The sequence below is a fragment of the Actinoallomurus bryophytorum genome (assembly GCF_006716425.1).
Lineage (GTDB): Bacteria > Actinomycetota > Actinomycetes > Streptosporangiales > Streptosporangiaceae > Actinoallomurus > Actinoallomurus bryophytorum.
The window spans coordinates 7,695,149-7,810,491 of sequence record NZ_VFOZ01000001.1 but is presented as its reverse complement, the minus strand read 5'-3'; the positions used below and the strand labels follow the sequence as shown (position 1 = coordinate 7,810,491).

Sequence of the window (115,343 nt, the reverse complement as noted above, 5' to 3'; positions counted from 1 at the left end):
GCCGGCCGTGTCACAGCAGCTGGCCGTGCTCGAACGCGAGGCGGGCGTCCCGCTCCTGGAGCGGACCGGCCGGACCCTGTCCCTGACCGCGGCCGGGCATGTTCTGGTGGCACACGCCGAGGTGCTCATGGGCAATGTCGCTCAGGCCGAGTCGGATCTGGCCGCGTTGCGGGGTGGCACGCTCGGGACCGTGCGCATCGGCGCGTTCCCGTCCGCCGCCCGCGCCGTGGTCTCCCGGCTGTGGTCGGCGACCCCTGCCGACGGAGTACGCCAGGCGCCGAGCCTGCGGCTGGTCGAGCAGGAGCCCGAACTCTCCATCGCCGCCCTGATGCGCAATGACGTCGACCTGGCGGTCGTGCACGCGTACACGCTGCTTCCCCGCGACCTGCCGGCCTGCGACGCCACGCACCTGCTCGACGACCAGGTGGTGCTGGCACTGCATCCGGCGGACGCGGCACGCCGCGGCTTGGAGACCGGCCGCCCCGCCCGGTTGACCGAGTTCGCCGAATCGGACTGGCTGGTCCCCGGACCGGAGACGTCCTGCCACGAAATGATCCAGCGCGCGTGCGGAGCCGCGGGATTCGTGGTGCACCCGATCGCACACGCCACAGACTTCTCCGTACTGACCGCGCTGGTCGAGGCCGGCGCCGGAGTCGCCCTGATCCCCCGCCTGGCCCTGCCCGAGGGCCCACTCGAGATCAGCCTGCACCCACTGACCCGGCCCGTGACCCGAACCGTGAGCGCACTCACCCGAGCCGGCGAGTCACGCCGCCCGGAGCTCCGCCACACACTCGACGCCCTCCAGGAGGCGGCCGCGAACTACCTCACCCGCGCCCGGGAGGCCGGCCCATAGTCGGAAGGACGGCGCCTTTCTCCTTGGCGGACAATGACCGGAATCCTTTCGGTCAGGCGTCGGTCGGGTAGAGGAAGCGCCGCACGCGGTGCCGCCTTCTCCAGCGTTCCCTCCATTCGAGGTCGACTTCCATGTCGGGTACGACGCGATCCCTGATGGTCACCGGCAAATACATGTTCTGACCTGGTTGGATCTCCGCGATGGGCTCATCGGCACGACAGCCACAGACCCCCGCGAGAGTGGAGAGCTCGCCCCTTTGACCGGCTGGATCATTCGGGCGTTCGGCGAAATGCAGGAAGGTCACCTTGGTGCCCCGGGCGATCGCCGGTCCCCGGTTCTCGATCTCGATCACATAGCGGGTCGCAGTCGCAGGGCGGCCATTAAGGATGTTTTCGTCCTTGACGCGACGTAGGTAGACCCGAACATCGGCCCGGCGTTTCTTCCAAACGGTCTCGCCGAAGGTGTAAGTGCTGATTACCAGGGCGGTGAGCGCTGCGCCATCCGAGAGGACACCCATGAACTCTCAGGGTAGTCGCCGCGATGCCGTCCGCCCATGCCGCCGGGGTGGCGGTTCGGACGGGAGGCCGGCACGACGAGGTACGGCTCCGACCTGACGGCGCCCGGCACCCGGCGGCGGATGCCCGCCGCTGACATGACCCTCGGGCCGGGACGTCTCGTTCCGGCCCGAGGGTCCACGCCGCCGCGGTCGGCCATGCCGCGCGGTTACGCCGCTCCGAAAAGGGTCCGGAATACGCGCTGACCACGCTAAATGAACGGCCGGCACTTCCAGCGCGACGTATGGCGTTCGCGTCGCCCGGATATGCCGCGGGCAATTCCGCCACAACACCCTCGGCGGAGTCTTGACGGCGGAGCTCGGACGCCTGTGAAATGTCACAGTTCACAGGGAAAAGGACGCCCTTGAGAAGTCACCGAAGCCCCTCCGGCGCGACGGCAGGTGACGTCGTGCCCCCGCCTCATCGCGGACGGCCGCGACGACCCGAACAAACGCACGACACGATGCCCCGGCATCGCCGGTTCTCCGCCCCCAACTCTCATCGGAGACGTGATGAAAAAAGCAGCGCTCGGCGTGGCCCTGACGGTGACCGCCCTGGTCACCTCCGCCTGTGGCCAGGGAATTCTCGGCGGCGACAGTAAGAAGGACAAGGGCCCGATCCTGCTCGGCATGGACATTCCGCTGTCCGGCAGCAGCGCCGACATCGGCCCGTACATGAAGAACGGCGGCCAGCTCGCCATCGACGAGCTCAACGCCAAAGGAGGGGTGCTCGGCCGCAAGCTGCAACTGCGGGCCGAGGACGACGCGTGCGACCCGAAGACGGCGGTCGCCGCGGCGAACAAGCTCGTCGCGGCCGGGATCACCGTGTCGGTGGGCGGTTACTGCTCGGGGGCCACGCTGCCGACCCTGCCGGTCTTCGACCGTGCCAAGATCCCGATGGTCATCCCGGCGGCCAACTCCACCGAGCTCGTCGCGCAGAAGCTCAAGCACGTCTTCCTGGTCAACGGCACCGGCGACCAGCAGGCCGCCGCCGCGATCGCGTGGCTGACCAAGAGCGGCGCCAAGAAGGTCGCGGTCCTGGACGACAACACGTCCTACTCCAAGGACATCGCGGTACGCACCGGGGCCGCGCTCGACAAGCCGGGCGCGCCGGACAAGACCTCGCTGGACGCGGTGACCCCGGGCGAGAGCGACTACTCCGCCACCGTCACGAACGTCCTGAAGGGCAAGCCCGACTTCGTCTACTGGACCGGGTACTACCAGGAGGGCGGCCTCATCCTGCGCCAGCTCCGCCAGGCCGGGTACACGGGCAAGTTCATGGTCGGCGACGGGTCGGTGGACACCAAGCTGGTCAAGATCGCCGGTGACAAGGCCGCCGAGGGCACGTACGCCACGATGACGCAGACCCCTGACACGATCCAGGGCGCCCAGGGCTGGATCGCGAACTACAAGCAGAAGTTCGGCGCCGAGCCCGGTCCGTACTCCACGCAGGCCTACGACGCCGTACGCGTGGCCGCCGAGGCCATCAAGAACGCCGACAGCACCGACGGCGACAAGATCGTCACGGCGCTGGAGGGCATCAACGGCTTCCCGCTGTTCTCCGGGCCGCTGAAGTTCACCCCGCAGCACACGCTGACCAGCGGCGGCTTCGTGATCCTCGTCGTCAAGAACGGCAAGTTCACGCTCCAGGACGCGCTGAAGTAGACGTGACCCAACTCATCTGGAACGGGCTGTTCGTCGGCTCCTTCTACGCCCTGGTCGCACTGGGCTACAGCATGGTCTACGGGATCATCAAGCTGCTCAACTTCGCCCACGGCGACCTGTACATGCTGGGAGCGTTCAGCGGTTTCGCGATGCTCGGCGCGATGGGCGGGCTGGTCAAGTCCTCCTCGCTCGTCGCGCTGCTCGTGGTGCTCGTCCTGACGATGCTCGCGACCGGCCTGTCCGGAATCGTCATCGAGCGGGTGGCCTACCGCCCGCTGCGCGGCGCGCCCCGGCTCTCCCTCCTGATCACCGCGGTGGGCGCGTCGTTCGCGCTGGAGTACGGCACCCGCATCGTGGCCGGGCCCAACCCGAAGGTCTATCCGGTACGGCTGAACGGCACGTCGCTCAACGTGCTGGGTGCCCGCGTCACGCTCCAGCAGCTCGCCCTGATGGCCCTCTCCGTCGTGCTGATGGTGGCGCTGAACCTCCTCATCACGCGGACGCGCGAGGGCCGGGCCATGCGGGCGATCGCGCTGGACCCGCGCGCCGCCCTGCTCATGGGCATCGACGTGGACAAGGTGATCGCGCGGACCTTCTTCATCGGCTCCGCACTGGCCGGCGCCGCGGGCGTCATGGCCGGCGGGTACTACGGGAAGATCGATTTTCTGATGGGCTTCATCATCGGGCTCAAGGCGTTCACCGCGGCCGTGATCGGCGGCATCGGCAACATCCCCGGCACGATGCTGGGCGGCCTCGTACTCGGCCTGCTGGAGTCGTTCGGCACACACTGGGTGGGCGGCCAGTGGCGCGACGTCTTCGCCTTCGGCTTCCTGATCCTCTTCCTGGCCGTGCGGCCCACCGGCCTGCTCGGCGAACGCGTGACGGAGCGGGTGTGAGATGACGGTCGCGGATCCGCCGGTGAAGCCGGTGAAGGGCCGGGGGCCGACGTTCATCACGCGGTTCCTGCAGAGCCGCCATCTCGGCTGGGCGGGCCTCGCGGTCGGGCTGCTCGCGCCGTTCGTCATCGCGACGCCGTACGCGATGAGCGTCATGACCAGCGCGCTCGTCTTCGTGATGCTCGCCGTCGGGCTGAACATCGTGGTCGGCTACTGCGGCCTGCTCGACCTGGGGTACGCCGCGTTCTTCGCGGTCGGCGCGTACACGAGCGGTGTGCTGTCCACCCGGCTGCACTGGCCGCTCGTCGCGACGGTGCCGTTCGTGATCATCGTGACGCTGGTCGCCGGCATCGTCATCGGCGGTCCCACCCTGCGGCTGCGCAGCGACTACCTGGCCATCGTCACCCTCGGCTTCGGGGAGATCATCCGGATCATCGCCAACAACCTCGACGTCACCGGCGGACCGGACGGCATCTACGGGATCCCCGGGCTGTTCGGGGACGCCGTGACCGATCCGGTGGTCTTCTACTACGCCGTGCTGGTGGTCGTGGCCGTCGCGGTGCTGCTGGCCGGCCGCCTGGGCGCGTCCCGCATCGGCCGCGCCTGGCGGTTCGTCCGCGAGGACGAGGACGCGGCCGAGGCGATGGGCGTGCACACCTACAAGGTCAAACTGGCCGCGTACATGGCCGGAGCGGTGTGGGGCGGCCTCGCCGGGGTGCTGTTCGCCTCCCAGCTCTCGGCGATCTCGCCGGCGAGCTTCACCTTCCTGCAGTCCGCGCTGGTGCTGATGGCGGTCGTGCTCGGCGGCATGGGCTCGACACCGGGCGTGGTGCTCGGCGCGATCGTGGTCAGTCTCCTGCCGGAGATCCTGCGCGGCCTGGCCGACTACCGGTTCTTCGCGTTCGGCGTACTGCTGATCATCGCGATGATCGCCCGGCCACAGGGCCTGTGGCCCCATCGATCGAGGGAGCGGTGATGCTGGACGTCGAGGACCTGAGGCTGAGCTTCGGCGGCGTACACGCCGTGGACGGGCTCACCTTCCAGCTCGGAGCGGGCGAGATCGTCTCGGTCATCGGCCCGAACGGCGCGGGCAAGACGTCGGTGTTCAACTGCGTCACCGGCTTCTACAAGCCGACCTCCGGCCGGATCAGGCTGAACGGCACCGACGTGACCGGCCGCCGTCCGTCGTCGATCACGGCGCAGGGCATCGCGCGTACCTTCCAGAACCTGCGGCTCTTCGGCGAGATGTCGGTGCTGGACAACGTGCGGGCCGGCACGCACCTGTGGTTGCGGCAACGGGTCGCGGACGCGCTGCTGCACACACCTCGCTACCGGCGCACCGAGCGTGAGGCCACCGAGGAGTCGGACAAGTGGCTCGACTTCGTGAAGCTGCGCGGCGACCGTGGCGGGCTCGTCCGCAACCTGCCGTACGGAGAGCAGCGCCGGGTGGAGATCGCGCGGGCGCTGGCCCGGCGTCCGGAGCTGCTGCTGCTCGACGAGCCCGCGGCCGGCCTCAACCACGGGGAGAAGGCCGAGCTCCTCGACCTCATCCGCCGGATCCGCGACCTCGGCATCACGATCGCGCTCATCGAGCACGACATGGGCCTGGTCATGGAGGTGTCGGACCGGGTGGTGGTGCTCAACTTCGGGAAGGAGATCGCCGACGGCACGCCCGACGAGGTACGCGGCGATCCGGCCGTGATCGAGGCCTACCTTGGACGCGACGCCGACGAGGCCGAGGTCGAGGCGGCACGAGAGGAGGTCAGCGGTGCTCGAGGTGAGTGAGCTGGAGGTGGCGTACGGCGGGGTTCGTGCCCTGCGCGGTCTGTCGCTGACCGTGGGCGAGGGCGAGATCGTCGCGCTGCTGGGCAACAACGGCGCGGGCAAGACGACGACGCTGTCGGCGGTATCCGGCCTGGTACGGCCCGCCTCCGGCCGCATCACGTACGAGGGCGACGACATCACGCGCGCCGCTCCCCCGAAGATCGTCGCTCGCGGGCTGGTGCATGTGCCGGAAGGCCGCCGGATCTTCAGCACGCTCAGCGTGCACGAGAACCTCATGCTCGGCGGTTACCTCGTACGCGACGCCAAGGAGCTGTCCCGGCGTACCGGACGGGTGTACGCGCTGATGCCCAAGCTCGCCGAGCGGCGTGACCAGCAGGGCGGCACGCTGTCCGGCGGAGAGCAGCAGCTGCTCGCGATCGGGCGGGCGCTCGTGGCCGGGCCGAGGCTGCTCATGCTGGACGAGCCGTCGATGGGGCTCGCGCCGCTGGTCGTCGCGGCCGTGATGGACGTCATCCGTGAGATCAACGAGGCCGGCACCGCGGTGCTCCTGGTCGAGCAGAACGCCAAGGCCGCGCTCAAGATCGCGCATCGCGGCTACGTCATCGAGAACGGCCGGCATATGCTCGACGGGCCCGCGGGCGAGCTGGCCGCCGACACGCGCGTGGTCGAGGCCTACCTCGGCGGTGTCGCGTGATCGAGACCGTCGACTACCACAGCGCCGGCGAGCCGTTCCGGATCGTGCTGTCCGGCGTACCGGAGCTGCCCGGCGCCACCGTACGCGCGCGGCGGGCGGCGGTCTCCGAGGAGGCCGACGCCGTACGCCGTCTGGTGTGCCACGAGCCGCGCGGCCACGCCGACATGTACGGCTGCTTCCTCGTGCCGCCGGACGACGACGGCGCGCACTTCGGCGTGCTGTTCTGGCACAAGGACGGCTACTCCACGGCCTGCGGGCACGGGACCATCGCACTCGGTGCCTGGGCGGTGGAGTACGGGCGGGTCACCGCCGCGCCCGACGGGGAGACCGAGGTCGTCATCGACGTGCCGTCAGGCCGCGTGACCGCGCGGGTGCGCCGCGCGGCGGGCCGGCTCGTGTCCGTGTCCTTCCGCAACGTCCCGTCGTATGTCCTGGCGCGCGACGTGCCGTACGGGTCGGCGCGCGTGGACGTCTCCTACGGCGGGGCCGTGTACGTCTCGGTGCGCGCCGGTGACCTCGGCCTGTCCGTGACGCCGGACGCGCTGCCCGAGCTGATCGCGGCGGGCCGCGCGGTCAAGGCCGCGCTCACACCCCTGGTCGACCATCCCGACGGCATCTACGGCACGATCCTGTACGACGAGCTGCCGGACACGCCGGAGGGGCCGCACCAGCGCAACGTCACGGTCTTCGCCGACGGGCAGGTCGACCGGTCACCGTGTGGTTCGGGCACGTCCGCGCGGCTCGCGCTGCTCTCCCCCGACGGCGTGCTGACCCACGACTCGATCGTCGGCAGCCGCTTCCTGGGCCGCATCGGCGGCCGTACGGAGGCCGGCGTCGTCACCGAGATCGAGGGCACGGCGTACCGGACGGGTGAGCACCGGTTCACCCTCGACCCGGATGACACTCTCGGCACCGGGTTCGTCCTGCGGTGATCAACGTCGAGGCGCTGCCCACCGAGGCCGAGGCGGCCGACCTCCTCGAACGGGCGCTGCGGTCGGGCCTGGACCCCGAGTCCGGCCCGGCACGGTCCGTCGCGGACGTCCCGGCCGGCCAGATCCTCCTCATGCCCGCCGCGGTGCACGGGTACGCGGGCGTGAAGATCGCCACGGTGGCGCCCGGCAACCGCGACCTGCCCCGGATCCAGGGCGTCTACCTGCTGCTCGACGGGCGGACTCTCGCGCCGATCGCTCTCCTGGACGGTGTGGCGCTGACCGCGATCCGTACTCCGGCGGTGTCCGCGCTGGCCGTACGCCACCTCGCCGCGGCGGACGCGAGCCACCTGGTCGTCTTCGGCACCGGCCCGCAGGCGTGGGGGCACGTCCGCGCGCTGTGCGCCGTACGGCCGGTCGAGCGCGTGACGGTCGTGGGGCGCGGCGGCACGGGCGAGTTCGTGGCGCGGTGCCGGGCGTCGGGCCTGGACGCCTCGGCGGGCACACCGGACGCGGTGGCGGGCGCGGACATCGTCGCGTGCTGCACGACCGCACGCGAGCCCCTCTTCCCCGGAGACCTCGTGCCCGCGCACGCCGTCGTGGTCGCGGTCGGCTCGCACGAGCCGGGCGCGCGGGAGGTCGACGGCGTCCTCGTCGCGCGCTCGGAGGTGTTCGTGGAGTCGCGGGCGGCGGCGCTGCGCGAGGCGGGCGACCTGATCATCCCCGGGGTGACGCGTCCCCCGGCCAACCTGGCCGAGCTGGTGACCGGGACGCCGCGGACCGGCTCCGGCCGCCCGCGCTTGTTCAAGAGCGTCGGCATGGCCTGGGAGGACCTCGTCGTCGCCGTGGCGGCCTACGAGAGGATGAAGGGGTGAGCGAGCTGAACCTGCCGTCGCTGGCGACACGGCAGAACGTCCGTGACCAGATCGCGCAGGCACTCCGCGCCTCGCTGGTCGCCGGCGAGATGAGGCCCGGCGTCGTCTACTCCGCGCCGACCCTGGCCGAGCGGTTCGGCGTCTCACCCACGCCGGTACGCGAGGCGATGTTGGACCTGGTCAAGGAGGGCCTGGTCACCGCGGTGCGCAACAAGGGCTTCCGGGTGACCGAGCTGTCCGACCGGGACCTGGACGAGATCACCGAGGTACGCGCGCTGATCGAGGTGCCGACCGTGGGCCGCGTCGCCGCCTCCCCCGAGGGCGCCGAGGAGCTGCGCCCGCTCGCCGAGGCCGTCGTGGCCGCGGCCGAACGCCGCGACATCCTCGGCTACATCGAGGCCGACCAGGTCTTCCACCTGGAGCTGCTCGCGCTCGCCGGCAACGCCCATCTCGTCGAGGTGGTCCGCGAGCTGCGGCATCGCTCCCGCCTGTACGGAGTGCCCAGCCTGGCCGAACGCGGCGAGCTCCTTCCCTCGGCGCGCGAGCACCTCCAGCTCCTCGACCTCGTGATCGGCAACGACGCCGAGGCGGCGGAGACGCTGATGCGCCACCACCTCCGGCACGTCCGCGGCATCTGGGCCACCCCGCCGAGGACCGGTCGGTAGCCGGCGCGTCCGCCGTTGATGCCCTTCACCGGGGGATATGACACCGCGTCACCCCCCGTTGGCGGATATGTGAGGAGCGGCCAGCGGCGAGCGGCTAAGATCACCGAAAGGCTGGAAGGGGTGAGACATGACCGACACGCCCTGGCATGCTCTGGCCGGAGTCGACACGAGCACTCCCAACATCGCTCGTATGAACGACTACTTCCTCGGGGGCAAGGACAACTTCGCCGCCGACCGGGAGGCGGCCGACCAGGTGCTCGCCATCGCTCCGGAGATCAAGGAGATGACCGAGGAGAACCGCGACTTCCTCGGCCGCATGGTGCGCTACCTCGGCTCACAGGGCATCCGGCAGTTCGTCGACATCGGCTCCGGCCTGCCCACCCAGCGCAACACGCACGAGGTCGCCCGCGCCCAGGCCCCCGACGCCCGTGTCGTCTACGTCGACAGCGATCCCGTCGTCCTGTCCCACGCGCGTGCGCTCCTCGTCGACAGCGCCCAGACCTCGGTGCTCGAGGGCGACATCATGCATCCGGCCGAGCTGCTCGACGCGTGCCGGGAGCGCGATCTCATCGACCTCGACGAACCCGTGGCCGTTCTGATCTTCACCGCGCTGCACTTCATCCCGCATTCGGACGACCCGTTCAAGAGCGTCGCCTGGCTGCGCGACGCACTGCCGGACGGCAGTTACCTCGCCATCTCCCACGTCGTCTTCGACACGCGCCCGGACGCCGTGGACCCGATCGAGGACATCTACCGGGACATCCTCGGCCGTCCGGGCGAGAACGCCGCGCGTACGCGTGACGAGGTGCTCCCGTTCTTCGACGGGTTCGAGCTGGTGGATCCCGGTCTCGTCTACATCCGTGAGTGGCGTCCGGACAACCCTCTCAAGGCACAGCTGCCGAGGAAGGTCTGGATGGCCGGCGGCGTCGGCCGCAAGCCCTAGGTGCGGGTGGCCGGCCGCGCTGAGGTCGAGAAGGCCCCGGCGCGGTGTCAGAGGTTGGCGAAACCGGGGATGCCGGCCTTGATGCGTTCGAGTTCGCGCGCGTCGGAGATGCCCTGGAGGTCGTGGCGAGGGGTGTAGGGGGTCTCCAGGCGGCGGGCCTCCTCGTCGGTGATCTCGAGGTCGAGGGAGGCGACGGCGTCGTCGATCTGCTGGATCGTGCGAGCGCCGACGAGGGGAGCCGCGGCGACGGGGTTGCGGTGCAGCCAGGCGAGGGCGACCTGGGCGCGGGTGACGGCGCGCGCGCCGGCGATGGCGCCGACCTCGTCGGTGAATGGCGCGGTCGCCGTCGGCGTTGGCTTTGTAGAGCAGGTCGGCGTAGCCACCGTCGGCACGGCATGAGTCGCCTCGTCGACTCCGTGCCGGACGTCCTCGCCACCCGTACCCCGCTGGACGCGCTGCGGCAGTGGTTCACCACCCTCGCCGCCTACGTGCGCATCAAGCACGGCCTCGGCGAAGCACTGCATTCCGCCGCCGCGCAAGAGGTCGTCAGCGCCTCGTGGCCCCCCGTCACCGCCGCCGTCCGCCAGCTCCTCGACGCGTGCGAACGCGCCGGCGAGATACGCCCCGGCATCGACCCCGTCGACGTCATCATGCTCATGAGCTGCCTGTGGCGCACCCCCGACAACCCCGGCGGCGCCGCCCAAGCCGACCGCCTGCTGGAGCTGGCAATCGACGGCTTCCTTCCGTAGCCGGGGGCCGGCACACCGCCGTGCACCCCGGAGGCGGCTCATCCTGTCCCGCGCCGGCGGTCAGCCGCGCACGTGCAACCCGAAACCCGTACGGCCCGCGGGCTCCAGTCCCTCCTTCAGGTGCAGCGAGGGGATCTCGTAGTCACCGAAGTTCTGCGGCCGGAACGCGATCGGCCCGGTCGACTCCAACGTGAGCAGGCGCTCCTCCCATGCCTTGGCGACGTCCGGGTAGTCCGCACCGGTCATCCGGTCGGTGCCGTACAGCACGAACGGCGGCAGCACCTCGATGCCCGGGTAGTAGAGGATGCCGTGGTGGATCGGGAACAGCAGATCGTCGATGGGGCCGTTGATCCCGCGAGCGGCGTAATGCGACTCCGGGCCACCGGCGGTCACCGACAGCAGAGCCTTCCTGCCCGCGAGGGTGCCTTCGCCGAAGCGCTCGCCGTACCTGACGTCGCTGTGCTCGCCGACGCCGTACGCGAAGTGGTAGCTGAACACCCGGTCCACCCACCCTTTGAGGATCGCGGGCATCGAGTACCACCACAGCGGGAACTGGAAGATGATCGTGTCGGCCCACAGCAGCTTCTCCTGCTCCGCCAGGATGTCCGGGGTGAGCGTCCCGGCGTCGAAGGCCCGGCCCGAGTCAAGGGCGACCTTCAGCGGGCTCGAGGCGTCAGGGCCGTAGTCCGCGGCGTCCACGACCGCCTTCCAGTTCATCCCGTACAGGTCGCTCACCCGTACCTCGTGCCCGGCGGTCTCCAAGGTGGACACCGCGAGGTCCTTCAGCGAACCGTTGAGCGACTTCGGCTCCGGGTGGGCGTAGACGATCAGCGTCTTCATGACATCTCCTTCGGATCGGATGCCGTCGATTCTGGGCACTGCGGCGCCCGGCGTTCAGGGACGCTTCTTCCATCGGACGGGACTTCCTGGTAACCGCAGGGCCACTCTCACGGGCCCGCACTCAGCCCATACTTGAGGGCATGGACGATCTCGCGGGCTTCCTGCGTACCCGGCGTTCCCGTGTCGACCCGGCGGCCGCCGGCATCCCTGCCGACAGCCGCCGCAGAGTCGAGGGGCTGCGCCGCGAAGAGGTCGCGCACCTGTCCGGCGTCAGCGTCGACTACTACGTACGCCTCGAGCAGGGCCGCTCGACCCAGCCCTCCGAGCAGGTCCTCGACGCGCTCGCCGGCGTCCTCGGCCTCGACGAGACCGAACGCGGGCACCTCTACCGGCTCGCCCGCCAACGCCGCCGCCGCGCGAAGCCGCCGGGCGGGCGGGTCCGGCCGGAGCTGCTGCGCGTCCTCGACCTGGTCGCCGACGCACCCGCGCTGATCATGGACCATCGCATGGACGTGCTCGCCGGGAACCGCCTCGCCGGGCTCCTCTACGGCCGGCCGATCCCGGGCCTGAACACCGCGCGGCACATCTTCCTCGAGGAGGCCGAGCGCGGCCTCTACGCGGACTGGGAGAAATGCACCCTCGACGTGGTCGGGCACCTGCGCCTCGCCGCCGGCAAATATCCCGAGGACCCCCGCCTGGCCTCGCTCATCGGCGAGCTGGCGATGGGCAGCGAGCGCTTCCGCCGCCTGTGGGCCCGCGCGGACGTGCGCGCCCGCACCCATGGACGCAAGGTGTACCGGCACCCGCTGGTCGGACCGCTGGAACTGCACCAGGAGAACTTCGCGCCACCGGACGGGTCAGGCGTGGAGCTGCTGGTGCTGTCTGCCGCCCCCGGCAGCCCCGCCGAGGACGGGCTGCGCCTGCTCGCGGGCCTGGGCGCGGACACCGGTGACGCGCATCCTCCAGTCGGCGCTCAGGTCCGCGAGTAACACCCGGGGCGAGAGACCTACCCGGGGGTGTCCGGCCGGGACGGGGCGCCATGCCGGGCCAGGTCGGCGAGATACCGGGACACCGGGCCCAGGGTGAGCAGGCCGCTGCCCGCCCCGGCCAGCTCCCGGGCGGCGGGAGCGAGCTCGGCGTACGCGCGGTCGATCGTCTCCCGGTCCCCGATGGCGACGGCCGCCCGGGCGGCGAGGCACCACAGGGCCTCGAGCAGCAGGTCGCGTGGCGGCTCCGGGAGCCGGCGCAGCGCCGCCGCGGCCTCGCCGCGGCGGTCCTGGGCCAGGAGCACGAGCGGGCGGGCCCACGGCTCGTACGGTCCCCAGTCGGTGCCCTCGTCGGCAGGGGCGGGCCGCGCGTGCTGGAGGCGCAGGCACAGCAGGGTCAGCGGCAGCAGGCCACGCTGGAGTCCGGGCATGCCCGCGCCGTCCAGCCGCGCGGCGGCGGCCCGGTATGCCGCTTCCGCCTCGGCCTCTGGCGCCGGCCCGGCCGCGGCGAGCCGCAGTGCGCGGTAGCCGTCGGTGAAGACCCCCACCAGCGGCAGCTCGTGGCGTTCGGCCAGCCGGTCGGCGGCCGTCGCGTGCCGGTCGGCCGCCGCGAAGTCGGCGAGCGCGCCGCGGGCCTGGATCCGGATGAGGTGTCCGAGGATCTCGTACGTGACCAGGCCGTGCCGGGCGGAAAGGCCGACCAGCTCGGCGCCGATCTCGTCCCGGCGCGGGGCCAGGCCCGCGCGGTGGAAGGTCTGCATGAACACACCGTTGAGGGCGAACGCCAGCAGCGCGGGATCGTCCAGGCGACGGGCGATCTCCTCGGCCTGCCGGGCGGCCCGTGGCCCGCGCTCGGCGTGGGTGCCGCGTGACTCCAGGGCGATCGTGGCCAGCAGACGTGCCCGCGCCGCCTCGTGCACGCCGGCCGGGAGGGTGGCGAGCGTACGCTCGGCCGCCGCCACGACGCTCGCCGCCTGGCGTGGGTCGTCCGAGCGGGTCCAGATCGCCGGGACGTCGTACGTTCCGATCACCCGGGCCGTGAGCTCGGCGTCGCCGAGTTCCTCGGCCGCGGCGATGGCCGCCATGCGGTGCTGCCGGGCGGCCTCCAGGCCGGTGCCTCCGGTCACCGCGAGGTTCCGCAGCAGGCCCACCGTCGACTCCAGCCGGGCACGTGCTCCCGATGCCAGGCTGCGGTCGTAGGCGGCCGTCGTCTGTGCCCAGACCCGTGCCGCCGGCCCGCCCGGTCCGGGGGCGGCGTCGAGGTGGACGGCCTGGTGCAGGATGTCGTCCTCCAGGCCGCGCAGTCCCGGGCCCGGGTCCACTCCCAGCTGCTCGACCAGGAGTGTTCGCGCCCGGCGCAGCACGGCTAGGGCGTCGCCCTGGCGGCCGGTGCGGTACAGCGAGAGCGCCAGCAGCCGCCAGGCGTCCTCACGCCAGGGATGCTCGGTGACGTGCGCGTCCAGATCCGGCACCGCCTCGGCGGTGAGCCCCAGGGCGAGCCGGGCCTCGGCCTGACGCTCGACGGCCTGCAGCCGGAGCTCGGCCAGGCGAGAGCGCTCCGCACGGGCCCAGGGCTCGTCGGCGAACTCGGCGTACGCGGGTCCGCGCCACCACCCGAGCGCTTCGGTCAGCCGTACGAGGCCGTCTCCCGGGGGCAGGGCCGCGGCATCGGCCACCGCCCGCTCGAAACGCCAGGCGTCCACGGCGTCCGGCTCGGCGCGCAGCGCGTACCCCGGCCCCTCGGTGACCAGGAGCGCGGCCGGTGTACGGGGCGGGCGTTCCGGCTCCACGGCACGGCGCAGCGCCGCCACGAAGGTGCGCACCGCGCCCACCGCTCCGTCAGGTGGGTCGTCCCACAGGTCCTCGACCAGACGGGTGACCGGCACGACGCGGCGGCGGGCGATGACCAGCCGCGCCAGCACGGCGCGGTGCCGTGGCCCCTTCAGTGCGATGGAGTTCCCGGCACCGTCCCAGGCCGCCACCGGTCCCAGCACCCCGAACCGCACGCCGGTCCACCCTTCGGAGACGTCATCCCTGGTCACGGTAGCGCGCTGACCGGATGCTCATTCGCGCCCGGCAGGCTGAGGCCCGTCACCTACGGAAAGGAACGAACCATGACCTCCACCATCAGCGGCTTCGACTACCGGCGCGTTCCGGTCGGCGGGGGCGTGTCCCTGAACGTGGCCGTCGCGGGGACGGGCAGCCCGATCGTGCTCCTGCACGGCTTCCCGCAGACCCACCTGATGTGGCGGCACGTCGCCGCCGACCTCGCGGCCGGGCACACCGTGATCTGCCCCGACCTGCGCGGCTACGGCGCCAGCGACAAGCCCGCCGCCACGGACGCGGCCACGTACTCCAAGCGGACCATGGCCGCCGACATCATCGCCCTGGCACGCGCGCTGGGCCATGACCGCTTCGCGCTGGCCGGGCACGACCGCGGCGCCCTGGTCGCCTTCCGCGCCGGACTGGACCATCCCGACGCGATCACCCACCTGGCCTGCCTCGACGTGCTGCCGACGCTGGACATGTGGGACGTGATGCACGGCACCTCCGCCGCCGTCGGCTTCCACCTTTACCTGATGGCCCAGCCACCCGGCCTGCCCGAGCAGCTGATCGCCGCCGGCGCGGACGCCTTCTTCGGCCACTTCCTCGACATCTGGAGCAACGACCCGCAGGCGATCCCCGCCGACGTCCGCACCACCTACCTGGACGCCTCACGTGCGGCCGTCACCTCGATCGTCGCCGACTACCGCGCCTCCGCCGGCATCGACGTCGACCACGACCAGGCCGACCGGGACGCCGGCAACCGCCTGCGGATGCCGGTCGCCGTACTCCAGCAGGACTGGGGTGCCGCCCTCGGCTTCGACGCGGCGGCCATCTGGCACGAATGGGCGTCCGACCTGCGGCACGGCACCGTCACCTGCGGCCACTTCATGGCCGAGGAAGCCCCGGCCGACATCGCCAAGGCCCTGCGCGACCTCCTCACCCGCTGACGATTCGCCTGAGGTTGCGTGCCACGCGGGGGCGGGCACGCCCGGCTCAGTGACCCCGCCGGGCTCGGTGACCCCGGCCCGGCGGGGTCAGGCGCCGGCGGACCGCTCAGGGGGGCCGGTGCGGGCACCGCGGTAGCCGGGGTGCACGTCCGGCGTGAGCCGGTGGCTCGCCGCGACCTTGGCGAGTAGCGTCCCGAGCGTGCGGCGCTCGCTCGCGCTGAGCGCGTGCACCACCTCTTCCTCGTGCGCGGAGCCGATCTCCCGCATCCGCGCCATGACGCCCTCGCCGGCGTCCGTGAGCCGGAGTTCGTGAATGCGGCGGTCCTTCGTGCTGCGCTCACGCGTGACGAGGCCCTTCTTCTCCAGCTCGTCGATCAGGGCGACCACCCGGCTGGGCCCGACCCCGAGCCTGGCCGCCAGCGCCTGCTGGCTCAGCCCCTCCTCGACGGTGATCAGGCGCAGAATGCCGACGTCGCCGGGTTGGACGCCGAGAGCGGTGAGGCGCCCGGCGAACCGCTCCGACGCGAGGGCGCCGACCTGCGACAGGAGAAAGCCGACGCGGCCCGAGGGCCCGCGATGAGTGCCGGGCTCCGTAACATCATCCACAAGGGGATAGCCTAGCAGGGTCAATCATTCTGTGCTATGAATCATTTTGTGAACGGAATCAATCTCCCCCTGCGAGGACACGTCGCGCTCGTGACCGGGGCCTCGGGTTCGATCGGCGCCGAGGTGAGCCGCGTACTCGCGGCGCGCGGAGCCGCCGTGGCCGTCCACGGCCGTACCGGGAGCGCGCTCGAGAAGGTCGTCGCCGACATCCGGAAGGCGGGCGGCACCGGGGTCGCCCACGTCGGCGACGTCCGCGACGCGGAACACCTGGACGCGGTCGTGACCGACGTCGCGTCCACCCTGGGGCCGGTCGACGTGCTCGTCACGCTCGCGGGCGGTGACGGGCTGCCGGCGCCCACCGCCGCGCTCACCCCCGAGCGCTGGCGCAGCGTGATCGAGACCGATCTGACCTCCGTCTTCCTGACCGTGCACGCCGTGCTGCCCGGAATGCTGGAGCACGGAGGCGGCCGCGTCGTGACCGTCTCCTCCAGCGCGGGCCGCCGGCCGTCCGGCGCGAACGCCGCCTACGCCGCCGCGAAGGCCGGCGTCGTCATGTTCACCGAGCACCTGGCGAAGGAGTACGCGACCGCCGGCATCCGGGTCAACTGCGTCGCGCCCGCCATCGTGGACACGGCCAAGCTTCGCCACCGGATGCCCACCGACCGCTTCGACGCCGTGGCCGCGCACGTACCGCTCGGCCGCATCGGCCGCCCGGTGGACATCGCCGAGGCGGTCGCGTTCCTCGCCTCCGACGCCTCGTCCTGGATCACCGGCACCACCCTCGACATCACCGGAGGAATGACACTGTGACCGCCCGCAGACTCCCCCAGGCCGGACCCCCGCTGCCACCCGTCGCGATCACCACCGTGGCGCTCTTCCTCGCCTCACTCGTCCTGCCGATCGCCCTCTCCGGCGGGGCGGTCTACCCGTCACCGTTCTCGGGCCAGGCGGCGATCGTGGACTACTTCCGCGACAACCGCGTTCCCGTCCTCCTGATGGCACTGTTGCAGTTCGCCGCGGCGCCGCCGCTCGTGATCTACACGGCGACCGCCTCGGTCCGGCTGAACCAGCTCGGCGTCCGGGCCGCCGGTACGGCCATCGCGCTCGCCGGTGGCGTGCTGGCCTCGGCGGCGATGGCGCTCTCCGCGCTGTTCACCTGGACGCTCACCCGGCCGGAGCTGCTCGGCCACGTCGAGCTCATCCGGCTGATGCACGACCTCGCCTTCATCACCGGTGGTCCCGGCTTCGTCGTCCCGAGCGGGCTGCTGATCGCCGGCGTCGCCGTCCCCGGGCTCCTGGCAGGCCTGCTCCCCCGCTGGCTCGCCCTGTCGGGGCTCGTGCTCGCGGCACTCGCGTTCATCGCCACGTTGACGGTCGCGCTGCCGGCCCTTTCGCCGCTGCTCCCCGTCGTGCGGTTCCCCTCGCTGGCCTGGATCATCTTCACCGCGTACCGCCTGCCACGCCGCCGCCTGCCCGCGAACGCGACGGCCACCTCCTGAGTGACCTGTCGATCTCGAGCTTGGCGTCGAGGGAGTCCGCGGGCCATAGCGGGCCGTCAGCCCGGCGCGTCCGGCTGAGCCCGGGTGGCGCTTGCCTCTTCGAGAGCCCGCAGGAACTCACGGACCGTGGCCAGTTCCTCGTCGCCGAAGCGGGCGAGGACGTCCTTCCGGCCGGCCGCCTCTGACGCGTACAGCGGCAGGAGCTTGTCTTCGAGCTGCTTCTCGTCGAGCTTGACGATGACCCGCCGCCGGTCGGTGGCGTCGTGCTCGCGTGCGGCGTAGCCGCTGCGTTCGAGCCGGTCGATGGCGGCGGTGATGGCGCTGGTCGTCAGTCCCGTCCCGCGAGCGAGCGCCCCGGCGCTCATCGGCCCCTGCAGCTGGAGCAGTCCCAGGCACTGCAGGTCGGTGAGGTTGAGGCCGGTGCGCTCGGCGACCTCGTGGTTGAACACGACGGCCCGGGTCATGAGTGCCCGCAGGCCGTGCCGGACCGCCTCCTCCAGAGCCGCACGAGGATCTCCGCTTGCCATAATATCTCGACCAATCGTAATATCCGATTCAGTGAACTTTATGATACATCGAAGGAAGGACGTTCATGTCCGAGCAGGAGACGACCCGGGCGGACGTGCCCGACGTGCGCAGATCCATCACCGTTCCCGTGTCCGCCGAGCAGGCGTTCAGGATCTTCACCGAGCGACCGGCCGAATGGCTGCCGAACGGGCACACGTTCATCACCGTCCCGCAGTCCGTCACCATGGAGCCCAGGGCGGGGGGCCGCTTCTACGAACGCGGAGCCGACGGGGCGGAGGTGACCCGGGGCACGGTCCTCGACTGGGCCCCGCCGGGCCGGCTGGTGGTGACCTGGCGTATCGGCCCGAACTGGCGGCCCGTGTTCGATGACGAGCAGGCGAGCCGCATCGAGGTCGACTTCGTCGCGACCGGCGCGAACGCCACCGAGGTCGTGGTGACCAACACGCAGCTGTACCGCCATGGCGAGATCGCCGGGCACATCCGGTCCGCGCTCGACCGCCCGGGCCCAGGCGAGACCCTGCAGAACTACGCCGCGGTCGTGACACGACACGCCACGGCCGGCTAGGCACGATGGTGATCGCGCCGGCGTCCGTATTCTCCCCCTGGCGAGCACTTTTCCCCGTGCTATAAAGACCGGCATGAGCGAAGAGCCCGTCCGGGGGTCGGCATCTCCGACGCTCGAGGACGTGGCCCGGGTCGCGGGGGTCTCGCGGGCGACCGTGTCCCGCGTGGTCAACGGCGTTCGCAACGTCGATCCGGAGATCCAGGAGACGGTACGCCGGGCGGTGGCCGTCACGGGTTACGTGCCCAACAACGCCGCGCGCTCACTCGTCACGCGGCGCGTCGGGTCGGTCGCCCTCGTCGTCTCCGGAGCGGGCGAAGAGGACGAGATCGGCGAGGACGGCTTCTCCACCCGCCACATCTTCGGCGACCCGTTCTTCGGCCGGGTGGTCGGCGGCATCGTCGACTACCTGCGCCCGCGCGGCATCCATCCGGTCCTGATGCTCGCCGACACCGGCGAGGCCCGTTCGCAGGTCCTCGCGTTCCTCCGCCAGGGCAACGCCGACGGCGCCCTCCTCGTCTCCACGCACGGCGAGGACCCGCTGCCCCGGATGCTCACCGAGGCGGACCAGCCCGCGGTCCTGTTCGCCCGGCCCGCCCGGCCGCTGCCGATCAGCTACGTCGACTGCGCACACCAGGACGGCGGCAAGCTCGCGGCCGACCACCTCGTGGCACGCGGCTGCGAGCGGGTCGCGACCATCGCCGGCCCGCTGGACGTGCCCGCCAGCCAGGACCGTCTGTCGGGGTTCCAGAGCGCCATGGCCCGGCACGGCCGCCCGTACGTCCCGGTGGTCGAGGGCAACTTCACCATCGGCAGCGGATCGCGGGCGATGGAGCGTCTCCTCGTCGAGCACCCCGACATCGACGGCGTGTTCGCGGCCAACGACCTCATGGCCCAGGGCGCGGTCCTGGTGCTGCGCGAGAGCGGGCACCGCGTCCCGGACGACGTGGCCGTGATCGGTTTCGACGACAGCAGCGCCGCGCTGTCCTGCCGCCCGCAGCTGACGACGATCCGCCAGCCGGTCGAGAACATGGCGGCCGAGATGGCCAGCCTCCTGCTCACCGCGCTCGACCAGCCGGACCGGCGGGTGACCTCGGTGGTGTTCGAGCCGACCCTCGTCGTACGGCAGTCCGCCTGAGCCTGCGACGAGGGGACAGGGACTCAGCTTCCGTACACGCCCAGCTCGTACAGCGAGTAGCCGTAGCCCGTGCCGCGTTGCGTGCCGTTCACGCGTACGTACCGGCCCGAGCCGCCGACCGCCAGGTCGTCCACGCCGCCGTCACCGGTCGTGGTCGAGTAGGCCGTCCTCCAGTCGGTCCCGTTGTCGGAGGTCTGGATCGTGTACGCCTTGGCGTAGGCGCTCTCCCAGACCAGCTGGACGTGGCCGAACGAGCGCACCGAGCCGAGGTCGACCTGGATCCACTGGGGGTCGCTCCAGTCGCTGGCCCAGCGGGTGGTCAGGTCGCCGTCGGTCGCGTTGCCGGGCACGAGGTTCTGGTACGGCTGGTACGACGACGCCGTGGCCGGCCGGCCGCGAGCGAGGTTGGTACCGCCCACCGGAGGCGGCACGACGCGGAACGACTTCGTCTCGATGCCGACGTTGCCCTTGCCGTCCTGGGCGAAGATGTAGACCTTCCAGACGCCCAGCTGCTGCGGCGCGGTGACGCGGAACGTCCCGTTGCCGGTCTGGGTGAACGCCGCGTCGTTCAGCGTCGCGTCGCCCGTCGCGTACTTGCCGCTGACCTTGATCGTGTAGCTGATCGGGTCGTTCTGCGGGTCCTGTACGGAGGCGGTGACGTCGAACGGCTGTCCCGCCGCGACGCTCGACGCGTTGCCGACGGCCATGTTCGAGATCACCGGCGGGGTGTTCGCCAGGGCCGACCCGCCGTACGCCTGCCGGACCGTGTAGTAGGACAGCCGCTTCAGACCGCCGGGGATCAGGTTGAACCAGACGCCGCCGAAGTCCTGCTCGGTGCCGTAGTGGAACATCGTGGCGCCGAGCGCGACGCCGTGGTGACCGGTGACGCAGTTCCACGCGTTGGTGTACCCGGCGGCCTTGGCCTGGTCCGTCGGCTCGGCCGGGACGCCGTTCGCGTCGTTCGCCACCTCCCACTCGCCGGGCGGGCCGGTCTCGGTGATGATGTACGGCTTGGTGTAGCCGCCGTCGATCCAGGTCTGCCTCACGGCGCAGACGCCGTTGTAGGAGTTCACCGCGTACAGGTCGAGGGCGGGGGCGTTCGCCTTGTAGTACGGCCAGGCACCCGTCCACGCGTCGGTCGAGGTGACGGGATGGTTCGGGTCGATGCCGTGGATCTTGACGGCGACGTCGTTGACGAAGCTCGTGTACGCCTTGCGCTCGTTCTCCAGCGCGGTGCCGGAGAAGCAGTTCTGCATGCCGAGCACCGACTCGTTGCCGACGTTCCACATCAGCACGCCCGGGTTGTCCCGGTAGGTGGTCACCCAGTTGCCGATCTCGTTGAGCATGTTCGTCTTGTAGCCGGAGTCGGTGACGTAGTCGACGCAGCCGCCGCTGCCCGGCCCACCACCGGGCTGCAGCCAGAAGCCGGCGATGACCTTCACTCCGTGCGCCGCGGCCGAGTCCAGCAGCGGTTTGGACGTGCCGTCCGTACCCCATGTGCGGATGGTGTTGACGCCCATGGACGCCAGGTCCGGCATGTACCTCTCGGCGTCGGAGATGGCCGGTCCCCAGGTGACGCCCTTGATGACGTACGGCGCGCCGTTGACCTGCAACTGCCAGTTCCCCTGGGAACCGGTCACCTTGACCACGCTGCCCGCGGCCGTCGCCGGTGACGCGAGGGGCACGGTCACGAAAGCCGCCACCATCAGTGCGACGAGGGCGGCGAAGCGCGGACGGGGTCTGCCGGGGCTGCGGGCAGGGTGCATGGATCTCTCCTCGATGCGGGGCTCATCCGGGGCGATGAGGAAGACGAGGAGAGCGCTCTCCGGCCCTGACAGTGCCTGGCGCGCGTGAGGCTGTCAAGGGGCGGTCAGGAAACCCGTACGGAAAATGCGGGGACTCACGCCGGAATCGCGCCGTCTCTTCCTACCGGCACACCGCGACGTCGCGAATACCGGGCCTTGACAGTGTGTCATGAGCCGCGTCACACTCAGGCCACCTCGGAGAGCGCTCTCCACCCTCCGGTGCCTCAGGCCGGACTCCCCCGCCACCCGCCTTCGACCGAGACCAGGAGCCGTGGCCCCTCCCCCACGGCACCGTGGAGGTCCGCATGTTAGGTAAGTCCACGATTCTGTTCGGCGGCCTGCTCGCCACCGCCCTGACCCCCGTCGCGATGGGGTTGCTGCCGATCGGCTCCGCCAAGACCCTTCCGGTGGCGGCGCACGCCGGTCACCATGCCGCCGCGGCACCCGTACCGTCCGGCGACGACCCGGACGGCGACGGTTACATCCCCGCCGTGCCGCCGGTCACCGGCGTCGTGCCCTCCCACGGCGACCCGCCCCACCGCTACTTCCACGAGTTCCAGGCGAACTGCTCGGCCGACCATCACCGGCCGGACGACCCGATCGTGTACGCGGATCAGCCCGGGGCCTCACACGACCACACGTTCATGGGCAACACGACCACCAACGCCTCCAGCACGACCGCCTCCCTGTTCGCCGGCGGCACCACGTGCCGGGCGCCCGGCGACAAGTCCGGGTACTGGATGCCGACGATGTACAACGGCAGCAACCTCGTCATGCCGAACTTCCCGCAGGTCATCTACTACAAGACCGGCGTGCTGGACTACACGAGCGTCCGGCCCTTCCCCAAGGGGCTGAGGTTCGTGGTCGGCAGCCCGACGACCACCGCCGACCAGTTCATGCACAACCCCGGCACGGTGGAGGGGTGGGAGTGCGGGAACAGCTACAAGAACGCCGACTTCCCGCCCACCTGCCCGGCGGGAACCCAGCTCAACGTCCGCTACCAGGCGCCGAGCTGCTGGGACGGCCGGTACCTGGACGTGCCCGACCACAAGAGCCACATGGCCTACCCGGTGAACGGCATCTGCCCCGACGACCACCCGGTCGCCCTGCCGATGATCGAGTTCAAGATGGCGTTCCCGGTCAGCGGTGACATGTCGCAGGTGCGCCTGTCGAGCGGGCGCGGCTACTCGTTCCACTACGACTTCTTCAACGCGTGGGACCCCGCCACACTCCAGGCGCTGGTGAACCACTGCGTCGTCGGCGGCCTGCAGTGCGACGCACGAGGCTATGACGAAACCCATCCCGAGGCGGGCGCGGCTCTCAACGAGAACTACGAACTCCCCTGATCGGCCTGCCTGGCCGGCCTGTGCCGCGGCACAGGCCGGCTAGGCGAGAAGCTCGCGGACGCGGGGGATGACCTGGGTGCCGTAGAGCTCGATGTTGGTCATGAGTGCCGCTTGAGAGAGGCCGCCCATGCCGTACTTGAGGTCGAAGCGGTTCGCGCCCAGGGTGGTGAGGTTCGCCGCGATCTTCTGGGCGACGGTCTCCGGCGATCCGACGTAGAGCGCTCCGTGCGGTCCGATCTCGTGGGTGAAGGACTCCTTGGTCGGGATCGCGAACCCGCGGACCTTGCCGATGCGGCGGAAGACCTCCAGGTAGTGCGGCCAGAACTCCTCCTGTGCCTTCTCGTCGGTCGCGGCCACGTGCCCGGGCGAGTGCACCCCGACCGGCAGGGGGGCTCGTCCGAACTTCTTCAGTGCCTGCTGGAAGAGCTGGGAGAACGGCGCGAAGCGTGCCGGGGACCCGCCGATGATCGCGAGCATCAGCGAGAACCCGTAGTGAGCGGCGCGGACGACCGACTGAGGGCTGCCGCCGACGCCGATCCAGACCGGGAGGGGGCCCGACTCGGTGTGCGGCACGACGTCCTGGTCGTGCAGCGCCGGGCGGGTCTTGCCCTGCCAGGTCACCGGTCCGTCTTTGAGTAGCTCGGCGAACAGGTTCGTCTTGTCCTCGAAGAGATCTTCGTAGTCGGCGAGGTCGTAGCCGAACAGCGGGAACGAGTCGATGCTCGAACCCCGTCCGAGGATGACCTCCGCTCGTCCCGCGGAGACGGCGTCGAGCGTGGAGTAGCGCTGGAAGACCCGTACGGGATCGTCCGAGCTCAGCACCGTGACCGCCGACCCGAGGCGGATCCGGGCCGTACGAGCGGCGATCGCGGCCAGGACCACGTCCGCCGCCGGCATCGGGAAGTCGCCGGTGTGGTGTTCACCGATGCCGATGAAGTCCACGCCGACCTGGTCGGCGAGGACGCCCTGTTCGACGACGTCGCGGATCGTCTGGGCATGGGACAGCGGGTGGCCGTCCTCGTCATCGGTGACATCGCCGAAGGTGTCGAGGCCGAGGACGAGAGGAAACCCCGCCTCGCCTCCTGCGGCGTCCGGTGCCGTCGTCGTCATATCGAGCCTTCTCTCGTTGTTCCGTGCGCGGCCCCGGCATGGACCGCCTGCTCGAACCCGGCCCGGCCCAGCGCCACGCCGAAGACCGGGCCGCCCGGTTCGAGCAGGCGTCCCGCGCCGAGACCTTCGAGCCGCACGGCGTCGTAACCGATGCGCTCGATGACGTCCGCCACCACGCCCACCGCGCCCGGGTCATCGCCCGCGACACCGAGCGCGCGGCGTCGCGGCGAGCCGGCGGGACGGCGTTCTTCGTCGAGTTCGTGGTAGCCGATGTGGTTGAGCGTCTTGACGATCGTCGACCGGGACAGCCGGTGCGCGACGATCTCGCTACTGCCGTACCTGTGGTCCTCGAACAGCTCCTGGACGCCGTCGACGGGCGGCCAGTAGTTCATCGTGTCGATGACGAGCCTGCCGGCGACCAGGCCGGGGTCGAACGCCGGGAACTTGTGGAGCGGGATCGCCAGCACGACGATGTCGGCGTCCTCGACGGCGTCGGCCGCCCATCGCGGCTCGGCTCCCGGTGCCAGGAACCGCGTGATGAGCGCGATCTCCTCCGGGTCGCCCGACGCCGCGATCGACACCGGGAGGCCTGCGTCGACCGCCACCCGCGCGATCACGGGACCGACGTGCCCCGCTCCCAGGACCGCGATCCGCGGCGGGCTCGTCGCGCCGGTCACGAGGCACGCTCCCCCATCGTCATCCGCCGCCGTACCACCGCGTCGCCGGCCGTCACGACCCCCACCTCATTTCATTGACGCGTCAAGCATAAGGCATGTGATTGAAGCGTCAAATATTGATGCGTCAACCACATGAGAGGTGAGGACTCACGCGCGGAACGCGAGCCGCGTCAGCGCGCCACGCGGCGGCGGAGGTAGACGACCTTGAAGGTGCGGGTCCCGACGAGTCCGAGATCCACCCGCCGAGAGCGCGGCGCACCCGAGCATCGAGTCGCCGGGCGAGGGATCCTGGTCGGCGGTCTCCCGGTTCGCGCCGCGGAAGCCGGTCCGGCGATCCTCTGATCGCGTGACCCGGCCGTCAGGACTTGCGTGCGACGCCGCCCGCGCAGGCGACTTCGGGGATCTCCTCCCACGGACTGGGTTCTGGGCGCCAGCGGGTCACCGGCACCACACCCGGCTCCAGGAGTTCGAGGCCGTCGAAGAAGCCCGCGATGAGTTCGGGGCTGCGCGGGGTGTACGGGATCGCGCCGCTTCCCTTGTTGTAGCCGCCCAGGGCCGCGACGTACGCGGGGTCGGTGTCGGCGCCGTCGTAGAGCGCCAGATAACTGCCCGCCGGCAGGGCCGCCAGCAGCCGGTTGATGATCGACCGCGCCTCGTCGTAGTCGCTGACCAGGCCCAGGATGCCCATCAGCATGAGCCCGACGGGCTGAGTGAAGTCCAGTGTCTCGGCGGCCTTCCGCAGGATCCGGTCAGGATCGCGGACGTCCGCCTCGATGTAGTCGGTCATTCCCTCCGGGGAGCTGGTGAGCAGCGCCTGGGCGTGCACCAGAACCAACGGGTCGTTGTCGACGTAGACGATCCGCGACTCCGGCGCCACCCGCTGCGCGACCTCGTGCGTGTTGTCGACCGTGGGCAGGCCGGTCCCGATGTCGAGGAACTGGCGGATTCCCGCGTCACCTGCCAGATGGCGGACGACACGAACGAGCATGTGCCGGGAATGGAGGGCGATATCAGCCATTCCCGGGAAGAACTCACGAATCTTCTCGGCGGCCTCCCGGTCGACCGGGTAATGGTCCTTGCCGCCGAGCAGGCAGTTCCAGACTCGCGCCGAGTGCGGCACGGTCGTGTCGATCGTGGGCTTCGGCGTCTGGCCGGCATCAGAAGATACGTCAGTCACGGAGGCTGTTCACCTACTTCGCATCGTTGACCTTTCGCGATGTTATGCCACAAACCCGTCATTCTTCGCTGACGACGCGCGCTCGCTTCCGAGGCCCCCCGCGGATCGGTGGAACGGGATGGAACGCCCCTAGTACACGGGCAATCGACGAACTAGGGGGAATCGTGCGCGCTGCGATGAGGCGACGACGCGATCAGCGCCGCCGGCGGGACGGGGGGTCCCGCTGATGTCCGACGAGGAACTGGTGGCGCTGAAGCAACGCGCCGCCGAGGTGTTGATGGCGAGGCCGGACGTCACCGCCGTCGGGCTGGGCGGCCGCGATCGCGGCGGCCTTCCCACCGGCGAGATCGTCCTGAAGGTCTTCGTCGAACGCAAACGGCCGCTCACGGGCCTCACGCCCGGCGAGACGCTGCCGCCGCGCTTCGAGGGCCTCGGCGTGGACGTCGGCGAGCTGCCCCTGGCGGAGGCCACGCTGACGACCACGCCGGTCCTCGACGACACACTGACCGTCCCGGGCTCGCCCTTCCGGCCGGACAGTGCCATGGACGACGAGAAGCGGCGGACGCTGAGCGGCGGGATCCGCGTGCAGTCCGGACTGCCCGGAGCCGGGTTCGGCACGATGGGCTGCCTGCTCGAGCACACCACCGACCCCGGCAAGGTCTACGGCCTCACCAACTTCCACGTGCTGTCGAAGGTGGCCGACGGCACCGCGACGCCGGTGAAGGACTCCACCCGGCTCGGCCATCCGCACGCGACGACCAGCCCGCTCAAGTGCTGCTCGAACATGTTCGGCACGTTCGCGGGCGGTGGCTCCGACGCGGTACGCGACGCCGCGCTGATCCAGCTCGATCCCGGCACGAAATGGCTCCCCGAGATCGTCGGGCTCGGGCCGCTCGGCGGCAGCCGTCCCGCCTCGATCGCGGAGATCGCCGCGGGAACGCTCCGGGTACGCAAGCGTGGCGCCCACACCACGCTGACCGGGGGCGTCCTCAACGTCGCCCACATGACGATCACGGTCGAAGGGGCCACGCGCAACAACGTCATGGTCGCCACCCCGAACCCGAACCCGCTCCTCGGCGCCGGCGAGGACCTCTTCTTCTCCCAGGGCGGCGACTCCGGAAGTGTCCTGGTCGACGACGACGCCGTGGTCGTCGCGCTGCACTACGCGGGACTCAAGCTCCCCGGCAACATCCACATCGGCTTCGAGCTGCCGATCGAGGACATCCTCGCGAGCTTCGGTGGCAACGAGCAGTTGCCGCTCAGGGTGGCCACCGCGACCACCAACGGCGACGTCCACGTCGTGCCCGGCACCCGGCCGCTGGACGCGCCGCGGGACCTCTTGCCGTCGCCGGACGGCACGCTGCCGCCTCTCGAGGACGTACTGGCACGGGTGGGCTCGGACCTGGAGCGCTCGGCCGCCGGCCGGGACCTGATCGACCTGTGGCTGGACCACCACGATGAGCTGCTGAGACTGGTCGACGAACGCCGGCGGGTGACGATCGCCTGGCACCGCGGGGGCGGGCCCGTGCTCATGCACGCGCTCCTCCATGCCGTGGCCGACCCTGCGGTGACCATGCCGCAGGCGGTCAACGGGGAATCCACCGCGAGGCGCCTCGACCGCATCCTCACCGCGTTCCACGCGGCCGCCTCGCCGGAGTTGCGCCGCGCGCTCGACCGGACGCGCGAGGCACTGCCCGACCCCGCCGGGCTGACCTATCCGCAGTTGCTCACCGCGCTGGCCGCGGGCTGAGGAGGCATCATGCCCGACACCGAATCGCCGTCACCGCCGGAGATCGACGACGCGCCCACCGGGGCGACGCCCGCGGACGCCGTCGTGCACCCGCCGGGCGCGATCAAGCGGAGCCTGAGGGACAAACAGCCCGACGATGGGACCTACCGCAACCCTCTCAAGGCCGGGGGCCGGTTCACCAGTAAGGGCAGCAATGCGGCCGGCACGCTCGGCTGCCTGCTGTGGGACAAGAACAATCACGAGGTGGGCTTCGCGCTCACCGCCCAGCACGTCGTCCAGCCCCCGGACATCAAGAAGGTGGAAAGGAACAAGACCAAGCTCGGCCAGCCAAAGGGCACCGACGGATCCACTGGTTACGGCAACGACATCATCGGAGTCTGGGTCGAGGGGCAGAAGGTCCTCAACGCCGCCGGGACGTTTGCCGACCGCGACGAGGCGATCGTCAAGCTGGCGCCTGGCATGAAGTGGGCGCCCGAGATCGTCGGCCTCGGGGCGATCAGCGGCATGCACGCGCTCACGCCCGATGAGACCAAGTCCGGCACCTACCCGGTGCACAAGCGCGGCGCCCTCTCCGACGTGACCGGCGGCGTGATCTCCACCTACATCACGAACGCCGCCACCGAGCCGGACCCGGACAAGCAGCACAGCCTGCTCGTCGTCACATCGAACCCGGACTCGAACGGACAACCCGGCGTCTTCGCCACCGAGGGCGACTCGGGCTCCGCCATCGTCAACGACGCGAACGAGGTGGTGGCACTGCTGCATCACGTCGCAGAGGACACCGGACTCGTGCACTGCACGCCGATCGAACAGATACTCGGCCGGTTCGCGAAGAAGGGGTTCAACCTCGAAGTCGCCCATCCGGTCCCCGGCCACCCCCCGATCTTCACCGTGCCGGGCGGCGCCAAGATCGCGCTGCCGCCCGAGGTGGTGGCGCAGTTCGCGGCCGACCCCGGGATGCGGAAGGACTTCCGGGGTGAGGCTGACCAGGCCCCGGCCGGACGGTCGTGGTTCACCGACGTCCCGCCACCGGCCGGCACGTTCGACCGGGTACGGGACGACCTCTCCCGCTCGGCCGGCGGGCGGCTGCTCGTCGCCTTCATGGAGCGGCATGGCGAGGAGCTGATGCGGTTGCCGCACCAGGACCAGCGGTTCCGGCTCGCGTGGCACCGCGGCGGCGGATCCATGATCACCCAGCTGCTGCTGCGCATGCTCCTGCATCCGGAGCAGACACTGCCGGCCACGCTGACCGGCGTACCCGTGATGACCTGCGTGGACCGGATCCTCGCCGAGGTGCGCCGGTGCGCGTCACCGGCGGCTCTCGCCGACCTGGCCCGGGTACGCGCCGCCATCCCGGACCTGGCCGGGCTCACGTATCAGGGCATCCTCGACGCGCTCGCGGACGGCTCGGACCGCAGGGAAGGGGCCGGGCACTGATGGCCGATCACGCGGGAAGCCTCGAACACCTGGCCGTACAGCTGGCCAGGGTGCTGACCCGGGTCACCGCCCGGTTCGGCGACCAGACGGTGCTGGGCACCTTCGACGAGCTCGGGGTGCGTTTCCCCGACGAGTTCCTGACCAACGCCCCGATCGCCGCCGCCCGGCACACGATCTTCACCGTGGGAGCCGAGCTCGACACACTGACGACGAACCTCACCACCGCGATGAGCGACGGCGACGACGCCGGGATCACGGTCGCGGCGGCGGCGCTGCTCACCCAGTGCGGCCGGGTCACCGCCGCGTTCCCCGAGCTGGCGACCGCGATCGGCACGGCGGGGCCTACGTTGCCCGGCATCACCCAGGCCCAGATCACCGAGCTGGTGCAGAACCTGCCGGGCAAGATCACCGATCTGCTGCTCGCCGACCTGCTGGAGGTCTCCAAACCCACCGCCGCCCTGGCCGAGCTCTTCGGGGTCCTGGGGCGCACCTTCCATCCGGGCGACCCCGACGACCGGACGCGTCCGCCGTACGAGGCGCTCACCGTCCATCTGGACCGGCTGTTGCCCGCGGTCACGAATCCGGTGGACCGGCTGGCCGGCGAGTACGGATGGGGTACGCCGTCGTTCGACGTCACCCGGCTGCTCACCGTGCTGGAGTCGGTGTTCGCCGGGCTGCTGCTGCCGGTGGTCCTCATCCCCGGCACCGCGACCACTCCCCCGGAGCTCCAGGCCTTCGTGGTCGACCTGGGGCCCACCGCGGACGGGGCGGGGCTACGCGTGGGCGTCGTGCTGCCCGGCGCGGGCGAGGGCACCGTCGACATACCGCTGGCACCACCGGCCCTGACGGCACAGGCCACGATCACCGGTACGGTCCCGGCCGAGACGGAGGGGGAGATCCGCCCTCCGGGTGATGTCAGCCTGACTCCGCCATCCGGTGACCTGACCGGTTCGGTCACCGTCGGCGTCCGGGCCAGCCCCGCCGAGCCGGTCGTCCTGCTCGGGATCACCGGCGGCACGCGGCTGGAGGTCGGATCGGCCACGGTCGACGGTGGCCTCACGCTGACGTTCGATCCGGCCACCGGGACGGCACGTGCGACGCCGGTCGCGGACGGCGAGATCAGCGGCGGCCGGCTGGTGATCGACACCTCCGGCGGGGACGGCTTCGTCGCCACGGTCATCGGCGACCAGAGGGTGGAGTCGGAGTTCAGCGTGGGGTTCACCTTCGCGCCGGACACGGGGCTGCGCTTCACCGGCAGCGGCGGGCTGGAGATCCAGATTCCGGCGCATGTCGAGCTCGGCCCGATCGCGATGGAGGCCCTCTACCTGCGGGCCGGGATCGCGAACGGGTCCGTGCCGGTCGAGCTGTCCGCGGCGTTCTCGGCCACGCTCGGGCCGGTCAGGGCGATCGTCGACCGGATCGGGGCGAAGGCCGAGCTGACCTTCCCCGAAGGCGGCGGCAACCTCGGCCCGGCGAACCTGGCGTTCGGGTTCAAGCCGCCCAGCGGAGTCGGCCTGGTCGTCGACGCCGGCGCGGTGACCGGCGGCGGGTTCCTCGGCTTCGATCCCGATCGAGGCGAGTACTCGGGGACGATGGAGCTGGAGTTCGCCGGATTCCTGGCGGTGAAGGCGATCGGCCTGATCACCACCCGGCAGCCGGACGGATCCCCCGGGTTCTCGCTGCTGGTCGTGCTCACCGCGGAGTTCGGCGAGGGCGGGCTACAGCTCGGCTTCGGCTTCACGCTGCTGGCGGTCGGCGGGGTGCTCGGGCTCAACCGCGGCGTGCGGATCCAGGCGATCATGGACGGGCTGCGTACGGGCGCGATCGAGTCGGTGATGTTCCCGCGCGACGTGGTGGCCAACGCCCCGCGCATCCTCAGCGACCTGGCCGCGTTCTTCCCGCCCGAGGACGGTGCGTTCCTGATCGGGCCGATGGCGAAGATCGGCTGGGGCACGCCCGCGCTGGTCACCGCGTCGGTCGGAGTGATCATTCAGATCCCCGGCGACATCGCGGTGCTGGGAGTGCTGAAGGTGGCGCTGCCCAGCGAGGACGAGGCACTGCTCCTGCTGCAGGTCGACTTCGCGGGCGCGATCGAGTTCGACAAGAAGCGGATCTTTTTCAACGCCGCGCTCTACCGGTCGCGGATCCTGTCCACGCCGATCGACGGCGAGATGGGCGTGCTGGTCGCGTACGGGGACGAGCCCGAGTTCGTCGTGTCGGTCGGCGGCTTCCATCCGGACTTCCGGCCGCCGCCACTGCCGTTCCCGGTGCCCCGGCGCATCTCGCTCAACCTGCTCAACACCAGCTCGGCACGGATCTCGGGATCCGGCTACTTCGCGGTCACCAGCAACACGGTGCAGTTCGGCGCGGAGGCGGAGCTGTTCTTCGGGTTCAGCGACTTCAGCCTGACCGGGCATGTGGGCTTCGACGGACTGTTCCGCTTCTCACCGTTCCAGTTCGCCATCGACGTCTCCGCGCACGCCTCGGTCAAGGTCTTCGGGGTCGGGCTGTTCGGCGTCGGGCTGGACCTCACCCTGTCCGGCCCGGCCCCCTGGCGGGCCGCCGGGACCGCGTCGATCTCCTTTTTCTTCTTCTCCATCGGCATCGACTTCGACGTGACCTGGGGCGAGGAGCGCGACACCACTCTTCCGCCGGTGGAGGTGCTGCCGCTGCTGGCCGGCGAGCTGAACAAGGCGGAGAGCTGGCGGACCAGGGCTCCGGTGGCCGGTGCGCCGCTCGTCAGCCTGCGCGCGCTCGATCCGGCCGAGGCCGGCGTCGTGCTGCATCCGCTCGGCACCCTGGTCGTGTCACAGCGCGTGGTGCCCCTGGACATCACGGTGGACAGGATCGGCGCCGAGCGTGCCGCCGACGTGTCCCTCGGCCGGGTCAGCGTCGAGGAGGGCCTGGTCAGGGTGGCGGATGCCACCGAGCAGTTCGCGATCGGCCAGTTCGAGGACCTCAGCGACGCCGAGAAGCTGTCCCGCCCCTCGTTCGAACGCCAGCACTCCGGGCTGGAGCTGGCCTCGGACGGCGCGGCGCTGGCCTCCCTCCGGGCGGTGCGCCGCAGCGCACGGTACGAGGAGATCGTCATCGACCCGGTGGCACGTGACGTGGGCCAGGCCGTCGACTTCAACCCCACCTTGTTCGCCCATTTCCTGGACGGCGCGAGCGTCGGCCGCTCGCCGCTGGCCCAGGCCGAGAAACGCTTGCGCCAGCCGTTCACGGACGGCGTCGCCGTCACCGGGGACGCCTACGCGGTGGCCTCGACGCGGGACAACACCACGGACGGGCTCGTGTTCGACAGCGAGGCGCAGGCCCGTACCCATCTGAGGGCCCTCCTCGACACGGATCCGGGCCTCCTCGACACCCTGCACGTCATTCCCGCCGTGGAGGTGGCGGCATGAACTCCTATTCATTTCTTCCGTGGTTGCGCCAGGGCATCGCGACCCAGATCAAGCAGGCACCGGGCACCGCTCCACGGGCAAGCGTCGAGGTGAAGCTGCGCCTGGACGGCAAGGCCGTGTCCGGCGACGGCACGCTCACCCTCCCGGCCGGCCGCAACGTGGCCCTGTACGGCCCGGGTGACGTCATCGGGGTGGACGAACGGGCCGTCGTCCGCACCGAACCCCGCGACTCGATCACCAACTTCGACCCCAACTTCCTGCCGTTCGCCGAGTTCTACGACGAGGACTTCCCCTGGCGGTACAGCCCCGACGTGGCCGACCCGGCCACCGGCCGGCTGCGGCCGTGGCTGGCCCTGGTCGTGCTCACCGAGGAGGAGTTCACCGGCGCGGGGCCGGCGCCCGGACGGCCCCTGCCCTTCATCACGGTCACGGACCTGAACGTGCTGCCGCCCGCCGACCAGATCGGCGCGTGGGCCCACGTGCACGTCAACAGGACGGTCACCGCGTCCGAAGGCGAGACCGTCTCCGACGACATGACCGCCGTGCTGCCCAGGCTCGCCTCGGTGCTGGCGGAGAACCCGGACCTGGCCTGCTCGCGGGTGATGTGCCCGCGGCGGCTCGACCCGGAGCGGAGCTACCACGCCTTTCTCGTCCCGGCGTTCGAGACCGGCCGGCTGGCCGGCCTCGGGCTGGACCCGGCGACCTCACCCGGCGCCCTGCAGTCCAGCTGGGCCGGCTACGCGAACCGGCCCGAGTCCGCGAACCTGTGCTACTACCGGCACTGGACGTTCAGCACCGCGAGCATCGGCGACTTCGAGTACCTGGTCCGGCTGCTCCAGCCGCGCCCGGTCGACGTGCGGGTGGGCAACCGCGACATGGACGTCCGTGCCCCCGGGGGCGGGCTGCCCGGCATCGACGATCCGGCGCTCGGGGGCGTGCTTCGGCTCGGCGGAGCGCTCAAGGTGCCCGATGAGGACCTGGATCCGGAGGAGCGGGCCGACGCGCTGCTGCACGAGAACTGGGACCAGCCCTACCCGCACCCGTTCCAGCGGGCCCTCGCCGCGCTGATCAACCTGGCGGACGACTACACACGGGAGACGCCCGCAGCCGCGCACGGGAGCCTGGCCGGCGCCGCCGGCCCGCCCGACCCGGATCCGCTGGTGACCCCGCCCCTGTACGGACGGTGGCACGCGCTGGCGTCCCGGCTGCTCAGCAAGCCGGACGGCACGCCCATCACGCCGGACGACGACTGGGTGCACGAGCTCAACCTCGACCCGAGGTTCCGTGTCGCCGCCGGGATCGGCGCACGGGTCGTGCGCGAGCACCAGGAGGAGTTCATGAACGCCGCCTGGCAGCAGCTGGGCGACGTGCTGGCGGGCAACAGACGGATCAGGGCCGCACAGGTCGCCCGCGAGGTCGGCCATTCCTTCCACGCGAACCACCTGGCCCCGCTGCGGCCGGCGACGCCCGGCCAGCTGTTCGCGCTGACCGCTCCGCTCCAGTCACGCGTGCCGTCCGGTGGAGTGGACGGCCTGAGCGACGCGCCGATGACCACGATCACCGCCGCGCTCGCCGACAGCACCGTGGCCACCACGCCACTTTCGCCGGCGATGCGGCGGGTCACCCGGCCCCGCTCGCGGCTGGTCCGCGGCCTGTTCGAGGACCCGGCGGACCGGCACGAGCTGCTCGTCAAGATCAACACCGGGCAGGTGGCTGCCGCGCCGGCCAAGACCGCGCCGCCCGCCGTGGTGACCGTGGATGACCTGGAGGGGCAGCTAGGGCCCATCTTCGAACTCGTTCCCGGCGGCGAGCCGCGCCCCGGGCTGCTCCCGGACCCGATCCCCGACCCGGTCGGGTCGCTGGCGACCAGCTCCGACTTCGTCATCTCGCTGCCCGCCGAGAACGTCCATCCGACCGGCGGCGGCACCGACAGCGGCGAGGCCGTCCGGTTCAAGCAGGCGCTGCACGACGCGTACGCCGCGTTCAACGTCGCTCAGGACGCGGGATTCACGCCGCCGCGCACGCCGGCCGACCTGACGGGACTCGGCCAGGCGGCCCTGGCCGGACTGCACCCGGACCGTACGGTGCCGCGCCGCGCGCTCGGCGGCATCGCGCTGCCGGAAAGGTTCCTGCCCCCGGGCGGCATCATCTTCGTGGCCGGCGCGCAGGGCGACCCGGACACGACGCACCCGCTCACCGAGGTCATGGCGTACCCGGTCATCGACCTGCCGATGTACCGGCCGCTGCTGGACCTGTCGCCCGACCTGTTCCTGCCCAACGTGAACCTGGTGCCGCACAACAGCATCACGCTGCTCGACACCAACCGCAGGTTCGTGGAGTCCTACCTGGTCGGGCTCAACCACGAGATGGCGCGCGAGATGATGTGGCGGGAGTTCCCGACCGACCAGCGCGGCAGCGTGTTCCGGCAGTTCTGGGACGTGCGCTCGGTCCGGTCAGGGCCGGACGAGGACCCGGCGGACCGGCGCGAGCGGCTGTACGACATCCCGGCGATCGACACCTGGGAGCCCGGGTCGGCGCTGGGCGACCACGACAACCGCGAGCCGAGCGCCACCGACGTGGTGCTGGTGATCCGCGGCGAGCTCCTGAAGAAGTACCCCACCGCGGTCATCTACGCGCACCGCGCCGACTGGCAGCGCAACCCGGACGGCTCGATCGACCGGACGCGGCCGCGGCGGCTCGCGGTGCTCACCCCGGCGGAGGAGACCGACCCGCCGCGCGGGAAGGTCCGGCTGCCGCTGTACGACGCCAAGGTCGAGCCGGACATCTACTTCTTCGGCTTCGACCTCACCGACGAGGCCGTACGCGGCGGCGACGGTACGCACCCGGGCGACGACCCCGGCTGGTTCTTCGTCATCAAGGAACGGCCCGGCGACCCGAGGTTCGGCCTGGACATCGAGCGCGACACCCCGCTGCGGGTCTGGAACGACCTGTCCTGGCCGGACGTGCTCACGCCGGCGACCGGCCCGAGGTTCATCCGGCTCGACGCGCAGACCCCGACGCTGACGCTCACCCGGCCCGGCGAGGCCGAGCTGGCCGACCAGTACGACGAGGACCGGCAGCTCACCTGGGACCGGCAGATCAACGCGGCCGACCTGGCCTACATCCTCTACCAGGCGCCCGTGCTGGTCGCCGTACACGCAAGGGAGATGCTCGGGGATGCCTGACACCACGTTCAGTGATGCCTTCCCGGTGCTGCTCGGCCCGGTCCGGATCGAGACCCGGTTCACCGCCACCGAGCTGCTGGTCCGGATCTTCCCGGACGAATGGGCCGTGGAGTCCTTCGAGGCTCCGCGTACCGACCAGGAGCACGCCGACGCCCGGCGGTTCTGGATCGGCTACTGGCAGGCCGGCGGCGACCACGACGAACGCCTGGCCGTCTGGCGCGAGCTGAGCGATCGAGTCGGCCCGGGACGGGCGCGGCACATCGTCGACTCGCGCCGGCCGTCGAACCCGGCCGACGAGCCGCACCGTACGAACCCGGCCCAGGTCGTCCTGGTGGTCGCCGCGCCCGACCCGTTCGCGGCGGCCGACCGGAGCGCGGGGGGCACGTACTGGCGCGCCGTCTACCGGGCCGGCGACGACGCGACGGCGCTGGCCGCCGCCGACACGGCGCTGAACCGGGCGGTCGGCTCCACCCGCGCGGGCAAGATCCGTGCGCAGCGGCCGGACGGGATGGACCGCGAGCCGCGTACGGGCGACCGCGCACACGCCGACGTCCTGGTCGCCTTCCTCGACCTGCCCAAGCCGAAGGACACCGAGACGCGGACGTCGACCTGGACGCAGGCGGCGCACGCCCGGCTGCTGCCCGACCGGTTCACGCTGCTCGGCTACGCGGGTGGCCAGGTGCGGGTGAACGTCACCGGCAACGCCGTACCGCCGGACCTGGCGGTCGGCCCGGACCCGAGCACGCCGCCTGCCGACCAGTTCCGCACCACGAACGGCGCGCTGCACGTGCCGGACGCGCTGGCGTGGCTGACCGACTTCGACCGCGCGGTGGCGGCCGGGATGGGGTTCCGCGTCCCGCTCACCGACGCGATCCGCGGCGGCCTGGACCGGCTGATCGTCCTCGGCCTGCGTGGCCGTACGCCCCAGGCCTCCCAGCAGGACCTGGAGACGCTGATCGGCCACCAGGCCAAGAGCCGCGCGGGGTTCCGGCTGCTCGCGCAGGGCACTCCGACGAACAACACCGGCAGGGTCGCCTCGGCGTTCGGCACCACCGATGAGGCGGCCGACGGCTTCGCCGCGCTGTTCACGCCCGCCGCGCTCGGCGCGCTGCCCGCCGAGCGGAGCGACGGCCAGTGGCTCGCCGAGCTGCTCGGCATCGACCCCGCGGTGATCGCCGCCGTACCCGGTGCGGACGGTACCGACCAGAGCGAGGCACGCGCGATGAACGTGGCGCTGTGGCCCGCCACCTGGGGCCACCATCTCGGCACCACGCTCAACCCGATCTTCGGCACCGGCGCCGTCGACGCCACCCGCGCGTTCTTCACCCGCCATGTCAGCGGACGCGGCCCGGTCCCGGCGGTGCGCTTCGGCCGCCAGCCGTACGGCGTCCTGGTCACCACCGCGTTCTCCCGGCTGGCCTGGGCCGATACCGACCCGGACGCCGCGCACCGGCGGAAGCTGAACGCGCTGCTCACCACCGGCGGGCAGGACTGGGCGGCGCTGGCCGCCGGCGTCCCGTTCCTCGGCGCCGACGGCGACCCGCACGCGCTGCTGCTCGGCCTCCTCGGCCTGCACCCGACGTCCGCGGAGTTCCACCAGCGGTACGCGCAGAGCGCCGAGGACTACTACAACCGCAGCAACCTCGACGGCAGTGGCGGCGAGGTGCTCGACGCGCTCACCACGCTCGGCGTCCGGCAGAAGACGCGGGACCTGCTCACCCGCCTCGGCCACCCCACCGGCGCGCCCGACCCGGACGCCTCGTCGCGCCTCTTCGTGGGCCGGCAGCACGCGATGCGCGGGCCGCTGGTCGATGACCGGCCGCTGTCGGAGACCGCGCCGGTGCGCGCCTACACCGGAGACGGCCGCAACTACCTGGACTGGCTGGCCGCAGGCGCGCGCACCGCCTTCGACCTGGTACCGACCGAGTCCGGCTTCGCCGCCGAGACCCCGGCGGCGCTGCTCTACCTGCTGCTGCGGCACGCGGTGCTCAACGGTTACCACGAGGCGGCGTTGCGGCTGAGCGCGGCGGCGCACGGCCTGGCCGACGCCCAGGTGATCGCCGCGCGCCGGGACGCGCCGTTCATCCACATCAGCGAGCGGACCCAGGTGACCGAGAGCCGGTACGGGCTGCTGTACGCGCCGGACCAGGCGGTGACCGGCGACGCGACCACACTGCTGGCCGACCACATCCCGGCCGTCCTCGGGCAGCAGCCGGCGACCCAGCAGCTGGCCGAACAGCTCGACGCGATCGAGTCGCTGGCGCAGGTGCCCACGGCGCGGCTGGAGCGCGTACTGGCCGAACATCTGGACACCGCCGGCTACCGGCTGGACGCCTGGCGGCTCGGCCTGGCCAACGAGCGGCTGGCCGCCCTGCGCTACCCGGCCGGCGGCCAGCCCGTCAGAGGCGTGCACCTGGGGGCCTTCGGCTGGCTCGAGGACGTACGGCCGCGCACGGTCCAGCCGGACACCGTCACGTTGAGCGGTGACCTCGCGCAGGTCTTCACACCGCCCGGCTCGCCGCCGCTGCTGCGTGATCCGCTCAACGAGGGGTTCGTGCACGCCCCGTCCGTGAGTCACGCGACGACCGCGGCCCTGCTGCGCAGCGGATACCTGGCCAACGCCACGCGCGGCAACCCGGGCACGCTCGCCGTCGACCTCAGCGCCGACCGGGTCCGGGTGGCCCTGTCCTTCCTGGACGGCGTCCGCGCGGGTCAGTCGCTGGGCGCGTTGCTCGGCTACCGGCTGGAGCGCGGCCTGCACGACCGGCACGCCCTGGCCGAGACCGACGTGTTCATCTCCGCGCTACGCCAGGCGTTCCCGCTGGTGGCGGGCAAGCTGCCGGAGACGGCCGCGCGGGAGGGCACGGCGATCGAGTCGCTGGACGCCCGCAACGTGGTGGACGGGCTCGCGCTGGTGCTGCAGGTGACCCGGACCGGGCCTGACACCTATCCGTACGGCCGGTCCGACCTGCCACCGGCCGCACCCGAGCAGGCCCTCGTCATCGACACGGAGGTGCGGGCGCTCGTCGAGATCCACGACGCCCTCGCCGACCTCACCGTGGCCGAGGGCGTGCACCAGACCGTCCTGGGCAACCCCGACCGGGCCGCGGCCGCCCTCGACGCGTTCACCCGGTCCGGCAACCCGCCGGACCCCGAGGTGGTGCGCACGCCGCGTACCGGGCGGCGGATGAACCATCGGTTCGCGCTGCACCTGCGCGACGGACGTTCGCCGAACGGCACGACGCCACGGGGAAGCGGCGACCCGTCGGTCAACGACTGGCTCTCGGACCTGCTGCCCGATCCCGACGACGTGGTCTGCAGGGTCGAATGGATCGACCCGCGGACCGGTCACGGGGACGACCTGGTGGTCAGCCAGGACGACCTCGACCTGCAACCCATCGACCTGCTCTGGGTGCTGCGCCCGGACGACCCGGCGACCATGACCGACCTGGACGACCGGATCATCGGCCGCGTCCAGGACGTGAAGGACCTGCGCGGGGACACCGAGCCGGTCATCCGGTACACCGACCAGGTCCCCGGCAAGATCACCTTCTTCGAGCTGTCGCCACTGGTCGCGGAGCTGCGCGCGCTGCTGCTCGCCGCCCGGCCGGCCCGGCCGAGCGACCTCGTCCCGGGCGCCACGGCCGGCCCCGCCGACCCGGGCGTGGACGACACCGTCGACCTGCCCCGGCAGCGGCCGGCCGCGGTGCGGTCGGCGCTGAAGGACTTCCAGGACGATCTCGACGACTTCCTGCACGATCTCGGCGCGCCACTGGCCGACCCGGTGGCGCACCGCGCCCAGTTGCTCTCCCAGGCCGACACGTTCCTCGGCCGCTACGCCGACCTGCTGCTGACCGGCAACGGGCTCGGGTTGGTCCGCAGCGGCTGGGGCGAGCTGACCCTGTGGCGGCGCGCGCGCTTCGGCGAGGTCCTCGGCGCGGTCAAGGCCGCCGCCGACCGGATGGCGGCCTCGCTCGCGCAGGCCAACGCCCGGCTCGCCGCGAACGACGCGCTGCCCTCCAGTGCCACGGCCGAGCAGCGGTACGCGCTGCTCCAGCAGGCCGAACGGCTGCTCACGACCACGCCGACCAGCCCGCGCCCAAAGACGCCCCAGCTGATGCGCACGGCCGTGCTCAACGCCCGCGTTGCGTTCACGAACCGGCTGAACGGGCTGACCGCGATCGCGCAGACCGACCGTACCAAGCTGTCCGATCTGCTCTCCGACGTGGCCAAGCTGCTGCCGATCACGCAGTTCGACGCCGGCGGGCTCACCGTCACGCCGATCCAGGAGGCGGTCCTCGCGTTCTGCGCGGACCTGCTCGGCCGGTCCGCCGACCTGCGGGCCGAGGTCGCGGACCGGCTCGCCAAGGCCGACGCGGCGCTGGTGGACTACGACCACGCCGCCGGCGGTCCCGGCCGGGTCACCGCGGCGACCACGGCGATCCGCGCCGCGCTCGGCCCGGACGCGCTGGCCACCAGCGAGTTCACCGTCGGCGATGCGGCCGGCGACGGCTGGCAGAAGTCCTTCCAGGCGAGCAAGGACGGCAAGCTGACCAAGCACCTGAACCGCGACTTCCCGCTCGACGACTGGCTGCACGGCCTGGCACGGGTACGTCCCCGGTTGGGCCGGTGGGAGCGGATCACGCTGCTGGCCGCCACCATCGGACGCGACGACCCGGACCTCACGCCGGTCCAGCTGCCGTTCGTCAAGGACGAACCCTGGCTGGGCCTGGAGATCCCCGCCGCCGTCGACGACGACCGGCTGCTGTACACCGCGCACTACGCCGACGCGCTCAGCCCCCACGACGACCAGTGCGCACTGGTGATCGACGAATGGACGGAGACCATCCCCGCCGCCGACGCGACGACGGCGATCGCCGCGCAGTACGACCGGCCCGGTTCCGAACCTCCGCAGTCCATGCTGCTCGTCGCGCCGCCGGTGCGTACCGGCACGTGGCGGTTCGACGACCTGGTCGCCGCGGTGGGCGAGACGCTCGACCTGACCCGTACCCGCGCCGTCGAACCCGGCCAGATCGACACCACCGCGTACGCGCAGCTGCTCCCGGCCACCGTGCTGCCGGTCGCCGCGCATCCGATCACCATCTCGACCGACCTGGCGGCGAACAACGCCGGACAACCGGCCGCCCTTGGACGACACGCCGCACCGTTCCGACCCGCGAAGGGCTGACCATGACCGACGCAGCCACCATCACCGACATCCGCACCGCGCTCGGCCAGCGCCTGTTCCCCACGGTCGCGCTGTGGAACCGGCTCGAGGGCCGGCCCCGGACGACCGAGTTCGACCGTGCCCTGCGGGCCGAGGTCCGCGATCCCCTGTGGATGCTCGCCCGGCAGTGGCAGTTCGGGGAGTTCCGCGGCCAGGACGCCGGCTCGCCGGTCACCGCCACCTACCATCTGCGCAGCGCCAAGGCCACGCGCTACCGGCCCCAGGACGGCACGCCGGGCGGGCTGCCGGACCGGCTGCCGCTGGAGGCCGTCGTCGAGGGCCGGCCGGTGCCCTTCACGGTGGGGGGTGACCAGGTCTCCTTCGACCTGCGGGTGGCGATGGGCCGCCGCTGGAACAAGCTGCTGTCCTCGTCGTCGCTGAGCGGCAAGTTCCTGGCCCGGTGGCCCATCCGGCTGCCCGACCCCACCTCCGACGCGGACGCCGCACTGATCGGGCACCCGGACGTGTGGGCGACCATGCAGGCACTCGCGGGGCGCGCCATGGACGGGTACGAGCTGTACCGCCACCTCAAGGACGGCGGGCACGCCTACGACGGCATCGACAAACTGTCCTCGTCGCAGAAGACCGCCCTGGACGCGCTCGCGGCGAAGTTCACGGCCTGGTTCGAGGACCTGATCGCCCAGCCCCCAGCCGGCCGGGAGGCGTTCGACCCCGCACGCCTGGAGCATCGCTTCGCCCTCGGCGTCCCCGATGTCTCGGGGTCCTCCGGCGAGACGGTGCTCTCCGCCGCGGAGTACCCCGGCGACGGCCTGGACTGGCATTCGTTCTCCACGTCCGGCGGACCGCTGGGCACCACCGGTCAGGCCGGGACCGTGACCCGGACCGTGGTGCCCGCCCCGGCCCGGTTCGCCGGGATGCCGAACCCGCGCTGGTGGACGTTCGAGGACGGCCGCACCGACTTCGGCGCGGTCACCGCCGACACCACCGACCTGGTCCGGCTGCTGTTCCTGGAGTTCGCGCTGGTCTACGGCGACGACTGGCTCGTGCTGCCGTGCGACCTGGACGAGGGCTCGCTCTCCCGTGTCGACGGCGTCATGATCACCGACACCTTCGGCCAGCGCTTCTGGATCGAACCCGCCGGCAGCCGCACTGCCGACGACCGGCAGCACTGGTCGCTGTTCGAGCTCGGGACGCCGGGCACCGGCCGGACCGGTCTGTTCCTCCCCCCGGCCGCGGCCGGGGTCACCGAGGGGCCGGCGGTCGAGGACGCGCTGCTGGTCCGCGACGAGAACGCCAACATGGCCTGGGGCATCGAGCGCACCGTCTGGCTGGCCAACGGCACGCCCCTGCCCGGTGCCGAGGCCGCCCGCGAGACCCTCGCGTACCGGCGGCGGCTGCTGCCTCCGGCCGGCCCCCGCTCACCCGTCGCGGCGATCGCGTACGAGGCGATGACCACGGTCCCGGAGCACTGGATCCCGTTCATCCCGGCGCACGTCCCGGGAGACACCCGCGAGATCCAGTTGCAGCGCGGTGCCATGCGCCGGATCCTCGACGGCGCCACCGGCTCACCGGTGAAGGTCCAGCCGCGCACGACGCTGCTGCGCCCCGGCCTGGACGTCACGCCCGCGCACTCGTACGTCCTGCACGAGGAGGAGGTGCCACGGGTCGGCACACGCCTGAGCCTGTCGTTCAAGCGTGCCCGTCTCAAGGACGGCCGCGTGGTGGTCTGGCTGGGCACCCGGCGCGCGACCGGGCGCGGCGAGGCGTCCAGCGGTCTCGCCTGGGACGTGACGGTCGACACCCCGTGACCACCAGTCTGAAAGGCGAAAGGTAGGCCGCCCATCCCCCTCAATATGCACCGAAGCGCCTGATATAACCGGTGGCATCCCTTGCCGCGTGCAGAGAAAGCGCAGGCAAGGGATGCCACGGCGGCTTTTGACCCCCGTTTTCGCGGCCGGCCCGCATCGACGGGTGTTGACATGGAAGAAGTGCGCTTGAAAGGGGACGGCAGAACTTTCCGCATCGAGTTCTGGAGCGTTTTCCCGGGAGGTGACCGGGGTTCACCTCGGCCCCCTGCAGGCATGAAGGCGCATGGAGTTCTCGACCATCCCTGAATCCAGGGCCCCGCCGGAGGCCAGCCGTTAAGATCGCTACCCGAATTCGTCAACGACAAGAAAGCGCTGAGCCACCTCTCTTGGCCGGTGGCGCACGCTCGTCGGATCGGAGTGGCAGTGGGCTGTTCACACACCACAAGCTGTCCCCTCTTTCCCCTGCTCAATGCGAGTCTGGGCGGCTGGCGGAACTACTACTGCGACAGCGAAGACCTTTGGCTCACCTGTGCTCGTTACAAATTGGCACTCGACGGCAAGCCGGTGCCGATCTCGCTCCTGCCCAACGGGAAGCAGGCGCACCACCTCGACCGGTTCGGATCGAGTGAGCTCGGGCAGGCACGGCCGGAGCCGGCCCGGCCGTTACACCCCTCGCAGGTACCGATGCGGCCGTCTCAGCCGCCACCCCGCCCCTGGGCTTCGCAGTACCGAGAGCACCCACCGACGCGACCGCGGCGCGGAGAACCCGCGCGGCACTGGTGGACACGGCTCGCCGACTGGATGAAAGGTCCCGCATGAACTACTGGCCTTGGTGGGCGGGGGCCATCGGTCTCGCGCTCGTCACCATCAACTACACCCTCACCACGGACAAGCCCTTCGGGGTGTCCTCGGCATGGGACCGCGTCCTGCACTGGCGCGCCGAACGCCGCATCGAACGGCTGGAGACCGAGTTCACCGACGAGCGCGCCCTCGTCGACGCGCTGGCCGCCGCCACCGCCGAACACTTCGGACCCCTTCCCGAAGCGCCCGCTCCGCGTACCGCCTACGCGGACGCACCGGCTCCCGCTGGTGCACCGCCGGCGGAGACGAGTGCCTCGAACACGAGCCGGCGCTCGACACCGGTGGTCGCCCAGGCCGCCCTGCTGCTGTCGATCCTCGTCGGCGGCTGGGTGGCGGCCGTCACCGCCGGCCGGTTCAAGGTCCGCTTCGACATGGGCGACGGTTTCCGCCAGATCGTGACCGCCGACCGGGCCACGATGTTCGGCGTGCTGTTCCTCGGCGGTGTACTCGTCGGCTTCGGTACCCGCCTCGCCGGAGGGTGCAGCTCCGGCCACGGCCTCAGCGGCTGCGGCCGCCTCCAGCCGGTCAGCATCGTCGCGACCGCGGTGTTCTTCGGCACGGCGGTCCTGGTGTCTTTCCTGTTGTGGAAGGTGATCTGATGCATACCCGTGGCGGAATCCTCATGGCCAACGTCATCGCCGGGCTGGCCCTCGGGTTCGTCGTCGCCAACATCGGCTTCGGCGACTACGCCCAGCTCAACCGCATGTTCACCTTCCAGGACCTGCGCATGTTCTACGCCTTCGCCGGCGCCGTGGCGATCATCGTGGTGGTCTTCGCCGTCGTCGGGGTCCGCCGCACACGCGGACGGATCCACGCCGGCGTCGTACCGGGCGCGGTGCTGTTCGGCACCGGCTGGGCGATCTCGGGTGGATGCCCGGCGATCCCGATCATCCAGGTCGCCTCCGGCTATCTCCCCGCCCTCGTCACGATCGCCGGCGTCGCCGTCGGCATCTGGCTCTGCCGCTGGGCCAACGCGAAGTTCTTCCGTCTCGACCGCGGCTCCTGCGGGCTGTAACCCGCAGGAGCCTTTCACGGCGGCGAGGTCAGCCGTACGTGAAGGAATACGCCTTCAGGCCCGGGGACAGGGTCACGCGCAGCGTGGCACGTCCCTGGGCCTTGTGGTGGACCAGCGTGTAGATGTTCGGCGCCCCGGAGACCTTGTACGTCGTGGTCTTGCCGCCCTCCTTCACCGTGAGCGTGCCGGAGCCGCCCACATCGAGGTACACGTCGTGGGCGTCGTAGTTCAGCGCGATGGCGGCGTTCGCCCTGGACGTCAGCGACTCCTCCCCGACCGACCAGGTGCCTCCCAGGGCGAACCCGTCGTCGGGGACGGATGAGGGGACGGTGAAGGTCTTCGTGCCCGGGCCGAGCGGGGAGTCGCCCGCGTAGTAGTCCGCACGGTCCGACCCCAGGTACATCTCCGGCGTCAGGGGCGCGGACGGCGTGGCGTCGGCGACGTGGGTCGCTGCGGGCAGGGCCGCCTTGGGGTTCGCCGCCGTGAGCAGCCGGCGGATCAGCGACTCGGTCCCGTCGTAGTCCCCTTCGCCGATGGTGACGGAGCGTATGGTGCCGCTCGCGTCGATCAGGTAGTCGGCCGGCCAGGAGTCGTTGCCGTAGTTGTCCCAGGTCGCGTAGTCGTTGTCCAGCGCGACCGGATAGGTGATGCCGAGCCGCTTGGCGCCGGCCGCCACGTTTCCGGCGGTGTGCTCGAAGGCGTACTCCGGCGTGTGCACGCCGATCACCTCGAAGCCGTCCGCCTTGTAGGTGGAGTACCAGGCCTCCGTGTGGGCGATGGCACGCTGGCAGTTGATGCAGGAGTAGGCCCAGAAGTCGACGAGGACGACCTTGCCCCTGAGCGACGCGAGGTCGACCGGCGGGGAGTTCAGCCACTGCTGGATGCCCGAGATCGCGGGGGCGGTGCCGCAGTTCCGCAGGGCCGCCGGGCCCGCGTCGCGCACGCAGGCGGCGAGGGACGCGCTCTGGTTCGATCCCAGGGCCTTGCTCGCGCGGTGCGGACTGTCCAGGGCGTTGTTCAGGGACGTGGTGTAGTCCGGGATCGCGCGCTGGACGGCGTCGGTGACGTTGAACGTCAGGGCGACGGCCAGCGCGATCACCACCGCCCCCGCACCGACGCGGATACCGCGCTGGTGGCTGCGGAACGCCCGCAGGCGCTCGGCGATCCCCCGGCCGGCCAGCGCGAACATCAGCAGAGGGAACGCGGTCCCGACGGCGAAGGCCACGGTCAGGACGAGCGTCCGGCCGCCGATCCGTCCCGTCGCGCCGGCGACGGTGATCGCCGCCAGAACCGGTCCGGCGCACGGGACGTAGACGGCTCCGAGGGCCAGGCCGAGCACGAATCCGCCGCGGTCCGCGCCGACGCCGCGCTGCGGGATCCGCGAGAACGGCTTCTCCAGCAGGGCCTCGACGCGCGGGATCATCATGCCCAGGCCGAGCAGGACCAGCACCACCAGGCCGGCCCAGCGGATGATGTCCTGCGGCAGCGGCAACGCGTCGAGCACCAGCGTCCCCACCAGCGTGAAGACGCTGAAGCTCAGGGCGAGGCCCGCCACCACGAGGTACGGGCGCCTGCCGTCCCGCGTCTCGCCGGCCGGCGAGGCGCCCCGCGCGCCCTGTGCCCCGCCGGACAGGAAGATCACCGGCAGGACGGGAAGGATGCAGGGCGAGATCCCCGTGATCAGGCCGCCCACGAGCCCGATCAGGACGAGCGTGATCAACGAATCCTCCAGGACGGCACTTGGTCGATCGGAGTCCCGGGCAGCGGGCGCGACCACGAGCGTACGGCGGAGGGTTCCACGGTCTCTCCTGAGGAGGTGAACGGACGTCGGCCTCCAGCATGCGACGATCCGTGCCCGCGGAGTCGCCGGACCCCGATCACGTAGGAATTCCGTAAGCTCTGCGCCGGCGGGCGACGCTTTTCAGTTCATCTTGTTCAGCAGCGCGTTGACCGTGTTCCAGTTTCGCCCGGTCGCGATTCGGCAGCCGAGTTTCTTCTGGAAAAAGGCGTGCGTGAGCTTGCTGTTGCGAATACCGTCCGGATACCAGACGTAGATCTCCTGCTTGCCGGGGGCGAACACGTCGGGCTTGTAGGCGTCCGCGTCGATCGCCCGCAGTTTGCCGGCGGCCGGCGGCTCGGACAGGAAGATCGCGAGCAGCTTGGCGGGCTCGGTCGCGATGTCCGACAGAGGGTTCTCGTCGACGACCCGCCGCAGGTACTCGCGGTTGAAGACCAGGCAGCCGATGGCGGGCAGGCCCATCTCGCGTGCGATGCCCTGCTCGATCTCTTCGGCGATCTTGTCGGTGTCCGTGCGGTCGGTGCCGAAGATGGCGTTGCCGCTCTGCAGGTGGGTGCGCACGTCGGCGTGGCCCAGCTCCCCGAGGAGCGCCCGCAGGTCGGCCATCGGCACCTTCTGCCGGCCACCGACATTGACGCCGCGCAGCAGGGCAACGAACTCCGTCATTCGACACCTCCAGCGAGTAGTCGAAGGTGCGGCCGCTTCTGCCGTCCGCACCGTCCCGCTGGCGTTGATGGTATGCCGACGGCGGCCATGTCCTCGCCGGGCGCAGGAGGCCGGCGGACCTGCGAAACGGGCCCGGCGGCGTGCCGGGATTCGCCCGGACGCCGCCGTACGAGCGGCGTCGATGTGTAAGGGCGTACCAACCGGGCCTAGGCTCTTCGGGTCTGATGCCGGCGGGAGGGACCGGGTTCGCTCGCCGCCGGTGAACGGCACACTGTTCCCATCGATGGGGACTGGTCGGCGAGAAAGGACCGTGGATGAAGTGTCCGGCGTGTGAGAACGACGTCCCCTCGGGCCGGTCCGCCTGCACCTGGTGCGGCGCGCCGCTTCCGTCGGCGGGGGAACGTCCCGGCTCGGATTCGCGCTTCGGCTCTGAACCGCTGACGAATCCCCAGGCCGGCCCGCCGAACCCGAAGACCGAGCCGATGCCGATTCCGGTATGGGACGCGGGCGACGAATGGCCCGAGCTGCCGCCGATACGCCGCGCGACTCCGGCACCGGACCCGGCGCCGCCGGAGGAGCAGGCGTCGCGGCACGCGGACGCCCCGCTGCCACCCGCGTTCGACCCCGCCGGGTGGAACCGCGACGCCCCGCCGGCGCCGCCACCCGGCTACGAGAACGCCACCCAGCACCTCGGCGCCCCGCCGCCACCGGCATTCGACCCCGCCGGATGGAACCGCGACGCCCCGCCGATGCCACCGCCGGGAGACCAGAACGCCACCCAGCACCTCGGCAGCCCGATGCCACCCGCCTTCGACCCCGCCGGGTGGAACCGCGACGCCCCGCCGATGCCACCGCCCGGCCACGAGAACGCCACCCAGAACCTCGGCGCCCCGCCGCCGCCCACGTTCGGCCCCGCCGGATGGGACCAGGGCGTTCCGCCGGGCGCGGGCGACCCGGCCGCGCCCCCGGCGGACGGCGGTACGGCGAAGAACCGCAAGAACCTGCTGCTGGTCTGCGGCATAGCCGCGGTGGTCGTCATCGGCGGTGCCGTGATCTACGCGCTGACGCAGGGCGGGTCGGGGGGCGGTTCACAGACGGCCGGCGGAAAGACGGGCACGGCCGGTGCGTCGCAGCAGGCCTCGGCCGTCAACCAGATCCTCAAGTCCGGGAGGACGGCGCGCGGGCACCTGCCGTCCCGCCTGAGGACCTGCGACGACGTCGCGGCCGGCGTACCCGGCTTCCAGCAGGTCGTACGGGACCGGCAGCAGGAGCTCTCCCAGTCGAAGAGCCTCAAGGTCGACCAGCTGCCGGACGGTGCCGGCCTCCGCAAGTCGATGGTCGCCGCGTACCAGAGCTCTCTCAAGGCCGACCAGGCCTACCTCGCGTGGGCCCAGGAGGTGCAGGGACGCGGTTGTGGCGGCAGGATCGCCCCGCTGACGGCGCACTACAAGGACGCCATCGCCGCCAACGGCAAGGCCGGCCCGGCCAAGCGCCAGGTGATCGCCGCGTGGAAGCCGATCGCGAGCAGCCACGGCCTTCCGAAGTACGCCTGGAACCGCCTCTGACCCGGCCCGCGTCCCAAGGACCTCCTGTCGCGTCGGTGTCGCGCCGTGCCAGGAGGTCCCTCCGCCGTCTCGGCCCCTAGAAGTTGATCATGTGGCCGGCGAGCCCGTGGAGGGCCTCCTTCACGGCCTCGCTGAGGGTGGGGTGGGTGTGCACGTTGCGGGCGGCCTCGTGGACGGTCAGGTCCCACTGCTGGGCCAGGGTGAGCTCGGGCAGCAGCTCGGCCACGTCCGCGCCGATCAGGTGGGCGCCGAGCAGCTCGCCGTACTTGCCGTCGCTGAGGATCTTCACGAAGCCGGACGGGTCGCCGAGTCCGTGGGACTTGCCGTTCGCGGTGAAGGGGAACTTTGCGACCTTGACGTCGAAGCCCTGCTCCCTGGCCTGGGCCTCGGTCCAGCCGAAGCTGGCGATCTGCGGCTGGCAGAAGGTCGCGCGCGGGATCATGACGTAGTCGAGCTCCATCGTCTCGGCGTCGGCGATGGTCTCCGCCGCGACGACGCCCATCGACTCGGCCGCGTGCGCGAGCATCAGCTTGGCGGTCACGTCGCCGATCGCGAAGATGTGGGGCACGTTCGTACGGCCGCGGCCATCGATGTCGATCGCGCCGCGCTCGGTGAGCCGGACACCGGTCTTCTCCAGCCCGTAGCCCTCGACGTTGGGCGCGAAGCCGATGGCCTGCAGCACCTTGTCGGCCTCCAGGACCTTCTGCTCGCCGTTCTTGGAGACGGTGACGCGGACCTTGGGTCCCGACTCGTCGATCTCCTCGACGCGCGTGGAGGTGAGCACGTCGACGCCGAGCTTGCGGTAGTGCCTGGCCAGCTCCTTGGAGACCTCCTCGTCCTCCAGCGGGACGAGCCGGTCCAGGAACTCCACGATCGTCACCTTGACGCCGTAGTTGGCCAGGACGTACGCGAACTCCACGCCGATGGCACCCGCGCCGGCGATGACGATGCTCTCGGGCAGGCTGTCGCTGAGGATCTGCTCCTCGAAGGTCACGACCCGCTCGGACAGCGAGGTGCCGGGCAGCAGCTTGGCGCTGGCCCCGGTCGCGATGACGCAGTGGTCGAAGGTGACGGTCTCGCCGTCCACGACGATGGTGTTCGCGTCGGTGAAGGAGCCACGGCCGTTGATCTCGGTGATGCCGTTCTTCTTCATCAGGTAGTGCACGCCCTTGACGCGCCCGTCGGCGACCGTACGGCTGCGCTTGAACGCCGCGCCGAAGTCGAAGCGCACCTCGCCGTCGGCCTCGATGCCGAACGTCTTCGCCTCACGCGTGAAGATGTGCGCCAGCTCCGCGTTGCGGAGCAGGGCCTTGGAGGGGATGCAGCCGACGTTGAGGCAGACGCCTCCCCAGTAGCGCTCCTCGATGACCGCGGTCTTGAAGCCCAGCTGGGCGGACCGGATCGCGGCCACGTATCCGCCCGGCCCAGCGCCGAGAACGACGACGTCGAAATGTGTGCTCATGCCCAGAACGATATTGCGCCACGCCGATGATCGCGCCCTCGGCCTTGCCGGTCACGCGGTGGACGTGACCAGGATCTCCCTCCGGCGCCTGCCGGTCAGGACGTGGGGCTGCCCGCGCCGGTGAGGTATGCCACGGTCATCTCGCCGACCATCGTGCGGTGCCGGGCCCGGTGCTCGGCCGCGGTCAGGTCCCGGCCGAACAGCGCGCCGAACGTGTGCTGGTTGGCGATGCGGAAGAAACAGAACGAACTGATCATCATGTGCACGTCGACCGCGTCGGCCGGCGCGACGAAGTCCCCGCCGGCCCGGCCCGCCTCCAGGATGCGCGAGATCAGTTCGGTCACCGGCGCCCCGAGGTTCACCAGCGCCTCCGACTGGCGCAGGTGCTCGGCGCGGTGGATGTTCTCGATGCTGACCAGCTTGATGAAGTCCTGGTGGGCGTCGTGGTGGTCGAAGGTCAGCTCGGCCAGGGTGCGGATCGCCTCGACGGGCGCGAGGTGCTCCACGTCGATGGTCGACTCGGCGGCGCGTACCTCGGCGTAGGCCTTCTCGAGGACCGCGATGTACAGCTTCTCCTTGCCGCCGAAGTAGTAGTAGATCATCCGCTTCGTCGTGCGCATCAGCGCGGCGATCTCGTCCACGCGGGCGCCGGCGTACCCCTGCCGCGCGAACTCCCGCTGGGCGACCTGGAGGATCTCCGCCCGCGTACGGTCGGCGTCGCGCCGGCGTTCCTCCGGCGCGCCGGTGACGGGCTGGGCGGGCATAGGGCTCCACGAGGACAGCGAATCCGGATCGGCACTCATCTTATGGCTCAGGTCACGATCGCGCGCTGACAGCGGGCGGTGCGTGCTGGACGGCCAGCCGGATCGGCGCGTTGCCGGCCCCGTACCCCCGGTAGCCGCCGATGCGCTGGACGACCTCGAAGAAGACCCGGCCGGTGGTCCTCGTGTACAGGTGCAGGAACTCCCCGTACGGGTCGCGGTCGTACAGCAGGCCCAGTTCGCGCAGCGTACGGTGCCGTTCCACGCCCAGGTCGTGGCGGGCCTCGAGGTCGTCGTAGTAGTTGTCCGGGATGGCCAGCAGGAGGTCGCCGGCGGCGTTCAGCCGCCGGGCGGTGGCGACGATGTCCCGGCTGCCCAGGGCGACGTGCTGCCAGGGAGTGTCGGGCGCGCCGGGGTGCGCGCCGACGTAGGCGACGTTGAGCGCCATCCGTACGGTGCCGTCCGTGGTGGCGACCGCCCGGCTGCGGAGCAGGCCGTACGGGTCGGCGAGCTCCAGGCTCTCGTCGGGCCGCAGCCCGAGGACGCTGCGGTAGAAGAGCGACGCCTCGTCGAAGTAGTGCCAGGGCTGGGTGAGGGCCACGTGGTCGATGTGGGTGATGCCCGCCGCCTCGGCAAGGTCGCCCGGCACGCCGGTGAAGTCGTCGGTCCAGCTCGGGTGGTCCGGCCTGGCGGTACGGCAGAAGAACAGCTCGGTGCCGTCGGGCGCGGCGACCGCGTCGAGCGGCGCCTCGTGCGGTGCGCGCGAACGGGGCAGGACCGGGGCGAGCAGGGACTCCGCTCGTTCGACCGCGCCCGCCGGATCCGGGGTCTCCAGCCCGATCGCGGACAGGGCCGGGCCGGCCGCGCTCTGCGCGCTGCCGGTGTTCAGCAGGATCCTGGCCCCGTCCTGCGCCCAGAGCTCGACGGGCTTGGTGGGATGCCCGCCCGTACGGGTGAAGCCGAGGGTGGTGAGCAGCCCGCTCAGCCGCCCGGTGTCGGGCGTGGCCAGCTCCGCGAAGGCGAACCCGGTCGGGACCACCGGCCGGGGTGGCCGGGTGAGCTCGGCCGCCCCGGCCGGGCTCTGGGCGACGGACTCCTCCAGCGCGATGAGGGAGCGCATGGCGTCCCTGGCCGTACGGCCGGCGTCGGCCTGGCGGAAGACGTCGTTGAAGACCTCCAGTGACAGCGGCCCCGCGTAGCCGGTGCGCAGGACGTGGCCGACCAGCCCGGCCAGGTCGAAGCCGCCCTGACCGGGGAAACAGCGGTAGTGGCGGCTCCACTGCAGGACGTCCATGGTCAGCGGCGGCGCGTCGGCGAGCTGGAGGAAGAAGATCTTTTCGGCCGGGATCTCCTCGATGCCGCGCGGGTCGGAGCCGCGCGACAGGATGTGGAAGCTGTCCAGGCACGTGCCCAGGTACGGGTGATCGGCCATCTCCACGATCCGCCAGGCGTGCTCGAAGTCGTCGACATGGCGGCCCCACGCGAGCGCCTCGTAGGCGATCCGGATGCCATGGGCGGCGGCGCGGTCGGCGAGGAGACGCAGGTGCTCGGCGGCGAGCGCGTCGTCCGCGACGGTGTCCGGGGAGACGCTGGAGCACACGAGCAGCCGCGAGGCGCCGAGGCGTTCCATCAGCGCGAACTTGTGCTCGGCGCGGCGCAGATTGGCGGCGAGGATGCCGGGTGGGACCGCCTCGAAGTCGCGGAACGGCTGGAACAGCTCGATGCTCAGGCCGAGGTCGGCCGCGCGCCGGCGTATCTCCTCGGGTGCCAGCGGGCTGGACAGCAGGTCGTTCTCGAAGATCTCCACGCCGTCGAACCCCGCCTCGGCGATGGCGGTGAGCTTGCCGGCCAGCGGGCCGCTCAGCGAGACCGTGGCGATGGACTTCCGCATGGCGTTCCTCCGGGTCAGGCGTTGACGAGATGGGAGAGGTGGGCGAGCATCCGCTCGCCGTCGGGCTCGATCCCGGTGAAGAAGCGGAAGGCCTGGGCGGCCTGGAAGACGACCATTCCCCCGCCGTCCAGCGTCCGGCAGCCCAGCTTGCTCGCCGCGCGGAGCAGGTCGGTCTCCAGCGGGCGGTAGACCACGTCGGCCACCCACAGGTCCGGCCGGAGCAGCTCGGCCGGCACCGGCATGCCGGGGTGCGCGGCCATGCCGACCGGGGTCGCGTTGACGAGACCGTCCGCGGCCCTGAGCAGCCCGGCCAGGTCACCGGCCGATCCCACGCGGGCGCGCCCCGCTCCGAACCGGCGCGTCAGGTCCGCGACCAGCGACGTGGCGCGGTCCGGCCGCTCGTCCACGACCGCGACGTGTCCGGCACCGAGCGTCAGCAGCGCGTGCGCCACGGCGGCGCCCGCGCCGCCCGCCCCCAGCTGCACGATCCGTCGGGTCTTCGCGCCCGGCAGGCCGCGGGCGAACGACCGGGCGAATCCGGTCCAGTCGGTGTTGTGCCCCACCGCCCGGTCTCCCTCGAAGGTCACGGTGTTGACCGCGCCGAGCTCGGCCGCCTCCGGTGAGAGCTCGTCGAGATGGGCGATCACGGTCTGCTTGCACGGGTGGGTGATGTTCAGGCCGGTGTAGCCGAGCCGCCGGGCCGTGCGCACGAGCTCACCCCCCGCCCCGGCGTCCAGGCCGAGGCCAGCGATGTCGATGAGGCGGTAGAGGTAGCGGAGGCCGTGGTGATCGGCCTCGCGCTCGTGGAGGGCGGGGCTGAGGGAGGGCCCGATGCCGGCGCCGATCAGGCCGACCAGATAGGACGTCATCGAGGGCTCATTGTACGAACTAGTACGTTAAATAGCGAGACCGTCGAGCGCGCCGGACGGCGCCGGGTACCCACCCGCGCGCGGTGCGCACTCGTACCAACCTGCCGGATCGGCGTGGCGCCGAGGACGTTCCCGGACCTGAGCCGGACCTGGGGCACGCAAACGGTCCCCAGGCGGCCTGAGCGGCCATTAGATGCGATGGCCCCGGAAAGCGGTCCCGTCAATTACCGCGGCGGCACAGAACGGCAACCAATGGGTGCGGAGAAAGCTAAGGCTTTGGGTGCCTTCGGTGGCACTTGCGGGATATTACGGACGCTAATTTACGGCCTTGCATTGAAGTTTTGTTGGGCTTGCCGTTCCTTCTCGCTCGGGTAGATAACCCCTGGTCAGTTCGAGACAGATGATCAGGGGGATCCATGAAACCTGCTCGATCCATCGCGACCGGCCTGCTCGCAGGCCCGGCCATCGTCATGGGAATGCTGGCGGGCGCCGCGCAGGCGGCGCACGCGGCCACACCCGTAGGTCAGGTCGCCAACGCTCCGCACGGCAACGAAGGACCCGTCTGGGGGCACGAGCACCACAACCCGGACCCGCACTGGGGCGATCATCGCGACCCGCGCTGGGACCCACGGCGGGGCGACCGCTTCGACCGGCGGTGGGGCTACTACCGGCACGACCCGCGGTGGGGGTACTACCGCTACGACCCGCGCCTCGGCCGCTACCACTGGGACCACCGCTAAGACCACGGCGCGTAAGCACCGGGTGAACACGCGCTGATGTCTTCGGGCATCGGTGCGCCGATCCCCGGCCGGTAGAGGGAACGGCATGTCACTGGGCTGTGCTCGTCGAGCACAGCCCAGTTCGCCGTTCTGGCGCGCGTGTTCCCTCGCGGCGACGGGCCACGGTCGCCTGCCGCCGCCCCGAGTGTTCACCCTGGATGTCGCGCAGGTGAACGGCGCGGTGACGCCCGCCATGCTTCTTCGCCGGCCGTTCACGGGCCTGTACTACTCTCCGCGCCGACACTTGATAAGAACACGGAGAGTACGTTGTCGATTACCACTGAGCAGTTCTTCGATGGTCGTGAAATGTTCGTGGTGCACGCCATGTTCCGCCGCGAGTTCGGTCTCATGCCGGAACTCGTCCGCGGCGTGGCCGCGGGCGACCAGCAGCGCATGCGGGTCGTCGCCGGTCACCTCGTGGGTGTCGCCACCGTTCTTCACCACCACCATCGCGCCGAGGACGAGCAGGCGTGGCCGTTCCTGCTGGAGCGCGGCTCGGAGGACGTGGCACGGATCGTTCAGCTGATGGAGATCCAGCACGCCAACATCGACGAGCTCGCCGCCGAGGTCGACGTGGCGCTGGAGGCCTGGCGCGGCGGCGCCACCACGGTGAGCCGTGACGCGCTCGCGGACATCCTCGAGCGGCTGGTCCCCGTACTCGACCAGCACATGCGCCTGGAGGAGGAGCGCGCCGTCCCGCTCATGGAGAAGTACATCACCGCCGCCGAGTGGAGCCAGATGGTGCGGGCGGGAGCGGCCGGCTTCGACGCCGACGGCCTCACGCTCGGGTTCGGCATGCTGATGTACGAGGGCGATCCCGAGATCGTCGACCTGGCCGTCGCCGCACTGCCGCCGGAGGCGCGGACGGCGATCAGGCAGCGTGCGGCGCGGGCGTTCGCGGCGCATTCCGAGCGTGTCCACGGGACCGCCACGCCGCCACGCAGCACCGAGCTGTGATCGGTCACCGCCCGCCCGGTCCGCGGCCCCGGCCAGGCCGCGGACCGGGCGGGGGCCGCCGGTGCGGGTCAGCGCTCGCTGTCCAGGTGGGCCATCTGGGCGGCGTCGTAGCGGTCGCCCGCGACGGACTCCGCGGGGACGGCGCGTTCGATGGCGGCGAGGTCGTCGCCGGTCAGCTCGACCTCCAGGGCGCCCAGGGCCTCCGACAGGCGGTCCCGGCGACGGGCGCCGATCAGCGGCACGATGTCCGTGCCGCGGGACAGCACCCAGGCGATGGCGGCCTGCGCGACCGTGACGTCCCTGGCCTCGGCGACCTCCCTGAGCGCCTCGACGAGCGCCAGGTTGTGCTCCAGGTTGCCGCCGCTGAACCTCGGGGCACGCCCGCGGAAGTCGCCCTTGCCCAGCTGCCGGTCCTTGGACCAGTGGCCGGACAGCAGACCGCGCGTCAGCACCCCGTACGCGGTGACGCCGATGCCCAGTTCGCGGCAGACCGGCAGGATCTCCTTCTCGATGCCGCGGGACAGCAGGGAGTACTCGATCTGCAGGTCGACGATCGGGTGCACGGCCGCGGCGCGCCGGATGGTCTCGGGACCGGCCTCCGACAGCCCGATGTGGCGGACGTATCCGGCCTCGACCAGCTCGGCGATCGCGCCGATGGTGTCCTCGATCGGCACGGCCGGGTCCACGCGCGCGGGCCGGTAGATGTCCACGTGGTCGGTGCCGAGGCGGGTCAGGGTGTAGGTGAGGAAGTTCTTGACCGCCACCGGGCGGCCGTCATAGCCGGCGAATCCCCCGGCGGGGTCACGGAGGGCACCGAACTTCACGCTGATCGCGACCTGGTCGCGGTCGCGGGTCCGCAGCGCGTCACGGATCAGCAGTTCGTTGTGGCCCATGCCGTAGAAGTCGCCGGTGTCGAGCAGGGTCACCCCCGCGTCCATGGCGGCGTGGATCGTGGCGATGCTCTCGGCCTCGTCGGCGGGGCCGTACATGCCGGACATCCCCATGGCGCCCAGGCCGATCTCGGAGGTGGTCAGCTGCCCCAAGGTGCGCTCTCGCATCATGCGCCTTCCAGTAGAAATCAGCGATATACGATCTGATAGAGCGATGATACACCCTCAGGGTAGCGCCGCTATAGGAATCAGTGCATCATTGATTTCGTGAACGACACCGGCACGCGCGAACGCATCCTGCAGGCCGCCCTCCGGCTCCTGGCCGAGTCCGGCGACGCCACGGTCTCCACTCGGGCCGTGTGCGCGGCGGCGGGCGTCGGCGCGCCGACCCTCTACCACCACTTCGGGGACAAGGACGGCCTGCTCGACGCCGTCGTCGTGTACGGCTTCGAGCGATACCTCGCCGAGAAGCGCGCCCGGCCGTCGACCGGCGACCCGGTGGAGGATCTGCGCGGCGGCTGGGACCAGCATGTGGAGTTCGGGCGGTCGCAGCCGGCCTTCTACGCCCTCATGTACGGCGCGGGCCGCAGCGCCGGCGCGGCGTCGGAGGAGGCCCACCGGATCCTGCTGGGGACGACCGAGGCGGTCGCGCGCGCCGGCCGGTTGCGCGTTCCGGTGCACACGGCCGCCGGCATGATCCTGGCGGCGTGCATGGGCGTGACGCTCCGCCTGATCTCGGGCGTGGGCGATGATGCCGCGGACCTGTCCGCGCGTACGCGTGAGGCGGTCCTGGCCGCCATCACCACCGACGAGGTCGAGGACCGCCCGTCGTCGGTGTCGGGCATGGCGATCGCGCTGGCCTCGGCGATCGACGGCCAGGCGCCGCACACGCTGACCTCGGCCGAGACCGCCATGCTGCGCGAATGGCTCGCGCGCGTCGCGGCCTGCTGACTCAGGCCGCCCGGTAGACGACGAAGGACACGGCGATGTACTGCGCGACGTACGCGGCCACCGTGAAGGCGTGGAACACCTCGTGAAAGCCGAACCAGCGCGGCGACGGATCCGGGCGGCGCAGGCCGTACACCAGCCCCCCGGTGCTGTAGAGCAGGCCCCCGACGCAGACGAGGACGAGCGCGGCCACCCCGGCGCCGTCCAGCAGCTGCGGCATGAAGGCCGCGGCGACCCAGCCGAGCCCCACGTACAGCGCGGTGTAGAGCCAGCGCGGCGCGCCGACCCACACGATGCGGAACAGCACGCCCGCGCCCGCGCCGCCCCAGATCACCGCGAGCACGACCGTACGGGTGGTGCCGTGCAGGGCCAGCAGCGCGAACGGAGTGTAGGTGCCCGCGATGATCAGGTAGATGTTGGCGTGGTCGAATCGCCGGAGTATCGCATCGCTGCGTTCGGACCAGTGCCCCCGGTGGTAGAGCGCGGAGACCCCGAACAGCAGTGAGGAGGTCAGGGTGTACACCGCGGCGGCCAGCCGTGCGGCCAGCGTCGGGCCGAGCGCGACCAGGACCAGGCCCGCGACCAGCACGGCCGGGAACGTGCCCGCATGCAGCCAGCCGCGCAGCCGCGGCTTGACCGACTGCGCGATCTCTCCCACTTTGCCCGCTCGTAGTGCCATGAGCGCCTCCCATCATTCGCCGCGGCTCTCGCGACGCGGGTGACCCTCAGTATTCCGAACGTCTGGCCAGACGTCTGCTCCCACCCAGCCGGGAGGCGAAGTCGGTCTCCTCCTCGGCGTCCGCCGCGGGCACGACCTCTTCGACGACGGCCGCCGGAGCGGGGACCTCCTCCAGGTCCGGACGGTCCCGCAGCCGTTCGGCGGCCTTGCGCAGCGCCTTCTCCCCCACCAGGCGGCTGAGCTCCAGTCCGAAGCAGTCCAGCTTGTCGGCGTCGGTGAGATCGTCACGGGCCCGCAGGTCGGCGGCCAGCTCGCCCAGGCGCTGTGCCTCGGAGAGCTCGTAGCGCCTGATCGCGTGGCTGCACAGCTCGGCCAGCGCGGCATGGTCGTTGACGAAGGAGAGCCCGGCCAGGTCGTTGGTGGACAGCCGGCTGAGGGCACGCTTACGGTCCATCGCCGCATCGACGATCTTGAGCAGCCCGGACAGCAGCAGGATCGGGCCGATGCTGACGCCCTTGTCCTGCGCGATCATGAACGAGGAGCGGAAGATCGCGGCGGCGCCGACCGCGGCGGCCATCACCTGGGCCACCGACCCGCCGACCGCCGGTGCGCCCTCCGGCAGCGCGAAGCCCCAGCCCATCGCCTCGGCGGCGATGAGGGCCGCGGTCGAGGCGGAGGCGTTGACCGCGATGTAGAGAAGGCCCGACGGCGAGAACACCGCCGCGGCCGGTTTGTCCTGATACCGCCCGACCAGCTCGGCACCCCCGATGAGGGCGCCGAGCAGCGCGGCGAACAGCATCCTTGCGACCATCACGCCCCCCTCGCCCGTACCGGCTCGAGTCCGGCACCGATGAGCCGGCCCGGCGGCCTGGCCGCCTCGAGGAAGACCAGAAGCCACTCCCCCGGACCGGTCGCCAGGCCGTGCCATCGGCGAGGTGGGGAGTCCCTCGACTGGAGGAACGCCAGCAGCCAATCCCCTGAACCCGAGGCCATACCCCGGCGCATCCGCGAAGACATGCGGTATACCTTCGCGACCGCGAGCCCGGAAGGCGACGACTACGGGCCACCGGAATCCGAATGCCCTGCGCATCGCACGGGCACGGAAGGCTTGTGGCGAGTCCAGGTCATCACGGTGGATCCTTCGCATAGAAGGACCGCGACGGGGGCATCCGTGCCCTGTTCAGAGGTGGGGCGGCCGGCCCTCGAACGGGGTGCTCAGCACCACCGTCGTACGGGTGGAGACATTGGCCGCGGCCCGGATCTGCTGGAGCAGCTCCTCCAGCGCGAACGGCGAGGTGACCCGGATCTTGAGGATGTAGCTCTCCTCGCCCGCCACCGAGTGGCACGCCTCGATCTCGCTGAGATGGGTGAGTTTCTCGGGTGCGTCGTCCGGCGCGGACGGGTCGATCGGCTTGATCGAGACGAACGCGGTGAGAGGCAGGCCGATCGCCTCGTGGTCGAGGACCGCGGTGTATCCCTTGATGACGCCACGCTTCTGCAGGCGGCGTACGCGCTGGTGCACCGCCGATACCGACAGGCCGGTCTCCCGCGCGAGGTCGGTGAAGCTCATGCGGCCCTCGCCCGCGAGCAGGGCGACGATCTGCCGGTCGATGTCCTCCACGCCTCAGAACCTACCGCGCTGCCCGGCCGAGAGCCGGAACACCGGTCGATGACCGGCATTCCGGCCGTGTCGGCGAGCTATTTGACGGAACCCGCCAGGACGCCCTGGACGAAGTAGCGCTGGAAGGCGAAGAAGACGACCAGCGGGACGATCAGGGACAGGAAGGCTCCTGGGGCCAGGATGTCGATGTTGCCGGTGAACTGCCGCATCTGGGACTGCAGGAACTTGGTCATCGGCTGGGAGCCGGTGTTGGCGAAGACCAGTGAGACGAGCATGTCGTTCCAGACCCACAGGAACTGGAAGATCGCGAGTGAGGCGATCGCGGGTTTGCCGAGTGGGAAGATCACCTTGACGAAGATCGTCCACTCCTTCCCGCCGTCCATTCGCGCCGCCTCCAGCAGGTCCCGTGGGATGCCGGCGAAGAAGTTGCGCAGCAAGAAGATCGCGAATGGCAGCCCGAACGCCACGTGGAAGGCCACCACGCTCGGGATCGACCCGAACACATGGATCCAGCCGTAGAGCTTCGCCACCGGGATCAGTCCGACCTGCACGGGGACGACCAGCAGGGCCACGACGATCAGGAACAGCCAGTCGCGGCCGGGGAACTCCATCCACGCGAACGCGTACCCCGCCAGTGACGCGATCGCGACGACCAGCAGGGTGGCCGGTAGCGCGATGAGCACGGTGTTCCAGAAGGAGTCTACGAAGTCGGGCTTGCCCAGCAGGTCCGAGTAGGCCTTGAACGTCAGCTGGGAGGGGGCACTGAAGATGTGCCACCAGCCGGTGGAGTTGTCATCCTGCTGGGACCGCAGCGAGGCCACGAACAGCCCCAGCGTCGGCACCAGCCAGACCACCGCCACGATCAGCAGGAGGATCTGCACCACCCCGCCGCCCAGCCGGGCGACGATACGGGAGGCGACACTCCTGCGCGGCGCGCCGCTGTAGTCCGGCCGGTCCGTGGTGGGCCCGGACTCGGGAATGGTCGCGGTACTCATTGGTTCTCCTGTCGAAAACGCCGCAGGTTGAACAACATCGCGGGCACGACCAGCAAGAACAACAAGATCGCGACCGCGGACCCGGCCCCCTGGTCGTTACCGCCACCAAAGGAGTCGGTCCACATCCGCACCGCAAGCACCGACGCGTTCGGATCACCGCCACCGATGATGAACACCAGGTCGAAGACCTTCAGCGCATTGATCAACATCGTGACGAACACCACTGTCAGGACCGGTGCCAGCAACGGGATCGTGACCCGCCGGAACACCTGCCACTCGGTCGCGCCGTCCACCCGCGCCGCCTCGAGCGCGTCGCGCGGAATCGCCGCCAGCCCCGCCGCGATCAACACCATCGCGAACCCGGCCCACACCCACATGTACGACGCGATGATCGCCGGAGTGATCAACGCCGACCCCAGCCAGTTCACGCCCCCGTAGGAAGCCGCGAAATTGTCCTTCGGCAACTTCAGCGTGTACGAACCGGCGGGCAGTCGCTTGTCGAATACGAAGGAGCCGTCCTTATCCGTGGTCGTCGAGGCGACCACCTTCGCCCCCGACACGGCCTGGACCTTCATCCCCGACAGGCCCGCCTCCTTCGCGTCGGGGAGGTTGAGCGTGCCGCCGCCGCCCTTGGTGAAGTCGAACCACACCAGCCCGCTGATCTTGCCCGGCACCGCCGGAGGGGCCTTGGCCGGAGTCGGGCTGTTCGGCAGGTTCTCCGGTTTCACCCCGACCAGCGGGATCAGCACGGCAGCACCGGGCTGGACCTGCCGGCGCGTCACGACCGCGCCCGCCTGAGCCACGTCGGGACTCTTGTCGCCCTCCCTGGCCGAAGCACCCGGATACCGCGAACCACCCGCGAAGGTGTCGTGCACCGAGGTGACGACCGCGTTGGCCACACCCATCGACGGGTCCTGCTCATAGACCAGCCGGAAGATCACACCCGAGGCCAGGAACGAGACCGCCATCGGCATGAAAACGACCATCTTGAACGCCGTCGACCAGCGAATACGCTCGGTCAACACCGCGAACAACAACCCAAGGATCACCACCACCGTGGGCGCGACCATAACCCAGATCGCGGTGTTGCGCACCGCGACCAGCGAATCGTGGTCGGTGAAGATCGCGGTGTAGTTGTCCAGCCCCACCACTTTCTTGCCCGAGGCGTCGAAGAAGCTGCGGATCGCGGTGTAGACGATCGGATAGACCACCAGCGCACCCAGCAGCAACAACGCCGGAAGCAGGAAGCCCAACGCGAGCCAGGACGGAGGGCCGAGCCGGCCCGAACCGCTCCCGGCCTCGCCGCTGTCCTGCGGCGAGGCCATCTCTTCAGTAATCGCTGTCATGACTCATCGCCTACTTGTAGGCCTTGGCCGCGTCGGACTCCAGCTTCGCCTGAGCACCCTTGATGTCACCCGGGTTCTTCACCAGGCCCCGCAGGTCCTCCCACTCACCCTGACCCGGCGTACCACCGAACGCCGCCGGCGCCTGGTCGGACATGTCATACCGAGCCGAATCCCCAGCCGCCTGCATCTGCGCCACCAACTGCTTGGTCAGCGCATCCGGATACGCATCCGGCTTGACGTTCTTGTCCGGAGAGATGTAACCGCCGCCCTTGGCCCACACCGTGCCCGCCTCCGGCGAAGCCAGATACTTCATCAGCGCCATCGCGCCCTTGCTGTCCTTCAGCGCGACCGCCGTGTCACCACCCAGCACCGCAGGAGTCGTCGACCCCGCCTTGGGGAACGCGAACACCTTCGCGTCCGTACCGACCTTCGCCGACGTCGTCCCGATGTTCGCCGCCGCGAAGTCACCCCCATAGACCATCGCGGCCTTGTTCTTACCGAACGTGTCCGTCACCGAACCATCGAACTTCTGCTGCAACGCACCCGAAGAACCGCCCGCGATCATGTTCGACTTACCCCAGACCTGCACCAGCGTCTGCAGAGCCTTGGTCACCGACGCGTCGGTCCACTTGATCTCGTGCTTGGTCAACTTGTCGTACATGTCCGGACCCGCCTGAGACAGGTACACATTCTCGAACCAGTCCGTCAGGGTCCACGCATCCCCCGACCCCGCCGCCAGCTCCAGCGGCGTCGAACCCGCATCCGACAACGTCTGCGCGGCCTTCGTGAACGAAGCCCAATCCGCCGGCGGCTGCACACCCGCGTCATCAAAGGCCTTCGACCGGTACCAGATGATCGACTTGTAAGCCGCCTTCACCAGCACCCCGTAGGTCTTCCCATCGACCGACCCCAGCTCTTTCCAGTACGGGGTGTAATTCGCATCGATCGTCGACGCCACATCCGCCGACAACGGCTTCAGATCACCCTTCTTCGCGTACTGCGCCACCAGACCCGGCTGCGGCAGAATCGCGATGTCCGGCGGCTGCTTCGCCTGAATACGCGGCCCCAGATACGCATCGGTGTTCTCACCCGTCGACGCGTAATTCACCTTCGCACCCGTCTGCTTCTCAAAAGCAGACAACACCTTCTCGAAACTCGCCTGCTCAGGACCCGTCCACTTCGCCGCGACCTCGATCGTCACCCCCTTCAACTCCTGCGCACCGGCGCTGGAGCTGGGAGAGGACTTCGAGTCGCTACCGCCACAGGCGGACGCCGTGAGGAGCAGTCCCGCTGCGGCCGCCGTGGCGGTCCATCGCGTATTGGTTCTCACTCTTCTTCCTCCTTGGCCTCGCCGGCGTCGGCGGTGTCCGCCTCGGCGGTCTCCGGGGGAGCCTCGTCCGCCGTCTCCACCGCGGGTTCGGCGTCCCAGATCGACTTGCTCGTGTCCAGGTCGAAGAAGTGCAGCCGGGCCGTGTCCACGTGCACGTCGATGGAGTCGCCGACCTGGACCTCCGTGCGGGGGCTGAACCGCGCCACCACCGTCGTGTGCGGCGTCTCCAGCGTGCCGAGAACGTCGGTGCCCGCGTCGCGTGCGAGCTCCTTGGTGTCCTCGGTCACGACCGTCGCGGCCTCCATGCCGAAGTGGACGAGCACGTCGGAGCCCATGGCCTCGACGAGCTCGGCGGTCGAGGTGAGCCGGGTCCCCTCGCCGCCCGGGCTCAGCCTGGCGTCCTCCATGTCCTCGGGCCGGATGCCGACCACGACGGAGCGCCCGATGTAGTCGCGCAGTGCGGGCCGCCGCTCCAGCACGCCGGCGCCGACGCGCAGCTCCTGCCCGCCGATCGAGAGCCGCATATCGCCCTCGGTGCCGCTGAGGTCGCCCTTGAGGAGGTTCATCGCCGGGGAGCCGATGAACCCGGCGACGAACAGGTTCGCGGGCCGGTCGTACAGCTCCTGCGGCGCCGCGACCTGCTGCAGCTCGCCCTTCTTCATCACCGCGACCCGGTCGCCGAGCGTCATCGCCTCGGTCTGGTCGTGGGTGACGTAGATCGTGGTGACGCCGAGGTCGCGCTGGATGCGGGCGATCTCCGCGCGCATCTGCACGCGCAGCTTGGCGTCGAGGTTGGACAGCGGCTCGTCCATCAGGAACGCCTGCGGCTCACGGACGATCGCACGGCCCATCGCGACCCGCTGCCGCTGGCCGCCGGAGAGGTTACGCGGCCGGCGTTCGAGATGGTCCTCCAGGCCCAGCGTCTTGGCCGCCGCGTCGACCCGCTTGCGGATCACGTCCTTCTTCATTTTGCGCAGGGTGAGCCCGAACCCGATGTTCTGCCGGACCGAAAGATGCGGATAGAGGGCATAGCTCTGGAAGACCATCGCGACGTCGCGATCGCGCGCGGGCACCCGGTTGACCACCCGGCCCCCGACGCTGACCCTTCCTTCGGATATCTCCTCGAGCCCGGCCACCATCCGCAGCGCTGTCGTCTTTCCGCAGCCAGACGGCCCGACGAGTACGAGGAACTCGCCGTCCGCGATGTTCAGATTCAGATCGCCGACGGCACGAGTGCCATCGGGATAGACCTTGCCAACTCCGGCCAGGACGACCTCGGCCACCGCGCCTCCTCATAAAAAATGACCCAAGCGCGTTCCAAGAACGCGTGCCAGAGTTCCTACTCCCCCCTTGCAGGGGCCGCAAGATTTAGCGTGGGAGAGCGCTCTTCGTAAAGAGATCGTTATCTCGGCCGCGTCAACCGGCGGCCGATCACGACGCGCTGAACCTGATTCGTCCCTTCGACGATCTGTAGCACCTTTGCCTCGCGCATATACCGTTCGACCGGAAAGTCGCTGACATACCCGTAGCCGCCGAGTACCTGCACGGCATCGGTGGTCACGCGCATCGCGGTGTCGGTCGCGAACAGCTTGGCCATGGCCGCGTGCGTCGTGTAGTCCAGACCCGCGTCACGCCGGCGCGCGGCGCTCAGGTAGAGCGAACGCGCCGCCTCGACGCCCGTCGCCATGTCGGCGAGCATGAACTGCAGGCCCTGGAACTCCCCGATCGGCCTGCCGAACTGCCGGCGCTCGCGCGCGTACGCGGCGGCCGTCTCCAGGGCCGCCCGCGCCACGCCGACCGCGCACGCCGCGATGCCCAGCCGCCCTCCGTCGAGGGCGGACAGGGCGATCGGGAACCCCTGACCCTCCTCGCCGACCAGGTCCGCCTCCGGGACCCGTACGTCGTCGAAGACCAGCTGGGCGGTGGGCGAGGAGCGCAGGCCCATCTTCTTCTCCGGTGCCGCCGGGCGCAGCCCCGCGGCGCCGGCGGGGACGTGCAGGCAGGACACCCCACGGCTCTTGTCGGCCGACGTACGTGCGAAGACCGTGTAGAAGTCGGCCTGCCCCCCGTGGGTGATCCACGCCTTGGTGCCATTGAGGGTGTAGGTGTCACCGTCGTGGTCGGCCCGCGTGGCCAGCGCGGCCGCGTCGGAGCCGGAGTGGGGCTCGGACAGGCAGTACGCGCCGAGCAGGTCGCCGCCCAGCATGTCCGGCAGGCTGCGTTCGCGCTGCTCCGCGGAGCCGTACCGCGCGATGGGGAAGCAGGCGAGCGTGTGCACGCTCACGCCCATGCCGACGGCGAGCCAGCCCGCCGCCAGCTCCTCGATCACCTGCAGATAGACCTCGTACGGCTGGCCGCCCCCGCCGAGCTCCTCGGGGTAGGGCAGGCCCAGCAGCCCGGCCCGGCCCAGCGTACGGAAGACCTCACGGGGGAAACGGCCGGCCTCCTCGTCCTCGGCCGCGCGCGGCGCGAGCTCGGCCTCGACCAGTTCGCGGGTCAGGTCGAGAAGGTCGCGGGCCTCCGGTGTCGGCAGCTCACGATCGACCGGCGGTAGCAGTGGGCTCATCGTCACGCCTCCCCTGCCACCCCTCGACGCTGAGGAGTGGCTCGGGAAAATAGTAGGACGTCCGACTAACGTGATGCGCCCCGGGATGAGCCGCCGCGCGTCAGCCGTCCACGATGACCAGGTCACGGGTCACGTTGTTGACGCTTTCATGACCTTCGGGCGTGCACACGACGATGTCCTCGATGCGGGCGCCGTGCGCGCCGGGGTAGATGCCCGGCTCGATGGAGAACGCCATGCCGGCCTCGAGCGGCTCGGTGTTGCCCGACACGATGTAGGGCTCCTCGTGGGTCTCCAGGCCGATGCCGTGACCGGTGCGGTGGATGAAGTACTCGCCGTAGCCGGCCGCCGCGATGACGTCGCGTGCCGCCGCGTCGACCGCCTCCGGCGTGACCCCGGGGCGTACGGCGGCGCGGGCGGCGGCCTGGGCCTCCTGGAGCACCGCGTAGTAGGCGCGGAAGTCCGCCGGCGGCTCGCCCACGGCGTAGACGCGGGTCTCGTCGGAGCAGTAGCCGCTCGGCATGGTGCCGCCGATGTCGACCACCACGGGATCGCCGGGCCGGATCACCCAGTCGGAGAGCTCGTGGTGCGGGCTGGCGCCGTTCGGCCCGGATCCGACGATGACGAAGTCGGTGACCGCGTGTCCCTCCGCGACGATGGCCTCGGCGATGTCCCGGCCCACCTCGCGCTCGGTCCGGCCGGCCTTGAGCAGACCCGGCACGAGCCCGTGCACCCGGTCGATGGCCGCGCCGGCCTCGCGCAGCGCCTCGACCTCGATCGCGCTCTTGCGCATGCGCAGCTCGCGCAGGACCTTGCCGGCCGCGACCTGCTCGGCGCCCGGCAGGGCGGCGCGGAACCGCAGCGCCATGACCGCCCACATGCGGTCCGCCACACCGACGCGCGTCACGTCGCGGGGCAGCCGCGCGGCCACCAGCGCGAACGGGTCGTCGGTCTCGTCCCAGGGCACCATCTCCACCCCGAGGCCGGCGGCCGGCGACGCCTGCGCGGCGGGCAGCTCGAGCCGGGGCACGACGAGGAACGGATCGCCCGTGGCGGGCACCACCAGGCACGTCAGCCGCTCCAGCGGGGTGGCGTCATAGCCGCTGACGTAGCGCAGGTCGGGCCCTGGCGTCAGGAACACCGCGCCCAGCCCCGAGTCGGCCACGGCCTGCCGCGCCCGGCCGAGGCGTTCGGGCTCGAACGATGATGTCGCGCTGGTCAAGGGGCCACCTCTCGTCGGTTGAGGACCTGCTGACGCGCAATCTACCCCGCCCCGGCCGCCGCCACGGCGGCGGGCACGCGGCCCCGGCACACCCCCGCGCGCCACACGAACGAATGCACGAATGACCGCTCTGTGCGATCGCTTCATAACAGAGGGTGGGAATCGCTACGATAGAACCCGCGCGCGTTGCACGCACAAGGCGATCGCGTCCTTCAGATTCCGTCTCGCATCCGCTACGACCCTTCCGGAAACCAGGTCCGATTCCATTCTGCCGGCCCGGCATGACTACTCTGAGTCGTCGTCCGGACGCAGACGATCACCATTGAAAGTGGTCCCATGGGCATCCCTCACGGCAAGGACGGCGGCGCAGGCGACCGGCGCGCCGCCACCCTGGCGGACACGGTCGACCGGCTACGGGCCGAGCTGGAGCAGCTGCGCTCCGCCGCCGGCACGACGGCGGTCCTCGAACAGGCCAAGGGCCTCCTCTCCGAACGCCTCGGCTGCGGTCTCGCCGCGGCCCACACCCATCTCCTGGAGATCGCGCGCGACAGCGGCGTCACTCCCGAGGTCGCCGCACGGCTGCTGCTCACGCCCGAGCCCGGCGGCGAGGGCAGGCCCTCCCCCGGCGGCCGGACCATCCCCGACCTCGTCGCGCGCCTGCGCGCCGTCTCGCGTACGCCCGCGGCGCCGCCGCCCGGACCGGCGCCACCGGCGGCCGGCGGCCTGGGCGAGCAGATCGAGCAGACCCAGCGCATCGGCAACCTGGGCTGGGGGCTGTGGGACCTGGCCGGTGGCCGGATTTACTGGTCGGACCAGCTCTACCGGATCTTCGGCCGGGATCCGTCCGAGGGCCCGCTACCGCTCGACCGCCTGCCCGAACGCGTCGTCGCCGGCGACGTCCCGCTGGTCGTGCACCTGGTCCGCACCCTCCTGGACGGCAGCGAGAAGGTCGACAACGAGATCCGCATCCTGCGCGGCGAGGAGACCCGCGACGTACGGCTGATGGGCGAGCCGGTGCTGGACGCGTTCGGCATGCCCGCGGCGGTCCGCTGCATCTGCCAGGACATCACGCGGTGGCGGCTCGGCGAACGCGCCCTCAAGGCGTCCCGTGTCCAGCTGGAGCGCCGTCTCATCGCGGCCGAGCGCCATCAGGCGATCGAGATGCAGCGTTCGATCCTTCCGCTGCCCGACGGCATCGTGACCAAGCCGGGCCTGCGGGCGGCCGTGCGCTACCTGCCTGCGGGCCACTCCGCACGGGTGGGCGGCGACTGGTACGAGACGACGGCGATCGACGGCGAGGGCGTGTTCCTCGCGATCGGCGACGTGTCCGGCCACGGCCTGACCGCCGCCGCCGCGATGGCACGGCTGCGCAACGGCCTGAGCGGCCTGGCCTTCTCCGGCGCGCCGCCGGACCGCCTGCTGGGCTGGCTCAACCGGCTGACGCTGCACTGGCCCACGTCGCTGACCGCCACCGTGCTGGCGGGCCGGTACGACCCGGCCCGGCGGATCCTCACCTGGGCCCAGGCCGGCCACCTGCCGCCGCTGCTGATCCGCGACGGCAAGGCCATCACCCTCGACCCGCCGGAGGGCATCCTGCTCGGCGCGATGGAGATCCCGGAGTTCGAGCTCGAGACGACCTCGCTGGAGCCGGACGACCTGCTGCTGCTCTACACCGACGGCCTGATCGAACGCCGCGAGCGCGGCCTGCAGGAGGGCCTGGACCTGCTGATCCGCGCGGCCTCGACGGCCGACAGCTACGACCCGGAGGGACTGCTGGACCACGTCCTCCGTGCCTTCGGCGCCCCCAATCCCAACGACGACACCTGTGTGGTCGCCATCCAGATCGAATGACCGCGGGGGGCCGCCCGGCCTGCCAAGATGGGGGCGTGGGTGGACTCATGCTGCTAGACACGCCATCGCTGTACTTCCGCGCGTTCTTCGGCGTGCCGGAGTCGGTGACCGCATCCGACGGCACGCCGGTCAACGCGATCCGCGGGCTGCTCGACATGATCGCGCGGCTCGTACGCGACCGGTCGCCGCACTCGGTGGTCGCCTGCATGGACGCGGACTGGCGGCCGCAGTTCCGGGTCGACGCGCTGCCCTCCTACAAGGCACACCGGGTCGGGCCCGACGGCGGTGACCAGACGCCGCCGGCCCTCGGCACGCAGGTCCCGCTGATCGAGGAGGTCCTTGCGGCGTTCGGGATCGCCCAGGTCGGTGCCGCCGGCTACGAGGCCGACGACGTCATCGGCACGCTCGCCACCCTCCAGGACGGCGAGGTGGACATCGTCACCGGCGACCGCGACCTGTTCCAGCTGGTCCGCGACGACAAACCGGTGCGGGTCCTCTACACCGCGCGCGGCATCAAGGCGCTCCAGGTCATGGGCGAGGCCGAGGTCACCGACAAGTACGGCATCCCGGGGCGCGCGTACGCCGACTTCGCGACGCTGCGCGGTGACCCGAGCGACGGGCTGCCCGGCGTGCCCGGCATCGGGGACAAGACGGCCGCGGCACTGATCACGAGATTCGGCTCACTGGAAGGGATCGAAAAGGCCCTTGAGACGGGTGATACTTCCGGATTTCCCGCCGGAAGCCGGCTCAAGCTGGAGAAGGCGCGTGACTACCTCGGCTCGGCTGAAATGGTCGTCCGCGTGGTCACCGATATTCCCCTTCCGGACATCGATGCCCGTCTGCCGAGCACTCCGCGCGCACCGGAACGCCTGGTCGAGCTCACCGACCGATGGAATCTTGAAGGGCCCGTCAACCGCTTGCTCGGGGCTGTCAAAGCGGTATCCGACTAATGCGTTGATTGCGCGTCATATGGCGCAGTGTTCTGGACCGCCCGGAGTTTTCATTCAGTGAGAGGCGCACTGAAAGTTGCGCCAAAAGAACTGAGAGGCGGCCATGACGACGATGCTCAGCGGGCGGACACCAGCCTACCCGGGGGACGACGGGGCGGCGTTCGGCGGCGTGAGTGCGATGTTCGCAATGGTCCAGCGTTCCAATCACGCGACCGCCTTCGCCGGATGGATCGTCGCCACCGGCGCCATGGGGCTGGTCGTGCAGGCCCGCACCCTCGAGTCGGCGAGCCGCGCGCCCTACAGCGGCCTGCTCTTCGCGGCGCTGGTCCCGGTGCTCGCCGCCGGAACCCTCGTCGTGATCCTCCTCGTACGCGCCGCGCGCCTGACAAGGGCGGCGCAGGAGGAGTTCTACCGCTTCATCGCCGAGATACCGGGCGACGCGCCGGAGTTGTGCGCGCCGGCCGTCCTGCAGCTGCAACGGCTGACGGCGGCCACCCGTCACCGCGAGACGCTCACCCAGCGGGCGCTGATCTGGGCGTACGTCTCGGGGACCGCCCTGCTGGCCTGGAGCGCCATTGCCGTCGCGATGGCGTCGGGCCATTAGGGCACCACATACTGGCCGGCATCCGGATCGTGAAAAAACCGCCCCACTCCTCATGAGCCGGGTGCCGGCCCCCTAGACAGGCGTCCCCTTTATTAGGTCCACTGGAGAAAATGAGGTTCAATGGCGAACCTCTGCCGGGACGGGTAGACGGGAACTCGGTGCAGGAGACCCTCGCGAACAGACACGGTTTTTGGCAGGCACTGAACGAGTCCGAACGGACCGCGCTCCGCGCGGCCGGCCGGATCCGTGAATACGCGGCCGGCGCGCTGCTGTGCAGTCAGGGCGCCGACCCCGACCATGTCCTGATCATTCTGGACGGCTGGGCCAAGGTGACGGCCGGACGGGCGGACGGCCACGAGGTCATGTTGGCGATCCGCGGACCGGCCGACACGATCGGCGAGAGCGGCTGGCTGAACGGCCGCCCGCGATCGGCCAACGTCAAGGCCCTCAACCGGGTCCGCGCGCTGGCGGTCCCGGCCGAGCAGTTCGCGAACTTCCTCAACGGCCACGCCCACGCGGCGCAGGTGCTCGCCCGGGTGATGGTCGGCCGCATGGACGACGCCGACCGCCGGATGACGTCCCAGGTGGGCACGAGCGGCCCGAAGCTGCTGGCGCTGCTCCTGCTCGACCTCGCCGAGCGCTATGGCGTCGACGGCCCTGACAGCGCCGTGGCGCTGCCGCTGCCGCTGACCCAGCACGAGCTGGCCACGATGATCGGCCGAGCCCGTGAGACGGTCGCACGCGCGCTCACAGTGTGGCGCAGGGACGGCGTCGTCGTCACCCAGCGCATGCGGATCCTCATCACCGACCCCGACGCACTACGCGAAGTGGCCGAGGCCGAGGACGACTGACCGCCCGGCCACGCCCCGCTCCGTTACCTGCCCGGCCTCAAGTGCCGGCGCCGCCATGCTCCCGTGCGTCGGCCCGTCCTTCGGAGCCTCCCCTGGCCTGACCCCCACGGTCCACGCGACCAGGAACACCGTCGCCTGCGACGGGAGCGAGGTCCGGCACCACGAACCTGAGCCGCACTCGACCGAGAGATCCGGCCGCCCACGGCCGCGACCTCCACCTCGCCGCGGCCGGCCGCACCGCCCTGGCCGGTGTGGGTCCACCGGCCTGATGCCATTGCCAGGGCAGGGAAACCCTGGTGGTCGTCGACGCCGTGCCGGGTGACGTGATGGCTAAGGCCGGTTCGGGCACCACCGGCCACGGTGCCCGGCAGACACGGTGTCCCGCCCGGCAGATACCGTGCCCGGCAGATCCGACATCCGGGCGATCCAGGGCGTGACCGACGACGAGGAGTGGCGCCACCACCGTCGCGCCGATCTCCGCACCGGGCAGACCGGTCACCGCTTCGACGGACGCTCCGCGAGATCGGACGACACGGGCGCTCCGCGAGACCGGACGACCTCGATGTTCTCGGCGACCGGCTCCACAGCTGCCGACGGCTGCGCCGCGTCCCGTGCTCGCCGCGGGTGCTCAGGCCACCGAGGAGTAGGCGACCACCCCGCGGCGCATCGCGTCCATCGCCTTGCCCGCCGTGTCGCGGATTCCGCTGCCGCGCGGCGCCGCGTCAGCGACCTGGCCGAGCAGGTCGAGCAGCTGCTTGACCCAGCGGACGAAGTCGCCCGCGGTCAGGTCGGCGTCGCTGAGCACCGCGTCCAGCTGGTGCCCGCGCGCCCAGCGGTAGGCGGCCCACACGAAGCCCATGTCCGGCTCGCGCAGGAAGTCCACGCGGTGGTCGCGCTCGACCTCACGCAGGTCGTCGGCCAGGCGGACCATCTCGGTCAGCGCCTCGCGTACCGGGCCGCCCGGGATGCGCGGAGTCTTGCCGTCGTCGGCCTGCCGCGACTCGTAGACCAGGGCGGACAGGGTCGCCGCCAGCTCGGCGGAGTCCAGGCCGTCCCAGATGCCCTCGCGCAGGCATTCGGCGGTGAGCAGGTCCGACTCGCTGTAGAGACGGCCGAGGCGGCGGCCCGCGTCGGTGACGCGTTCGTCCTTGAGGTAGCCGAGCTGTTCGAGCACCGCGCACACCCGGTCGAACGTACGGGAGATCACCTGGGAGCGGCCCTCCACCCGGCGCCGCAGGTCGGCGGTCTCGCGTTCGAGCCGAAAGTAGCGTTCGGCCCAGCGGGAGTGGTCCTCGCGCTCGGCGCAGCCGTGGCACGGGTGCTCGCGCAGCCGCCGGCGCAGCTCCACGATCTCCGGGTCCTCTCCCGCCGCCTCGCGGCGCCTCACCGGCCGTTCGATCTCGATCCCCGCCGTCTTGTTGCGCAGCGCGGAGGCCAGGTCACGGCGGTGCTGAGGCGACTTGCGGCTGAACGACGCGGGGATCCGCACGCGCTCGACCGGCTCGACCGGACCGCGGAAGTCCATCAGCGCCAGCTGCTTGACCTGGCGGTTGACGGTCAGCACCAGGGGCGAGGGGTCGTCGACGCGCTTGGCCCCGCCGGGTTCGAGGACGAGCGCGACACCCGCCCAGCGGCCGTTCGGCACGACGATGACGTCACCGGCGCGCAGGCGTTCGAGCGACCGCGCGGCCTCGGCGCGCTGCGCGCCCGTACGCTCGCGGGCCAGCGCCTTCTCCCGGTCCGACAGCCGCCGCCGCAGCCCGGCGTACTCCTTGAAGTCCCCGAGATGGCACGTCGCGGCCTCCAGGTAGCCCTCCAGGGCCTCCTCGTTGCGCCGCAGCTGCCGTGCCAGCCCGACCACGGCACGGTCGGCCTGGAACTGCGCGAACGACTCCTCCAGCAGCGTACGCGCGCGTTCGCGGCCCACCTGGCCGACGAGGTTCACCGCCATGTTGTAGGAGGGCCGGAAGCTGGAGTTGAGCGGGTACGTGCGGGTGCCGGCCAGGCCGGCCACCGATCCAGGGTCGACTCCGGGGGTCCACAGCACCACGGCGTGGCCCTCGATGTCGATGCCGCGGCGTCCGGCCCGCCCGGTGAGCTGGGTGTACTCCCCCGGCGTCAGGTCGGCGTGCATCTCGCCGTTCCACTTGACCAGGCGTTCGATGACGACGGTGCGTGCGGGCATGTTGATGCCGAGGGCCAGCGTCTCGGTGGCGAAGACCGCCTTGATCAGGCCCTGGGTGAACAGCTCCTCGACGATCTCCTTGAACGTCGGCAGCATCCCCGCGTGGTGTGCGGCCAGGCCCCGTTCGAGCGCGGCACGCCACGTCCGGTAGCCGAGGACGTCCAGGTCCTCCTGGGGGATGTCCGCGGTGCGCGCCTCGACGTGCGCGCGGATCTCCTCGGCCTCCTCCTTGGAGGTCAGCCGCAGGTTGGAGTACATGCACTGCTCGACGGCGGCGTCGCAGCCGGCCCGGCTGAAGATGAACGTGATCGCGGGTAGCAGCCCGGCACGGTCGAGGCGGTCGATCACGTCCGTGCGGGGCGGCGGCCGGAACCGCTGGGGCCGGGCCTCACGCCGGCGGCCGCTGCGGCGGTTCTGGTTGACCTTCGTACGGCGCAGGTCGTCCAGGGCGAAGCGCCGCAGCGCCGGGTTGACCTTGGTCTGGTCGTCGTCGACGAACAGGTCGTACAGGCGGTTGCCGGCCAGCATGTGCTGCCACAGCGGCACCGGGCGGTGCTCGTCGACGATCACGGTGGTGTCGCCGCGTACCTCCTGCAGCCACTCCCCGAACTCCTCGGCGTTGCTGACCGTCGCCGACAGCGCCGCGAGGCGTACGGACTCGGGGAGGTGGATGATGACCTCCTCCCAGACCGGGCCGCGAAAACGGTCGGCCAGGTAGTGCACCTCGTCCATGACGACGTACGCCAGCCCCTTCAGGGTCGGGGAACCGGCGTAGAGCATGTTGCGCAGCACTTCGGTCGTCATGACGACGATGGGCGCCTCACCGTTGATGGTGTTGTCCCCGGTGAGCAGGCCGACCTTGTCGGGCCCGTAGCGGCGCAGCAGGTCGGTGTACTTCTGGTTCGACAACGCCTTGATCGGCGTGGTGTAGAAGCACTTCTGCCCGCCCGCGAGCGCCAGGTGGACGGCGAACTCACCGACGACGGTCTTGCCCGACCCGGTCGGGGCGGCGACGAGCACGCCATGGCCGTTCTCCAGCGCCCGGCAGGCGTCGACCTGGAAGAAGTCGAGGTCGAAGTCGTAAAGGCCCTGGAACTCCGTCAGCGCGGGCGTGAAGCCCGCCACGCGCTGACGGTGCGCCGCGTAGCGCTCCGCGGGGGTGGTCATGGTCCAAGCCTACGGAAGTGCCGGGCATGCGACGGCAACGCTCCCGCGATCAAGACCGCCGTCAGGACCGTGGCGTGTCCTCCAGGTCGTCGTCGCTGTCGTCGTTGTCCCGAAGATCCAGCGGGGACGCCTCGTCGTCGGACAGGTCCGCGTACACGTCGGGGCGGCCGGCCTTGCGGCGGTCGTGGAAGTAGGCGATGACCTCGGCGACCTCGAACAGCACGACCGTGGGCAGCGCCAGGGCCAGCATCGTGAAGGGGTCCTGGCTGGGCGTCGCCACGGCGGCGAAGACGAAGATGCCGAAGACCAGCGTGCGCCGCCACTTTCTGATGCGGGCGTGCGTCAGCACTCCGGCGAGGTTGAGCACCACGACGAACAGTGGCAGCTCGAACGTCGCCCCGAAGATCAACAGCATCGCGACGGCGTAGCTGAGATAGCTCGTGATCGTGACGAGGGGTATGACCTGGTCCGGGGTGAAGCCGAGCAGGATGCCCAGGCCCTTGTCGAGCGTCTCGTAGGCCAGGAACGCGCCCGCGGCGAACAGCGGGATCGCGCCGCCCATGAAGACGTAGGTCCAGCGCCGCTCGCGGTGGTACAGCCCCGGCGCCACGAACGCCCAGATCTGGAACAGCCAGATCGGCGAGGCGAGCACGACCCCGATGATCAGGCAGATCTTCAGCCGAAGCACGAACGGGTCGAGGATCCCCGTCGTGGTCAGCGCGCAGTGGCCGTTGAGCCGGTTGGACTGCGGGATCTTGCAGTACGGGTGTTGCAGGACGCGCCAGATCGGGTCATAGAAGATCCAGCCGACGATGCCTCCTGCCAGGATCCCGACCATGGCCTTGAGCAGGCGGTTGCGCAGCTCACGAATGTGCTCGATGAGCGGCATGCGCCCATCTGGGTTCGGCGCAGGGGCGGCACGCCGCCGGGACACCTTCATCGCCGACATGTGGTTATGAGCTCCGGCTCGTCAGTCAGGAGTGCTTGCCCTGCTCCGTCTGGTGCAGCGGCACGCCGTTGACCGTGGTGCTGTCGCCGCCGCTCTGGGGGGCGTTCAGCTCCTGCGGCCCGGCCTGGGCCTCCAGGCGGGCGGCCTGCTCACGCAGCCGTGCGGCCTCGGCACGCGCGTCGTTCGGCGCGGTCTGCTTGTCCTCATCGTCGTTGATCAGGCCCTTGGTCTCGGACTTGAAGATGCGCATCGAGCGTCCGAGCGAACGTGCGGCCTGAGGCAGCTTCGCCGAGCCGAACAGCACCAAGATGACGACCGCGATGATCGCGATCTCCCACGGTCCAAGATCCATGACAGTCCTCTTCAGCAGTGGCCGGTTCTTCCCCGATCGTACGCCGTCCGGGCCGGTGGCTCACTCCCGCGCCCGCTCCAGACGCTGTGCCGCGACCGAGAGCGCCGAACGTTTCGGCTCCAGTCGCTCCCTGGTGTGCCGGAGTTCACGGCCGAGGCCGCGGACGGCGGCGAAGACCTTGACGGCACAGGCCGCGATGACGAGCAGACCGGCGAAGGCCAGCCCGATGAACACCATCACCCACAGCACACGCCGAGACTACACGCCCCGTAGTGCCTGTCTCGAGGTCCTCGGTCCGGGCCGCGCCCCGCGTGAAGCCCACCCGCGTGAAGCCCACCCGCGTGAAGCCCACCCGCGTGAAGCCCACCCGCGTGAAGCCCACCCGCGTGAAGCCCACCCGCGTGAAGCCCACCCGCGTGAAGCCCACCCGCGTGAAGCCCACCCGCGTGAAGCCCACCCGCCCGGGGGTGCCATCCCACTCACATTGTCCAGCCGGAACGGCCGCAGGCGAAAGTGGAGCGGGATTCTGTGGATAACCCCAGGTGGTGCCACCCAGGCCGCGCCACACGGCAAACAGCATGACGATGAGACAGACCCTAGGCAACACCTGCGTGATCGCGACGCACTAGGCGTAAAGGCCCAGCGCACGCTCGGCGTCGTCGCGCACCTCGGCCGCCAGGCCGCCCGGCGCGATGATCGTGCCGTCGCCGGCCAGCCGCAGCGCAAGCCTGCGTACCCAGCGGGTGTCGCGGGTGCGCAGCTCGACGCGCAGGCGTCCCTCCCCCAGGTCGGTGACGCTCTCGCACGGGTAGTGGTCGGCGACCCAGCGCCCGGACGGCGTCAGCTCCAGCAGGACCCGGATGTCATCCGGCGACGGCCGGAACAGCCCGCGGTCGACGTCGACCGGCTCGGCGTCCGCGGGGATGCTCGCGGCGACGTCCAACACCTCCAGCTCCACGATGCGGTCCAGCCGGAACAGGCGTACCGCCTCGGCCTTGCGGCACCAGCCCTCCAGATAGGACCAGCCGTCGACCAGGAGCAGGCGCATCGGGTCCACGTCGCGGTCGGTGTTCTCGTCGCGGCCGGGCACGTAGTAGGTCATCCGCAGCCGCCGGCCCTCGTCGAGCCCGGCGCGTACGCGGACCAGGACGTCCGGGCGGACGTCCACCTGCACCGACACCTGGCTGCTCGGCCGTGCCGCGCTGCCGGCCGCGTCCTCCAGCTTGGCGATCACCCGGCTCACCGCGTCGCCGCGCTCCGGGATCTCGGCGAGCGTGCGCAGCGCCACCAGCAGCGCGGAGGCCTCGTCCACGTCGAGCCGCAGCGGGCGGCTGATCGACTCGGCCTCGCTCACCACGATCTCCCCGCCCTCGTAGGACAGGTCGATCGGGCAGTACGGGTCGGGGGCGCGCAGCTCGACGCACCACAGGAGGTTCAGGTCGTCGATCAGCTGCTTCTCGGTGACCTCGAACGCCGCCGCGGCCTCCGCGACGCTCACCGAGGTGCGGCTGATGACGTACGGGACCAGCGCGAGAAGCCGCGTGAGACGGTCGGCCGAGCTCATGTGACCTCCTGCGCCGGAGGAGTGACCTGAGGCACTGTGCCCTTGATTCGTTCGCTCCGCTCACTCATGCGAGTACCGCCTTCAGGTGCTGGATCATCGCGTCGCGCACGTCGGGCGGGCCTGCCACGACGACATCGTCGGCGAATCCCGCCAGATAGTCGACGAGCCGGTCGACGTCGGCGAAGCCCAGCTCGGCGACGTCCCAGTCGCCGTCATCGGGGCGTACGCCGGCGGCCCAGCGGCGGATGCCGTGCGCGGCGCCGTGCCGCAGGCGCACCGTGGCCGTGCGCCGGTCCGGTGCCGGGTTGCTGCTGGAGGCCACGATCTCGCGTACGTCGGCGTCCTCGGGCACCACGACGGTGCCCGGCGGACCGTCGGCGGTGACGTCGCCCAGGATCCGGCTGAGCCGGAACACCCGCACCTGCCCGCGGTCGCGGTCATGCCCGGCGACGTACCAGCGGCCGCGGCGGCTGACCACGCCCCAGGGCTCCAGGTGGCGGCGCTGCGGGGCGCTGCGGCCGACCCCCTGGTAGTCGAAGGTCACCGGCCGCCGGTCGCGTACCGCGCTCCACAGATCGGGGAAGGCGGGCTCGTGGGTGTCGACCCTCGGCTCGATGCCGAGAGAGGCCGCCTCGGCGGTGTCGACGCCGGCCGCACGCAGCTTCAGCAGCGCCCCGGAGGCGGCCTCGGCCAGGCTGGCGCGCTGCCAGACCCGCGCGGCCAGGCCGAGCACCGCGGCCTCGTCCGGGCTCAGCTGGATCTCCGGCAGCTCGTACGCCTGGCGCTGGATGCGGTAGCCGGCCTCCTCGTCGCCGTCGCTGCCGGTCTCCAGGGGGATGCCGAGCTCGCGCAGTTCTTCCTTGTCGCGCTCGAACATGCGCTTGAACGCCTCGGAGCCGTCGGGATAGCCCGGCACGGCCTGGCGGATCTGCTCGGCGCTGAGGTATCTGCGGGTGGCCAGCAGGCACACCACGAGATTGAGCAACCGCTCGGTCTTGCGGCGTGACATCGGCTCTCCTTATTACCCGTCCCCGTGGCCTCCGACGCTACCGTTGGCGGGTGATCCGATGGCGCAAAGGCACGGTTGTCAAGATACGCCGGGAGTGGCCCGGAGCGGTCGAACTCGACGTAGAGATCGAAAACGATGGTGCGGCCCGCGCACTGGCCTATCCGGCGCTGGTGGGAACGCCCCAGCCGGGCGATGAGGTGCTGCTGAACACCACGGCACTCGCCATGGGGCTCGGTACCGGAGGGTACGCCATGGTCGTGGCCGTCCCGGACCGTTTCCCGCCCGACCCGTCCGGCCCCGGCCACCTGGTCAAGGCGCGGTACACACCGCTGCAGGCCACCGTGCTCGGCGCCGACGAGCAGGACTCCCCCCACCATGAGGTGCTCCGCGAGGCCGACTCGGTCGGCGGCATGCCGGTGATCGTGGCCGACCTCCATTCGGCCGTGCCCGCGATCGTCGCCGGCCTGCACCTGGAACGCCCTGGCACGCGTGTCGTGTACGTCATGCCGGACGGCGGGGCGCTGCCGGCCTGGTTCTCGCGCTCGGCCGCGGCGCTGCGCGAGGCCGGCGCCCTGTCCGCGGTCGTCACCGTGGGCCAGGCGTTCGGCGGCGACCTGGAGGCGGTGACCCTGCACACCGGCCTGCTCGCCGCCCGCCTCGTTCTCGACGCCGAGGTCGCGATCGTCGCGCAGGGACCGGGCAACCTCGGCACGGGAACCCGCTGGGGCTTCTCGGGCGTGTCGGCGGGCGAGGCGGTGAACGCCGCGAGTGTGCTGGCGGGACGCCCGGTGGCGTCGCTGCGCGTGAGCGAGGCCGACGCGCGCGAGCGCCACCGGGGCATCTCCCACCACAGCCTGACCGCCTACGGCCGGGTTGCCCTGGCACGCGCGCAGGTCGTGGTGCCGGAACTGCCGGGCGACTTCGGCGCAAGGGTCGTCGCGGAGGCGTCGCCGCTGGGCGAGCGGCATGAGCTGGTGCGCGTGCCGGTGGAGGGCCTGGAGGAGGCCTTGCGCAAGTCCCCGGTACGCCTGTCGACGATGGGCCGGGGACTCGACGAGGATCTGGCGGGCTTCCTGGCGGTCGCGGCCGCCGGCCGCCACGCGGCGGCGCTACTGACCTGACCCACCCCGCCCACCGTCAGGCCCCGCCGGCTCTTGGCCTCGCCTCAGCCCTCCTTGTCGGCGACGAGTTATCCACAGGAACCGGTTGCGCCTTCCGGGCGCCGCGACCTGCACTGGACAATAGGAATGGGATCGAGCCCCCCAGGGCGGGCGGGGCTTACCGGGCGGGGCTTACCGGCCGGGCCCACCAGGCCGGGCGAGGCATGCCAGGCGGCGCGTGCCAGGCCGGGCTGGGCGTGCCGGGCGGCTCGGGCCGGCCGTGCCAGGCAGCTCGGGCCGGGCCGAGCCGGGCGTGCCGGGCGGGACGTGTCGGGCCAGGCTGGGCGTGCCGGGCAGCTCGGGCCGGGCCGAGCCGGGCGTGCCGGGCGGGACGTGTCGGGCCAGGCTGGGCGTGCCGGGCAGCTCGGGCCGGGCCGAGCCGGGCGTGCCGGGCGGGACGTGTCGGGCCAGGCTGGGCGTGCCGGGCAGCTCGGGCCGGGCCGAGCCGGGCGTGCCGGGCGGGACGTGTCGGGCCAGGCTGGCGTGCCGGGCCGTGTGTGCCGGGCGTGTGTGCCGGGCAGCGCGGGCCCCGTGCCGGGCATGCCAGGCGTGGGGGGCCAGGCGCGCCGGGTCGGGCGGCCTGTGCCAGATGGCCTGGGCCGTGCCTGCGTGCTGGGCAGCGCGGGCCCCGTGCCGGCTATGCCAGGTGGCCTTGCGTCGGGCGGCGCATGTTGGATTCTCAGGGGTTGTCCCTGCGGCGGCTTCACGGCCGACGCCTTTACATTGTAGATCACGTTGTCAGGGCGACGCCTTCGGCGTCGTAGCGCTGGCGGAAGGTGAAGGCATGCGGGCCCGGACCCTCCGCCCTCAGCTGGGCGAGGCGGCTCAGCGCCTCCTCCACCGGCGGGATGTGGCCGGCCGGGACCCACCACAGCACCGCGACCGGCTCCTCCGTACGCACGAACCACTCTCGGCGGCGGCGGACGAACTCCAGGTGGTCCGAGCGGTACGCGAAGTCCCACAATGCCTTCAGCGACTCCCACACCGACAGGTTGACGATCATGTCGTCGCCGTTCGGGCGGAGTCCGGTCGCGTCCTCGCCCCCTTCGTCGGTCAGGCGCCACACGAAGCCCGGCGACGCGTCCGCCAGGGCGTTGATCGGTTTGAGGCCGTTCACGAAACCGGCCGACTCGGGGGCGTCCAATGGTTCCAGCAGGCGGCCGACGTTGAGCTGTGCGAGGTGATGACCCGTCATGGGCGACAGCAGATCATCGCCGATACTCTAATGTCAATGATCATTATTTTTAGAGACGATCTCCACGCAGCAGTCTCCCGGACTCGGCCGCAGGCGCGCCGACAGGCCGGTCTCGCCCATGCCCTCGAGCAGCCCGTCGATCAACGCGAGGTTCATGCCGCAGGTGAGCGGCGGGAACTCCCTGGCCAGCGTGTGGAAGGGGCAGTTGCGCATGCGGATCACATCCCCCTCGCGGTACGGCGCGTACCCCTGCCGGGCCAGCACCTCCTCCACGCCGGTCTTCGCCACGCCACCCTCCACCGCGCCGCCCTCCTCGACGCCAGCCTTCGCCACGCCGGCCTTCGCCGCGCCACCCTCCGCCGCGGCGGCCCCGGCGGCGCGCCCGTGCCGCCGGGCGATCTCCTCCAGGCCGGCCTCGGCGCCGACGGCGTCCACGACCTCGGCAAGCAGCACCGCCGCGGTCCCGTAGTCCCTGGGCGGCAGGCTCACCACGTGGTCGGCCTCGGACCTGCGGTAGAGCTTGGCGGGCCGGCCCGCGCCCGGGCCGCCCTTCCCCTCCGGGCGGCGGAAGACCACGTCGAGCAGGCCGACGCCGGCCAGACGGTCCAGGTGGAAGGCGGCCAGCGTGCGCTGGATCCCCGCCGCCTCGGCGGCCTCCGCCCGGCCGACCTCATGGTCCTGGGCGACCACATAGTCGTACAGCCGCCGTCGCACCGGGTCGCCCAGGGCCGTGATGGCCTCGACATCGCTCACGCGCCGATTGTAAGGAGGCCGCCCCCGTACGGGACGCGGCGGTCAGTACGCGGCGAGGATGTCGATCGCGAACGCCAGGGTGTCCTTGCTCGCGATGCCCGACGCGGCGTGGCCCTTCGCGCCGTACCCCTGACCCGGCGGCACCACGACGAGGACCCGGCTGCCGACCGGCTTGCCCACGACCGCGCGGTCCCAGCCGGCGATCATCTGCCGGGCACCCACCACCACCGAGTCCGGATGGCCGCGATCGCGCGAGGACTCGAACACCTTGCCGTTGCGCCAGATCTGCCCCAGGTCGTGGAAGACCACGAGCTGCCGCGCCTGCACGGGTTTGCCCGTGCCCTGCACGATGGTGCGGACCTGCAACCTGGCCGGCGGGCGTACGTGCGGGACCTTCATCGTCGGTGTCGCCCCCGCCGACACGCGCGGCAGGCGCGCGTCGGACTGTGGCTGCGGTCTGCCCTGCGCGCTCGCGCCGTTCGGGTAGGCCGCGACGACGTCCAGTACGAACACCAGGGAGTCCTTGGCGCCGATCTGCATCGGCGCGTAACCGTTCGCGCCGTACCCCTGGCCCGGCGGGATCACCGCCATGACCCGGCCGCCCGGCCGCTGCCCGGCCAGCGCCTTGTTCAGCCCCGGCACCAGGTGGCCGTACGGGAACATCGCCGGCTGCCCGGAGTCATAGCTGCTGGCGATCAGCTTGTGGTCGCCGCCGTTCCAGCGGTAGCCCACGTAGTTCGCCACGACCAGGTCGCCGTTCGCCACCTTCGAGCCCTTGCCCGTGTGCAGCGTCTTGACGGCGAGCTTCGCGTCCGGGCTGGAGCCGGGGATGGTGACCGTCGGCTGCTTGCCGATGTCCCCGTTCACCTTCAGGCCATCGGGCAGCCCTCCCCCGCTGCATGCGACACCGCACGCGGCGAGGAGGGCGAGCACGACGAATGGTGCGGCGCGCCGCATTTGCCGAACCTCCAGTTACCGGGCGATCAGAAGGCGCCGAGGACATCGACCACGAACACCAGCGTGTCCGTGCCCTTGATGCCCGCGTCCGGCGAGCCCTTCGGGCCGTAGCCTTCCTTCGGCGGGACGACCAGCAGCACGCGGCTACCGATCTTCTGTCCCACCAGCGCCTTGTCCCAGGCCGGGATCACCTGGCCGACACCGATCGGGAAACCGGCCGGCGCGCCGTGCTTGTAGCTCGAGTCGAACTCCTTGCCGGTGCGCCACAGCACGCCGTCGTACTGCCCGACCAGCGTCTGGCCCTTGGTCACGGCCTTACCGGTGCCCTGGATCAAGGTCTTGACCTGCAAAGTGTCCGGCGCCTTGCCGGACGGGATCTTGACCGTGGGCGCCTGGCCTGCGGCGCCGGGCGTCACCTGGGGCAGCTTGGCGTCGATCTTTTGCTGCGTGCCCTGCACCGACGCCGACTTGCCGAAGGAGTTGACCACGTCCACGGCCACGACGAAGTCGTCGGTCCTGGCCAGCTGGAGCGCCTGGGCGACCTGGTCGCCGACGGCCGCGTACGGCAGCGTCAGCTCCAGCCGCGTGCCCTGCGTACGGCCCGCGATCGCCTTGTCCAGCGGCGCGAGGCCGGTGAGCTGGCTCGCGGTACCCGTCGCCGGAGCGCCCTTCTTGAAGGTGTTCAGCAGCTCCTTGCCGCCCTTGGCGCTCCACTGGTAGCCGACCAGGTGCGCCACGACGAAGTCACTGGCGCCGACCTTCGGGCCCTTGCCGTGGATCAGCTCCTTGACCTGCTGTTTGGCGGCGGGCTTGGACTTCGGGACCGTCACCACCGGTGCCTTGCCGAACGCACCCTTGACCTTCACCGACGGCGCCGGGCGGTTGGCGTACCAGACGCTCACACCCACCACCGCGACCACCGCCACGACGGCCACCGCCGAGTAGATGATGTTGCGGCGCTTGGCGGCCTTACGAGTGCCCGAGCGTGGTGCGGGACGCCCCTTCGCGTTCAGCGCGTGCGGAGTGAAGTCGCTGCGGCGGATGTCCTTGGCCTGCGGCATCTTCACCTTGGGCCGCGCATCTTCCTGCGTCTCCTCGGTCTCCGCGTCCTCGCGGCCTTCCACTTCAGACATCTTCTCCACCGTTTCGCGGGCATGAGACAGCTAGAAAGCACCCAACCATGTCAGCAGGCACCTAAAGGTAGCGTGAGATGGCGACTACATTCCCGCGATCAGCTTGTCGACCCGATCATCGACCGATCGGAACGGGTCCTTGCACAGCACCGTGCGCTGCGCCTGGTCATTGAGCTTCAGATGCACCCAGTCCACCGTGAAGTCACGGCGTTTCTCCTGTGCCCGCCGGATGAACTCCCCCCGCAGCCGCGCACGCGTCGTCTGCGGCGGCACCGACTTGGCCTCGAAGATCGCCAGGTCGCGCGCCACCCGGTCGACCGCGCCACGGCGTTCCAGGAGGTAGTAGAGCCCACGGCCCCGGTGCACGTCGTGGTAGGCCAGATCCAGCTGCGCCACGCGCGGCGAGCTCAGCGGCAGGTCGTACTTGTTGCGGTACCGCTCGATCAGCTGGTACTTGGTCACCCAGTCGATCTCCCGCGCGACCTTGTCGAGGTCGCCCGTCTCCACCGCGCGTACGGTGCGCTCCCACAGGTCCAGCACCCGCAGCACCACCGGGTCCGCGCCGCGCCGGTCCACGAAGTCACGCGCCTTGTCCAGGTATTCGGACTGGATCTCCAGTGAGCTGGCCTCACGGCCGTTCGCCAGCCGCACCTTGCGCCGGCCCGTCATGTCGTGGCTGACCTCGCGGATCGCCCGGATGGGGTTCTCCAGCGTCAGGTCGCGCATCACCACGCCCGCCTCGACCATCCGCAGCACCAGGTCGGTCGCGCCGACCTTGAGCAGCATCGTGGTCTCGCTCATGTTCGAGTCGCCGACGATCACGTGCAGCCGCCGGAACCGCTCGGCGTCCGCGTGCGGCTCGTCGCGCGTGTTGATGATCGGCCGCGACCGGGTCGTCGCGGATGAGACACCCTCCCAGATGTGCTCCGCACGCTGGCTGACGCAGTACACCGCGCCACGTGGCGTCTGCAGGACCTTGCCCGCACCGCAGATGATCTGACGTGTCACGAGGAACGGGATCAGCACGTCGGCCAGGCGGCCGAACTCACCGTGCCGCCCGACGAGGTAGTTCTCGTGACAACCGTAGGAGTTGCCGGCCGAGTCGGTGTTGTTCTTGAACAGATAGATGTCCCCCGCGATGCCCTCCTCGCGCAGCCGCCGCTCGGCGTCGACCAGAAGGCCCTCGAGGATTCGCTCACCCGCCTTGTCGTGCACGACGAGCTCGTCGACGCTGTCACACTCGGGCGTCGCGTACTCAGGATGACTTCCGACATCGAGGTACAGCCGTGCCCCGTTGCGCAGGAACACATTGCTGCTACGGCCCCACGACACCACCCTGCGGAACAGATAGCGGGCCACCTCATCAGGTGACAACCGCCGCTGCCCGCGGAAGGTGCACGTAACGCCGTACTCGTTCTCCAACCCGAAGATGCGCCTGTCCACACCGCAAGGCTATGTGTCCGAGGACCACAGTTGGTAGGGATCAAGCCCGGGCGTAACGGTCACACCTGCGCCACATCCGGCCGTTCGGACCCGGCGACCGCCTTTACGTTGTAGATCAAACAGGTCGGCGCCCGCCGTGACCAGGTGCGATCACGACGGGCGCCGTCTGAGGTTCTACTCCGCGGGCGTACCCTCGCCGCCGTCTTCGCCGGCCTCTTCGTCGGCCGCGGGCGGCTCCGGAGGCGCCTCGGCGGCGGCCTCCTCAAGAAGCTGCTTGATCCGCGCGGCCGGCAGCCGCCGGAACAGCCGATGATCCCGGTTACGATCCAGCACCGCCACCTCGAGCTGCCCCGCCTCCAGATGCCGGTCCGCGTCCTGCTGCTCCAGCGCGTGCACGCCGATGCCCAGCGCCCTGGCGAGCGGCAGGCCCTCCTCGAAACGCTCCTTCAGCGCCGCCGCCACCTGGTCGACCTGACCGCCCATCGCGACGTAACCCTGCTCGTCGGCGACCGAACCGTCGAAGGTCAGCCGGTAGATCTGATCCGAGGCGACGTCAACGCCCACCTCCGCCACCACGATCTCCACCTCGTACGGCTTGTTCATCTCGGTGAAGACCGTGCCGAGCGCCGTCGCGTAGGCGTTCGCCAGCCCGCGCGCGGTGACGTCACGGCGGTCGTACATGTAGCCGTTCACATCGGCGTACCGCACGCCCTGCTGCCGGAGGTTCTCGAACTCGTTGTACTTGCCGACCGCCGCGAAGGCGATCCGGTCATAGATCTCACTGATCTTGTGCAGGGCCCGTGACGGGTTGTCCGCCACGAACAGGATGCCGTCGGCGTACTGCAGCACGACCACGCTGCGGCCCCGCGAGATGCCCTTGCGGGCGTAGTCGGCCTTGTCCTTCATCGCCTGTTCGGGCGACACGTAGAACGGCATGGACACCGGTGGCGTTCCTCACTACTCGTTCGTATCGGTTATCGCAGCGGCGCCTGCGGACCACCGGGGGCCCGCATGCGCGCCTCGACGATCGTCTCGACCAGGCCGCCGACCGCGTCGTCGGCCATGCGCTGGTAGCCATCGGCCGTGACCACGGAGATGACCGGGAAGATGCGGCGGGTCAGGTCCGGGCCGCCCGTCGCGGAGTCATCGTCGGCCGCGTCGTACAGCGCCTGGATCGAGGCGATGACCGCCTCCTCCTCCGAAAGGTCGGACCGGTACATCTTCTTCAGCGCACCACGGGCGAAGACCGAACCGGAGCCGATGCTGTAGAACTCGTGCTCCTCGTACCGGCCACCCGCCGCGTCGTAGCTGAAGATCCGGCCCGCGTCGCGCTCCTCGTCGTAGCCCGCGAACAGCGGGACCACCACGAGCCCCTGCATCGCCATGCCGAGGTTGCCGCGCACCATCGTCGCGAGCCGGTTGGCCTTGCCCTCCAGCGAGAGCGTACGGCCCTCCATCTTCTCGTAGTGCTCCAGCTCCACCTGGAACAGGCGCACCACCTCGATGCCGATGCCCGCCGTGCCGGCGATGGCGATGGCGGAGTATTCGTCGGCGCGGAAGACCTTCTCGATGTCACGCTGGGCGATCATGTTGCCGGCGGTCGCCCGCCGGTCCCCGCCCATCACCACACCACCCGGGAACGTCACCGTGACGATCGTCGTGCCGTGCGGAAAGTGCTCACCCGCGGGCGCCGCGGCCACCGGCAGCTCCCGGTTACGCGGAAGCATGTCCGGCGAGTGCGCCGACAGGAACTCGGTGAACGACGAGGGGCTCTGGCTCGCGAACGCGCCCGGCAAACGGCCCGGTGCGGAACCTTGCGACGTCACACGACTCCTTCCACTGACAGCGGGCGCGATCGCCCCCGCTAACCAGACCCTACTGTCAGGGCGCCATCGCGTGCATGCGTCATGATCCCTCCCCCCGTCCGCTCACGGCGAACCCGGCCGAACCGGCCGGATCTGGATCGGATGGGGTGCGGATCAGGAAAAGGCATACTCCACGGGATCCGGGGCCGCGTCCACGTCGGGCGGCTCGGGTGGTGCGGGGGCGTTGTCGGGCTCGCTCGGGCCAGTGAGATCCAGGGCAGGGAAGGGGAGCTCGGTCGGCGCGGGATCCGCGATGCCGGCGTCTACCTCCCATGGCTCGCCGGAGTCCTCGCGTGCCAGGGCGTGCAGGAGCGCGAGGTCGGAACCGCCGACCTGGCCGATGTTCCACCCGGGGTCCGCGATCTCGGCGGAACGCCTGGGGCGGACGACGGTCACGCCGTAGCTCCCGTCCGCGGCCGGGCAGAGCCCGAGATCTGTCGGGCGCACGCTGACTCCAAGGTGAGCGCCCTCTGCGATCACCGATCGCGCGGGGGGCATGGTGAGGTAGGAGATCGCGCGCTGGAGCATGGCGACGTCCTCCTCGAAGCGGGGCAGCCGGGAGTAGTTGCAGTCGCGGCACAGCAGCCCTCGAACGGCTGCGCGCCCATCGGGGAGCGCGTGGTCGTGGTCAATGCTGAGGCGCTGACCCCTCGGAGGCTCGTAGCAGATGTAGCAAACGCCCCCTTGTGCCTGGAGGATCGCCACGTAGTCAGCAGGATTGAGATCGAAGCGTCTCAGCGACTTGGCGTACCCGGCCCACGGCTTGCAGGCCTGGCACATCTTCCCCCTCGCCATACGTTCCTTCGGGCCACCGCAGAGCGAGCACGGCTTGAGGCGGATACGGTGGGCGCCGTTCACGCGACGATGCTCTAGGTCATAGGTCTGACCAAAGCAGTCATCACACAGGCGACGGCCAGACCCTGTGCGCTCGGGAAGCCGGGCTTTGCAGCGTGAGCAATTGGGCGTCCACGCCGGATCTCGCTGTGCGGCCTTGCTTCGTCGCATGCAGGCCTTGCACTGCCCTCGGAGCGTCCCGAGCGACTTGCTCACCCAATAGAACTCGGTGGAGGGCAGAACTTGCCCACAGTCGGTGCACTGCTTGGCGCCGACGCCGCCGGTCGAGACCGCAGTCATCTACGGCTTGCCCTCGAACGACGCCCGAGGCGCTGCTTGCAGTACTGCCCGAGACCGTCGGCCTGGCACTTGTCACGCCCGAACTCGGCTGCGTCCTTCGCTAACCCGCAGTCCGGGCGCACTCTACCGGGTGGGGGTAAATCCGGCATTTACGGTCACTCTCCCCCTTTTTGTACATAACTCCTGACAAATTCCTCTGCGTTCTCTTCGAGAACTTCGTCGATTTCGTCCAGAATTGCGTCTACGTCGTCCGTGAGCTTCTCGTTGCGCTCCTGGACTTCCTCGCTGGGCGCGGTCTGGGTCTCGTCGACTTCTTCCTCGCGCCGGGTCGTCTGCTTCTGGCCGCCCGTGTCCCTCGTCGCCATGATGCCTCCACTCCTCCGAGAGACCCCGACTCTATCGTCGCCCGCCGACAACGAGTGGATCACTCACCGTGTCCCACCGCGATCCGCGATCGGTCTCATGTCGGGGTTATCGCCCGCAGCCATCGCTGCGAAACGGTCATACCGGTCACGACTGTGCATTGATCACAAACACCACCCGTGGCCTGGAACGTCGTTCCGCCACCCGGACCGAGTGGCGGGGCCGTCCGGGGTCGCTACTCGCCCGTCAGGGCGGTCACCAGGTCCGAGGCCGTACGGCAGCGGTCCAGGAGGGCGCCCACGTGCGCCTTGGTGCCCCTCAGCGGCTCCAGGGTGGGTACGCGCTGCAGGGACTCGCGGCCGGGTACGTCGAAGATGACCGAGTCCCACGACGCCGCGGCCACCGAGTCGGCGTACTGCCGCAGGCAACGGCCGCGGAAGTAGGCCCTCGTGTCCTCCGGCGGGTCCTCGATGGCGGCCTCGACCTCGGCGTCCGTTGTGATGCGCTTCATCCGCCCGCGGGCGACGAGGCGGTTGTACAGGCCGCGGTCGGGCCGGACGTCGGAGTACTGCAGGTCCACCAGTTGCAGCCGAGGATGAGACCAGTCGAGGCCGTCGCGGCTGCGGTAGCCCTCCAGTAGCTCCAGCTTGGCCACCCAGTCGAGTTCGCTCGACAGCTGCATCGGGTCCTCGCCGAGCCGGTGGAGCACCGACTCCCAGCGGTCCAGTATCTCGGTGGTCATCTCGTCGACGTCGGCGCCGAAGCGGTCCTCGACGTACTTGCGCGACTGCTCCAGGTATTCCATCTGCAACTGCACGGCGGTCATCTTGCGGCCGTCCCGCAGGGTCAGCAGGTGCTTGCACGACGAGTCGTGGGAGATGGCGCGGAGCGTCGCCACCGGCATGTCCACCGACAGGTCGACCGTGAGGAAGCCGTCCTCGATCATGGCGAGGACGAGGGCCGTGGTGCCCAGCTTGAGGAAGGTCGAGACCTCGCTCATGTTGGCGTCGCCGATGATGACGTGCAGCCTGCGGTACTTTTCCGGATCTGCGTGGGGTTCGTCACGCGTGTTGATGATGGGACGCTTCAGCGTCGTCTCCAGGCCGACCTCGACCTCGAAGAAGTCCGCGCGCTGGCTGATCTGGAAGCCGTCGCTGCGGCCGTCGACGCCGATGCCGACCCGGCCGGCGCCGCAGACGACCTGGCGGGTCACGAAGAACGGGGTGAGGTGGCGGACGATCTCCGAGAAGGAGGTCTCCCGCTTCATCAGGTAGTTCTCGTGGCAGCCGTACGAGGCGCCCTTGTTGTCGGTGTTGTTCTTGTAGAGCTGGATGGGCTGGGTGCCGGGCACCTGGGCGGCGCGGCGTGCGGCGTCGGCCATCACGCGCTCCCCCGCCTTGTCCCAGATCACGGCGTCCCGCGGGTTGGTGCACTCGGGTGTGGAGTACTCCGGGTGCGCGTGGTCGACGTAGAGGCGCGCCCCGTTCGTGAGGATGACGTTGGCCAGCCCGAGGTCCTCGTCGGTCAGCTGCGTCGGGTCGGCGACCTCGCGTGCGAGGTCGAAGCCGCGGGCGTCTCGCAGGGGGTTCTCCTCCTCGAAGTCCCACCGTGCCCGTCTGGCCTTGGCCGCCGATGCCGCGAGGTAGGCGTTCACCACCTGAGAGGAGGTCACCATCGCGTTGGCCCCCGGTTGACCGGGCACGGAAATGCCGTATTCGGTCTCGATTCCCATTACCCGCCGCACGCTCATAGACCCGAGCCTAATGCGCGATCGCCGTGGTCTTGAGAGGCACGGCGGGATCGTGACCCGATTCGGCCCGTACGTACGGGCTCAGGAGGCATGCGGACGAGCCGCCGGGGAGAACCGCGGAGCGACCTCATCCTCATGGCCGTCCCAGGTCAGGGTAAAGACCCGGCATCCGGGGCGCGGGACTTCGCCTCCGGTCGGGTATATCTCCCCTGGAGGCGAATCGGCCGGGAATTGCCGTGTCACCCCGGGGTGGTCCGCCCCGCGGGGTGGCCGGTGATGCGGAGCGGGCTGCCGTCGCGCGGCTGCCGGACGTGCCAGAGGATCTTGTTCTTGCCGGCACGCGGCGGCGCGACCAGGGGTGCGTTGAAGATGTAGCCCATGGTGGTTCCCTTGCGCCCGAGGACGTACGGCAGGCGGGGCCTCGCCGTTGAAGCCGGCCGGGCGGGGGTTCCAGGCCGGCGGCGCGCCGCGCAGGAGCGACGTGCCGGCGCAGCCACCGGTGACCGCGGTACGGGACGGCGCGCCCGGCGTACCGTGCGAGGTCGTGCCGCCCCTGGGCGCGCTACAGGCGCTCAGGAGCAGGGCGACACGTGTATCGCTTCATCGCCGTCCTCAGAGGGTCCCATCGCGACGCGGCCGGCCTCCTGGGTGGAGACCGGCCGCGGTGCGGTGTTCTGAGCGAGTACTAGAGGTACTGACCGGTGTTGGCGACCGTGTCTATGGAACGGCCGGCCTCAGTGCCCTGCTTGCCGGAGACGAGCGTACGGATGTAGACGATCCGTTCGCCCTTCTTGCCGGAGATGCGGGCCCAGTCGTCGGGGTTGGTGGTGTTGGGCAGGTCCTCGTTCTCGCTGAACTCGTCGACACAGGCGGCGAGCAGGTGGGCGACACGAAGGCCCTTCTGCCCGCTGTCGAGGAACTCCTTGATGGCCATCTTCTTCCCCCGGTCGACGATGTTCTGGATCATCGCGCCGGAGTTGAAGTCCTTGAAATAGAGGACTTCCTTGTCACCGTTGGCGTAGGTCACCTCGAGGAAGCGGTTCTCCTCGGTCTCGGTGTACATCCGCTCGACGACCCGCTGGATCATGCCGTCGACCGTGGCGTCGGCCGAGCCGTCGTGTTCCTTGACGTCGTCGGGGTGGAGGGGCAGGCTCGCCAGGATGTACTTGGAGAAGATGTCCTTGGCCGCCTCGGCGTCCGGCCGCTCGATCTTGATCTTCACGTCGAGCCGTCCGGGCCGGAGGATCGCCGGGTCGATCATGTCCTCGCGGTTGGAGGCGCCGATCACGATGACGTTCTCCAGGCCTTCGACGCCGTCGATCTCCGACAGCAGCTGGGGCACGATGGTGTTCTCCACGTCGGAGGAGACCCCGGATCCGCGGGTGCGGAAGATGGAGTCCATCTCGTCGAAGAACACGATCACCGGTGTGCCCGCCGATGCCTTCTCACGCGCACGCTGGAAGACCAGGCGGATGTGCCGCTCGGTCTCGCCGACGTACTTGTTGAGCAGCTCCGGGCCCTTGATGTTGAGGAAGAAGCTCTTACCTTCGGCGCCGGTCTTCTCGGCGACCTGTTTGGCGAGGGAGTTGGCGACGGCCTTGGCGATAAGGGTCTTGCCGCAGCCGGGCGGGCCGTAGAGGAGGACGCCCTTGGGGGGGCGCAGCTGGTGTTCGCGGAAGAGGTCGGCGTGGAGGTAGGGCAGCTCGACGGCGTCGCGGATCATCTCGATCTGCGGGCCCAGGCCACCGATCTCCTCGTAGGAGATGTCGGGGACTTCCTCAAGAACGAGTTCTTCCACCTCGGCCTTGTGGATCTTCTCGTAGGCGTACCCGGAGCGTGTGTCGAGCATGAGCGAGTCACCGGCGCGCAGTGACACTCCGCGCAGGGGCTCGGCCAGCTTGACCACGCGTTCTTCGTCGGCGTGCGCGATGACCAGTGCGCGTTCGCCGTCGGCGAAGACCTCCTTCAGCATGACGACTTCGCCCTGCGTCTCGAACTCGAGAGCGGCGACGACGTTGAGCGCCTCGTTGAGCATGACCTCCTGGCCACGCTGCAACTCGTCGATCTCAATGCCGGGACTGATGTTCACCCGCAGCTTGCGGCCACCGGTGAAGATGTCCACTGTGCCGTCCTCGCGCGCTGCGAGGAACGTTCCGAAGGCGGACGGCGGCTGTGCGAGCCGGTCGACCTCCTCCTTCAGGGCGATGATCTGCTCTCGGGCTTCCTTGAGGGTCGCCACGAGACGTTCGTTCTGGCCCGTAACCGCGGCCAGACTTGCCTGCGCCTCGTGCAGGCGCTCTTCGAGTACACGAACTTGTCGGGGGGATTCCGCGAGCTTCCGGCGCAGCACGGAGATCTCCTCCTCAAGGAAGGAGACCTGCGTCTGGAGGTCACGGACCTCCTTTTCGTGCTGCGCCTTTCGCGCCCCGGCATCGTCACGAGCGGCCACGCTCGTCACCTCCTCAGGCAGAGACGACGACCTAACTGAAACCCTACCTATCCGGAGGGCCTCCGTAACCTGGCCAGCGGGTACTCGTGTCGTGGCGCGGGAGTCATCTGGTCGGCCGAGGCGGTGGTTCCGCAGGTGGGAGGGCACATGTGGGGTGCTGGAGGCCCGCGGAAAAACGGTGGCGCGCGGTCTTCTGCGGACCGAGTGTGGCGGCCCGGACACGGATCGGACACACGGCTGACACGTGGCCGACACATGGCGACCACGGGATGGACGCGAATCCCGTACGGAACGGGTCCGTGAGGGTACGGAGCGTATCGCCGGCGGCCGGTTTCAGTCGAGCGGCGTGACCTGAGCGGTGCCGGTCTGGGCGGCGTCGGTCTCGGCGGGCTCCGCTTGGGCGTGCTCGGTCTGGGCAGGGTCCGGGTGTGCGCCCTTGGCGGGGCGCCTGCGGCGTGCGGGCGGCCGTACGCCGTCGGCGAGCCTGCGGGCGGTGACGAGGAAGCCGGTGTGGCCGATCATGCGATGGTCGGGCCGTACGGCGAGACCCTCGACGTGCCAGGAGCGCAGAAGGGTCTCGAAGGCGTACGGCTCGGCGAACGCGCCGTGCTCGCGCAGGGTCTCGACGACCCGGGACAGCTGGGTGGTGGTGGCGACGTACGCGCAGACGAGGCCGCCGGGGATGAGGGCCTTGGCGATGGCGTCGACGCATTCCCAGGGGGCGAGCATGTCGAGGACGACGCGGTCGATCTCGGCGTCGTCGAGGGAGTCCTCGAGCGAGCCGATGGTCAGGCGCCAGGCGGGGTGGGGGCCGCCGAAGTAGGTCTCGACGTTGCCGCGGGCGGTCTCGGCGAAGTCCTCGCGGCGTTCGTAGGAGGAGACCATGCCGTGCTCGCCGACGGCGCGCAGGAGCCAGCAGGTGAGGGCGCCGGAGCCGGCCCCGGCCTCGACGACGCGCGCGCCGGGGAAGATGTCGGCCATGGTGACGATCTGGGCGGCGTCCTTGGGGTAGACGACCGCGGCGCCGCGCGGCATCCGCAGCGCGTAGTCGGCGAGGAGCGGCCGGAACGCGAGGTATTCGGTGCCGCCACTGGAGCGGTAGACGCTGCCCTCGGGGCTGCCGATGATCTCGTCGTGCGGGATCGAGCCCTTGTGGCTGTGGTAGAGCTTGCCGGCCTGGAGCGTGACGGTGTTGACCCGGCCCTTGGGGTCGGTGAGCTGAACCCGGTCGCCGGGACGGAACGGCCCGTGAGGGGCCTTGGGCATGGCTGAGCCGGCGGAAGAGGGTTCGGTCATGTCTTCAGGCTATCGAGCCCACGGGAGCGCTCAGGCCCATGCGAAGGACTTGGAGACGTCTTCGGCGGCCAGGACGCCGTACATCTCGCCGGTCCGCTCGACCAGGAGGTACTCACTGGCGGGCGCGCGGCCGATGGCCGCGACCAGGTCCTCGCCCGAGATGTCGGCCGGCAGGATCATGTCCGGGTCGAGCGCGCGGGTGAGGGAGAACGCGTCGACCCAGGGCCGGCGGTGTTCGGGCGTGGCGATGACGGCGGTCTCGCTGACGATGCCGACGGGGTCGTCGTCGTGGCCGACCACGACGATGGCGCCGGCGCCCGCCTCCTGCGCGCGGCGTACGGCCTCGGCGAGCGGGGTGCTCTGCGGCACCTGGATGGCGCGGCGGGCGAGGGCCCGGGCGCTCAGCAGCGGGATGCGGTCGCGGATCCGTGCGACGCGGATGGCTTCGCCGGCGCCGATCCAGATGAACGAGGCGACGAACGCGGCCCAGATGACCGTCAGCCAGCGGTTGCCGCCACCGGTGACCGAGAGCGCGGCGCCGAGGATGAGCACGATGACGGCGACGACGCGCCCGGACCAGCCGGCGGCGACGGTCGCGGTGCGCTGCCGGCCGGTGACCTTCCAGACGGCGGCACGTACGAGCCGGCCGCCGTCGAGCGGGAGGCCGGGCAGGAGGTTGAACACGGCGACGATGAGGTTGGCGAGGGTGAGGGCCTGGATGAGGAGTACGGCCACGCCCGGTAGGGGCACGAGGACGAGCGTCACGTAGCCGGCGACGCCGAGGAGCAGCGACAGGAGGGGTCCCGCGGCGGCGACGAGGAACTCACGGCCGGGTGTTTGGGGCTCGGTCTCGATCTCGGAGACGCCGCCGAGGATGTGCAGGGTGATGGCGCGTACCGGGAGCCCGAAAAGGCGTGCCACGACGGAGTGGCCGATCTCGTGCACGAGGACCGAGGCGTACAGCAGGACGGCGTAGGCGAGGGCGACGATGTAGCTGAGAGGCCGGCTGACGTGCTGGGAGACCTGGGGTTCGAACATCACGGTGATCACGATCGCGACGATGAACCACGTCGGTGATACGTAGATGGGGATGCCGAACGGCCGCCCCATGAGAATCCCCGGCCGTGCGGGGCCGGACTCGTCGCCTCGGGGCGCGCTGTCTGCCACGTTGTCGATGCTACGTGCACCGGCCGTCGCGCCGACCATCGAAGACGCGGCGCGGCGGAGGTTCGGGGCGTGTTCTGTCGCTGGTCTCCCCTAGGGTTGCGCGCATGACGGCCACGGAGACGAGCACCGGGACGGGCACGGGGACGGACGGCACCGGCGGTCGCGGCGGGTCCGCCGGGGCGGCCTCACCGGATGACGCGGCCGCAGATGAGGCGCTCGAGCGTGGTGACGGGTCGCGGGACACTATGGCCTCGACCGGCGGTCAGGACGGCTCCGCCCGCGTGACCGCGGAAGCCACGTCTCTGGACCGTACGGACGCTCCTGGGCCCGCCGGCGTCTCACAGGAGGCCACGCCTCCGGAGGACCGGGCCGCGAACGGCGCGGCCACCGGCCGGACGCGCCCCACCCACACCACCACAGAAACAACCGCGCTGGACAGCGCCCCGCAAGAGGCCTTGCCTCCGGAGGACCCGGCCGCGAACAGCGCGACCACCCGCCGGACGCGCCCCACCCACACCACCACAGAAACAACCGCGCTGGACAGCGCCTCACAGGAGGCTACGCCTCCGGAGGACCCGGCCACGAACAGCGCGGCCATCGGCCGGACGCGCCCCGCACGTGGTGGCGTTGACGCGGCCGAAGACGCCGCGTCCCCGATCGATGTCGTGGCGGACGGCGCCCCGCAAGAGGTGGCACCCCCGGCGGGTCCGGACGCGGACGGCCGAGTCGCCGCCGATGGTCAGGGCGGCCCCGTGAGTGCGGGGACCGTCGCGCCGAGGCGGGGACGCGCGGGGAACCGGATGGCCGCGGGTTCGGTGTCGGCGGACGGTGTGGTCGTGGCCGGCACGCTGTCGCCGTCGCGTGCCGGTGACTTCATGACGTGCCCGCTGCTCTACCGCTTCCGGGTCATCGACCGGATCCCCGAGCGGCCGAGCCCGGCGGCGGCGCGCGGCACGCTCGTGCACGCGGTGCTGGAGCGGCTGTTCGACATGCCGGCCGGGTCGCGTACGCCGGCCGCAGCGCTGGAGCTGCTGGGCCCGGAGTGGGAGCGGCTGCTGGCCGAGGAGCCGGAGCTGGCGACTCTGTTCGAGGACGACGGCGAGGGTGAGACCGCGCGGGCGGAGTGGCTGACCGAGGCGCGCGGCATGGTCGAGCGTTACTTCTCGCTGGAGGACCCGCGGCGACTGGAGCCGGCGAGCCGCGAGCTGTACGTAGAGACGGTGCTGGAGTCGGGGTTGCTGCTGCGCGGCTACATCGACCGCGTCGACGTGGCCCCGACGGGCGAGGTACGCGTCGTCGACTACAAGACCGGCCGTGCGCCGAGAGCCGACTTCGAGGCGCGGGCGCTGTTCCAGATGAAGTTCTACGCCTTGGTGCTGTGGCGGCTCCGTGGCACGGTGCCGCGGATGCTGCAGCTGATGTACCTCGGCAACGGCGAGATCCTCAGGTACACCCCCGACGAGGCCGACCTTCGCGCCACCGAACGCAAGGTCGACGCCCTGTGGAAGGCCATCCGCCGCGCCATGGAGACCGGCGTGTGGCGTGAACGCACAAGCCGCCTGTGCGACTGGTGCGACCACAAGGAGCGCTGCCCGTCGTTCGGCGGCGAGCCGCCGCCCCTCCCGGACATCCAACCGGCCCCCACGGCCGCCGCCGCCGAAGAGCCGACCCCACGAGAACGCGACGACCTCTGACCCGGGCAGACGCGGTCACGGTAGCGCCCGGGATCGTCGGCAGCGGGGTGCTTACCGTCGCTCCTCCGGGGCCCTGGGGAGGGCCGCATTCGCGGACCGAGGGCATGCGGGGTGGGGGCAGCGAAGGACAGGGGCCGGGTCGGGTGCCGTGGTGTGACCGGGTGTGTGGGGGGGTGGGTGGGGGTTGATGGTTTTGGGTCTCCTCCCTGCGGAGGAGGGGATATCCGCGTTCAGGATGGCTCTGTGGCAGGTCTGAGCCCCTAACGTGAAGGGGTGTCCGAGCTCATCCGCAGCCGTCGTGCGTGGCTTGGGGCGCATCCTCTCGTCGCGGATGCGCTCACGTCCGCTGTTTTGACGCTGGCGTGTCTCCTCGTAGCGGCGTTCCAGGATTCCTACGGTCTTCCCGGCAAGCAGCCCGACCTGGTCAGCGGGCTGATCGTGGGCGTCGTCGTCATGTCCCTGACCTTGCGGCGGCGCATGCCCGTCGCGGTGCTCGCGTTCGTGCTCGTCGGGTGCCTCACATTGACCGCCCTGGGTTACGTGCCGATGCTCGGGCCCGCTGCGGCCTATCTGATCGCCATCTACTCGGTGGCCTCGCATCGCGGGCTCGCGACGAGTCTGCCGGTCGGGGCGTTCGGGCTGATGCTCTTCATCGTCTCGATGGCGCTCGACGGTTACTGGTTCTGGCAGGCGGTGAGCAACTCCGTGCTGCTCATCGGCGTCTGGTGGATCGGGCGGAGCCTCCGGCTGCGCCGCGCCTACCTGGACGAGCTGGAGGCCCGTGCGCGGCGGCTGGAGCGGGCGAGGGAGGCCGACTCGCGTGCGGCGCGGGCCGAGGAGCGGTCGCGGATCGCGCGGGAGCTGCATGACGTCGTGGCCCATCACGTGAGTGTGATGACGGTCCAGGCGGGTGCCGCGCGCCGGATTCTGCACCGGGATCCCGAGGCGGTGCAGGACGCGCTCTCGACGATCGAGCAGATGGGCCGTACGGCGCTCGGTGAGATGCGACGGCTGGTCGGGGTGCTGCGCACAGAGGCCGAGCCCGCGCGCAGTGAGCTGTCGCCGCAGCCCGGGGTGCACGACGTGAACGGGCTGGTGGACCAGCTAAGGGAGACCGGCCTGCAAGTACAGCTGTGGATCGAGGGTGAGAGCCGGGCGCTGTCGCCCGGGGTGGATCTGGCGGCGTTCCGGCTGGTGCAGGAGGCGCTGACCAACACCCTCAAGCACGCGGGGCCGCAGGCCCGTGCCTGGGTGCGGATCCAGTACGCGGACCGGCAGCTGGAGATCGAGGTGGAGGACGACGGCCGTGGTCTGGTGGCGGGTCTGGGCCGTCCTGGAGGCAACGGTCATGGCCTGGTGGGTATGCGGGAGCGTGTGGCCCTCTATGGTGGCGATCTGCGGATCGGCCCGCGTTCGGGTGGTGGATTCGAGGTCCGCGCCCGATTCCCGTTGGAGGTTCAGTGACGATCAGGGTGCTCCTCGTCGACGACCAGCCGCTGCTGCGCACAGGTTTCCGTCTCATCCTGGAGGGAGAGCCGGACATCGCGGTGGTCGGTGAGGCGGGCGACGGTGCACGTGCCGTCGAGCTGACCCGGACGCTCCTTCCCGAGGTGGTCCTGATGGACATCCGGATGCCGGGCGTCGACGGGATCGAGGCGACCCGCCGGATCGTGCGGGAGGAGGCCGCCACGCATGATCCCCGCGTGCTGATCCTCACGACGTTCGACCTGGACGAGTACGTCGTCGAGGCGGTACGCGCGGGGGCGAGCGGGTTCCTGCTCAAGGACGCGCCGCCGGAGGACCTGGTCGCCGCGATCCGCATCGTGGCCGCCGGGGACGCGATCGTGGCGCCGAGCGTGACGCGGCGGCTGCTCGACCGGTTCGCCACCCGGCTGCCGTCCGTACGCGAGGAGGCGCCGCCGCGTGGTCTGGCCATGCTGACCGAGCGGGAGCTGGAGGTGCTGCGGCACGTGGCTCGCGGCCTGTCCAACGCGGAGATCGCCAGGCAGCTCGTCGTCAGTGAGACGACCATCAAGACGCACGTGGGAAACCTCCTCGCCAAGCTCGGGCTGCGCGACCGCGTGCAGGCGGTCGTCTTCGCGTACGAGGTGGGCCTCATTCAGCCCGGACAGTCCTAGACCCCTAGTCCTCCGGGCGGATGACCATGCGGAGCCGGCTCCACCCGCAGGGGGAAACCAGGTCGGTCCCCTGGGCCGAGGAATCCCCGCCGCCGCGCACCTAGCGTGTTCCACAACACAACGGAACATAAGCGGCGAGGAGTCTTCGGTGACCAGCACCGCCCACATGACCAGCGACGGGCCACCCGGCCCCGCGGTCCAGGCGCCGGCCGCACGTGCCGCGCGCATCTCCAAGGCGTACGGCCGGGGCGACGCCCGCGTCGTCGCTCTCGACGAGGTGTCGCTGAACCTCGAGCGCAGCCGGTTCACCGCGATCATGGGCCCGTCCGGTTCGGGCAAGTCGACGCTCATGCACTGCATGGCGGGTCTGGACTCGGTCGACTCCGGCGAGGTCTTCGTCGGCGACATCGAGGTCACCCGGCTGGACGACAAGCGGCTCACGCGGCTGCGGCGCGACCGCATCGGCTTCGTGTTCCAGGCGTTCAACCTGGTGCCGACGCTCACCGCGCTGGAGAACATCACGCTGCCGCTCGACATCGCGGGCCGCAAGCCCGACCAGACCTGGCTCGACACGGTCGTCGACACGATCGGGCTGCGTGACCGCCTCAAGCACCGGCCGAGTGAGCTGTCGGGCGGCCAGCAGCAGCGTGTCGCGTGCGCCCGTGCGCTGGTCTCCCGGCCCGAGATCATCTTCGCGGACGAGCCGACCGGCAACCTCGACTCGCGGTCCGGCGCCGAGGTGCTGTCGTTCCTGCGCAACTCCGTGCGCGAGATGGGCCAGACCGTCGTCATGGTCACGCACGACCCGGTCGCCGCGGCGTACGCGGACCTCGTGGTGTTCCTGGCGGACGGCCGGGTGGTCGACCAGATCCCCGAGCCGACGGCGGAGAAGGTCCTTGAGCGCATGAAGGGCTTCGAGCTGCCCGGGGTGACCTCATGACCGCCGGCACCCGTACGCACGGCGAGGCGGCCCCGGCGTGATCGTCAAGGTGACTCTACGAAACCTGGCCGCGCACAAGCTGCGGCTGGCCCTCACCGCGCTCGCGGTGATCCTCGGCGTCGCGTTCGTCGCCGGGACCCTCGTGTTCACCGACACGATGGGCAAGCAGTTCGACGACCTGTTCGCCAAGACCGGCCAGGACGTCGCGGTGCAGATACGCGCCAAGCAGGTCATCAAGACCGACGACGGCACTGACACGCCGACCGTCCCCGCCTCCCTCGTCGACACCGTCTCGCGGATTCCCGGGGTCGCGCGGGTGCACGGTGAGGTCAACGGTTTCGCCGCCCTCGTGGGCCGGAACGGGAAGGTCGTGGGCGGCTCGGGCCCGCCACAGCTGGGCGTCGACTGGTACCCCGCCGACCCCGATGACGCGGTGAAGTCCGGGCGCGGGCCGGTGCGCGCCGGTGAGGTCGCCATCGACGACAAGGCCGCGGAGAAGGCCGGGCTGAAGGCCGGCGACCGTACCCGCGTGCTGGTCCAGGGTCCCCCGCAGGACGTCACCGTCGTCGGCATCCTCGACCGCGGCAACCTGATGGGCGCGACCATCGTCGCCTTCGACCAGGGCACCGCGCAGCGGCTGCTCGTCAAGCCCGGCCGGTACAGCGACATCACGATCGCCGCCCAGAGCGGCGTCAGCGAGACGGTGCTGCGCGACCGGATCGCGCGGGTCCTGCCCTCGCCGTCGTACGAGGCGATCACCGGCACCAAGATGCGCAAGGACAACGAGAACGAGATCGCCAAGCTTCTGTCGTTCATCCGGACGTTCCTGCTCGTCTTCGCGGTGATCTCGATCTTCGTCGGGGCGTTCATCATCTTCAACACCTTCTCCATGCTCGTCGCGCAGCGCTCGCGGGAGCTGGCGCTGCTGCGCGCCGTCGGCGCGTCGCGCAAGCAGGTGACCCGTGCGGTGCTCGGCGAGGCGATCGGCGTCGGCGTGGTCGGCTCGACGCTCGGCATCGCCGCCGGGGCGGGGCTGGCGCTGCTGTTGCAGCAGGCGTTCCGCGCGGCCGGCGCCGACTTCCCCGGCGGCCTGACGTTCACCTACAAGCCCGTGCTGTGGTCCTACGCGGTGGGCGTGCTGGTGACGGTCGCGGCGGCCTACTTCCCGGCTCGCCGTGCGGCGAAGGTGCCGCCGGTGGCCGCGATGCGCGACGACGTGGCCATGCCGCAGCGGTCGCTGCGGATCCGCCTGATCGCGGGGTCGGTGGTGACGGTCGGCGGTGCGGTGCTGTCCGGGGTGGGGCTGGGCGGCGCGCCGATCGCCCTGCTGGGCGCGGGAGCCGCCCTGGTCTTCGTCGGTGTCGCGATGCTGGCGCCGGTCATCAGCCGCCCGGCGGTACGCGTGCTGGGCGCCGCGTTCCCGAAGCTGTTCCGTACGCCGGGGCGGCTCGCGACCCAGAACGCCCTGCGCAACCCGCGCCGTACGGCGGCCACGGCGTCCGCGCTGATGATCGGGCTGGCCCTGGTCAGTGCGATCAACGTGATGGCCTCGTCGGCCAAGGCGTCGGTGGCCGGGCAGGTCGACAAGGAGTTCGCCGCCGACTACATGATCACGCCGGCCTCTCCCGGGCTGAGCCCGGAGGAGCCGGCCAAGGCGGTACGCGCGGTGCCGGGCGTCGAGCTGGTCACGTCGGCGTACCAGGGCCGGTTCAAGCAGGGCACGGACCAGCACTCGTTCATCGCCACCGAGCGGCCGGGCGACTTCGTACGTGCCGCCAAGCTGACGCTGCGGTCGGGCTCGGCGAACCTGGGCCGGGACGGCCTGATGGTGGACGAGTCGACCGCGACGTCGGAGAAGCTCACCGTGGGCTCGACCGTCACGGCGCGGTTCGCGGACGGCGGGACCGAACACCTGCGGGTGGACGGGATCTACGCCAAGAACCAGCTGCTGGGCGCGCGTGTCCTGGCCCTGCCCGCGTACCAGGCGCACTCCGACCATCCGGCCGGGCTGGGCTTGATGGTCAACACGGACAAGGCCGACGCCGCCACGAAGGCCGGCATCGAGCGGGCGCTGAGCGGCTACCCGAACCTCAAGGTCCAGGACCAGTCCGACGTCAAGCGGAGCGCGCAGCAGAGCATCGACTCGTTCGTCACGCTGCTGACCGTGCTGCTGGCGCTCTCGATCATCATCGCGGCTCTGGGGATCATCAACACCCTCGCGCTGTCGGTGATCGAACGGACCCGTGAGATCGGGCTGCTTCGTGCCGTGGGCACCAGCCGCCGTCAGACCCGGCGCATGATCCGGCTGGAGTCGGTGGTGATCGCGGTCTTCGGCGGCCTGCTGGGCATCGCGATCGGCGTGGTGTTCGGGGTCGCCATCCAGCACGCGGTGAGCGACCAGGGGCTCAACGTGCTGAGCGTCCCGGTCCCCACGCTCGTGGCCTACGTCGTGCTGTCGGCGATCATCGGCGTCCTCGCCGCCCTCTGGCCGGCCTGGCGCGCCTCACGCCTGGACGTCCTGAAGGCGATCGCCTTCGAGTGAGCCCGCGCTGGGCGCCAGCGGTGTGTCAGCCGGCGCCCAGCGCGGCCAGGTCGTACGTGCCGTAGGCCGGGTTGACGCGGACGTTGCGCAGGGAGGCCGGGCGGTAGAGCACGGTCCGCTCGTAGATGAGCGGCACCAGGGAGGCGTCCTCCATCACCTTGTGGTCGGCCTCGGCCCAGGCGGCGGCACGGCCGGCCCGGTCGGTGGTCCTCTCCCCGGCGGTCAGGATGTTTTTCACCACCGGGTCGCGCAGTTCCATGATGTTGTGGTTGCCGGTCTTGGTGATCGTGCCGGTGATCGGAGCCAGGAAGGCGTACCCGCTCGGATAGTTCGCCGCCCAGGCGTCGATGACGATGCCCAGGCCGTGGGCGTGGACGTACGCGGGTGAGCCGGCGGTGCTCCCCCACTTGAACGCCGACAGCGACGTGATCCGGGTGCTGATCCCCACCGCGCCCAGGGAGCGGCTCAGCGCGCGGGCCGCGGCGGCGTCGCCGGGACGGTTGTCGCGGACCGCGATGGCGGTCGTGAAGCCGCTGGGCCGGCCGCAGTCCTTCAGTTCCTGGCGTGCGCGGGCGAGGTCGCGGGGATACAGCTCCGATCTGATGAACCCGAAGGTCGGGGGCAGGACGTTCGTCGCCGCCGAGCCGGACAACGGCCCCCCGTACGCGGCCTGGACCGTGCTCCGGTCGATGGCGTACTGCACGGCGCGGCGGCAGTGCAGGTCGTCCATGGGCTTCACGCCGGCGGGCAGCATGGCGTAGCGCACCAGCCCCGTCAGTGGATCGTCGGCCCGCGCCCGCCGGTCACGGGACGCGAAGATGGTGGCACGGGTCTGCGGCAGGACGCCCGCGCCGGCGAGGTCGGCGTCCGCGGTGCCGGCGAGGAGGCGGGCGTCGACGTCGGCGGCGGCGACCTTCTCGGTGACCTCGATCCGGTCGGGCAGCGCGGCGCGGTTCGGGTCGTGGCTCCACTCGGGGTTGCGGACCAGGGTGAGGCTCTCGCCGGGGACGTGCCGCTCGAACCGATACGGGCCGGTCGAGACCGGGTGCCGCTCGTAGTGGAGCTTGGTGTCGGCCGCCTTCGGCACGGGCGCGGTCTGCGGGCTCGCCGCGAGCTGGTCGAAGTCGGCGAACGGGCGCTTCAGGTGGAAGACCACCGTCCGGTCGTCGGGCGTGGTGACGCCGGTGAAGTGGTCGAGGTCCGGATCGAGGTAGGGCCCCCAGTACGTGCCGCTGATGACGTCACGCAGGTCGCGGGGGGAGTCGGTGAGCTCGGCGCTGTAGTTGCTACGCGCGACCGCGTACTTCACGTCACGTGCGCGTACCGGCGTGCCGTCCTCGAACGTGACGCCGGAGCGCAGCCGGTAGGTCCACGTCCGCCCGCCGTCGCTCGCCCGGCCCAGCCCCTCGGCCAGGTCGGGGACGACACGCAGTCCGCCGGCGCCGGGCTCCGGGGCGTACGTGACGAGGGACCGGGCGTAGAGGCGTGCGAGGTCGGCGCCGTAGGCGAGGCCGATGTTCCCCGGGTCCAGCGAGATCGGGGCGTCGGTCACGAGGAGCCGGAGCGTGCCGCCCCGCGCCGTCGAGGCGCCCACCGTTTGGACCGACGCGTCGTCGAAGGAGGCGTCCGTCCGTGGCCCGCTCCACCCGCCGCCGCAGCCGGCCGCACCGAGCACGAGCACCATCACGCATCCCGCGAATCTGCCGTTCACCCGTAAATCATTGCAATCAGTGCATCATTGCACCAAGCGCATGAAGTGAGACCTTCGCCACGCCGGGTCCGCCCAGGGCGCGGTGCGCCCAGGGCGAGGACCGCTCTAGGCGAGGCCGGCGGCCTTGGCGATCCGGCCCTCCGCGTCGGAGGGGGCGTTCTCCGGGAAGTGGCAAGCCACCTGATGGCCTGGCGCCAGCTCGACCATCGGCGGTTCGACCTGGCCGCACACCTCCTGCGCCTTCCAGCAGCGCGTGTGGAAGCGGCACGCGGGCGGGGGGTTCAGCGGGCTCGGTACGTCGCCCGACAGCCGGATGCGTTCGCGGTCGGTGCGTACGGACGGGTCCGGCACCGGCACGGCCGACAGCAGCGCGACGCTGTAGGGGTGCATCGGGCTCTGGTACAGGTCCTTGTTGTCGGCCAGCTCGACCATCTTGCCCAGGTACATCACGCCGACCCGGTCGGAAATGTGGCGCACCACGGACAGGTCGTGGGCGATCACGACATAGGTCAGGTTGAACTCGTCCTGCAGGTCCTCGAGGAGGTTGACCACCTGCGCCTGGATGGAGACGTCCAGCGCGGACACCGGCTCGTCGGCGACGATCAGCTTCGGGCGCAGCGCGAGCGTGCGTGCGATGCCGATGCGCTGCCGCTGCCCGCCGGAGAACTCATGCGGGTAGCGGTTGTAGTGCTCGGGGTTGAGCCCGACGACGTCGAGCAGGTCCTGCACGGCCTTCTTCACGCCGGATTCGGTCTGCACCTTCTGCAGCCGGTACGGCGCGCCGACGATGGAGCCGACCGTCTTGCGCGGGTTCAGCGACGAGTACGGGTCCTGGAAGATCATCTGGACGTCACGCCGCAGTGGCCTCATGGTGCCCTGCGAGACGTGGGTGATGTCCTGGCCCTCGAACACGATGCGGCCGTCGGTCGGCTCCAGCAGACGGGTGATCATCCGGCCGGTGGTGGTCTTGCCGCAGCCGGACTCCCCCACGAGGCCGAGCGTCTGGCCGGTCTGGACGGAGAAGTCGATGCCGTCGACGGCCTTGACGGCACCCACCTGGCGTTTGATGATCGCGCCACGAGTGACCGGGAAGTGCTTGCGCAGCCCGCTGACCTCCAGCAGGACCTCGCCCTGCGGGCCGGTCGGCCGCGGCTCTTCCACCGCCGTGGTGTCGGGTGTCGTCACAGTGTCTCCAGAGTCGTTCACAGCTTCGGCTTGACCTCGTCTTCCCAGAGGCGTTGCCGGTCCGCGCGGTCCAGGTGGCACGCGACCCGGTGGCCGGGGGCGATCTCCCGCAGCTCCGGCCGCTCGGTCTCGCTGCGTCCCTCGTTCAGCTCCGCGAACGTGCAGCGCGGGTTGAAGGCGCAGCCCTGCGGCACGTTGATGAGGCTCGGCGGGCTGCCCTTGATCGGAAGGAGCCGGTCGGAGCGCTCGCGGTCCAGCCTGGGCATCGAGCCGAGCAGGCCCCAGGTGTAGGGGTGCTCGGGCGCGTGGAAGATGTCCTCGACGGCGCCGTACTCCACGCAGCGGCCGCCGTACATCACGAGGATGTCATCGGACAGCTCCGCGACCACGCCGAGGTCGTGGGTGATGATGATGACCGCGGAGTTGAACTCCTCCTGCAGGTCACGGATCAGGTCCAGGATCTGCGCCTGGACCGTCACGTCGAGGGCCGTCGTGGGCTCGTCGGCGATCAGGAGTTCCGGGTCGCAGGACAGCGACATCGCGATCATCGCGCGCTGCCGCATGCCGCCGGAGAACTGGTGCGGGTAGTCGTCCACGCGCTTGTCCGGCTGCGGGATCCCGACCCGCTCCAGCATGTCGATGGCGTGCTTGCGCGCGACCTGCTTGGAGACGTCGTTGTGGATGCGGTACGCCTCGATGATCTGGGCGCCGATCGAGTAGAAGGGATGCATCGACGACAGCGGGTCCTGGAAGATCATCGACATCTTCCGGCCGCGCATCCGCCGCACCTGCTCCGGTGACGAGCCGACGATCTCCTGGCCGTCGAGCCAGATCTCGCCGGAGACCTGCGCGTTCTTGCGGTTGTGCAGACCCAGCAGGCCCAGGCTCGTCACGCTCTTGCCCGAGCCGGACTCCCCCACGATGCCCAGCGTACGACCGCGTTCGAGGCCGAAGGACAGCCCGTCGACGGACTTCACCAGACCGTCGTCGGTCGGGAAGTGGATCTTCAGGTCGCGGACCTCCAGGAACGCCTTCGGCGCCTGGGCGGCGACCGTCTCCTGGCCCGCCTGCTCGCTCCGCTCGCTCATGAGAGCCTCACCCTCGGGTCGATCACCGCGTACAGGACGTCCACGACGAGGTTGGCCAGCACGATGAAGAACGCTCCGACCATGACCACGCCCAGCACCCGTGGCAGGTCGTTGTTGTTGATCGAGTCGATGGCGAACTTGCCGAGCCCGGGCAGAGAGAACGTTCCCTCGGTCAGCACCGCGCCGCCGACGAGCGTACCCAGGTCGATGCCGAAGATGGTCAGCACCGGGGTGAGGGTCGCGCGCAACGCGTGCCGGACGATGACGGTGCGTTCGGGCAGGCCTTTGGCCCGTGCCGTACGGATGTAGTCCTCGCCCATCGTCTCCAGCATCCCGGCACGTGTCAGCCGCGCGTACAGCGCCGCCTGCAGGAACGCCAGGGTGACCCATGGCAGGACGAGGTTGGAGGCCCAGGTGAGCGGGTTCTGGGTGAGCCCGACGTACGTCCCGGCGCCGGGGAAGAGCTTGAGGTTGTCCCGGAAGATCGCCAGCGACAGCAGACCGGTGAAGAAGATCGGCAGGGACACGCCCGCCAGGGCGATGCCCATCGACACCCGGTCGACCACGCTTCCCCGCTTGAGCGCGGAGACCACGCCGGTCGTCACGCCGAACACCAGCCAGATGACCGCAGCGCCGCCGGCGAGCGACAACGTGACGGGCATCCGGTCGAGCAGGTCCGGCCAGACCGGGGTCTGGTTGACGAAGGAGTAGCCGAAGCACGGCGGCCCGCAGTACACCTTCGAGGGGCCGAAGTTGTAGTGCGCCCCGACGACGATGCCCTTGACGAAGTTCCAGTACTGCACCACCAGCGGCCGGTTCAGGCCGAGCCGGATCTCCACCTCGTGGACCGCCTGGGGCCCGGCGGTCTTGCCCACGTACCGGGAGGCCAGGTCGCTGCTACTCGCGCCGGTCAGCCTCGGGATGAGGAAGAAGATCGCGAACGTCACCATGCTCACGATGATGAGCAGGACGATGGCGGCGAGCAGGCGCCGGATTAGGAAGTTGACCACAGTGCCTGGCTGCGGTGGACGGCGGGCGGGTTCACTCTTTCGCCGCCGCGCCGTCCACCGATGCCTTCACCTGCCTTCTATGAGACGGGTTACTTACTTCACGCCCAGCTGGGCGTAGTCGTAGTAGCCGTTGAGGCCCTGGCTGACATAGACGTTCTTGAGGCCCGGCGGCCGGTAGAGCAGCTGCTTCACATCAAGGAACGGCACCATGTACGCGTCGTCCATGACCTTGGCGTCGATCTGGGCGTAGATCGCACCGCGGGCGGCGACGTCGGGGGTCGTGTTCGCCTTGTCGAGCAGCTTGTCGACGGCCGAGTCCTGGACACCCAGGTTCGTGTTGCCGGCGTCACGGATGACGCGGCTGTCGACGATCTGGGACAGGTAGCCGAAGCCCTCCACCCAGTCGGCGCCCCACGACATGCTGATCAGGCCGAGGTCGTTCTTCTTCACGTAGTCCGGCTTGCCGGCGTACAGCTTGAAGTAGTCGCCCTGCGGGTACTTCTTGATCTCGGCCTTGATGCCGACCTTCTGCAGGCCCTGCTGCATCGCGAGCGCGGCGTTGACCTCCTTGGGCCGCTCGGTGCGCGCCGAGATGACGGTGCTGAAGCCGTTCGGCTTGCCGCACTGCTGCAGCTCGGACTTGGCCTTGGCCAGGTCGCCGTGGTTGCCCGGACCCGACGGGTACGGGTTGATGTCCTGGTTGCCCGGGATCAGCGGCATCATCAGGTGCGTCGCGACGTCACCGCCGGAGAGCGGACCGCCCCAGGCGGTCTGCATGGCGGCCTTGTCGGTCGCGTACTCCACCGCACGACGGCAGTGGATGTTGTCGAACGGCGGCACCGAAGAGGAGATCGAGATGTAGTTCAGCCGCGCCGTCGGCGAGGCGTCCGCGTTCTTCTTCAGGTTCGCGTTCGTCTGGATCTTGGCCGCGGCCGCCGCCTGCACGCCCGTACCGGCCACGTCCAGGTCGATGGAGTTCGCCATCAGGCGGTTGTCCAGGTCATCGGCCGCGATGCCGAGCTGGACCTGGATCCGGTCCGGCAGGGCCTTGCGGTTCGGGTCGGTGGCCGGGTCCCAGTTGGTGTTGCGGACCAGGTTCAGCGACTTGCCCGGGGTGTAGTTCTCGAACTTGTACGGGCCGGTCGAGATCACGTGCTGCTTGTAGTTCGCACCGGTGTCCTTCGCGGGCGGCACCGGGATGGTGGCCGGCAGCATCGCGAAGTAGTCGAAGCCCGCGTAGGCCTTCTTCAGGTGGAAGATGATCGTGGTGTCGTCCGGCGTCTCGACGGCCTTCAGACCCAGGTGCCCCGGGGTCTTGTCCTTGTAGGGCGAGGTGTAGCCCTTGGTGTCGAGGAAGTCACCGAAGTACGTGGGGCCGTTCGGGAACGTGTTCTTGTCCAGCGTGCGCTCGACGTCGTACTTGACGTCCTGGGCGCGGACCGGAGTGCCGTCCTCGTACTTGATGCCGGGCTTGAGGTGGTAGGTCCAGGTCTTGAAGTCGGCACTGTGCTCGCCGAGGTTCGTCGCCAGGTCGGGGACCAGCTGCTGGCCGTCCTTGCCCGGTACGGGCTTGAACATCGTCAGCGCCCGGCCGTACAGGTGGATGAAGTCCCAGGAGAACCCGTAGTACGTGTCCGCCGGGTCGACGTTGTCCCAGTCACCGGCGTTGCCGACGCGCAGCGTGCCACCGGCCTTGGTCGACGGGTTGACCACACCGGTCAGGCCCGCGTTGAAAGTGCCGTTCCCGCTGCTACTGCTGCTGGAATCACCGGTGCCTCCGCACGCGGCCAGGGCGAGGGCCAGTGCTGCGCCCACCGCCACCAGAGAGGTTCTTCTCCTCATTTGGTTGCATTCCTCCTTCAGGAACGAACTCTGGAAAATTGGGTTCAATCGGCACAATTGCGATCAGCGACTACGAGGGTCCAGGGCGTCGCGTAGACCGTCGCCGAAGAGGTTGAAGGCCAGAACCGTCACGAAGATCGCGAGGCCCGGGACGATCATGAACCAGGGGTCGATCGAGTAGATCGGGACCGCCGTGGCGAGCATGCCGCCCCACGTGGGTGTCGGCTCGTTGACTCCCACCCCGAGATAGGAGAGCGCCGCCTCGAACAGGATGTTCGTCGGGATGAGCAGCGTGGAGTAGACCAGGATCGGGGCGAGGAGGTTCGGCAGCAGCTCGCGGAAGAGGATGTAGGGCGCCCGCGCCCCCATCGAGCGCGCCGCGTCGACGAACTCGCGTTCGCGCAGAGAGAGCGTCTGACCCCGGATGATCCGGCCGATATAGGCCCAGTTGAAGAAGCCGATGATGAAGATCAGCAGGCTGATGCGGAGTCCGTTCCCGGACAGTCCCCACACCTTGCCCTGGACGACGCCCGCCAGCGCGATGGCGAACAGCAGGATCGGGAAGGCCAGGAAGACGTCCATGGCACGGGCGATCAGCGTGTCCACCCAGCCACCGAAGTAGCCGGCGATGATCCCCAGCGTCGAACCGATGACCACCGAGAGCAGGGTCGCGAGGAAGGCGATCAACAGGGAGATCCAGGCCCCGGTGACGATCCGGCTGAAGATGTCACGGCCCGTCGTGGGCTCGACGCCGAGCAGGAACTTGCTGCTGATGCCCGAGTGCCAGGGTCCGTGGAGCGGGCGCTGGAGGCTCGGGTCGATGTAGTTCTGGTGGAACTCGCTCGGCGGATACCCGAACCACTTGACGAGCAGCGGCGCGGAGACCGCCATGATGATCAACAGGAGCACCACGACGCCGCCGAACATCGCCACCTTGTCGCGCCGGAGCCGCATCCAGGCGATCTGACCGAGCGAGCGGCCCTCGACCTTGCCGCCCATACCCGCGAGCACGGCCTCCGGCTGTGCTTCGATATCGGAACCGGACACCTCGATCGGTGCGGTCACGACACCTCCTTCGTCGGCGCCGCGACCAAGGTGCTGTGCTGATCGGTTCCCTCGCTACGCTCGGTCACGACACCTCCTTCGTCGGCGCCGCGACCAAGGTGCTGTGCTGATCGGTTCCCTCGCTACGCTCGGTCACGACACCTCCTTCGTCGGCGCCGCGACCAAGGTGCTGCGTTGACTGGTTCCCTCGCTACGCTCGGTCACCGGGGTACCTCCCACGCTCGGCGGCATTGCCGTCAACGGACCCCGGTCGCTCCACATGTGAAACCGGGCATATGTGACTGACATATGCGTCCATTGGAGAGGGAACCTACCTCCCCCCGGATGACTCTCACGCCCGGGAGCAGGTCGGCGCTAGTACCCGTGTCTCGATTGTGATCTCGTCGTCATCAAGCGCGTATGAGGTGTTACACGCTCGTGAACATGTGCAACCAGCGCGTCACACCAGTCCCTCGTCTGCGCAGGTCATCAGCTGATGCCGCGGTTCTTCAAAATCTGCTCGATCTCGGCGAGATCCGGGTCGACGGACTGCTGCCGCTTTTCGATCGCGGCCTTGGGAGCGCCCTTCGACGCCGCCTTCGCCGGGGCCTGCCGGCTTTTCTTCGGCCCGGCCTCCACCTCGGTGGCGTCGCCGCCCCTGCGCAGCATCACGCCCGAGGTCATGTAGAGCACCGCGCCGAGCCCGAGCACGATGACCCCCGCCCACTTGACCGGGCTGAACACCAGGTCGGACAGGAACTTCGTCAGCCCCGTCAGGTAGGCGCCCAGCGGAACCAGCGACCAGGCCGCGCCGCGCAGCCCCGACGCGGCCCCGCGCCTGCGCGTGACCGCCCAGCTGCCCACCAGCCCCAGCGCCGTGACGGCAAGACTGATCGTGAAGAGAAGAACGTCACTCATCGCGGCACCTCGCTGGGCCGGACTGGCCGGCGTGTTCCCACGGCCGGACCGGCCGTGTGGTGTGATTCGTCCGCTTATTGCGGCTGGTAGTCCCCATGGTGACACGTCATGACGCGAACGGCCCTCCTCCGGTGGGACGGTTCGGCCCTACTCCCCCGGCATGAGCCCTTCGGCCAGGGCCCGGCCCAGCGGGGTACGGCGATAGCGCACCTCATGGCCGTGCCGCCTGCGGGTGAGGAGCCCGGCGCCCTCCAACGCGGTCAGGTGCGCCGAGACGGTGGAGGCGGCCAGCCCGTGACGGGCGGCGAGGGCGGCGGTCGAGGCCGGATCCGCGAGATCGGTCAGGATCAGCGCGCGGGTACGCCCGAGCAGCCGGGCGAGCGGTGCGGAGGCGGTCGCCCGGCCGCCCAGGAGCTCGCCGATGCCGCGTACCGGGTAGATCAGCGTCGGCTGCCAGGGCCGGTCCACGACCGCCGTGACGATGGGCCACCCGAACGCGCTCGGCATCAGGATCAGCCCTTCGCCGCCGAGCTCGCGCTCCTGCTTCGGGCCCGGTTCGATGACGATGGCCTGGCCGGTCCAGCGGATCCGCTCGTGCAGGCCGTCGATGACCTCCCCGAGGCCGCGCGCGGCCAGGACGCGGGAGCGGTACTCGATGTCGGCGTCGATGAGCTCGCGCACCCGCGGCCACCAGGGCAGCACCAGCCGCTGCCAGGCGTCCGCGAGGTGGCCGGCGATCCGGTCCCGTGCCGCCTCCGGGTCGGCGAGCATCGCGCGTACGGCATCGGGTGACGTGGACCGGGACAGGTCCACGCGCCGCAGCTCGGCCTCGACCTGGGCGGGCGGGGTGGCGCGTACGGCGTCGAGCTGGTCCTCGATGCGCGGGGCGCCGCCGCTCAGTGGCTGGATGAAGAAGTCGGGGGTGTATCCGTGCCGGGCGTACAGGGAGAGCAGCTCGGGCGACGGGTGACGGTCGCGTACCTGCTCCCACCACGGCCGCATGTAGGGCCGTGACCGGGGGTCGACGAAGACGCGCGCCGCGTGCACCGTCTCCCAGAGGGGCGAGGCGGCGAACCGGCAGAGCAGCAGGTCTCCACTGCCCGCCACCAGCCGCGTCGCGCTCATGCCCACCTGTTCTGATTCGTCCCTGTCCGAATCTTTCGCACTGCCAGAGTAGTCATGTCAGCTTCGCGGGGTGACAACGAGCGACAAGGTTCCTGCGGGCCGCTACCGCGACGCGTTCGCCTCCACCGAGTTCCGCGTGCTGTTCGGCGCGCTCGTCGTCTCCATGCTCGGCTACGTCGTCGCGAGCCTGGCGATCGTCGTGCTCGTCTACCGCCGGACGAACTCCCCGCTGCTGTCGGCGCTGACGTTCACCACGATGTTCGTGCCGTACCTGCTCGGCGGGACCCTGCTGTCGGGGCTGGTGGACCGGGTGCCGGTACGGCGGCTGCTGGTCTGCTGCGATCTGGGCGGCGCGGTCCTGGTGGCGGTGATGACGGTGCCGGAGGTGCCGGTGCCGGCGTTGTTCGCGCTGCTGTTCGGGCTGAGCCTGCTGACGCCGCTGTCCACCGGGGCCCGTAGCGCCCTGCTTCCGAGGGTCCTGCCGCCCGAGGTGGTGGTCCCGGCGCGCTCGCTGTTCCGCATGGTCTCCCAGGGCGCGCAGATCGCCGGGTACGCCGTGGGCGGCGGCCTGCTGGCCGACCTTTCACCACGCGCCGTGCTGGGGGCCGGAGTGGTGACGTACGCGGCCTCGGCGTGCGTCCTCCGGGTGTTCTTGGGGGCACACCCGGAGAAGGCACACCGTGACGGGCCCCGGGCCTCGCTGGCGGCCGACTCTCTGCGCGGTGTCGGGCAGGTCCTGCGCGACCGGCCGCTTCGCCGGGTGCTGCTGCTGGGCTGGCTGGTGCCACTGCTCATGGTGGTCCCCGAGGCGCTGGCCGCGCCCTCGGCGGCCGCGCGCGGCCTGCCGTCGTCGGCGACCGGCTGGTGGCTGGCGGCCGGGCCGGTGGGCACGGTCGCCGGCGAGCTCGCCGGGGTCTGGCTGGTTCCGGCGGCCCGGCGCGGCGGGCTCACGACGCCGCTCGCCGCCTGCGGGTTCGTCCCGTTGCTGGTGTTCGTGCTGGATCCCTCGCTGGCACCGGCGCTGGTCCTCCTGGCGGTGTCGGGGCTGTGCGGCGCCTACCTGCTGGGGCTGGACCAGCTCCTGCTGGACGTCACGCCGCCGGACCTGCTCGGCCGTGCCTACACCGTGAACACCTCGGTGCTGATGGCCACCCAGGGGCTCGGGTTCGCCGCCGCCGGAGCGGTGGCCGAGGTCGTACCCCCCGACCGGGTGATCGCCGCGGCCGGGTTCGCGGGCCTCGTGACGGTCGCGGTCCTGCGGGCTCCCCGCCGCGCCGACCGCGACGGGCAGACCGCCCAGGTCGTCAGACGAGAGAGCGCAGCCGGGCCAGATCGACATCGAGCAGCGAGCTGACGACCGTACGGCCGGGCGCCGCGGAGATCGGCACCACGCTCGGCACGGCGACGACGTGGCAGCCGGCCGCGGCCGCGCTCTCGGCGCCGGTGGGTGAGTCCTCCAGCGCGACGCAGTGGCGCGGGTCGGCGTCCAGGAGCCGCGCGGCGGTGAGGTAGGGCTCGGGGTGGGGCTTGGTGTGGCCGACCTCGTCACCGGCGACGGTGACGGTGAGCCGGTCGCGGCCGATGCCGTCCAGGGCGCGATTCATCAGGGCCCGGTTGGTGGAGGACACGAGCGCGGACGGGACGCCGGCCTCGCGTACCTCGTCGAGGAGCTCCTTGGCGCCCGGCATCATCGGGACGTTCGCGCGCAGCCGCTCGGCCATCCCGTCCAGGAGCCGGCGGGCGACCTCCTCGGCCGGCAGGACCGGTCCGGAGAGCGCGAGCATGTAGTCGACCGTACGGCCGATGGAGCCGCCGACCAGCGACTCCTGGTGCCGTGGCCCCCATTCGACCCCGAGATCGGCCGCGATCTCGGCCTCGGCCTCGAACCAGAGTCGCTCGGAGTCCACGAGCAGCCCGTCCATGTCGAACAGGACCGCTTGAAGCACCTGCATCGCCTCCTCGGCGCGCCGTGGGAATCGGATCACCGAGCCTATGTGAGGTGCCCGGCCGCTCATGCCACGGGCCGGTCGCGGTACGGACCGGCCCGGTGGCGATGCGATGTGTCAGGCGGAGGCGGAGGTCAGCCGGTCCACCTCGTCGGCGGTCAGCCGCAGGTCCGCGAGGGCCAGCAGGTCGGCGAGCTGCCCGGTGTCGCGCGCGCTGGCGATCGGCGCGACGACGGTCGGCCGCGCCAGCAACCACGCCAGGGCCACGGAGGCCACGCTGGTGTCGTGGGCGGCGGCCACCTCGTCGAGGACGCCGAGCACGGCGATGCCGCGCTCGTCCAGGTGCTCACGCGCGCGCTTGGCCCGGGGGCTGTCGCCCTCGGGGCCGCCCGGACGGTACTTGCCGGTGAGGAAGCCACGGGCGAGGCCGAAGTAGGGCATCACGCCGATGTTCTCGCGGGCGCACAGGTCGGCGAGGTCGCCCTCGAACCCGCCCCGGTCGACGAGGTTGTAGTGGGGCTGCAGGGCCACGTAGCGGGCCAGGCCCTCGGTGTCGGAGATCTTCAGTGCCGCGGCGAGCCGGGGCGCCTCGTAGTTGGAGGCCGCGATGTGGCGGACCTTGCCCTCGCGTACGAGGTCGTCGAAGGCGGCCAGGGTCTCCTCGATCGGCGTCCCCAGGTCGTCCCGGTGCGCGTAGTACAGATCGATGTGGTCGACGGCCAGGCTCCTCAGCGAGCCCTCGACCGCGGAGCGGATGGTCTCGGCCTTGAGGTTCCCGCGATCCGGGGGCGCGCCCATGCCCACCTTGGTGGCGATCACGATGTCGTCGCGGCGTCCGCGACGGGCCAGCCACCGGCCGAGGATCTTCTCCGACTCGCCGCCCGCGTAGATGTCGGCGGTGTCGATGAAGTTGCCGCCCGCCCCCGCGTACGCATCCAGGACGGCGAATGACGCCTCCTCGTCCGCGGTCCAGCCGAAGACGTTGCCACCGAGGCAGAGCGGGAACACGTCGAGGTCTGTGTCAGCGATCTTCGTCATAGTCATTCACCCCACCCTACGTGCGTGTTCTCCGGCACCCCGGGAGGTGTGCCTCAGGTGTTGAAGTACTTCGCCTCGGGGTGGTGGACGATGATCGCGTCGGTGGACTGC

The 115,343-nt window shown here is 70.6% G+C and carries 98 protein-coding genes (2 of these 98 running past the window's edge); 41 read left to right on the top strand and 57 right to left on the bottom strand.

Translation table 11 applies throughout. From position 1 onward, the window contains the following. Nucleotides 1-853, top strand: partial view of a LysR family transcriptional regulator gene (locus FB559_RS36120; protein ID WP_141961393.1) — the 3' portion only. The gene continues 89 nt to the left of window position 1, outside the view; only the last 853 of its 942 coding nucleotides appear in the window; its start codon lies beyond the left edge, outside the window; its stop codon occupies nt 851-853. Between the two features lie 52 nt (nt 854-905). Here the strand turns inward: FB559_RS36120 and FB559_RS36115 are convergent, their stop codons facing one another. Continuing rightward, nucleotides 906-1,370: a hypothetical protein gene (locus FB559_RS36115; protein WP_141961392.1), complete on the bottom strand. Its 465-nt coding sequence runs from the start codon at nt 1,368-1,370 to the stop codon at nt 906-908. Nucleotides 1,371-1,919: 549 nt separating this feature from the next. On the opposite strand from FB559_RS36115, the gene FB559_RS36110 reads away from it, so the two are divergent. The 9 genes from FB559_RS36110 to FB559_RS36075 all read left to right on the top strand — a co-directional run bounded on the left by FB559_RS36110 (nt 1,920) and on the right by FB559_RS36075 (nt 9,858). Further along, nucleotides 1,920-3,071: a branched-chain amino acid ABC transporter substrate-binding protein gene (locus FB559_RS36110; RefSeq protein WP_141961391.1), complete on the top strand. Its 1,152-nt coding sequence runs from the start codon at nt 1,920-1,922 to the stop codon at nt 3,069-3,071. Between the two features lie 2 nt (nt 3,072-3,073). Beyond that, nucleotides 3,074-3,967: a branched-chain amino acid ABC transporter permease gene (locus FB559_RS36105; RefSeq protein ID WP_141961390.1), complete on the top strand. Its 894-nt coding sequence runs from the start codon at nt 3,074-3,076 to the stop codon at nt 3,965-3,967. Nucleotide 3,968: 1 nt separating this feature from the next. Beyond that, nucleotides 3,969-4,943, top strand: coding sequence for a branched-chain amino acid ABC transporter permease (locus FB559_RS36100; protein ID WP_141961389.1), 975 nt, complete (start codon nt 3,969-3,971; stop codon nt 4,941-4,943). Beyond that, nucleotides 4,943-5,752, top strand: coding sequence for an ABC transporter ATP-binding protein (locus FB559_RS36095; RefSeq protein WP_141961388.1), 810 nt, complete (start codon nt 4,943-4,945; stop codon nt 5,750-5,752). The genes FB559_RS36100 and FB559_RS36095 overlap by 1 nt, the downstream gene beginning before the upstream one ends. Continuing rightward, on the top strand, nt 5,736-6,446 hold the full coding sequence (locus FB559_RS36090; RefSeq protein WP_141961387.1) for an ABC transporter ATP-binding protein: 711 nt from the start codon (nt 5,736-5,738) through the stop codon (nt 6,444-6,446). Before FB559_RS36095 ends, FB559_RS36090 begins: the two co-directional genes overlap by 17 nt. Next, nucleotides 6,443-7,378 carry a proline racemase family protein gene (locus tag FB559_RS36085; RefSeq protein ID WP_141961386.1) on the top strand — a complete coding sequence of 312 codons (936 nt, stop codon included), beginning with the start codon at nt 6,443-6,445 and terminating at the stop codon, nt 7,376-7,378. Before FB559_RS36090 ends, FB559_RS36085 begins: the two co-directional genes overlap by 4 nt. Beyond that, nucleotides 7,375-8,250, top strand: coding sequence for an ornithine cyclodeaminase family protein (locus tag FB559_RS44995; protein ID WP_221640343.1), 876 nt, complete (start codon nt 7,375-7,377; stop codon nt 8,248-8,250). The genes FB559_RS36085 and FB559_RS44995 overlap by 4 nt, the downstream gene beginning before the upstream one ends. Continuing rightward, nucleotides 8,247-8,915: a GntR family transcriptional regulator gene (locus FB559_RS44990; RefSeq protein WP_221640342.1), complete on the top strand. Its 669-nt coding sequence runs from the start codon at nt 8,247-8,249 to the stop codon at nt 8,913-8,915. The genes FB559_RS44995 and FB559_RS44990 overlap by 4 nt, the downstream gene beginning before the upstream one ends. A gap of 127 nt (nt 8,916-9,042) precedes the next feature. Beyond that, complete coding sequence (locus FB559_RS36075) at nt 9,043-9,858, top strand: SAM-dependent methyltransferase (RefSeq protein WP_141961385.1); 816 nt, start codon at nt 9,043-9,045, stop codon at nt 9,856-9,858. Nucleotides 9,859-9,905: 47 nt separating this feature from the next. On the opposite strand, the gene FB559_RS36070 is transcribed toward FB559_RS36075, so the two are convergent. Continuing rightward, the gene (locus FB559_RS36070) at nt 9,906-10,241 is read right to left on the bottom strand and encodes an aldo/keto reductase (RefSeq protein WP_221640341.1); all 336 of its coding nucleotides are present in this window, start codon (nt 10,239-10,241) and stop codon (nt 9,906-9,908) included. A 12-nt stretch (nt 10,242-10,253) separates the two neighbouring features. Here FB559_RS36070 and FB559_RS36065 point away from each other — a divergent pair, with 12 nt between their 5' ends. Beyond that, nucleotides 10,254-10,607: an SbtR family transcriptional regulator gene (locus tag FB559_RS36065; RefSeq protein WP_221640340.1), complete on the top strand. Its 354-nt coding sequence runs from the start codon at nt 10,254-10,256 to the stop codon at nt 10,605-10,607. A 60-nt stretch (nt 10,608-10,667) separates the two neighbouring features. Here the strand turns inward: FB559_RS36065 and FB559_RS36060 are convergent, their stop codons facing one another. Then, nucleotides 10,668-11,447 (bottom strand): NAD(P)H-dependent oxidoreductase, encoded by a 780-nt coding sequence (locus FB559_RS36060; protein ID WP_141961384.1) that lies wholly within the window; start codon nt 11,445-11,447, stop codon nt 10,668-10,670. Nucleotides 11,448-11,587: 140 nt separating this feature from the next. On the opposite strand from FB559_RS36060, the gene FB559_RS36055 reads away from it, so the two are divergent. Then, nucleotides 11,588-12,436: a helix-turn-helix transcriptional regulator gene (locus FB559_RS36055; protein ID WP_141961383.1), complete on the top strand. Its 849-nt coding sequence runs from the start codon at nt 11,588-11,590 to the stop codon at nt 12,434-12,436. Nucleotides 12,437-12,453: 17 nt separating this feature from the next. Here the strand turns inward: FB559_RS36055 and FB559_RS36050 are convergent, their stop codons facing one another. After that, a complete protein-coding gene (locus tag FB559_RS36050; protein WP_246122366.1) occupies nt 12,454-14,475 on the bottom strand; it encodes an AfsR/SARP family transcriptional regulator in 2,022 nt (673 codons plus the stop codon). A 72-nt stretch (nt 14,476-14,547) separates the two neighbouring features. Between FB559_RS36050 and FB559_RS36045 the strand changes: the two genes are divergently transcribed. Beyond that, a complete protein-coding gene (locus FB559_RS36045) occupies nt 14,548-15,426 on the top strand; it encodes an alpha/beta fold hydrolase (RefSeq protein WP_141961382.1) in 879 nt (292 codons plus the stop codon). 87 nt (nt 15,427-15,513) lie between these two features. Here the strand turns inward: FB559_RS36045 and FB559_RS36040 are convergent, their stop codons facing one another. Then, nucleotides 15,514-16,032 carry a MarR family winged helix-turn-helix transcriptional regulator gene (locus tag FB559_RS36040; RefSeq protein ID WP_141961381.1) on the bottom strand — a complete coding sequence of 173 codons (519 nt, stop codon included), beginning with the start codon at nt 16,030-16,032 and terminating at the stop codon, nt 15,514-15,516. A 48-nt stretch (nt 16,033-16,080) separates the two neighbouring features. Here FB559_RS36040 and FB559_RS36035 point away from each other — a divergent pair, with 48 nt between their 5' ends. Continuing rightward, the gene (locus FB559_RS36035; protein ID WP_246122364.1) at nt 16,081-16,842 is read left to right on the top strand and encodes an SDR family NAD(P)-dependent oxidoreductase; all 762 of its coding nucleotides are present in this window, start codon (nt 16,081-16,083) and stop codon (nt 16,840-16,842) included. Then, entirely contained in the window at nt 16,839-17,531 is a 693-nt protein-coding gene (locus FB559_RS36030) for a hypothetical protein (RefSeq protein ID WP_141961379.1), read from the top strand. Before FB559_RS36035 ends, FB559_RS36030 begins: the two co-directional genes overlap by 4 nt. A gap of 56 nt (nt 17,532-17,587) precedes the next feature. Here FB559_RS36030 and FB559_RS36025 read toward each other — a convergent pair whose 3' ends face one another. Continuing rightward, nucleotides 17,588-18,058, bottom strand: coding sequence for a MarR family winged helix-turn-helix transcriptional regulator (locus tag FB559_RS36025; RefSeq protein ID WP_141961378.1), 471 nt, complete (start codon nt 18,056-18,058; stop codon nt 17,588-17,590). Between the two features lie 65 nt (nt 18,059-18,123). On the opposite strand from FB559_RS36025, the gene FB559_RS36020 reads away from it, so the two are divergent. Both FB559_RS36020 and FB559_RS36015 read left to right on the top strand, forming a co-directional pair. Next, on the top strand, nt 18,124-18,624 hold the full coding sequence (locus FB559_RS36020; protein ID WP_141961377.1) for an SRPBCC domain-containing protein: 501 nt from the start codon (nt 18,124-18,126) through the stop codon (nt 18,622-18,624). Between the two features lie 73 nt (nt 18,625-18,697). After that, the gene (locus FB559_RS36015; RefSeq protein WP_141961376.1) at nt 18,698-19,759 is read left to right on the top strand and encodes a LacI family DNA-binding transcriptional regulator; all 1,062 of its coding nucleotides are present in this window, start codon (nt 18,698-18,700) and stop codon (nt 19,757-19,759) included. A gap of 23 nt (nt 19,760-19,782) precedes the next feature. On the opposite strand, the gene FB559_RS36010 is transcribed toward FB559_RS36015, so the two are convergent. Beyond that, nucleotides 19,783-21,525 (bottom strand): discoidin domain-containing protein, encoded by a 1,743-nt coding sequence (locus FB559_RS36010; RefSeq protein ID WP_141961375.1) that lies wholly within the window; start codon nt 21,523-21,525, stop codon nt 19,783-19,785. Nucleotides 21,526-21,869: 344 nt separating this feature from the next. Between FB559_RS36010 and FB559_RS36005 the strand changes: the two genes are divergently transcribed. Then, nucleotides 21,870-22,910 carry a DUF1996 domain-containing protein gene (locus tag FB559_RS36005; RefSeq protein WP_141961374.1) on the top strand — a complete coding sequence of 347 codons (1,041 nt, stop codon included), beginning with the start codon at nt 21,870-21,872 and terminating at the stop codon, nt 22,908-22,910. 39 nt (nt 22,911-22,949) lie between these two features. Here the strand turns inward: FB559_RS36005 and FB559_RS36000 are convergent, their stop codons facing one another. From FB559_RS36000 to FB559_RS35990, 3 genes are all read right to left on the bottom strand, one after another. Further along, nucleotides 22,950-24,020 (bottom strand): Atu2307/SP_0267 family LLM class monooxygenase, encoded by a 1,071-nt coding sequence (locus tag FB559_RS36000; protein ID WP_141961373.1) that lies wholly within the window; start codon nt 24,018-24,020, stop codon nt 22,950-22,952. After that, nucleotides 24,017-24,697 carry an NADPH-dependent F420 reductase gene (locus FB559_RS35995; RefSeq protein ID WP_141961372.1) on the bottom strand — a complete coding sequence of 227 codons (681 nt, stop codon included), beginning with the start codon at nt 24,695-24,697 and terminating at the stop codon, nt 24,017-24,019. Before FB559_RS35995 ends, FB559_RS36000 begins: the two co-directional genes overlap by 4 nt. 358 nt (nt 24,698-25,055) lie before the next feature. After that, nucleotides 25,056-25,874, bottom strand: coding sequence for an SAM-dependent methyltransferase (locus tag FB559_RS35990; RefSeq protein ID WP_141961371.1), 819 nt, complete (start codon nt 25,872-25,874; stop codon nt 25,056-25,058). Between the two features lie 226 nt (nt 25,875-26,100). Here FB559_RS35990 and FB559_RS35985 point away from each other — a divergent pair, with 226 nt between their 5' ends. From FB559_RS35985 to FB559_RS35945, 8 genes are all read left to right on the top strand, one after another. Then, entirely contained in the window at nt 26,101-27,624 is a 1,524-nt protein-coding gene (locus FB559_RS35985; protein ID WP_141961370.1) for a hypothetical protein, read from the top strand. A 9-nt stretch (nt 27,625-27,633) separates the two neighbouring features. Continuing rightward, a complete protein-coding gene (locus FB559_RS35980) occupies nt 27,634-29,061 on the top strand; it encodes a hypothetical protein (RefSeq protein WP_141961369.1) in 1,428 nt (475 codons plus the stop codon). Next, entirely contained in the window at nt 29,061-32,465 is a 3,405-nt protein-coding gene (locus FB559_RS35975; RefSeq protein WP_141961368.1) for a DUF6603 domain-containing protein, read from the top strand. Before FB559_RS35980 ends, FB559_RS35975 begins: the two co-directional genes overlap by 1 nt. After that, nucleotides 32,462-35,650 (top strand): hypothetical protein, encoded by a 3,189-nt coding sequence (locus FB559_RS35970; protein ID WP_141961367.1) that lies wholly within the window; start codon nt 32,462-32,464, stop codon nt 35,648-35,650. Before FB559_RS35975 ends, FB559_RS35970 begins: the two co-directional genes overlap by 4 nt. After that, on the top strand, nt 35,643-40,838 hold the full coding sequence (locus tag FB559_RS35965) for a hypothetical protein (RefSeq protein WP_141961366.1): 5,196 nt from the start codon (nt 35,643-35,645) through the stop codon (nt 40,836-40,838). The genes FB559_RS35970 and FB559_RS35965 overlap by 8 nt, the downstream gene beginning before the upstream one ends. Before the next feature lie 2 nt (nt 40,839-40,840). After that, nucleotides 40,841-42,646, top strand: a complete 1,806-nt coding sequence (locus FB559_RS35960) for a hypothetical protein (protein WP_141961365.1) — start codon at nt 40,841-40,843, stop codon at nt 42,644-42,646. Between the two features lie 779 nt (nt 42,647-43,425). Continuing rightward, nucleotides 43,426-44,106: a YeeE/YedE family protein gene (locus FB559_RS35950; RefSeq protein WP_281286319.1), complete on the top strand. Its 681-nt coding sequence runs from the start codon at nt 43,426-43,428 to the stop codon at nt 44,104-44,106. Next, nucleotides 44,106-44,522, top strand: coding sequence for a YeeE/YedE thiosulfate transporter family protein (locus FB559_RS35945; protein WP_141961362.1), 417 nt, complete (start codon nt 44,106-44,108; stop codon nt 44,520-44,522). Before FB559_RS35950 ends, FB559_RS35945 begins: the two co-directional genes overlap by 1 nt. A 28-nt stretch (nt 44,523-44,550) precedes the next feature. Here the strand turns inward: FB559_RS35945 and FB559_RS35940 are convergent, their stop codons facing one another. Continuing rightward, complete coding sequence (locus FB559_RS35940) at nt 44,551-46,242, bottom strand: cytochrome c biogenesis protein CcdA (RefSeq protein ID WP_141961361.1); 1,692 nt, start codon at nt 46,240-46,242, stop codon at nt 44,551-44,553. A 201-nt stretch (nt 46,243-46,443) separates the two neighbouring features. Next, nucleotides 46,444-46,986, bottom strand: a complete 543-nt coding sequence (locus FB559_RS44275; protein ID WP_185792558.1) for a DUF1697 domain-containing protein — start codon at nt 46,984-46,986, stop codon at nt 46,444-46,446. A gap of 482 nt (nt 46,987-47,468) precedes the next feature. Here FB559_RS44275 and FB559_RS35930 point away from each other — a divergent pair, with 482 nt between their 5' ends. After that, nucleotides 47,469-48,551 carry a hypothetical protein gene (locus tag FB559_RS35930; protein ID WP_185792557.1) on the top strand — a complete coding sequence of 361 codons (1,083 nt, stop codon included), beginning with the start codon at nt 47,469-47,471 and terminating at the stop codon, nt 48,549-48,551. Nucleotides 48,552-48,627: 76 nt separating this feature from the next. Here FB559_RS35930 and lpdA read toward each other — a convergent pair whose 3' ends face one another. The 4 genes from lpdA to FB559_RS35910 all read right to left on the bottom strand — a co-directional run bounded on the left by lpdA (nt 48,628) and on the right by FB559_RS35910 (nt 53,534). Continuing rightward, complete coding sequence (gene lpdA / locus FB559_RS35925; RefSeq protein WP_141961358.1) at nt 48,628-50,013, bottom strand: dihydrolipoyl dehydrogenase; 1,386 nt, start codon at nt 50,011-50,013, stop codon at nt 48,628-48,630. A gap of 95 nt (nt 50,014-50,108) precedes the next feature. Then, complete coding sequence (locus tag FB559_RS35920) at nt 50,109-50,777, bottom strand: TetR/AcrR family transcriptional regulator (RefSeq protein ID WP_141961357.1); 669 nt, start codon at nt 50,775-50,777, stop codon at nt 50,109-50,111. A 52-nt stretch (nt 50,778-50,829) separates the two neighbouring features. Further along, nucleotides 50,830-52,665: a bifunctional sugar phosphate isomerase/epimerase/4-hydroxyphenylpyruvate dioxygenase family protein gene (locus FB559_RS35915; protein ID WP_141961356.1), complete on the bottom strand. Its 1,836-nt coding sequence runs from the start codon at nt 52,663-52,665 to the stop codon at nt 50,830-50,832. A gap of 14 nt (nt 52,666-52,679) precedes the next feature. Then, nucleotides 52,680-53,534, bottom strand: a complete 855-nt coding sequence (locus tag FB559_RS35910) for a shikimate dehydrogenase (protein WP_141961355.1) — start codon at nt 53,532-53,534, stop codon at nt 52,680-52,682. Nucleotides 53,535-53,950: 416 nt separating this feature from the next. On the opposite strand from FB559_RS35910, the gene FB559_RS35905 reads away from it, so the two are divergent. Both FB559_RS35905 and FB559_RS35900 read left to right on the top strand, forming a co-directional pair. Next, the gene (locus FB559_RS35905) at nt 53,951-54,274 is read left to right on the top strand and encodes a hypothetical protein (protein ID WP_141961354.1); all 324 of its coding nucleotides are present in this window, start codon (nt 53,951-53,953) and stop codon (nt 54,272-54,274) included. Between the two features lie 306 nt (nt 54,275-54,580). Then, nucleotides 54,581-55,270 (top strand): hemerythrin domain-containing protein, encoded by a 690-nt coding sequence (locus tag FB559_RS35900; protein WP_141961353.1) that lies wholly within the window; start codon nt 54,581-54,583, stop codon nt 55,268-55,270. Between the two features lie 68 nt (nt 55,271-55,338). On the opposite strand, the gene FB559_RS35895 is transcribed toward FB559_RS35900, so the two are convergent. After that, nucleotides 55,339-56,331, bottom strand: a complete 993-nt coding sequence (locus tag FB559_RS35895; protein WP_221640339.1) for an aldo/keto reductase — start codon at nt 56,329-56,331, stop codon at nt 55,339-55,341. Nucleotides 56,332-56,427: 96 nt separating this feature from the next. On the opposite strand from FB559_RS35895, the gene FB559_RS35890 reads away from it, so the two are divergent. Beyond that, nucleotides 56,428-57,111: a TetR/AcrR family transcriptional regulator gene (locus FB559_RS35890; protein ID WP_221640338.1), complete on the top strand. Its 684-nt coding sequence runs from the start codon at nt 56,428-56,430 to the stop codon at nt 57,109-57,111. Between the two features lies 1 nt (nt 57,112). Here FB559_RS35890 and trhA read toward each other — a convergent pair whose 3' ends face one another. From trhA to FB559_RS35845, 9 genes are all read right to left on the bottom strand, one after another. Further along, entirely contained in the window at nt 57,113-57,787 is a 675-nt protein-coding gene (gene trhA, locus FB559_RS35885) for a PAQR family membrane homeostasis protein TrhA (protein ID WP_141961351.1), read from the bottom strand. A 46-nt stretch (nt 57,788-57,833) separates the two neighbouring features. Then, nucleotides 57,834-58,598: a hypothetical protein gene (locus FB559_RS35880; RefSeq protein WP_141961350.1), complete on the bottom strand. Its 765-nt coding sequence runs from the start codon at nt 58,596-58,598 to the stop codon at nt 57,834-57,836. A gap of 369 nt (nt 58,599-58,967) precedes the next feature. Then, complete coding sequence (locus FB559_RS35875) at nt 58,968-59,408, bottom strand: Lrp/AsnC family transcriptional regulator (protein WP_141961349.1); 441 nt, start codon at nt 59,406-59,408, stop codon at nt 58,968-58,970. 77 nt (nt 59,409-59,485) lie between these two features. Next, nucleotides 59,486-60,403, bottom strand: coding sequence for a carbohydrate ABC transporter permease (locus FB559_RS35870; RefSeq protein ID WP_141961348.1), 918 nt, complete (start codon nt 60,401-60,403; stop codon nt 59,486-59,488). Beyond that, complete coding sequence (locus FB559_RS35865; protein ID WP_246122362.1) at nt 60,400-61,728, bottom strand: carbohydrate ABC transporter permease; 1,329 nt, start codon at nt 61,726-61,728, stop codon at nt 60,400-60,402. Before FB559_RS35865 ends, FB559_RS35870 begins: the two co-directional genes overlap by 4 nt. A gap of 31 nt (nt 61,729-61,759) precedes the next feature. Further along, nucleotides 61,760-63,079, bottom strand: coding sequence for an ABC transporter substrate-binding protein (locus tag FB559_RS35860; RefSeq protein ID WP_141961346.1), 1,320 nt, complete (start codon nt 63,077-63,079; stop codon nt 61,760-61,762). Beyond that, nucleotides 63,076-64,362: an ABC transporter ATP-binding protein gene (locus FB559_RS35855; protein WP_141961345.1), complete on the bottom strand. Its 1,287-nt coding sequence runs from the start codon at nt 64,360-64,362 to the stop codon at nt 63,076-63,078. The genes FB559_RS35860 and FB559_RS35855 overlap by 4 nt, the downstream gene beginning before the upstream one ends. 119 nt (nt 64,363-64,481) lie before the next feature. Further along, nucleotides 64,482-65,645, bottom strand: coding sequence for an acyl-CoA dehydrogenase family protein (locus FB559_RS35850; RefSeq protein ID WP_141961344.1), 1,164 nt, complete (start codon nt 65,643-65,645; stop codon nt 64,482-64,484). Nucleotides 65,646-65,745: 100 nt separating this feature from the next. Then, on the bottom strand, nt 65,746-66,864 hold the full coding sequence (locus tag FB559_RS35845; RefSeq protein WP_246122358.1) for a M24 family metallopeptidase: 1,119 nt from the start codon (nt 66,862-66,864) through the stop codon (nt 65,746-65,748). 336 nt (nt 66,865-67,200) lie between these two features. On the opposite strand from FB559_RS35845, the gene FB559_RS35840 reads away from it, so the two are divergent. The 4 genes from FB559_RS35840 (at nt 67,201) to FB559_RS35825 (ending at nt 71,120) form a co-directional block, all read left to right on the top strand. Next, the gene (locus FB559_RS35840; RefSeq protein WP_141961342.1) at nt 67,201-68,715 is read left to right on the top strand and encodes a SpoIIE family protein phosphatase; all 1,515 of its coding nucleotides are present in this window, start codon (nt 67,201-67,203) and stop codon (nt 68,713-68,715) included. 47 nt (nt 68,716-68,762) lie between these two features. Further along, nucleotides 68,763-69,665: a 5'-3' exonuclease gene (locus tag FB559_RS35835; RefSeq protein WP_246122356.1), complete on the top strand. Its 903-nt coding sequence runs from the start codon at nt 68,763-68,765 to the stop codon at nt 69,663-69,665. Nucleotides 69,666-69,768: 103 nt separating this feature from the next. Next, the gene (locus tag FB559_RS35830; RefSeq protein WP_141961340.1) at nt 69,769-70,269 is read left to right on the top strand and encodes a hypothetical protein; all 501 of its coding nucleotides are present in this window, start codon (nt 69,769-69,771) and stop codon (nt 70,267-70,269) included. 110 nt (nt 70,270-70,379) lie between these two features. After that, nucleotides 70,380-71,120, top strand: coding sequence for a Crp/Fnr family transcriptional regulator (locus tag FB559_RS35825; RefSeq protein WP_141961339.1), 741 nt, complete (start codon nt 70,380-70,382; stop codon nt 71,118-71,120). Between the two features lie 628 nt (nt 71,121-71,748). On the opposite strand, the gene FB559_RS35820 is transcribed toward FB559_RS35825, so the two are convergent. From FB559_RS35820 to FB559_RS35795, 6 genes are all read right to left on the bottom strand, one after another. Then, entirely contained in the window at nt 71,749-74,472 is a 2,724-nt protein-coding gene (locus tag FB559_RS35820; RefSeq protein ID WP_141961338.1) for a DEAD/DEAH box helicase, read from the bottom strand. Between the two features lie 61 nt (nt 74,473-74,533). Next, a complete protein-coding gene (tatC, locus tag FB559_RS35815) occupies nt 74,534-75,361 on the bottom strand; it encodes a twin-arginine translocase subunit TatC (protein ID WP_246122354.1) in 828 nt (275 codons plus the stop codon). A gap of 85 nt (nt 75,362-75,446) precedes the next feature. Continuing rightward, on the bottom strand, nt 75,447-75,773 hold the full coding sequence (tatA, locus tag FB559_RS35810) for a Sec-independent protein translocase subunit TatA (protein ID WP_141961337.1): 327 nt from the start codon (nt 75,771-75,773) through the stop codon (nt 75,447-75,449). A 60-nt stretch (nt 75,774-75,833) separates the two neighbouring features. Further along, nucleotides 75,834-76,022 carry a hypothetical protein gene (locus FB559_RS35805; RefSeq protein ID WP_141961336.1) on the bottom strand — a complete coding sequence of 63 codons (189 nt, stop codon included), beginning with the start codon at nt 76,020-76,022 and terminating at the stop codon, nt 75,834-75,836. 376 nt (nt 76,023-76,398) lie between these two features. Next, nucleotides 76,399-77,337 carry a helix-turn-helix transcriptional regulator gene (locus FB559_RS35800; RefSeq protein WP_141961335.1) on the bottom strand — a complete coding sequence of 313 codons (939 nt, stop codon included), beginning with the start codon at nt 77,335-77,337 and terminating at the stop codon, nt 76,399-76,401. Between the two features lie 64 nt (nt 77,338-77,401). Beyond that, nucleotides 77,402-78,346: a helix-turn-helix transcriptional regulator gene (locus tag FB559_RS35795; protein ID WP_141961334.1), complete on the bottom strand. Its 945-nt coding sequence runs from the start codon at nt 78,344-78,346 to the stop codon at nt 77,402-77,404. Between the two features lie 50 nt (nt 78,347-78,396). Here FB559_RS35795 and FB559_RS35790 point away from each other — a divergent pair, with 50 nt between their 5' ends. Next, nucleotides 78,397-79,467, top strand: coding sequence for a DUF3866 family protein (locus tag FB559_RS35790; protein ID WP_141961333.1), 1,071 nt, complete (start codon nt 78,397-78,399; stop codon nt 79,465-79,467). A gap of 769 nt (nt 79,468-80,236) precedes the next feature. On the opposite strand, the gene FB559_RS35785 is transcribed toward FB559_RS35790, so the two are convergent. The 14 genes from FB559_RS35785 to FB559_RS35725 form a co-directional block, all read right to left on the bottom strand. Continuing rightward, entirely contained in the window at nt 80,237-80,701 is a 465-nt protein-coding gene (locus tag FB559_RS35785; protein ID WP_141961332.1) for a DUF3291 domain-containing protein, read from the bottom strand. 33 nt (nt 80,702-80,734) lie between these two features. After that, nucleotides 80,735-81,454 carry a helix-turn-helix transcriptional regulator gene (locus FB559_RS35780; RefSeq protein ID WP_141961331.1) on the bottom strand — a complete coding sequence of 240 codons (720 nt, stop codon included), beginning with the start codon at nt 81,452-81,454 and terminating at the stop codon, nt 80,735-80,737. A 42-nt stretch (nt 81,455-81,496) separates the two neighbouring features. Continuing rightward, nucleotides 81,497-82,411, bottom strand: coding sequence for an FKBP-type peptidyl-prolyl cis-trans isomerase (locus FB559_RS35775; RefSeq protein ID WP_141961330.1), 915 nt, complete (start codon nt 82,409-82,411; stop codon nt 81,497-81,499). Between the two features lie 26 nt (nt 82,412-82,437). Next, nucleotides 82,438-83,544, bottom strand: a complete 1,107-nt coding sequence (locus tag FB559_RS44985; protein ID WP_221640337.1) for an FKBP-type peptidyl-prolyl cis-trans isomerase — start codon at nt 83,542-83,544, stop codon at nt 82,438-82,440. An 84-nt stretch (nt 83,545-83,628) separates the two neighbouring features. Next, complete coding sequence (gene pafA / locus FB559_RS35765; protein ID WP_141961329.1) at nt 83,629-84,987, bottom strand: Pup--protein ligase; 1,359 nt, start codon at nt 84,985-84,987, stop codon at nt 83,629-83,631. Between the two features lie 174 nt (nt 84,988-85,161). Then, nucleotides 85,162-85,923: a proteasome subunit alpha gene (gene prcA / locus FB559_RS35760; RefSeq protein WP_141962141.1), complete on the bottom strand. Its 762-nt coding sequence runs from the start codon at nt 85,921-85,923 to the stop codon at nt 85,162-85,164. A 38-nt stretch (nt 85,924-85,961) separates the two neighbouring features. Continuing rightward, a complete protein-coding gene (prcB, locus tag FB559_RS35755) occupies nt 85,962-86,813 on the bottom strand; it encodes a proteasome subunit beta (RefSeq protein WP_246122352.1) in 852 nt (283 codons plus the stop codon). A gap of 153 nt (nt 86,814-86,966) precedes the next feature. Next, on the bottom strand, nt 86,967-87,647 hold the full coding sequence (locus tag FB559_RS35750) for an endonuclease VII domain-containing protein (protein WP_185792555.1): 681 nt from the start codon (nt 87,645-87,647) through the stop codon (nt 86,967-86,969). Between the two features lie 494 nt (nt 87,648-88,141). Then, nucleotides 88,142-88,351 (bottom strand): ubiquitin-like protein Pup, encoded by a 210-nt coding sequence (locus tag FB559_RS35745; RefSeq protein WP_141961327.1) that lies wholly within the window; start codon nt 88,349-88,351, stop codon nt 88,142-88,144. A gap of 233 nt (nt 88,352-88,584) precedes the next feature. Continuing rightward, nucleotides 88,585-90,099 carry a depupylase/deamidase Dop gene (gene dop / locus FB559_RS35740; protein ID WP_141961326.1) on the bottom strand — a complete coding sequence of 505 codons (1,515 nt, stop codon included), beginning with the start codon at nt 90,097-90,099 and terminating at the stop codon, nt 88,585-88,587. Between the two features lie 239 nt (nt 90,100-90,338). Next, a complete protein-coding gene (locus FB559_RS44270; RefSeq protein ID WP_185792554.1) occupies nt 90,339-90,479 on the bottom strand; it encodes a hypothetical protein in 141 nt (46 codons plus the stop codon). 305 nt (nt 90,480-90,784) lie between these two features. Continuing rightward, nucleotides 90,785-92,557: a proteasome ATPase gene (arc, locus tag FB559_RS35735; protein WP_221640336.1), complete on the bottom strand. Its 1,773-nt coding sequence runs from the start codon at nt 92,555-92,557 to the stop codon at nt 90,785-90,787. 324 nt (nt 92,558-92,881) lie between these two features. Then, a complete protein-coding gene (locus FB559_RS35730) occupies nt 92,882-93,844 on the bottom strand; it encodes a tRNA (adenine-N1)-methyltransferase (protein ID WP_246122350.1) in 963 nt (320 codons plus the stop codon). A gap of 30 nt (nt 93,845-93,874) precedes the next feature. Continuing rightward, nucleotides 93,875-95,011, bottom strand: a complete 1,137-nt coding sequence (locus tag FB559_RS35725) for a site-2 protease family protein (RefSeq protein WP_246122349.1) — start codon at nt 95,009-95,011, stop codon at nt 93,875-93,877. Nucleotides 95,012-95,811: 800 nt separating this feature from the next. On the opposite strand from FB559_RS35725, the gene FB559_RS35720 reads away from it, so the two are divergent. The 5 genes from FB559_RS35720 (at nt 95,812) to FB559_RS46345 (ending at nt 102,325) form a co-directional block, all read left to right on the top strand. Continuing rightward, nucleotides 95,812-96,705, top strand: coding sequence for a RecB family exonuclease (locus tag FB559_RS35720; RefSeq protein WP_141962137.1), 894 nt, complete (start codon nt 95,812-95,814; stop codon nt 96,703-96,705). 273 nt (nt 96,706-96,978) lie between these two features. After that, nucleotides 96,979-98,169, top strand: a complete 1,191-nt coding sequence (locus tag FB559_RS35715; protein ID WP_141961324.1) for a sensor histidine kinase — start codon at nt 96,979-96,981, stop codon at nt 98,167-98,169. Continuing rightward, nucleotides 98,166-98,843: a response regulator gene (locus FB559_RS35710; RefSeq protein WP_141961323.1), complete on the top strand. Its 678-nt coding sequence runs from the start codon at nt 98,166-98,168 to the stop codon at nt 98,841-98,843. The genes FB559_RS35715 and FB559_RS35710 overlap by 4 nt, the downstream gene beginning before the upstream one ends. Before the next feature lie 148 nt (nt 98,844-98,991). Then, nucleotides 98,992-99,783 carry an ABC transporter ATP-binding protein gene (locus FB559_RS35705; RefSeq protein ID WP_425455099.1) on the top strand — a complete coding sequence of 264 codons (792 nt, stop codon included), beginning with the start codon at nt 98,992-98,994 and terminating at the stop codon, nt 99,781-99,783. 49 nt (nt 99,784-99,832) lie between these two features. Beyond that, nucleotides 99,833-102,325 (top strand): ABC transporter permease, encoded by a 2,493-nt coding sequence (locus FB559_RS46345; RefSeq protein WP_281286316.1) that lies wholly within the window; start codon nt 99,833-99,835, stop codon nt 102,323-102,325. A 25-nt stretch (nt 102,326-102,350) separates the two neighbouring features. On the opposite strand, the gene FB559_RS35695 is transcribed toward FB559_RS46345, so the two are convergent. From FB559_RS35695 to FB559_RS35660, 8 genes are all read right to left on the bottom strand, one after another. Next, nucleotides 102,351-104,036 carry an ABC transporter substrate-binding protein gene (locus FB559_RS35695; RefSeq protein WP_141961322.1) on the bottom strand — a complete coding sequence of 562 codons (1,686 nt, stop codon included), beginning with the start codon at nt 104,034-104,036 and terminating at the stop codon, nt 102,351-102,353. Nucleotides 104,037-104,141: 105 nt separating this feature from the next. Further along, a complete protein-coding gene (locus FB559_RS35690) occupies nt 104,142-105,221 on the bottom strand; it encodes an ABC transporter ATP-binding protein (protein WP_141961321.1) in 1,080 nt (359 codons plus the stop codon). A gap of 17 nt (nt 105,222-105,238) precedes the next feature. Continuing rightward, on the bottom strand, nt 105,239-106,309 hold the full coding sequence (locus FB559_RS35685) for an ABC transporter ATP-binding protein (RefSeq protein ID WP_141961320.1): 1,071 nt from the start codon (nt 106,307-106,309) through the stop codon (nt 105,239-105,241). Next, on the bottom strand, nt 106,306-107,319 hold the full coding sequence (locus FB559_RS35680) for an ABC transporter permease (RefSeq protein WP_141961319.1): 1,014 nt from the start codon (nt 107,317-107,319) through the stop codon (nt 106,306-106,308). Before FB559_RS35680 ends, FB559_RS35685 begins: the two co-directional genes overlap by 4 nt. 93 nt (nt 107,320-107,412) lie before the next feature. Further along, the gene (locus FB559_RS35675; RefSeq protein WP_141961318.1) at nt 107,413-109,161 is read right to left on the bottom strand and encodes an ABC transporter substrate-binding protein; all 1,749 of its coding nucleotides are present in this window, start codon (nt 109,159-109,161) and stop codon (nt 107,413-107,415) included. A gap of 63 nt (nt 109,162-109,224) precedes the next feature. Beyond that, on the bottom strand, nt 109,225-110,226 hold the full coding sequence (locus FB559_RS35670) for an ABC transporter permease (protein WP_141961317.1): 1,002 nt from the start codon (nt 110,224-110,226) through the stop codon (nt 109,225-109,227). Between the two features lie 468 nt (nt 110,227-110,694). After that, nucleotides 110,695-111,123 carry a hypothetical protein gene (locus FB559_RS35665; protein WP_141961316.1) on the bottom strand — a complete coding sequence of 143 codons (429 nt, stop codon included), beginning with the start codon at nt 111,121-111,123 and terminating at the stop codon, nt 110,695-110,697. A 147-nt stretch (nt 111,124-111,270) separates the two neighbouring features. Further along, nucleotides 111,271-112,248 carry an ArsR/SmtB family transcription factor gene (locus FB559_RS35660; RefSeq protein ID WP_141961315.1) on the bottom strand — a complete coding sequence of 326 codons (978 nt, stop codon included), beginning with the start codon at nt 112,246-112,248 and terminating at the stop codon, nt 111,271-111,273. 70 nt (nt 112,249-112,318) lie between these two features. Here FB559_RS35660 and FB559_RS35655 point away from each other — a divergent pair, with 70 nt between their 5' ends. Beyond that, nucleotides 112,319-113,602, top strand: coding sequence for an MFS transporter (locus FB559_RS35655; protein ID WP_141961314.1), 1,284 nt, complete (start codon nt 112,319-112,321; stop codon nt 113,600-113,602). Here the strand turns inward: FB559_RS35655 and FB559_RS35650 are convergent. The 3 genes from FB559_RS35650 to metH form a co-directional block, all read right to left on the bottom strand. Further along, entirely contained in the window at nt 113,553-114,233 is a 681-nt protein-coding gene (locus FB559_RS35650; RefSeq protein WP_342781010.1) for an HAD family hydrolase, read from the bottom strand. The two genes, FB559_RS35655 and FB559_RS35650, sit on opposite strands and share 50 nt — an antisense overlap. A 78-nt stretch (nt 114,234-114,311) precedes the next feature. Beyond that, complete coding sequence (locus FB559_RS35645) at nt 114,312-115,232, bottom strand: aldo/keto reductase (protein ID WP_141961313.1); 921 nt, start codon at nt 115,230-115,232, stop codon at nt 114,312-114,314. A gap of 53 nt (nt 115,233-115,285) precedes the next feature. Beyond that, nucleotides 115,286-115,343 carry the final stretch of a methionine synthase gene (metH, locus tag FB559_RS35640; RefSeq protein WP_141961312.1) on the bottom strand. The gene runs 3,434 nt beyond the window's last position, so the window shows 58 of its 3,492 coding nt (coding positions 3,435-3,492); the start codon falls outside the window, past its right edge; the stop codon is at nt 115,286-115,288.

Excerpts from the sequence above, each read along its gene's own strand:
- FB559_RS36115 (WP_141961392.1), bottom strand. The coding sequence starts at position 1,370 with ATGGGTGTCCTCTCGGATGGCGCAGCGCTCACCGCCCTGGTAATCAGC.
- FB559_RS36110 (WP_141961391.1), top strand. The coding sequence starts at position 1,920 with ATGAAAAAAGCAGCGCTCGGCGTGGCCCTGACGGTGACCGCCCTGGTC.
- FB559_RS36100 (WP_141961389.1), top strand. The coding sequence starts at position 3,969 with ATGACGGTCGCGGATCCGCCGGTGAAGCCGGTGAAGGGCCGGGGGCCG.
- FB559_RS36095 (WP_141961388.1), top strand. The coding sequence starts at position 4,943 with ATGCTGGACGTCGAGGACCTGAGGCTGAGCTTCGGCGGCGTACACGCC.
- FB559_RS36075 (WP_141961385.1), top strand. The coding sequence starts at position 9,043 with ATGACCGACACGCCCTGGCATGCTCTGGCCGGAGTCGACACGAGCACT.
- FB559_RS36065 (WP_221640340.1), top strand. The coding sequence starts at position 10,254 with ATGAGTCGCCTCGTCGACTCCGTGCCGGACGTCCTCGCCACCCGTACC.
- FB559_RS36060 (WP_141961384.1), bottom strand. The coding sequence starts at position 11,447 with ATGAAGACGCTGATCGTCTACGCCCACCCGGAGCCGAAGTCGCTCAAC.
- FB559_RS36055 (WP_141961383.1), top strand. The coding sequence starts at position 11,588 with ATGGACGATCTCGCGGGCTTCCTGCGTACCCGGCGTTCCCGTGTCGAC.
- FB559_RS36045 (WP_141961382.1), top strand. The coding sequence starts at position 14,548 with ATGACCTCCACCATCAGCGGCTTCGACTACCGGCGCGTTCCGGTCGGC.
- FB559_RS36025 (WP_141961378.1), bottom strand. The coding sequence starts at position 18,058 with ATGGCAAGCGGAGATCCTCGTGCGGCTCTGGAGGAGGCGGTCCGGCAC.
- FB559_RS36020 (WP_141961377.1), top strand. The coding sequence starts at position 18,124 with ATGTCCGAGCAGGAGACGACCCGGGCGGACGTGCCCGACGTGCGCAGA.
- FB559_RS36015 (WP_141961376.1), top strand. The coding sequence starts at position 18,698 with ATGAGCGAAGAGCCCGTCCGGGGGTCGGCATCTCCGACGCTCGAGGAC.
- FB559_RS36010 (WP_141961375.1), bottom strand. The coding sequence starts at position 21,525 with ATGCACCCTGCCCGCAGCCCCGGCAGACCCCGTCCGCGCTTCGCCGCC.
- FB559_RS36005 (WP_141961374.1), top strand. The coding sequence starts at position 21,870 with ATGTTAGGTAAGTCCACGATTCTGTTCGGCGGCCTGCTCGCCACCGCC.
- FB559_RS36000 (WP_141961373.1), bottom strand. The coding sequence starts at position 24,020 with ATGACGACGACGGCACCGGACGCCGCAGGAGGCGAGGCGGGGTTTCCT.
- FB559_RS35985 (WP_141961370.1), top strand. The coding sequence starts at position 26,101 with ATGTCCGACGAGGAACTGGTGGCGCTGAAGCAACGCGCCGCCGAGGTG.
- FB559_RS35980 (WP_141961369.1), top strand. The coding sequence starts at position 27,634 with ATGCCCGACACCGAATCGCCGTCACCGCCGGAGATCGACGACGCGCCC.
- FB559_RS35975 (WP_141961368.1), top strand. The coding sequence starts at position 29,061 with ATGGCCGATCACGCGGGAAGCCTCGAACACCTGGCCGTACAGCTGGCC.
- FB559_RS35970 (WP_141961367.1), top strand. The coding sequence starts at position 32,462 with ATGAACTCCTATTCATTTCTTCCGTGGTTGCGCCAGGGCATCGCGACC.
- FB559_RS35965 (WP_141961366.1), top strand. The coding sequence starts at position 35,643 with ATGCCTGACACCACGTTCAGTGATGCCTTCCCGGTGCTGCTCGGCCCG.
- FB559_RS35960 (WP_141961365.1), top strand. The coding sequence starts at position 40,841 with ATGACCGACGCAGCCACCATCACCGACATCCGCACCGCGCTCGGCCAG.
- FB559_RS35945 (WP_141961362.1), top strand. The coding sequence starts at position 44,106 with ATGCATACCCGTGGCGGAATCCTCATGGCCAACGTCATCGCCGGGCTG.
- FB559_RS44275 (WP_185792558.1), bottom strand. The coding sequence starts at position 46,986 with ATGACGGAGTTCGTTGCCCTGCTGCGCGGCGTCAATGTCGGTGGCCGG.
- FB559_RS35930 (WP_185792557.1), top strand. The coding sequence starts at position 47,469 with ATGCCGATTCCGGTATGGGACGCGGGCGACGAATGGCCCGAGCTGCCG.
- lpdA (WP_141961358.1), bottom strand. The coding sequence starts at position 50,013 with ATGAGCACACATTTCGACGTCGTCGTTCTCGGCGCTGGGCCGGGCGGA.
- FB559_RS35920 (WP_141961357.1), bottom strand. The coding sequence starts at position 50,777 with ATGCCCGCCCAGCCCGTCACCGGCGCGCCGGAGGAACGCCGGCGCGAC.
- FB559_RS35915 (WP_141961356.1), bottom strand. The coding sequence starts at position 52,665 with ATGCGGAAGTCCATCGCCACGGTCTCGCTGAGCGGCCCGCTGGCCGGC.
- FB559_RS35910 (WP_141961355.1), bottom strand. The coding sequence starts at position 53,534 with ATGACGTCCTATCTGGTCGGCCTGATCGGCGCCGGCATCGGGCCCTCC.
- FB559_RS35905 (WP_141961354.1), top strand. The coding sequence starts at position 53,951 with ATGAAACCTGCTCGATCCATCGCGACCGGCCTGCTCGCAGGCCCGGCC.
- FB559_RS35895 (WP_221640339.1), bottom strand. The coding sequence starts at position 56,331 with ATGATGCGAGAGCGCACCTTGGGGCAGCTGACCACCTCCGAGATCGGC.
- trhA (WP_141961351.1), bottom strand. The coding sequence starts at position 57,787 with ATGGCACTACGAGCGGGCAAAGTGGGAGAGATCGCGCAGTCGGTCAAG.
- FB559_RS35880 (WP_141961350.1), bottom strand. The coding sequence starts at position 58,598 with ATGGTCGCAAGGATGCTGTTCGCCGCGCTGCTCGGCGCCCTCATCGGG.
- FB559_RS35870 (WP_141961348.1), bottom strand. The coding sequence starts at position 60,403 with ATGAGTACCGCGACCATTCCCGAGTCCGGGCCCACCACGGACCGGCCG.
- FB559_RS35865 (WP_246122362.1), bottom strand. The coding sequence starts at position 61,728 with ATGGCCTCGCCGCAGGACAGCGGCGAGGCCGGGAGCGGTTCGGGCCGG.
- FB559_RS35850 (WP_141961344.1), bottom strand. The coding sequence starts at position 65,645 with ATGAGCCCACTGCTACCGCCGGTCGATCGTGAGCTGCCGACACCGGAG.
- FB559_RS35840 (WP_141961342.1), top strand. The coding sequence starts at position 67,201 with ATGGGCATCCCTCACGGCAAGGACGGCGGCGCAGGCGACCGGCGCGCC.
- FB559_RS35835 (WP_246122356.1), top strand. The coding sequence starts at position 68,763 with ATGCTGCTAGACACGCCATCGCTGTACTTCCGCGCGTTCTTCGGCGTG.
- FB559_RS35830 (WP_141961340.1), top strand. The coding sequence starts at position 69,769 with ATGACGACGATGCTCAGCGGGCGGACACCAGCCTACCCGGGGGACGAC.
- FB559_RS35825 (WP_141961339.1), top strand. The coding sequence starts at position 70,380 with ATGAGGTTCAATGGCGAACCTCTGCCGGGACGGGTAGACGGGAACTCG.
- FB559_RS35820 (WP_141961338.1), bottom strand. The coding sequence starts at position 74,472 with ATGACCACCCCCGCGGAGCGCTACGCGGCGCACCGTCAGCGCGTGGCG.
- tatC (WP_246122354.1), bottom strand. The coding sequence starts at position 75,361 with ATGCCGCTCATCGAGCACATTCGTGAGCTGCGCAACCGCCTGCTCAAG.
- tatA (WP_141961337.1), bottom strand. The coding sequence starts at position 75,773 with ATGGATCTTGGACCGTGGGAGATCGCGATCATCGCGGTCGTCATCTTG.
- FB559_RS35800 (WP_141961335.1), bottom strand. The coding sequence starts at position 77,337 with ATGAGCTCGGCCGACCGTCTCACGCGGCTTCTCGCGCTGGTCCCGTAC.
- FB559_RS35795 (WP_141961334.1), bottom strand. The coding sequence starts at position 78,346 with ATGTCACGCCGCAAGACCGAGCGGTTGCTCAATCTCGTGGTGTGCCTG.
- FB559_RS35785 (WP_141961332.1), bottom strand. The coding sequence starts at position 80,701 with ATGACGGGTCATCACCTCGCACAGCTCAACGTCGGCCGCCTGCTGGAA.
- FB559_RS35775 (WP_141961330.1), bottom strand. The coding sequence starts at position 82,411 with ATGCGGCGCGCCGCACCATTCGTCGTGCTCGCCCTCCTCGCCGCGTGC.
- FB559_RS44985 (WP_221640337.1), bottom strand. The coding sequence starts at position 83,544 with ATGTCTGAAGTGGAAGGCCGCGAGGACGCGGAGACCGAGGAGACGCAG.
- prcA (WP_141962141.1), bottom strand. The coding sequence starts at position 85,923 with ATGCCGTTCTACGTGTCGCCCGAACAGGCGATGAAGGACAAGGCCGAC.
- FB559_RS35750 (WP_185792555.1), bottom strand. The coding sequence starts at position 87,647 with ATGGCGAGGGGGAAGATGTGCCAGGCCTGCAAGCCGTGGGCCGGGTAC.
- FB559_RS35745 (WP_141961327.1), bottom strand. The coding sequence starts at position 88,351 with ATGGCGACGAGGGACACGGGCGGCCAGAAGCAGACGACCCGGCGCGAG.
- dop (WP_141961326.1), bottom strand. The coding sequence starts at position 90,099 with ATGAGCGTGCGGCGGGTAATGGGAATCGAGACCGAATACGGCATTTCC.
- FB559_RS44270 (WP_185792554.1), bottom strand. The coding sequence starts at position 90,479 with ATGGGCTACATCTTCAACGCACCCCTGGTCGCGCCGCCGCGTGCCGGC.
- FB559_RS35730 (WP_246122350.1), bottom strand. The coding sequence starts at position 93,844 with ATGACCGAACCCTCTTCCGCCGGCTCAGCCATGCCCAAGGCCCCTCAC.
- FB559_RS35720 (WP_141962137.1), top strand. The coding sequence starts at position 95,812 with ATGGCCGCGGGTTCGGTGTCGGCGGACGGTGTGGTCGTGGCCGGCACG.
- FB559_RS35685 (WP_141961320.1), bottom strand. The coding sequence starts at position 106,309 with ATGAGCGAGCGGAGCGAGCAGGCGGGCCAGGAGACGGTCGCCGCCCAG.
- FB559_RS35675 (WP_141961318.1), bottom strand. The coding sequence starts at position 109,161 with ATGAGGAGAAGAACCTCTCTGGTGGCGGTGGGCGCAGCACTGGCCCTC.
- FB559_RS35665 (WP_141961316.1), bottom strand. The coding sequence starts at position 111,123 with ATGAGTGACGTTCTTCTCTTCACGATCAGTCTTGCCGTCACGGCGCTG.
- FB559_RS35660 (WP_141961315.1), bottom strand. The coding sequence starts at position 112,248 with ATGAGCGCGACGCGGCTGGTGGCGGGCAGTGGAGACCTGCTGCTCTGC.
- FB559_RS35645 (WP_141961313.1), bottom strand. The coding sequence starts at position 115,232 with ATGACGAAGATCGCTGACACAGACCTCGACGTGTTCCCGCTCTGCCTC.